The organism is Novosphingobium sp. 9 (assembly GCF_025340265.1).
In the GTDB taxonomy this organism is placed as follows: Bacteria; Pseudomonadota; Alphaproteobacteria; order Sphingomonadales; family Sphingomonadaceae; genus Novosphingobium.
The window spans coordinates 2,666,268-2,780,994 of record NZ_CP022707.1 but is presented as its reverse complement, the minus strand read 5'-3'; the positions used below and the strand labels follow the sequence as shown (position 1 = coordinate 2,780,994).

Below are 114,727 nucleotides of genomic sequence, written 5' to 3'. Positions count from 1 at the left end.
ACGGTTTCCTTGCCCAGATAGTGGTCGATGCGGAAGATGCGGTCTTCCGGAAACGCGGCGGCAACGGCGTCGTTGATGACCTTCGAGGAGGCCAGATCGGTGCCAAGCGGCTTTTCCAGGCCGATGCGGGTGTTGGGACCTGCCAAGCCGCTGCTCTGCAAGCCGTGGATGGTCGCCTCGAACAGGCTGGGCGCGGTCGACAGGAAGATCGACAGGCCTTCCTTGGGCGTGCCGACCTTTTCGGCCAGCGCCTTGAAGCCATCGAGGTCGGTGGCGTCGAGCGGCTGGTAGGTCAGGCGGTTCAGGAAGGTCGCCATGCTGCCGCGACGGTCTGCGGGCAGGAACTTCTCCAGCGACTGGCGGGCGAAGTTGCGGAACTCCGCATCGCTCATTTCCGAACGCGCGGTGCCGATGATCTGGATCTCGGGGTTCAGCAGCCCTTCTGCGTCGAGCGCGCAGAGCGAGGGGAGCAGCATGCGGCTCGACAGGTCGCCGGTGGCACCGAAAAGAAGCAGGCGATCCGAAGTGAATTTCGACACAGGGCTACACTACCACCAATCTCGTCGGAACGGCAGCGCCTGCTGCTTCCTCTCCCGACCCGGAACAATTCACGGGCATGCTGCGGCTCCCGACGCATTGAGTGCGTCGTGTGAGTCCATGCCCGACAGGCCTGCGCTGCTTACCCACATTGGGTCGCGATCCAAAGCAAGAAATTGACCATATGAATTCGTATACGAACAATTTCATGTCTGAATTGGTATTATTGGTTATATCTGGTATGATACCAAGCGTCAATCGCCTGTCATCATAGTGCCACGATGGACCTCTTTCCTTGCCCCTTCATATGGTGCGCGGCGCACGCTGTGCTAGGGCGCGTGTGTGACAGGGGAGCGGTTCGGCTCCGCGGACAGGACAAGGCGTGATTGTGATGGCCGTTGAAGGCGTGAACCTGCTTGATCACCTCCAGACCCCGGCGCTCGTGACGTCGCGCGGGATGGTGCGCTTTGCCAATGCGGCGGCGCGCGGCGTGCTGGGCGGGCACATCATGGGGCAGGACGTGCGCATAGCCATCCGCGATCCGCGCGCGGTGGCGGTGATCCTCTCGGACGAGGGCGGACAGGCGCGGGTGCCGGGGCTTTCGACCGGCTCCAGTGTGTGGGAAGTCGATTGCCGGGTGATCGGCCCGGCGGAGCGGCTGGTCAGCCTCTACGATCTGTCCGAGCGGGTCAGCGTGGCGAAGTCGCATGCCGATTTCGTCGCCAATGCCAGCCACGAACTGCGCACGCCGCTGGCCAATGTGATCGGCTATTGCGAGACGCTGATGAACCCCAAGGCCGGGGGAGACGAAGCCTTGCGCGCGCGCTTCCTCGACACCATCCGCCACGAGGCGCAGCGCATGCAGGCGCTGATCTCCGATCTCATGTCGCTGTCGCGGATCGAGGCGGTGAAGCACGAGGCGCCGTCCGACCGGGTCGAGGTGATGGCGCTGGCACAGGAAGTGGTCGGCGAGTTTCGCGGCAGCGCGCAGGTCGATTTCGTGGCGCACAGCGCAGAGGCGCCGGTGACGGGCGATCGCGGTCAGCTGGGGCAGGTGCTGCGCAACCTGATCGACAACGCGCTGAAGTACGGCAAGGAGGGCGGCCCGGTCGAAGTGACGGTGGAGGCTGCGCGCACCGGCTGGGTGCTCGTTACCGTGCGCGACGAGGGCGAGGGGATCGCGCCCGAACATCTCCCGCGCATCACCGAAAGGTTCTATCGCGCTGATACCAGTCGCAGCCGCGCGGTGGGCGGGACCGGGCTTGGCCTGTCGATCGTCAAGCACATCGTCGAGCGTCATCGCGGCCGATTCGATGTCGACAGTCGGCCCGGACGCGGCACCACCGCCTCGTTGATGCTGCCGCTGCGCGAAGGGTGAGTTTCTTCTAACGCATTGGCATTGCAGGATGGCGTCCGGTCTCGGCGAGACCACGGTCGTCTTGCGTCATGCGCTGTGCCGGAGGTGTCACGTAACTGTCACGTGCTGGTCATATGAGCGTCTCCGAAGTGAAACGAAGTGTTCACGGAGAGCCTCGAAGCCATGTCGCGTTTCCTTTCGCCGTCCTGCCTTGCCCTGATCCTGGCCGCAGGCTGTCTCTCTCCGCAGCCCGCCTGCGCGCAAAGTGCCGGGCCAGCCGTGGCCTCGACCTCCGATGCGCCGAATGTGGAGCAGGACCTTGCCGCGATGCGCGCGCAGCTTCGCGCGATGAGCGAGAGGATCGATGATCTGGAAGCGCAGTTGCAGGACGCGCGGGCACAGGCTGCTGCGGTTCCGCCTGTCGCCGTCCAAACGCCGACCGCTGCCCCGGTTCCAGCCCCGGCGCCTGTTCCCGCCGCAGCAACGGCCACCACTGTCGTCTGGAAAGGGGCGCCGCAGCTTTCGACCGCCGATGGCTGGAGTTTCAAGCCGCGCGGGCGCGTGCAGGTGGACATGGCCTCGATCAATGCGCCGAACGGCCTTTCGGGCGACGCCAATCGCCAGATGGGCACGGGCGTCGAACTGCGACGACTTTATTTCGGGGTGGACGGCACGATGCCCGGCGGCTTCGGCTATCGCGTGGAGGCTGACTTCGCCGCTTCGACCGTACTGCTGACCGATGTCTATCTCACCTATGATGTCACGAAGGACGTGCGGGTGACGGTGGGCCAGCACAAGCCGTTCTGGGGGCTGGAGGAACTGGCCTCCGATCTCAACCTGACGCTGATGGAGCGCTCGACCTTCGGGCAGGCCTTCAACTTCGAGCGTCGGGTGGGCGCCAGCGTGCAGTATCGCCACGGTATCGTGCTGGCGCAGGGCGGAGTGTTCGGTGACGATGCGCAGGCCCTGAACAGCGATTACGACAAGAACTGGAGCCTCGACGGGCGGCTGGTGCTGATGCCGCGACTGGCAGGGGGCACGCTGCACCTGGGGGGCTCGGTGCATTTCAACCATGCCGCAGCCTTCAATGCCACGATCACCGACCGGGTGCGCCCCTTCGCGCACACCACCGATATCCGTCTGATCACCACCGGCGCCATTCCCGCCAGCGGCGAGCGGGGCCTTGCACTGGAAGGCGCCTATATCGCCGGGCGCTTTCACGCGACGGCGGAAAGCTACTGGCAGACGGTACACCGCAGCGATGGCGCCGATCCCACCTTCACCGGCGGCTATGCCGAAGTCGGCTATCTGCTGACGAAGGACGAGACCGCCTACAAGGACGGCATCTACGAGCGCATCCGCCCGAAGCACGGGCTCGACAAGGGCGGCCTTGGTGCGATCCAGATCAACACCCGCTACGACTGGCTCGACCTCGACAGTGCCGGCATCCATGGCGGACGGCAGAAAACCGCCAGTCTTTCGGCAGTCTGGATACTGACCGACTATGTGCGGATGCTGGCCGACTATGGCCACGTCTGGGTCAACGGCAGCGCCTATACGACGCCGACCGGCAGCGCGGACTATGAACTCGATGTGGTCGGCATGCGGGCGCAATATGACTTCTGAGGTCAGCAGGCCGGAGATCGCCCGGCGCCTGTCGCGTTTCAGTCATGGAAGTGACATGATCCGGGGCTAGGGCACGGATGCAGGCTTTGGCTGGACGCGGCGACGCGAGCGGTATCTACATCGCTTTCGGGACCTGCCGGATTATGCAAATGCCGGGGCGGGCAGAACCCGCCTCTTGGGGAACGGAAATATGGTTGAGCACACCGTCAAGGCCTTCGACACCGAGATCGGGCAGCTTCGCGGCCTCGTCGCCGAGATGGGCGGGCTTGCCGAAGTGGCGATCCGCGATGCGATCATCGCGCTGACCCGGCATGACGACGAGCTTGCCGCGCAAGTGGTCGCGCAGGATGCGCGCATCGATGCGCTGGAGGCTGAGGTCGACCGGCTGGCGGTGCGCACCATCGCGCTGCGCGCGCCGATGGCGGACGATTTGCGCGACGTGATCGCCGCGCTCAAGATCTCCGGCGTGATCGAGCGCATCGGCGACTATGCCAAGAACATCGCCAAGCGTGTCGATGGGCTGGAGCGCCGGGCGATGATCGAGCCGATCCAGCTGGTGCCGATGATGGCCGAGATCGCCGAATCGATGGTCCGCGACGTGCTCAACGCCTACGGATCGCGCGATGCCATGCTCAGCGTCGAGGTGATCCGCCGCGACCAGAAGCTCGATCAGTTCTACAACACGCTGTTCCGCTCGCTGCTGACCCACATGATGGAGAACCCGGCGACGATCACCAGCGCCGCGCAACTGCTGTTCATCGCCCGCAACCTGGAACGCATCGGCGATCACGCCACCAACGTTGCCGAGATGGTCTATTTCGCCGCGACCGGGGAATACTGCACCGAGCGCGACAGTCTCACCGACGATACCGGAGCCGCTCTACCATGAACCCTTCGATTCTCGTCGTCGAGGACGACCGCGCGCTGTGCGAACTGCTCAGCTGGAACCTCAGCGCAGAGGGCTATCAGGTGCGCACCACCGGCGATGGCGAAGAAGCGCTGCTGATGGTCGCCGAGCAGGCACCCGATGCCATCGTGCTCGACTGGATGATCGATCACGTCCCCGGCATCGAGGTCTGCCGCCAGCTGCGCAAGGACCGCGAGACCGCGCAGATCCCGATCATGATGCTGACCGCGCGCGGCGAGGAAGAGGACATGATCCGCGGCCTCAAGACCGGCGCCGACGATTACATGACCAAGCCGTTCTCCCGCGCGAACTGCTCGCCCGTGTCGAGGCGCTGCTGCGCCGCGCCCGTCCTTCGCTGGCCGGATCGGTGCTGCAATGGGGCGATATCGAGCTGGACGCGACCAGCCACCGCGTGCGGCGCGGCGGTGAGCCGCTGCACCTCGGCCCCACCGAGTTCCGCCTGCTGCGCTACTTCATGGAGCGCCCCAACCGCGTGGTCTCGCGCCAGCAGATCCTCGACGGCGTGTGGGGCATGGACAGCGACATCGACGAGCGCACCGTCGACGTCCACATCCGCCGCCTGCGCAAGGCCATCAACCGCGACGGCGACACCGACCCCATCCGCACCGTCCGCGCCGCCGGTTACGCGATGGACGTGAACTGAGGGGGGGTGATAGGAGACTGTCGGGTTCGGAAGTTCGTCGCATAAGTTGTCGCAGCAGGACCGGGCATCCAGCACTTCGTCATTCCCGCGAAGGCGGGAATCCAGTCAGCGCAGCGCTTCGAAACCAAGATCGCTGGCGAGATCGCGCCATTGCGGATTTCCTTCCTCGATCAGCCGCAGTTTCCAGCCCCGGTTCCATGCCTTGATCCGTTTCTCCCGCTGGATCGCGTGCTCCATCGTCGCATGCATTTCGAACCACACCAGCAGTTTGATTCCATAGCGGGCACTGAAGCCGCCGAAATGCTCGCTGCGATGCTGGGCAATGCGCTGGATCAGGTTCGACGTGGTGCCGGTGTACAGCGTACCGTTTCGCGCCGACGCGAGAATATAGACGGCGGGCGCGAAGGTGTCCTTCATCGCAAGGTTGCTACTGGATTCCCGCCTTCGCGGGAATGACGAAGGGGGTGAACATTCTGCAAGCCTGCATGGCGCGCAGCAGACTGATGCTTGCGGCATGGCAGGTCTCAGGTGTCCTCCCTCAAGCCGCGTCGCGCAAGGCTTCCCTGGCGCCGTCGACCGCCTCGCGGATGGCGGCGAGGAACTGGTCGGTGGCGCGTTCCCACGAATAGAGCGCGCCGAGCGCGGCGGCGTCGCGGCGCCGGGCGGTGAGGGCGGTGCGGATCGCGGTGGCGAGGTCTTCGTGGACCGCGCCTGCGGGCTCAGGCAGGGCAGCGTCGATGCCGCAGCCGTCTGGCCCCAGAATATCGATCGGGCCGGTCACGGGATAGGCGGCGACCGGCGTGCCGCAGGCAAGGGCCTCGATCACCACGAGGCCGAAGGTATCTGTGCGGCTGGGGAACACGAAGCAGTCGGCGGCGCGATAGGCGCTGGCGAGCGCCTCGCCGGTCAGCGGTCCGGTGAACAGCACATGCGGATAGCGGCGGCGCAAGGTGTCGAGCGCGGGGCCGTCGCCCACCACCACCTTGCTGCCGGGCACGTCGGCGTCGAGGAACGCCTCAAGGTTCTTTTCGGGCGCGACGCGGCCGACGTTGAGCAGCACCGGCCCCGGCAGCGCGGCCATCGCCGGGTGGTGCGGACCTTCGGGGGTGAACAGCGTCTGGTCGATGCCCCGGCTCCAGCGGCGGGTATGGGTGATCCCCCGGCCTGCCAGTTCGTCCGACAGGCTGGGGGTGGAGACCAGCACCGCGCGGCTGGCGGCGTGGAAGCGCTCCAGGATCGGCCAGAAGTATTCCGCGCTCAGCCCCGTGCGCACGGCGGCATATTCGGGAAAGCGGGTGTGGAACGCCGAGGTGAACGGCACCCCGCGCGACAGGCACCAGCCGCGCGCGGCCCAGCCGATCGGGCCTTCGGTGGCGATGTGGACGATCTCAGGCGCGGCGCGGTCGAGCATGCGGCGCACCCCGAAGCGCGGGGCCAGTGCCATGCGGATCGAGGCATAGCCGGGCATCGGCACCGTCCAGAACCGGTCCGGCGCGATCAGCTCGACCTCGTGCCCGCGCGCGGTCACTTCATCGAGCGTGGCGCCGAGCGAGCGGACGACGCCGTTGACCTGCGGCAGCCACGCATCGGTCGCAAGGGCCAGCTTCACGCGTCGGCCTTCTCGCGCGTGGTCGAAGCGGCTTCGGCGCTGTCATGGAGCGGCACCGTGCGCCCGCCGGTCTCGGCGATCCAGTCGATGATCGAAAGGTGGCCGGTGAAGTCTTCGGCCAGCGCCGTGCAGCTCTCCACCCAGTCGCCATCGTTGTAATAGGTGATCCCGGCGAATTCGCGGATCTCGGCGCAGTGGATATGGCCGCAGACCACGCCGTCGAAGCCGCGCTGCGTGGCTTCGAGCGCCACGGCTTCCTCGAAGCTGGAGATGAACGAGACGGCGTTCTTCACCCGCTTCTTGAGGTAGGCCGACAGCGACCAGTAGGGCATGTGGAAGCGGCGGCGCACCGCGTTGAACACGATGTTGGCGCGCAGCAGCATGGTGTAGGCCTGATCGCCCAGGAACGCGAGCCACTTGTGGTAGAGCACCACGCCGTCGAAGGCATCGCCGTGCGTCACCAGCAGGCGGCGGCCGTCGGCGGTCAGGTGCTCGGCCTCCAGCGCCAGTTCGACGCCGCCGAAGGTCATGCCCGCATAGTCGCGCAGCATCTCGTCATGGTTGCCCGCGACGAGCACGACGCGGGTGCCGCGATGCGCCATCTTGAGGATGCGGCGGATCACCTCGTTGTGGGCATCGGGCCAGTACCAGCCCTTGCGCAGGCGCCAGCCGTCGATGATGTCGCCCACCAGATAGAGCGTCTCGCACTCGATCGAGCGCAGGAAATCGACCAGCATCTCGGCATTGCAGCCGCGCGTGCCGAGGTGGACGTCGGAGATCCACACGGTGCGGTACTTGCGCTTGGGCCGGAAGCCGCGCGGCTCGGGAAGGTCGAGCCATTCGGGGATGCGCCCGATGGGAATGCCGGAGCCGAATCCGGTCTTGGTGGGAAGATCGTTGGTGGTGGTCAGGCCGGTCCTTGCGACCTGCTCTGCGCGTGCGATGTGCTTCGTCGCCATGCCTCGGACTCCATCTACGTCCAGTTCGGTGTCTTTTACGCTCCGGCAATGGCGCGGCGGTGACGTTTGCGTGGCATTTCCAAGACAGCGACGGGTGCAAAGGGGTGTGCGGTGGGCGTGCAGAGGGCGTTTTTCTCGCAGACGCGGCATCGTCGGAAAAGAGACGCCGTTTTGTCACCCGTTCGTCATGAACAGGCGGCAAGACACGCGCAGAACCGCAGACGTCAGCCGTTCAGGGGCGCGTTTCAGGGGTAAAAGGCATATGCGACGGATCGACATCCTTCTGGCCAGCGAATTGCAGGGCGGCCTTGCCTCGTTCCGGCATGACGACATCGAAGTGGTGTTCCACCGCTGGACCAGCCAGAGCGAACTGCCGCTGCTGGACGGGGCGCTGTGGGTGTTCATCGACTGGGTGCTGCCCGACATGTCGGGGCTGGAGCTGTGCCGCCGCCTGCGCGCCGATGCGCTGACCGCACATGCCCATGTGACGATGGTGCTCGAAGAGGACAATGTCGAGGATCGCAAGCGTGCGCTGCGCATGGGGGCGGACGATTACGTCACCGGCCCCTTGACGCGCAACGTGCTGCTGGACCGCGTGCTGGGTGTCAGCCCGGTCGAGCAGGACGTGGCGGGGACGCGGGTCGTCGGGCAGGGCGAGCTGACGGTGGACGTCTCGGCCTTTCAGGCGCGCTGGCAGGGGCGCCCGATCGCTCTGATGCCCAACGAACTGCGCCTGCTGCGTTATTTCATCGAGCATCCGGGGCGGGTGTTCAGCCGCGCCCAGCTGATCGCCGCGCTGGGCAAGCAGGAACCGGCACTGGACGAGCGGACCGTCGATGTCTGGGTCGGCCGCCTGCGCCGGGCCTTGCGCGGGGCAGGGGCGGGCAATCCGCTGCGCACCGTGCGTTCGCTCGGCTACGTCTTCGATATCGCCTGATGGAAGGGGATGCGGGAGAGGCTCCTCTCCCGCACCGGCCCCTACCTCAGAGCCAGCCTGCCGCGACGGCGAGCGCCCAGATGCCGTTGGCGATCAGCAGCAGCGCCGCGAGCACGCGCATCACGTTCAGCGGTACGACCTTCAGCACCGCCTGACCCATGAACACCGCAGGCACGTTGGCGATCATCATGCCCAGCGTGCTGCCCGCCATGACCGGCAGCACGGCATGGAACTGCGCGCCCAGCGCGATCGTGGCGATCTGGGTCTTGTCGCCCATCTCGACGAGGAAGAAGGCGATGGCAGTCGCCATCAGCGGCCCGAGGCGCCCGGCCCTGGGTTCGCCCTCGTCGTCGTCCAGCTTGTCCGGCACCAGCGTCCAGGCGCCCATCACCAGGAACCCGATGGCGATGGCATAGCGGAACCACGCCGCGTCCAGAATACCGGCCACCTGCTCGCCCACCAGCGCGGCAAGGAAGTGGTTCGCCAGCGTGGCGAGCAGGATGCCGCCGACAACGGCCCAGGGCTTCTTGAAACGGGTGGCCAGGACGATGGCCAGCAGCTGCGTCTTATCGCCGATTTCGGCCAGCGCGACCACGGCGGTCGAGGTCAGGAACGGTTCGAGGATCATGGTTTATCCGGGGGCCGGGCAGGAGGCGAACAGACGAACGGCATCGCGCCTCCCGCCCGGCCGGACGTGGGTACGCAACGCCATTCGGTCTCGCCTGAAAGGACCGAAATCCTTCCTCCCGCCGCCACGGCCTCTCGACCGAGTATGTTGACGCACGGGCCTTCGCACGAATGCGGGGCGGCTACTCCCCAAATGACATCGCGCGCTTAGCGGCCTTGCCGCACCGGCGCAAACGAAAAAGGGCCCCGTCGCATATGCGGCGGAGCCCCTTTTGCGGCGGTGAGGGCAGCGATCAGAGCGTGAGCGAGATCGAGGCGTTGAACACGCGGCCCAGATCGTAGGTGTTGAAGTTCACCCGGCCATCGTCAAACTGCTGGTATTCCAGATGCTTGCGCCCGGTGAGGTTGCGCCCCTCCAGCTTCAGTTCGATCTGCTTGCCGGCAATCTCGATCCCCTGACGGATCACGAGGTCCAGCGTGAAGCCGGGATCTTCCACCACGTCGGGCTGCGCGGTGCCGTAGAGGCCGCGCGTCACCACGCGCTTGCTGGCGTAGTTCAGCAGCAGGGTCTGCTGCGAGAGGTGGTCGGTATCTTCCAGCCCCAGTTGCAGGTTGGCGAGGTGCCTGGACTGCCCCGCCATCGGCGCGCCGTTGCGGAAGTAGGTGCTCGCAAGGTCGGTGCCCACGTTGTAGATCTGCGTGGTATCGGTGCTGTTCACCTTCAGCTCGGACTTCGAGTAGGTGTAGTTGCCGATCACCACCGCGCGGCGGGTGGCGAAGAAGCCGCCCCACTTGTCCAGCGGCAGATACTTCTGCACTTCGAACTCGGCACCGTAGAGATTGGCCTTCGGCGCGTTCGCGTAGGACGTGATGAACTGCTCGTTGTCCGTCACGAAGCTTTCGATCGGGTTGTCGATGCGCTTGAAGAAGGCGCCCACCGAAACGCGCTGCTGCGGGGCGAAGTACCACTCGAACCGCGCCTCGGCGTTGTAGAGCTGGCTGTCCTTGAGCAGCGGGTTGCCGCGATAGGTCTGGTTGGTCTCGGGATCGTAGAACGGCTGGAAGATCAGCTCGCGGAACTGCGGGCGGCCGATCGTCTTGGAGGCGGCAAGGCGCACCTGCATGCCGGGCTCGACTTCCCAGGTCAGCGTGGCGGCGGGCAGGAAATATTCGTTCTTCAGCGCGTTGGCGACATTGGCCGTGCCCGCGATCGGCATGACCGTGGTGGTCTCCTTCGCGTATTCCCAGCGCACACCGGCATCGAAGCTGAGCGCATCGCTGACCGCGCCGTCCAGCTTGCCGTAGAACGCGTGGTTGACCAGCGAGGCCTGGAACCGGGCGGTGCCGGTCTCGGTCTCGCTGAACGACATCAGGTAGTTTTCGCCCGCATCGTTCAGGTACAGCGTGCCCGGCTGGAACAGCACGTCGGGCCGCAGCGTGCCCAGCGCATAGATCAGGTCCTGATCGCCGGTGACGCGGTAGTTGAAGTTGCGGCGGGTGTTGTCGCGCTGGTTGTACTGGAAGGCATAGCCCACGCTTCCGGTCCAGCCGGGCGAGAAGGTGTGCGTAACGTCGCCGCCCGCCGACCACACGTTCTCGTTGAGGCGCGAGAAGGTGACGGACGTGGGGTTGGCAACGCCATAGCCCGGCGTGCTGATGAAGGTGTCACCATAGGGATCGACCGAGGTGTCCAGATTGGTCCGGTAGTATTCGGTCTGGATCTCGTAAGGGGCGAGCCGCTTGGAGTTCGCATAGCCGCCGCGCAGATCGATCTCGGTATCGGGATCGGGCTTGAGTTCGGCGGTGATCTGGGTGTCGATCAGCTGGCGCTCGTACCACGCGGTGTTCTGTTCCAGCAGATCGGTGGTATCCGAATAGGACGGCTCGCGACCCAGGCTGAGGCGCGCGTTCTTGTCGGTGTCGTGGATGTAGAGGTTGGTCCAGCGGATGCTGTTGCTGCCCCACTCCAGCCCGAGGCCGAGCATCGCATTGCCGACGATGCGGTTGTCGGTCTGCACGGTGCGGAAGTTCGAGAACATCGCGCTCTCGTTCGCGGTCGTCACCGAGGTGCGCTGTTGCAGGGTGTCGCGGGTCTGCGTCTTGTTGGAATAGCCTGCCGCCGCGATCACGCCCAGCGTCGCGCCGCCGAGGTCGAGAGAGGTGCCTGCGGTGATGTTCGCCGAGAAGTTGGGCTGCTGGTGATCGACGCGCTGCACCACGGCATTGCGGCTGGTGATCAGGCTGCCGCCGATCTGCTTGGCGAGATCGCTGCTGGGGTCGATCACGGTGTTGCTGTTGAAGTAATCGCGCAGCGTGGTCGGGATCGAGCGGTTGCCGTTGTCGAAGCCCGTCCAGTCGGTCTTCGACCCGTAATAGGTGTAGCCCATCTTGTTGGTGCTCTCGGTATCCCAGCCGATGCCGCCGCCGATGGTCAGGAAGCTTTCCGTCGGGATCGCCTTGGTCGTCAGGTTGATGACGCCGCCGCCGAATTCACCGGGGAAGTTCACCGAATAGCTCTTCTGCACCATCGACGATGCGATCAGCGAGGTCGGGAACAGGTCCATCGGGACCACGCGCTTGAGCGGCTCGGGGCTGGGGAGCGGCGAGCCGTTGAGCAGGGCCAGCGAATAGCGATCGCCAAGGCCGCGCACATAGACATAGCCGTTGCCGATCACCGACAGGCCGGTGACGCGGCCCAGAGCGCCGGCGATGTCGCCTTCGCCGGTGCGGGCGATCTGTTCGGACGAAAGCACCGAGACCACTTCGGTCGAGGAGCGCATCACATCGCGCGAGCGGGTGCCGGTGACGATGATCGCGCCGCCCGGAATCGAGACGTCGGGCGCCTCTTCCTCGTCTGCGGGAACGGCATCGGCGGCCTGTCCGGCCTGAGGTGCTGTGGTGGGTGCGGGCGCGTTGGTGAGAGCACCGTCCTGCGCCCAGGCGACGGCGGGCGTCAGCGTGGTCGTGGACAGCAGCAGAAGCGATACAAGCCGTGGCTTGATCATGGGTGATCCCCCTGGAAATCGTTTTGAATGTGCAAAGGGGCGGCCACGCAGGACCGCCCCTTCCCATGTCGAGATGGGCGGCCGATCAGGTGGTCGGCAGCGCGGTGCAGTTGGTGCTCGAACCGAACTGGCCGGTAGCGTTGTTGCAGGTCCAGCCGGTGTACCAGGTGTCGCTGCTGCCCGAGACGGCGCCGATGTAGCTGACTTGCGTGAAGTAGCTGGAGAGGCTGGTGATGCCGGTGTACCCGGCAACGCCGCTCTCGTTGGAACCGTTGATGAAGACGGTGCCGTTGCTGTTCAGGTTGGTCAGCGTCGAGGTGAGCGAGGCGTTGTTGTTGGTATCGCCCGAGGCGGTGAACATCGCCTGCGCCTGTGCGGCGGTATAGGTGCCCGAACCCAGGAACTGGCCGCTGCTGGCGCAGGTCAGCACCATCGAATAGGCGTTGTAGGTGGCCGGGCTCGACCCGTTGGTGCTCGACCCGTTGACGCGGATGCACTCGTTGTTGGGCGTGTCGATCACGGTGTTGACGAACGTCACGTCCGAGTTGCCGCGCACCAGGATCGACGCCTTGTCGTTCGATTCGTTGTTGGTGCTCACGCTCTTCTGGACGCCGGTGAAGTTGGCGATCTGGATCTTCGAGCGGGGGCTGTTGTCCTCGGCGCCGTCGGAGTCGATCTCGAACAGCGAGTCGCCGCCCGCATCGCGCTGGAGCAGCAGGCCGTACTGGAAGTTGGCCTGGACGCCGGTGTCCAGGTCGAGGCTGTCATCGTCGGCGTTGACCGCGATGTAGTGCTTGAAGTTCACCGCGCCGCCGAAGAATTCCGCGCCGTCGTCCGAGCTGTTGACCGACTGGAAGTATTCCAGCGTGGTGCCGGTGCCGATACCTTCGCCGGTCAGCGACTGCAGTTCCTTGCCGTTGCTCAGGATGTAGCCCGAATAGCGGATCTGCACGTACTTCAGCGAACCTGCGTTGTAGGTGTTGTCGGCGCCGCCGAAGATCGCCGGGTTGACCGAGCCTTCGGTGTCGCGCTGGCAGTTGCCCACGGTGGTCGAACCGTAGTTGCAGTCCGTCACCTTGCCACGGCCCAGCAGCACCACGCCGCCCCACTGGCCTTGCGAGGTATCGTCGTTCTGGCCGATCACGTTGGCGCGGCTGGTGAAGATGATCGGCGCGGCGGCGGTGCCCACGGCGCTGATCTTGTTGCCGCGGTTGACCGCCAGCCAGGCCGGTTCGGAGCTGTTCTCGCCATAGACGATCACGCCCGGATCGATGGTCAGCGTGACGTTGGTATCGGCGCTGAGCGAGGTCTTGCCCGCAGCGATACAGCTCTGGGTGGTGGTGGCGAAGGCCGCTGCCGAAGTCGGGGCCGAGAAGCCGCCGTCGCAGCCGACGTCGACGCGGCCGTTCATGCGGTACAGGACGCCCGCCACCTTGGGCAGGCTGGAGCTGACATCGACCAGCGCGGGCAGCGTGCAGACGCGCCACGAGCCTTCGGGGCCGGAGATGGTGCCGCTGTCGGTCAGGCCGCCAGTGGCGTTGAAGGTCGGGCAGCCGGCAGCCGCTGTGACAGTGCCCGCCGTGGGCGTGGGGGTCGGCGTCGGGGTGGGGGTCGGGTTGTTGATGACGATGCTGCCCGAACCGGGCGAGGAGATGTCGTCGGCGCCGCAACCGGCAAGGGCAAGAGCGCTGCAACCCAGCAGCAGCAGTCCGTTGATCTTCTTCACGTGGTGTCCCCCTGTAGGCAGATGTCTGAAGGCAGGTGTGACAGGGGACGTTGTCGCCGGCCCCCCGTTGGACGCCGATGTAGGTTCGGGGGTGACATTATGTTGGCGTTATGATGACGAAAAACGAAATAAATACGACTGTATAATGACTATTATGACCAAACGGCCGGGTGCGTGGTCTGACGAGGGCGGTTTCGGGATGGGTCGAGTACTCCGGACTCGCAAATATCGCTCGATGCACATCATGATTGCAGTTTCATGACACTTTTGTCTTTTCCTTGATTGTTGCGCCGGAGGCGGGAATTCTCGAGTTCGTGAAAACAGAGTCGAAGGGAGATTGCCGTCATGTCCGTCACCGCCTTGCTTCTGGCTGCCTCGCTTGCCGCGCCTGCCGTTCCCAGCGGTCCGGTGGATGATGGCGTGAGCCGGGTCGATGTTGCCTATACCGCGCTGTCCCGCGGTGATGCGCAGGCGGCGCTGCGCCGGTTGCAGGCCGCAGGCGCCGATGACTCGCGCGATCCGGTGGTGCTCATCAACCTTGCGGCTGCCTATGCCGGGACCGGGCAGGGCGCCCGCGCCATGCAGGCCTACAAGGCCGCCATCGCCTCGCGTGAGCGCTACGATATCGAGCTTGCGGACGGCACCTGGGCGGACTCGCGCGATGTCGCCCGCGCAGGGCTGGGCCGTCTGTCCAGAACGGTGGCCGCGCGCTGATTTCCGGGTGTTTGACGGCGGTGGCAGGTGGCAGCGGGAAGTGAGTATGCCGCCATGGGCCTAGCCCGATCGCGGCAGCTGCCGTCACAGTCTGTCGCATTGGCCGTCATCTCGTCACACTCGTGTCATGTGAATCGCGCACTTCGCCCTCAGACGGAGGGCACACGTGATTCGACACAACTCAGTAGGGCGACGCAACTGGCGCGCACCGATGGCGGCGCTTGGCGGCATGATCGCCGCACTGGCGCCTCAGCTTGCCGCGGCGCAGGCCGTTCAGGGGAGCGATCCCGCCGGTAGCGGCCCGATTGTGGCGGCGCTCGGCTGGCTTCAGGGCACGCTGCTGGGCCATGTGGCGACGGCGGTGGCGGTCATGGCGGTGGCGGCGGTCGGCTTCATGATGCTCACGGGGCGGATGAACTGGCGCTTCGGCGCGACGGTCATCATCGGCTGTTTCGTGCTGTTCGGCGCCGGGGCGATCGTCACCGGCATCCAGACGGCAGCGGGCTGAGCCATGGCGCTTGCCCGCCATCCGGTGCACCGCGCGCTGACGCGGCCGCAGATGTTCGCGGGCGTGACCTACAGCTTCTTCATCATCAACGGCGCGCTGACGACCGAGGTGTTCCTGATCACCAAGAGCTTCTGGGCGCTGCCCGCCGCTCTGGCGATCCACATCGGCGGCTATCTGGCGTGCCTTCGCGAACCACGCGTGTTCGACTTGTGGATCGCCCGGGTCAGCAAGTGCCCGCGCGTGCGCAACTGGCAGCGCTGGGGCTGCAACAGCTACGCGCCCTGATCGCGGTAAAGGTCGCCGGTGCAAGACAGGGGCGGGGGATTTGACACCATGACACGGCAGAGCGGGAAAAAGGGCCTGGCGAGCCTCACCGGATGGGCAGGCAAGGAAGCCATGGCGGGCGACCGGCTGCCCTATCGTTCGCTGCTGGACGAGAATGTCGTGCTGCTGCGCGATGGTTCGGTCATGCTCTCGCTGGCCGTGCCGGGGCTCTCGTTCGAGACGGCGGACAGCGACGAGCTGAACGCGCATCTCGCCGCGCGCGAGGTGCTGCTGCGATCGGCGCTCGACGCCCGCTTCGTGCTCTATCACCATGTCATCCGCCGCCGGGTCGAGATCGAGCTGGACGGCGCCTTCGACGATCCGCTGGCCGCGCATATCGATGCGCGCTGGCGGGCGCGCACCGCCTCGGGCGCACTGTTCGTCAACGACCAGTTCGTGACGCTGGTGCGCCGCCCCGCGCGCGGCAAGGCGGGCTGGGCGGACAGGCTTTCGCGCGCGTGGAGCCGCAAGGGACAGGCGGAGGCAGAGGCCGATCCCGCCGATATCCGCGCCTTGCGCGCAGCGGCGAGCGCGATGGTCGCCTCGCTCGGTGCATACGGCGCGCGCCTGCTGGGCGATTACGAGGGGGCCTCGGGCACCTGTTCGGAAGTGCTCGAACTGCTGAGCGCGCTTTATAATGGCGAGATGCGCCCGGTCCGTCGCGCCGCCGCAGAGGTCGACGTGGGCCAGATGCTGCCCTATCGTCGGGTCAATTTCGGCCTCGATGCGATCGAGCTGAAAGGCGCAGGCGGCGCGGGATTCGGCTCGATCGTCTCCTTGAAGGAATACCCGGATTCGACTGGCCCCGGCCTTACCGACCCGCTGCTGCGCCTGCCCTGCGAACTGGTGCTGACCGAGACCTATGCGCCGTCCGACCGCCAGATTGCCCGCGAGCGTATCGACCTGTCGCTGCGCCGCCTGCGCTCGGCTGACGAGGAAGCCGTGGCCGAGCGGCGCGAAATGGGCGCGGCGCGCGATGCGCTGGGCACGGGTTCGGTCGGTTTCGGCGATCATCACTTGTCGGTGCTGGTCCGCTCGCCCTCGCTGGCGGCGCTCGACGATCTGACCGCGATGTGCGCCGCCGCGTTGGCCGATGCCGGGGCTGTCGCCGTACGCGAGGAAGGCAATCTGGAGCCGTGTTTCTGGGGCCAGCTGCCGGGCAACGAGAGCTTCCTGGTGCGCCGGGCGATGATCTCCAGCGCCAACATGGCCTGCTTCGGCTCGCTCCACGGCTTTGCCATGGGGCAGGCGCACGACAACCACTGGGGCGATGCGGTGACGCTGCTGGCGACCACCAGCGCGACGCCGTTCTTCTTCAACTTTCATCAGGGTGATCTGGGCAACTTCACCGTCATCGGTCCGTCGGGTTCCGGCAAGACGGTGGTCATGAACTTTCTGGCCGCGCAGGCGCAGAAGTTCCGCCCGCGCACCATACTGTTCGACAAGGATCGCGGCGCCGAAGTGTTCCTGCGCGGCATTGGCGGCACTTATAGCCGCATCGCCGCCGGGCATCCCACCGGCTTCAACCCGCTCGCGCTGCCCGATACGCCCGCCAACCGCGCCTTCCTGCGCGACTGGCTGGGGGTGCTGCTGAACGCCGAGGGGCCCGAGGAACTGGCGACGATCGCGCAGGCCGTCGATGCCGCCTATCACAACGATCCTGCGCTGCGCCGCCTGTCGTACTTCCGCGAGCTGCTGGCCGGATCGCGCCGCCCGCAGCCGGGCGATCTCGCCTCGCGTCTCGATGCGTGGATCGCGCAAGGGCCGAACGGGAGCGGCGAGCACGCCTGGCTGTTCGACAACCAGCACGATCGCCTCGACCTGTCGACCCGCGTGCTCGGCTTCGACATGACCGCGCTGCTCGAAAGCCCGCGCCTGCGCACGCCGGTGATGATGTACCTGTTCCACCGCATCGACGAGCGGCTGGACGGCGAACCGACGATGATCCTGATTGACGAGGGCTGGAAGGCGCTGGACGACGAGGTGTTCGCCGCGCGCATCCGCGACTGGCTCAAGACCCTGCGCAAGCGCAACGCGCTGGTCGGGTTTGCCACGCAATCGGCGCGCGATGCGCTGGATTCGAAGATCGCGACGGCGCTGGTCGAACAGACCGCGACGATGGTGTTCATGCCCAATTCGCGGGCGCGGGCAGAGGATTACTGCGAGGGCTTCGGCCTGACCGGGCACGAGCTGGACGTGATCCGCACGCTGCCCGCGCATTCGCGCTGCTTCCTGATCCGCCAGTCCGATGCCTCGGTGGTGGTGCGCCTCGACCTGTCGGGCATGCCCGAGGTGCTGACGGTGCTGTCGGGCCGCGAGAGCACGGTGCGCAGGCTCGATGCCCTGCGCGAACGCTGCGGCGATGCCCCGGCGAACTGGTATCCGCTGCTCACGGGGCAGGAATGGCCGGGCGAGAGCACGCAGGATGGCGACGTCTGGATCGAAGAGGCGGCGGAGTAACCGCGATGGCGGACTGCAAGCCCCTGATCGAGGTCGCGTCCACCGGGGTCGGCCCGGCCCTGCGCGCGGTCGATTGCGTGTCGGGCGAGACCACCGCCGCTGCCTTTGGCCGCCTGTTCGGGGCGCATGGCTCGATGGCGCCGGTGCTGACGATCCTGCTGACGCTCTACATCGCCTTCTTCGCCTTTTCGCTGATCACCGGACGCTCGCGCATCGGCATTTCCGCGCTCACCCCGCGCATGCTGACGCTGGGTCTGGTGCTGACCTTCGCGACGAGCTGGCTGGCGTACCAGACCCTGTTCTGGAACCTTGCCGTGGGCGGGCCGGACTGGATCGCCTCGCTGCTGACCGACACGCGCGGCTCGGCAATCCAGATGTTCGGAGACCGGATCGACATCGTGTTCGATGCGGTGGCGCAGATCGCGCAGGGGCAGCAACCGCAAGGCGCGGACGGGGCGGCAGCGGGCGCGCCCGCCGCTGCTTCTGCTGCGGCAAGCGGCGGCGCGGGCGGGCTCATCACGCCGGAGACGATCCTGTGGGCGGGCGCCATCGAGCTGCTGCTCGGCACCGTGGGCGTGCTGCTGACCGCGCGGATCGCGCTGGCGATCCTGATGGCGCTGGGGCCGGTGTTCGTGGTGATGGCGCTGTTCGGCGGCACGCGCGGGCTGACCGCCGGGTGGCTGCGCGGCGTGGTGCTGACCGCGATCACCCCGCTGTTCGTGGTGCTGGGCGGGATGGTCTCGCTCGAACTGCTGGTGCCGATCATCTCGGCACTGGCGACGAATGCGCAGATGGGCGGGATCGACGCGCGCTCGGCCATGGCCTTCTTCCTCGTCGCCTCGGTCCACGTTGCGCTGATGGTGATGGTATTCAAGGTTGCCGGAACCATGGTGATGGGCTGGAACGTCTTCGGTCTGGCCCGCAGCGATGGCGAGCGGTCGGGCGGCGGCATCGACCTTGCCCGTCTGGCCGCAGCGAGCTCTGGTGCGGGGATCGCGCCTGCTTCGGGTGCGGGCGCTGCGACGGCAGTTCCCTCGCGCACATCCGCGATGGCAACGGCGGCGGCAACCCCGCAGGTCGTCGTCGAGGCGGGGCAGGGTGGTGGTGCTGCGACTGGCGGTGATCGCCGCACGCATATCACACAGGTTTCCGGCGGCGGCATCGAGCCGCTGACCCCGCGCGGCAGCGAGCAGCGGGCCAAGGGCATCGGCTCGCGCTTTCGCAGCCCTTCGAACGATACGGGGCGCAAGCCCTCCAGGGAGATTTCACGATGAACCGCGCTTTCGTTCTGGCTGTACCGGCGCTGGTCGGCGCGTGGACCGCAGCGCCCGCGCTGGCGTCGGACCCGCGCCTCGTCCAGCACCTCTACAACGATAACGAGGTCGTGCGGATCGCGGGCCATGCGGGCGTGCAGGCGACGATCCAGTTCGGCCCGAACGAGGCGATCGAGAACGTGGCCGTGGGCGATTCCGCCAGCTGGCAGATCACGCCCAACAAGCGCGCTGACCTGCTGTTCGTGAAGCCGATGGAAGCGGCGGCCCGCACCAACATGACGGTGGTGACGAACCGGCACACCTATTTCTTCGATCTCGTCGCCTCGCCCAAGGGCCAGCCGCTGTACCTGTTGCGCTTCGCCTACCGCGATGCCGATAAACCTTCTGTTCTGGGCGCACCGGTTCCGGGTGAGCAGGCGCCCAAGGTCGCGGCGCTGTCCTCGCAGGAGCAGGCGATCACCGGGGGCGATCTGGCGGCGATGCCCACCGATCCGGCGGCGCTGAACTATGCCTGGAAGCGTGTCGGCACGGCGAAGCTGTGGCCCTCGCGCGTGTGGGACGATGGCAGCTCCACCTACCTGCTCTGGCCCGACAAGAGCGCGGTGCCCGCGATCCTGATGCGCAACGAAAAGGGTGACGAAGGCCCGGTGAACTACGCCGTGCGCGATGCCACCATCGTCATTCCCGAAGTGCCGCGCGCGCTCGTGCTGCGGTCGGGCAAGGACATGGCGGAGTTGCAGAACACCGCGCCCGAACCGCCCCGGCATCATCTGCTGCGTCTCCCGCTGCGGCTCCCGTTCCCGCGCTTGCCAAGGACTGATCGCGATGGCTTCCAACCGTTCCTTCCGTGAGCGCGACAGTATGGCGCGAGATATCGACCCGCGCGAGAGCGACGGGGCGCAGATTATCGACCTCGCTACCCGTTCGGTGCTGCCTGCCGTCTCGCAGCGCCGCAAGGGCGATGGCGCGGGGCTTGGCCTGGGGGCGCTGATCGTCGCCGGGCTGGGCGGGTTGACGTTCTGGAGCCTGAGCGCTTCGAACGAGACCGCGCAGAAGGTGGCCCCGCCCGTCGTGCAGCCGGGGGTGTCGCCCGCCGCCGCGCCGCTGGTCGCCGCCCCGGTCAGCGCGCCGACACCGCAGCCTGCGCCCATCGCTGCACCGCTTCCCGCGCCCGCCCCGGCGCCGGTGCTGGCCAATGCGCCGGGTGCCGCACCTGCGCCCGCGCCGAACCCGGCCAATGCGCCGACGGTGGTGTTCGATGCCACGGCAGGCCGGGCCGGCGGTCCTGCCCCCGCCGTCGATGGCAAGGGCAAGCCGGTGGGCGCGGGTAACGACGATTTCGCCGCGCGGCTCGGCGCTGGCGGCACCGGCACGGCGAGCGCGGCGCGCAGCTTCGATCCGGCGACCACGGTGACGCAGGGCACGCTGATCCCCGCCGTGCTCGAAACCGCGATAGATACCGACGTGCCCGGCTATGTGCGCGCCATCGTCTCGACCGAAGTGCGCAGCTTCGACGGGCGCCACGTCCTGATCCCGCGCTCCTCGCGCCTGATCGGCCAGTACAAGAGCGGGCTGACCTCGGGCCAGAAGCGGGCCTATGTGATCTGGACCCGGCTGATCCGCCCGGACGGCGTCTCGGTCGACATCGGCTCGCCCGCGATTGCCTTCGGCGGCGAGACCGGGCTTCCCGGCAAGGTCAACAGCCACTTCTTCCAGCGCTTCGGCTCGGCCATGCTGCTCTCGGTGGTCGGCGGGCTTTCGACGCTGGCGAGCAGCGGATCGAACGTCATCATCAGCGGCGGCGGCACGTCGGCGGCGTCCACCGCGCTCCAGCAGAACGGCACGATCTCGCCCACCATCCGCGTGCGTCAGGGTGAGCCGATCCGCGTGTTCACCGCGCGCGATCTCGACTTCGCGCCAGTTCAGTGACGCCCGTGTCCGGCGACCTCCATCTGTTGCCGCGCGGTGACGTTCCGGTGCGCGATGCCCCGACCGCCGAAGTGGCCCGCAGCGTCTACCTCGACGCCTATCTCGCCCCGCTGCGCCCGTGGCTGAAGCGCGAGACGGTGACGGAAATCCTCGTCAATCGCCCCGGCGAGATCTGGGTCGAGGACGCGGCGCTGCCGGGCATGCAGAGCGTGGCGGTTCCGGCAATGGACAACCGCCTGCTCCAGCGTCTGGCCGAGCAGGTCGCGCGGATCAGCCATCAGGGCATCAACCGCGAGCATCCGCTGCTCGCCGCGACTTTACCCGCGTACGAAGGGCAGAGCGGTGCCCGTATCCAGCTGGTCGGCCCGCCTGCGACGCGCGCCAATTGGGCGATGGCGATCCGCCGCCATCGCCTGCTGGAACTGCCGCTCGACGCCTACGATCGCGGGCCGATCGCGGCGGTGGCAGAGGCGCCGATGCCCGATGCCATGGCCGAGCCGATCGCGTTCCTGCGCGAGGCGATCCGCCGCCGCCGCACCATCCTGATCTCGGGCGGTACGTCCACCGGCAAGACGACCTTCCTCAACGCCATGCTCGCCGAAATTCCGGCTGAGGAACGCGTGGTGGTGGTGGAAGATACCCCCGAGCTTCGCCTGCCGGGCGCCAACGGCGTCGGCCTGATCGCGGTGAAGGGGGAACTGGGCGAAGCGAAAGTCTCGGCCAACGACCTTCTTCAGGCGGCGCTGCGCCTGCGCCCGGATCGCATCGTGCTGGGCGAGTTGCGCGGCACCGAGACGGTCAGCTTCCTGCGCGCGATCAACACCGGGCATCCCGGCTCGTTCTCCACCGTCCACGCCAATACCCCGCGCGGCGCGCTGGAGCAGATCGCGCTGATGGCGATGCAGTCCAACATCGGCCTGACCCGCGCCGAGACGCTGGACTATGCCGCCAGCGTGATCGACGTGGTGGTCCAGCTCGACCGGCAGGGCGGCAAGCGTGGCATCGGCATGATCGCGCAGAGCCACACGCTGGTTTGACGGGATTTGGCGTCTGACGGCGTTTTCAGTGCCGTATGGGAACAATCCGGCCCCCGCCGGATCAATACCCATGATTTCCCATGCCGATATTCTCATCCGTCTGGCCGCAGCCGCTGCCATCGGCAGCCTCGTCGGGTTCGAGCGCGAGCGCCTGCTGTGGTCGGCGGGCATCCGCACCCACATGCTGGTGAGCGTGGGCGCGTGCCTGATCATGATCGTTTCGGCCTATGGTTTCCAGAACGCGACGCAGATGCCGCATGTCGTGCTCGACCCCTCTCGCGCGGCGGCACAGGTGGTCTCGGGCGTCGGCTTTCTGGGCGCGGGCTCGATCCTGCTGAAAGGCAACGTCGTGCGCGGGATGACCACGGCGGCGAGCATCTGGGCCGTCGCCGCGCTGGGGCTGGCGGCAGGCGGCGGGCTCTATTTCGCGGCCGGGGCGGCGACGATCATCATCCTGGTGATCCTGGCTGGCCTCAAGCCGATCGAGGAAGCCTACCGCGCCGCGTACAGAGCTGCACCGTGCGCCTGCATATCGAGCGCGGAAGCCTGCGCGAGGATGACCTCAAGCGCCTGCTGCGCGTGCGCGGGGGCCAGATCCGCCGGATCACGCAGAGCCTTGAGGAAGACGGGATGGAGCTTCAGACCGTCCACCTCGTGCGCGTCTCGCGCTCGGACATCAAGCAGGGCACCGACCGGCTGAAGGCGCAACCCGGCGTCCAGTCGGTGGAGGTCCATCGCAAGGGCGGGCACGGCGAATGACGCCGGGATGGCCGTCGCCCTGACGCATGCCCGCTTTTACATCCGCATCATCTAGTAGGAGCACTATGAAGAAGACGATTCTGGCCGCAGCGGCCATGGCCGGTATCTGGGCCGTGCAGGCGCAGGCAGACGTGCCGGGCAAGGACTGGATCAGCCACGCCCGCGTGATCAAGATGCTCGAAACGAAGGGCTATCAGGTCACCAAGATCGAGGCCGACGATGGTCATTGGGAAGGCGAGGCGGTGCGCAACCACCAGCACTTCGACTTCCACGTCGATCCCCATAGCGGCCAGATCACCAAGATGGAGCGTGACAACGACTGACACGCCCGATCGTCAGGACGGCGTTTCAGGCCAGCGGTTTCAGCTTAAGGGTTTCCCGGCGCCGTCCTGCGCCTTTGCAGCCAGGCCAAGCCGTTCGGCGAGGATCTTGAGATCCCTGGCGACGCTGGCGTTGTAGAGGGGGCGCATGCCTTCCGCCACGGTGAGCGTGAGCGTTTGCGCATCGCGCTCCAGCAGCGCCTCGGTCATCGCGGCGGGATTGCCGGTGGTGAGGCGGCGGCACAGGCGCACGGCAAGGCCCCAGACGATCGCACGGTCGAGGTCGGCCTGCGCCGCAAGGCGCAGGAACGGCGCGGGTACGGCGGTCTTGCCGGAATTGGCGAAGACGGTCATCGCCAGCATCCCGCGCCCGTGCATGTCGAGGCCGATCCAGCGCTTGCGCAGGGCCCAGGTCATCGCCTCCTCGGCGCGCAGGTTGGGCTCGGTACGCATCGCGGTCATCGCCAGCAGCGTGGCGGCCACGCGCATCTCGCCGTCCTCGGGGCGATCCTCGCAGGCAGGCGCACACCAGTTCGCGATTGCGCGGGCGCCGTCGATGGTGAGCACGTCCGATCCGGCGAAGGCGGCGACACCGGCCAGCAGCGGGTCCTCGGCCTGCACCGCTTCGGGGAGCGCGGCGTGCAGCAGCCCTTCGCGCAGGCCCCACGAAGAGAACACGAGGCGCGAGGGTTTCAGCTCGACGATCATCTGCGCCAGCAGCGCGGCGGCATCGGGCATCGAGGCGACGCGCGAGGCGGAAATCGTTGGATCGGGATGGGCAGGCGCGCCCTTGGCGTACTTGCGCGCGAACGTCAGCGCGGCCTCGGGATCGAGTTCGAAGCCGTGCGGATCGTCGACCGGCCAGTCCATGTCGGTCATCGTCTGGAGCGCGAGCGCGCGCCACGAACCGCCGACGATGTAGAGCTTCTGGCCCTGCGGGCGGTTCCAGCCGGTCTTCTTGAGGCCCTGGCGGATCGCGACGGCGAAGTGTGCGGCCCCGCCCTTGCGCAGGTCCGGCAGGCGCAGCGTTCCGAACGGCATGGTGACGCCGCCGGGGCGGACCTTGCCCTCGGCCAGTTCGACCAGTTCCAGACTGCCGCCGCCAAGGTCCGCCGCGATTCCGCGCGCGCCGGGAAACGCGGCGATGACGCCGGTGGCGCTGGCGCGGGCCTCTTCCTCGCCCGAGAGCAGGCGCGGTTCAAGGCCGAGCGCGCGCACGGCGCCGACGAATTGCGGGCCGTTCGAGGCATCGCGCGCCGCGGCAGTGGCCACGCACTGCACATCGTCCACGTTCATCAGCCGCAGCAGCGCGGCATAGCGGGCCAGTGCGCCGGTCGCGCTGGCGAAGGCCTTTTCGGGAATGGCGCCGGTCTTGTCGAGATCGCGACCGAGGCGGGCGTTGATCTTCTCGTTGTGCAGCGTCACCGGCGCGCGCGGCGGGCCGTCGTAGACGACCAGACGCACGGTGTTCGAGCCGATGTCGATGATGGCGCGCCGCGTGCTCATGCGCACTCCGCCTTACGACAGGGGGAGGAGAAGGAGGCCATGAAGCTGCCTGCTGCCGTTGGGCCTGATGCCGTGAGATCGCCTGTCATTGCAGCGCCTCGCTACCGCCTTCACGCCGGGGGCGCCATACCCCCGGTGTGCACTTGTCCACGAACCTTGGCGAAATGCGCCACCGGCACGCGCTGAAACGCACCGACGGCGGGCCGGGTTGCGCGCCGTTTTCAGATATTCCCGCGCCGCAGCGACAGCTTGGGCACCTTGCGCCCGCTCGCCAGCGCCGCCCCGCGCCCGGAAAGCGAGGGGTTGGTCATGAAATAGCGGTGCAGGTTGAACGGGTTCTCCACCGCGCCGACGCGGGCATAGCTGCCATCGGGATGCAGCACCCAGCTCTGTTCGGTGTCGAGCAGGTTGGCCAGCATCACCTGATCGAGCACCTGATCGTGGACGGTCTTGTTGGTGATCGGCAGCAGCACTTCCACCCGGCGGTCAAGGTTGCGGCTCATGCCGTCGGCCGAGGTGATGAACACGCGGGCGCGGCGGTTCGGCAGTTCCTCGCCATTGGCGAAGGCCCAGATGCGGCTGTGTTCCAGAAACCGCCCGATCACCGACTTCACGGTGATGTTCTCCGAAAGCCCCTCGATGCCGGGGCGCAGGCAGCAGATGCCGCGCACCACGCAGTCGATATCGACGCCCGCCCGGCTGGCGGCATAGAGCTTGTCGATCAGCCCCGGATCGGTCAGCGAATTGAGCTTGATCCAGATCGCGGCGGGCTTGCCCTCCTGCGCATTGGCGATCTCGTTGTCGATGCATTCGTAGAGCGTGGAGCGCAGCGAGATCGGCGAGATCGAGAGCAGTTCGGTGCGCGTCGGCTCGACATAGCCGGTGATGAAGTTGAACAGCCGCCCGACGTCGCGTCCCGCTGCCGGATCGGCGGTGAAGTACGACAGGTCGGTATAGATGCGCGCGGTCAGCGGGTGATAGTTGCCGGTGCCGAAGTGGCAGTAGGTGCGATAGCCATCGCCTTCGCGGCGCACCACCATCGAGGTCTTGGCATGGGTCTTCCAGTCGACGAAGCCGTAGATCACCTGAACGCCCGCACGCTCCAGCTGGCTGGCCCAGAGCAGGTTCTGCTCCTCGTCGAAGCGGGCCTTCAGTTCGACCACGGCGGTGACGGACTTGCCTTCCTCCGCCGCTGCGATCAGCGCCGAGATGATCGCCGACTGTTTCCCCGCGCGATAGAGCGTCTGCTTGATCGCCACCACGTCCGGGTCGCGCGCGGCCTGCCGCAGGAAGTCGATCACCACCTCGAAGCTTTCGTAGGGGTGCTGGACGACGATGTCCTTCTCGCGGATGGCGGCGAAGATCTCGCCGTCATGCTCGACGATGCGCTCGGGATAGCGCGGGGTGTACGGCTCGAACTTCAGTTCGGGCCGGTCCTCGTCGCAGATCGCCGAAAGGCCGTTGAAGCCGACCAGACCCTTGCTCTGCATGATCAGCGCGCGTTCGAGGCCCAGCTGCGCGCGCAGCAGCTCCTCTGCCGAGGCATCGAAATTGCCCTGCAACTGCAACGAGATCACCATGCCGCGGCGGCGGCGCTGGATCGCGGTGCGATAGTAGCGCACCAGATCCTCGGCATCTTCCTCGATCTCGATATCGGAATCGCGCAGGATGCGGAACACGCCGTGGCCGTGAATGCGGAAGCCCGGGAACAGCTCGGCGGCATTGCGCACGATCAGGTCCTCGATCGAGATCCACGCGGCCTGCTCGCCCGCCAGCCGGATATAGCGCGGCAGCGCGGCGGGGATCAGCACCATCTCCATCACCGGCGCCTCGTCGGCGATGCGGACCAGCGGGAACAGCACGCCGATGCCTTGGTTGGGCACGAAGGGGAAGGGGTGCGCCGGGTCGATCGCCTGCGGGGTGATCACCGCCATGACGTGTTCGAGGAAATATTCGCGCAGCCAGTGCGCGCGGTCGGCATCGAGTTCCTCGTCATCGCCGATGACGTGGATGCCCGCCTCTTCCAGCTCCTGCTTGAGCCCGGCCCAGCTGGCCTGCTGGATCTGCTCCAGCTCCAGCGCCTTTTCGTGGGTGAGCGCGATCGCCTGCGAGGGCGTGCGCCCGTCGAGCGAGATTTCCTCGATCGAGCGGCGCACCTGTCCGGCAAGGCCGGCGACGCGGACCATCAGGAACTCGTCGATATTGCTGCCCGAGATCGACAGGAAGCGCAGGCGTTCGAGCAGCGGGTAGTTCGGGTTGCTCGCCTCGGCCAGCACGCGCTCGTTGAAGGCCAGCCAGCTCAGCTCGCGGTTGAAGAACCGCTCGGGCCGGGAGGCGAGATCGTCGGGGGCGCTGTCCTGCACGGGGCGGGAGGCATCGGGCGTCTGCGGGGCAGCGCCGGCGGCAAGCAGTTCGTTCGTATCCACCATCGGCCCTCTTTCATGCCATCATGACGGCTTCGCGACAATCGTTCATCTGCGCAGGCGCTGGTTACAAAATGTGCCGGATCGGCGGTGTTCGGGAAACGAACGGCGTTGCAGTGCAGCACGGAATGGCGCAAGGTTGCGCGTGATGATCAAGGCCGCGCTGCACCATCTCACCCGGTATCGCTACTCCAAGCGGATACGCCTCGGCCCTCAGGTGATCCGGCTGCGCCCGGCGCCGCACAGCCGCACGGCGGTGCCCAACTACTCGCTCAAGATCAGCCCGCCCGAGCATTTCCTGAACTGGCAGCAGGACCCGCACGGCAACTGGCTGGCACGCGTGGTCTTCCCCGACCCGATCGACCATTTCGCGATCGAGGTAGACCTGCTGGCGGACCTCACCGTCATCAACCCGTTCGACTTCTTTGTTGAGCCGGACGCGGAAGAGTACCCCTTCGCCTATTCGGAGACGATGGCGGCCGATCTGGCGGCCTATTTCGAGCCCGAGACCGGCGGCCCGCTGTTCGAGGCGCTGGTCGCAAGCTATGCGGGCTACGAAGGGCGCACGGTCGACTTCCTCGTCGAGATCAACAGCCAGCTGCAACAGCGGATCGACTATGTGATCCGCATGGAGCCCGGCGTGATGACGCCCGAAGAGACGCTGGAGGCAGGGCTCGGCTCGTGCCGCGATTCGGCGTGGCTGCTGGTCAATCTGCTGCGACGGCTGGGTTTCGCCGCGCGCTTCGTCTCGGGCTACTCGATCCAGCTGGTGGCCGATGTCACGCCCAAGGAAGGGCCGGTCGGCGTGCTGGAGGACGTGACCGACCTCCACGCCTGGGCCGAGGCCTATGTGCCGGGGGCAGGCTGGATTGCGCTCGATGCGACGTCCGGCATGTTCGCAGGGGAGGGGCACATTCCGCTGTGCGCCGCGCCGCACTATCGCTCGGCCACGCCGATCGAGGGGCTGGCGGAGCCTGCCGAGGTCGATTTCGACTTCCAGATGAACGTCAGCCGCATTGCCGAGGCGGTGCGGATCACCAAGCCGTTCACCGATGCGCGCTGGACGGCGCTGCTCGATCTGGGCGACCGGGTCGATGCCGATCTGGCGGCGGGCGAGGTGAACCTGACGATGGGCGGCGAGCCGACCTTCATCGCCGCCACCGATTTCGAGGCGCCCGAATGGAACAGCGCTGCCGTTGGTCCCACCAAGGCGGCCTATGCCGACCGGCTGATCCGCCGCCTGCGCCAGAAGTTCGCGCCCGGCTCGCTGCTCCATCACGGGCAGGGCAAATGGTATCCGGGCGAAACGCTGCCGCGCTGGGGCTATTCGATCTACTGGCGCAAGGACGGGCTGCCGATCTGGCGTGATGACAGCCTGATCGCGGGCGAGAAGCCGCTCGGCAAAGGCGGCGATCCCGATCCGGTGCCCTCGATCGATGTTGCCTCCGCCGAAGCGCTGTTGCGCGCCGCCGCCGAGGGGCTGGGCGTCGAGGCGGAGTACGTCCAGCCGGTCTACGAGGACGCGGGCGTGTGGATGCTGCGCGAGGACGAGCTGCCGGTGAACACCACGCCTCTGGACCCGGCCATCGAGGACGAGGAACTGGCGCGCCGCTTTCGCCGCACCTATCGTCGCGGGATGGACACGCCGATCGGCTTCGTGCTGCCGGTGCAGCGCTGGAACGACAAGGTGGCGGGCGTGCCGCGCTGGCGCAGCGAGTTCTGGCGGGTGCGCAAGGGGCTGCTGACGGCGGTTCCAGGCGATTCCGCGCTCGGCTATCGCCTGCCGCTGGGCTCGCTGCCGCATGTCGGGCCTTCGGACTATCCCTATATCCATGTGCGCGATACCGCCGAGGCGCGCGGCGATCTGCCGGATTTCCACGGGCCGGACTTCCGCCAGCAGGCGGCGCAGCGCGGGCATCAGGTGCGCGAAGCAGGCACCGGCCCGGCGCAGCGGCGCGAGGCGGTGGCCGAGCCGCATGTCTTCGCGCAACCCGTCGTCGAGCAGGACATCATCGACGGCGCCGTGCGCACCGCGCTCACCATCGAGCCGCGCGGCGATTACCTTGCCGTGTTCATCCCGCCCACCGAGGCGCTGGAGGACTATCTCGACCTGATCGCCGCGATCGAGGCCGAGGCCGAGCGCATGGGCCTGCCGGTGCGGATCGAGGGCTATCCCCCGCCGCCCGATCCGCGCCTGACGGTGCTGAAAGTCACCCCCGATCCCGGCGTGATCGAAGTGAACATCCACCCATCGGCCAGCTGGCGCGAGACGGTGGAGATCACCGAGACGCTCTATGACTGCGCGCGCGAGGTGGGCCTTACCGCCGACAAGTTCATGGTCGATGGCCGCTCGATCGGCACCGGCGGTGGCAACCATATCGTGCTGGGCGGGCCGAGCCTGCTCGACAGCCCGTTCATCCGCCGACCGGACCTTTTGAAAAGCCTCGTGCTCTACTGGCAGCGGCACCCTTCGCTCAGCTACCTGTTCTCCGGCCTGTTCATCGGCCCGACCAGCCAGAGCCCGCGCATCGACGAGGCGCGTCACGATGCGCTTTACGAGCTGGAGATCGCGCTCGCGCAGGTTCCCAATCCGTTCGAGGCCGGGCCTGACCAGCTCCAACCTGCGCCGTGGGTGGTCGACCGGCTGTTCCGCAACCTGCTGGTGGACGTGACCGGCAACACCCACCGCACCGAGATCTGCATCGACAAGATGTTCAGTCCGGACGGCCCCACCGGGCGGCTCGGCCTGCTGGAGTTCCGCGGTTTCGAAATGCCGCCTGAGGCAAAGATGTCGGCGGCGGCGCAGCTGCTGATCCGCGCGCTTGTCGCGTGGTTCTGGCGCGAGCCGCAGGACGGCCCGCTGGTGCGCTGGGGCACGCAGTTGCACGATCGCTTCATGTTGGGCGCCTTCGTGTGGGACGATTTCCTGGGCGTGCTGGATGATCTGCGCCGCGCGGGCTACGATTTCGACCCGGCCTGGTTCGAGGCGCAGCGCATGTTCCGCTTCCCGGTGCACGGCAGCGTCGAGGGCGGCGGGTGTCGCTGGAGATCAGCCACGCGCTGGAGCCGTGGAACGTGCTGGGCGAAACCGGCGCGATCGGCGGCACCGTGCGCTATGTCGACAGCTCGACAGAGCGCTTGCAGGTCAGGGCGACCGGGCTGGTCGAGGGGCGCCATGTCATCACCTGCAACGGACGCCGGGTGCCGCTGAGCAAGGTCGGGGGCCATCTCGGAGGAGGGGGCAAGGCGGGCGAAGGCGTCGGCGGCGTGCGCTACAAGGCGTGGTGGCCCGCCGAGTGCCTGCACCCGATGTTGCCGCCCAGCGCGCCGCTGACTTTCGATATCTACGATCTGTGGAGCCGCCGTTCGCTGGGTGGCTGCGTCTACCACGTCGCGCATCCGGGCGGGCGCAATTACGACGACGTACCGGTGAATGGCTACGAGGCCGAGGCGCGGCGCAAGGCGCGGTTTCAGGATCACGGCCACTCGCCGGGGCCGCTGCCGGTGCCGGGCGAGGAACTGCCGGGCGAATTCCCCTACACGCTCGACCTGCGGCGTCCGCAGCGTGGCACGCAGGGCTTCTGAGGCAGGCCAAGATGGCGAAGCGACCGCCTGTTGCCGTGACCAAGGATACCCCCGCGAAAGCCGAGCCGGACGCGCCTGCGGCCCTGCCTGCATCGGCTGTCCCGCAGCCGCTGCCCCGGAACCGCAGCCCGCAGGCTGGCTCGACGATTACCCGGTCGACGTGGCGGGCGGCGATCTGTTCGGCGATGCCGCGCCCGGTATCGCGCGGATCTGGCAGCGCACGGCGGCGCGCCTGTCCGGCTGGGCGAGGGCGATCCGGCGGCGCTTCAGGATATCGCCGCGCGCAATGCCGCCGAACTGGGCCTGTCGTTCCGCGTGCCGGGCGACGAGGACGAGCGCGACTGGCCGCTCACCGCGATGCCGCTGATCGTCGGCGCGGGGGAGTGGGCGCAGCTGGAGCGCGGCCTGATCCAGCGCGCCGAACTGTTCGAGCACCTCGCCGCCGATGTCTATGGCCCGCGCAGGCTGGTGGAGGAGGGCCATCTGCCCGCCCCGGTGATCGCCGGAAGCCCGTTCTTCGCGCGCTCTATGCTGGGCCGGATGCCGCGTGAGGGGCATTTCGTGCAGGTCTATGCCGCCGATCTGGCGCGGGGGCCGCGCGGGCAATGGCGGGTGTTGCAGGACCGCGTGCGGCTGGCGACCGGCATCGGCTATGCGCTGGAGAACCGGCTGGCGATGACCCGGACGAGCGAGGGCCTGCTGGCCGACGGCACCGTGTGCCGCCATGCCGATTTCTTCGCCCGCATGCGCGATGGCATGGCCGCCGCCTGCCGCCGCGAGGCGCCGCGCATCGCGCTGCTCACCCCCGGACGCTTCAACCAGACCTACGCCGAGCAGGCGCATCTGGCCCGCTATCTGGGCTTTCCGCTGGTCGAGGGGCGCGATCTTTCGGTGCTGGAGGACCGGCTCTATGTCGGCACCATCGCAGGCCCCAAGCGCGTCGATGCGCTGTGGCGCTGGATCGATACGCAGGCGCTCGACCCGCTGACTTTCGATGCCCGTTCGCGCCTTGGCGTGGCGGGGCTGTTCGATGCCTGGGACGCGGGCGGTGTCGAGATGATCAACTGGCCCGGCGCCGAAGTGTTCGAGACGCCTGCCTTTGCCGCTTTCCTGCCGCGCCTGTGCCGTCTGCTGACCGGGAGGAGCCGCTGCTGCCCACCGTCGCCACATGGTGGTGCGGGCAGGGCGCAGAGGCGGCGACCGTGGCCGAGCGGTTCGACGAACTGGCGCTGATCCCGGCCTTCGGGCGCACCGTTACCGGGTTCGAGAGCGATGCGCCGATCGCCGGGGCGCAGCTTTCGGGCGCGCGGCGCAAGGCCGTGCTGGACGCGCTGGCGCGCCGTCCGATGGACTATTGCGGGCAGGAGATCGTGCGCCTTTCGACCACGCCTGCCATCGTGGAAGGCCGGATCGAACCGCGCCCGTTCACCGTGCGCGCGTTTCTGGCGCGCGGGAGCGACGGCAGCTGGAGCGTGATGCCGGGCGGTTTCGCGCGATTGTCCTCGTCCTCTGGCCTGCCGACCTCGATGATCGGCGCGGGCGACGTGTCGGCGGACGTCTGGGTGGTCGATGAACAGCCGACCGCGTTGCAGGCGCCCAGCTTGATCGCCGCCGAACCGCCGATCTCGCGCGGGGGCGGGTTGCTAGCCAGTCAGGCGGCGGACAACCTGTTCTGGTTCGGGCGCTACAACGAACGCGCCGAGAGCGTCGTGCGCGTCGTCAAGACGCTGCTGGGCAGCACCATGGAGGGCGACAGCCTGTTCGAGAACGGGCAGCTGGAGAACGGCAACGGCAACGTCGTCGCCCGGCTTGCACAGCTGCTCGGCTGGTGGGGCGCGGCCTCGCCCGGCGGCGCGGTGCGCGAGGCGGCAGATGTGGCGGTACTCTGCGCGCAGGCGCTGTCGAGCAGGACCGCCGGTGGCAACGTGCCCGCGCTGCTGCGCCAGCGGCAGGGCGTGGGCCGGGGCCTGCGCGACCGGTTCTCCAGTGATGTCTGGCGGCTGGTCACGGCGCCGATGCCGCGCGTCGACAGCACGCGGCCGCAGGCGATGCTGGGCGCGGCGCGTCATCTGACCGAGCAGTTCAGCGCGCTCGCCGGGCTGATCGCCGAGAACATGGTGCGCGGGCCTGCCTGGCGCTTCCTGGAGCTGGGCCAGCGGATGGAGCGGGCGCAGGCGATCTGCCGCATCTTTGCGCACCTGACGCGCATCGAGGCCGATGCGGCCCTGTCCGGCGCGCCGGGGATGCTGCTGGACCTGTTCGACAGCCAGATCGTCTATCGCAGCCGCTATCTTGCCGCGCCGCTGCTCAATCCGGTGCGCGATCTGGTGCTGCTCGATCCCGACAATCCGCGCGCGCTGGTGTTTCAGGTTGCCGAGATCGTGCGCCATCTCGAAGCGCTGCCGGTGGTGCGCGACGACAATCTGCCCGAAGTGCCGCTGCGCCTCGCCCGCCAGCTGCACGGCGAACTGCAGGCTGCCGAGGCCGCCGCGATGGACCCGGTGCGCCTGCTGGCCATCGAAACGCGGCTGGCGGAGCTTTCCGATGCGATCTCCACGCGCTATTTCCTCGCGCTCGACAGGGACGAGGCGGATCGGCGCGCGCGGGTGATGTAATGCGGTTTTCAGTGAGCCATGTGACCGAGGTGGGCTATGCGGCGCCGGTGCGTTTCGCGAGGTTCAACCTGCGGCTGCGCCCGGCGGCGTGGCCGGGGCAGCGGGTGGAGGACCATGCGCTGCGGCTCGATCCCGGTCCTGCCCAGATCGTCGAGGGGGAGGGCGGCTATCACGTCTTCGAGACCCGCTTCGCGCTGGAGCAGCCGATCACCCGCCTGCGGATCGAGAGCCGCTTCACCGTCGAGCGCGAGAGCCTGCCGATGCATCTGGCGGTCAGCACTGGGCCGTCGCTGACCGACTTGCGCGAACGGGCGATGGCCTCGCCCGACTTGTCCGCGCTGGGCCCTGCCTCGTACATCTTCGCCTCGCCGCAGGCTCCGGCAGAGGCCGCGATCGCGCTGTGGGCCGAAGGGCTGATCGATGCCGACCTGCCGGTGATCGATGCGGGCAAGGCGCTGATGGGTGCGATCCACCGCGAGTTCACCTATCTGCCGGGCGCGACGTTCGCCGATACCTCGGTGGCCGATGCCTTTGCTGCGCGCGCCGGTGTCTGTCAGGATTTCAGCCAGGTGATGATCGTGGCCGCGCGGGCCTTCGGCATTCCGGCGGCATACGTCAGCGGCTATCTGCGCACCCTGCCGCCGCCCGGCCAGCCGCGACTGGTCGGCGCCGATGCCATGCACGCCTGGGTCGCGCTGTGGTGCGGCGAGGATCTGGGCTGGATCGGCTTCGATCCCACCAACGACGTGCTGGCGGGCGGCGATCACATCTTCGTGGGCATGGGCCGCGACTATGCCGATGTCGCCCCGATCGACGGCACGTTCAAGGGCGCGGCGCAGCAGACGATGACGGTCGCGGTCGATGTGGTGCCGCTGGACTGACGTAAAAAGGGCCCGCTTTTGCAGGCCCTTGTTTCGTTTGCATTTACGGCACCAGCCCGCGCCCCCACCCGCCACCCGACGAGAGTACCCTGAACGGGTGGCGGGTGGGGGCGCGGGCTGGTGCCGTACGCGGATGCCCTACCGGGCATCCGCAGGAACAACCTCAGTCTTCCGGGGCGATCGTCACGCGGCAGCCGTCGAGCGCGTCGGTGACGGGGATCTGGCACGAGAGGCGCGAGGTTTCGTTGCGCGCGTCCGAGCTGTCGAGCAGGTCGTCCTCGTCCTCGCTCATGGCGGGCAGCTTGTCGAGGAAGGCCGGGTCGACGAAGACGTGGCAGGTCGCGCACGAGCAGCAGCCGCCGCACAGCGCCAGCAGTTCGTCGAACCCGGCGTCGCGGATGGTTTCCATCAGGGTGTGGCCGACCGTGGCTTCGATCTGCGATTCTGCGCCCGACTGGTCGACAACGGTGATCTGCGGCATTCTGGCTTTCCCTCTGCTCTGTGTGCTTTCCATCGCCCGGCAGGCCATCGCCCGGCAGGCAGGCTTCGCGGTCATGGCGCGAAGGCTTCCGGCCTGTTTCAGGGATGGCTAGGCGTATTCTCCCATGGCTGCTATCCGGCGCTCCGGCCTTTGGCAAGGCGACACGCGTCCTGCTTTTTGATTGCAGGTGTGGTGCGGAAAAAGAGACACTATGGGGCCGGGATTATGGGACTGACGAGTGAGCAGCTGCGCGAAGGCCTCGATGCCATCGCCGCGCGCGAAGCGGGCATGGCGCGCGCGCTGGAACTGGCGGGCTATCCCGAGCCGCGCATTCGCGAGCGCGGCTATGCGACGCTGCTGCGCACGATCGTCGGCCAGCAGGTGAGCGTGGCGGCGGCAGCCTCGGTCTGGGCGCGGCTGGAGACGCTGCTCGGCGCCGATATTCCGCCTGCGGTGCTGCTGGCGGCGGAGGCGGAGGCCCTGCGCGCCTGTGGCCTCTCGCGCCAGAAGCAGGGCTATGCCCGCTCGCTGTGCGAACTGGTGCAGGCAGGCGAACTTGATCTGGAGGCCCTGCCAAAGGACGACGAGGAGGCGATTGCGCTGCTCACCCGGATCAAGGGGATCGGACGCTGGTCCGCCGAAGTCTATCTGCTGTTCGCCGAAGGGCGCGCGGATATCTGGCCTGCGGGAGACCTTGCCGTGCAGGCGGGGCTCCACCGCATTCTCGGCCTCGAAGCGCGGCCCAGCGAAAAGGAAGCGCGCGTTCTGGCCGAGGCATGGCGCCCGCATCGCGGCGCGGCGGCGATCTTCACCTGGCACTGCTACAACAACGCGGCGCTTTAGGAGTCCGTTTGAAAATTCGCGGAACGCGAATTTCGCGGCACCGGCCCTCTCCCCCACCCTACCACCCAACGGTAGTATCCTGCGGGTGGTAGGCCCCCTCAGCGAATATGTCCCCCGGACATATTCGTGGTCTTCGGGACGGGAGAGGGCCGGTGCCGTCGGGAATACCCAAAGGGGGCATTCCCCAAACAAACTCTAAACCGCCAGCGGGACGTCGCGGCTTTCGCGCTGCCGGACACGCGCCTGTATCCAGCGGCGCAGGCGGGGAGACTGATGCTCGGTCGCCAGCGAGATTGCCCAGCACAGCAGGCAGATCGCGGCCAGCGTGGCCATGAAGGCGAGCGGGCTGCGCAGCTCTCGGATGCCCCATGAGCGTGCCAGTTCCAGCAGCGGCCAGTGGAACAGGTAGAGCGTGAACGAGAAACCGGAGAGCACGCGGGCCGGTCGTTCCAGACGCGCCAGCGGCGTCTCGAAAAGCGTCGCGAGCGGCCGCAGCGCGACGAAGGCGAACACCACGGCGATGGCGACGGGGGCATCGGCCAGCGCCCACTCCGACCACGACAGGTGCGGGCCAAGAGCCTGCGCCAGCATGGCCTTCGTGGCGTCTCTGGCGGTCATGATCCACCCCACGAAACTGGCTGACAGGACCAGAAGCACAGGGGCAGGCCAGCCGGGCGCGCGGCGCAGCGCCGGGATATGGCACAGCGCCACCCCGGCCAGCCATGCGGGCGCCAGCAGGATCACCATCGGCCCCGCCAGCACGACGCCGACGATCAGCGCGATCCAGCGTCGCGCGCCCTGAAGGTAAAGCGCCATCGCGAACAGGGCATAGTACCAGACCTCGTAGGCGAGCGACCAGTAGGGCATGTTCCAGACCGGCTCGGCAAAGCCGGGGCGCGCATTGAGGAACAGCAGCGGCCAGACGGTCTGTCGCGCCAGTGTGGCCAGGTCGCCGGGCCGGTTGTCGAGCGGCACGGGATGGGGGCCTGCCAGCACCAGCGCCGCCAGCAGCGCGAAGGCCAGCGCGGGCACGCTCACCGGCAGGATGCGCGCGGTGCGGGATATGGCGAAATCGGCAAGGCGCTTGTTCGGATCGAGCGCCGAAGTCGCGATCACAAGGCCGGAAAGGACGAAGAACACCACCACGCAATTGTGCTGCATCGTTTCGCCGAGCGGGAACGCACCGCCCCACAGACGCAGCTGCACGGCGTGGCCGAGCAGGACGAGGAAGGCCGCGCCGAAGCGGATCAGGTCGAGCACGACCGACAGCGGGCGCGTCAGGAAGCGGTCTTCGTCAGCCATTTGCATCGTCCGGTTTAGGCTGCGGAGGGTGCTGGCGGAACCATGGCCGAAATCGTCTCGGCCAGCGCCGTGTCGCGCGTGCTCAGGCCGCCTTTCGCCTGCCCGCCGTTTACCTGCCCGCTGCCGGTATCGACATCGTGCGTGGTCAGCACGATCGAGACGCGGTTGTAGACGTTCGACCATTCCGGGTGGTGATCTGCCTTTTCCGCTTCCAGCGCCACGCGGGTCATGAAGGCGAAAGCCTCGACGAAGGTATCGAAGCGGAAATCGCGGGTGATCGCCCTGCCGTCTTCGCGCAGCGACCAGCCGGGAAGCCGGGCCAGCGCGGCCTCTATCTGTTCGGACGTAAGCGGTGGGACAGCCATGACGGGCGCTCTCCTTGGCAAGCGGTCCTCCTTCGCCTATCGCCTGCCCCCATGCAAGTTTCCCCTTCGGCCGCCGCGAGCGCCGCGCCTTGCCCGGCTTCGGGAATAGCGGCCCATGCGCTGGCCTGCCGCCGGGGCGACCGGGTGCTGCTGCGCGGGATCGCGCTGGCGCTTGAACCGGGTGCCGCGCTGCATCTGGCGGGCGTCAACGGCATCGGCAAGTCGAGCCTGCTGCGCGTGCTGGCAGGGTTGGCGACGCCAGCCGCCGGGACATTGCACGTGACCGGCAGCGTCGGGCTGCTCGATGGCCGCGCGGCGCTCGATCCCGAACTGCCGCTGGCGCGCGCGCTGGCGTTCTGGGCGAAGGTCGACCGCGCCGATCCCGAAACCGGCGAGGCGGCGCTGGTGAGGCTGGGGCTGGACGCGCTGCGCGAGGTGCCGGTGGGCTATCTCTCCACGGGGCAGACGCGCCGTGCCGCCTTCGTGCGGTTGCTGGCGCAGCGCGCGGCGATCTGGCTGCTCGACGAGCCGCTGAACGGGTTGGATACGGCCTCCGCCGATCTCGCACAGGCGCTGGTGAGTGAACATTGCGCGCGCGGCGGCATCGCGGTGATCGCCTCGCACCAGCCGTTCGACGTGCCGGGGCTCGCACGCCTCGACCTTGCGCGTCATGTGCCGGGGCATGTTTCAGAGGACGCGGAATGAGCGCGGCGCCTGCCATTCTCGCGCGCGATCTGCGCCGGTTCCTGCGCGGCGGTGCGCTGCTGCCGGTGCTGTTTTTCCTGGCCGTGGCGGTGCTCTATCCCTTTGCCGTCGGCCCGGCGCCGGAACTGCTGGCAAGGACCGGCGGCGGGGTGCTGTGGATCGCGGCGCTGCTGGCGGCGATCCTGCCGCTCGACCGGCTGGTCGCGGCCGACCTCGAATCGGGGCTGTTCGACCAGTGGGCGATTCGCGGGATCGGCGAGGACATGGTGATGGCCTTGCGAGTCGCGGCCCACTGGCTGAGCTTCGGCCCGCTGCTGATGCTGGCGGCGCTGCCTGCCGCCGCGCTGCTGGGCCTGAGCGCGGCGATGCTGGGCCGACTCGAACTTGGCCTGCTGCTCGGCACGCCGGGCCTCGCGGCGCTGGGGGTGATCGTGGCGGCGGTGACGGCGGGCTTGCGCGGCGGCGCGGCGCTTGGCGGGTTGCTGATGATCCCGATGGGCGTGCCGCTGCTGGTGTTCGGCGCGGGGAGCCTTGCCTCGTCCGCAGCAAACGGGGGTATCGCGGGATTCGCGCTGACGGCGGCGGCCAGCCTGATGCTGCTGGCGATGGCGCCATTCGCCGCAGGCGCCGCGATTCGCGCTGCCAATCGCTGATATTTCCGGGGTTGAACGTCTGCGGTGCCTCAGCGCCGACGGGGGCGCCTGCCTGTGCGCAAGGCTGTGCATAACCCCGGTACAGCGCAGGCATAACCGGTGCAGAAACGGCGGAAAAGCGGGGGATAGTCCTGTTTGTGAAAACGAGCCGGCGACCATTCTGATGGGGACAGGTCGGCCGCCGGCCTAGGTACAGGACTGGGGGATCGGAGCCCCATGACAAGCGCCGATCCTGAGGGACTTGACGGAGCCGTCAAGCCGCGTAGACATAGCTAATGATAATCATTCGCACATGCAAGTCCCAAATGATAAGGCTTGTTCGAGAGCGGACGATTCACCCGATTCTCGCCCCCGAAGGCCGCCTGCGAAACGCGGCCCGACCCGATACCTGCTCCTGAGGAGAAGCTCGCCATGTACCAGTTCGTCGACCGCCCGCTCAGCTCGCTCGATGCCGGCTGCCGCTTCCTTGTCTGGTCGATGCGGGCCTGGGTCACGACGATCGGGCGCCGCCAGTGCCCGGCACAGGCGCTGGCCCCGGTCTTCGCGCGCTGGCGGATGATCGGCGCGCTCCAGCCGTTCCACCGCATGATGCTGCTGTTCAACCGCGATGCGCTGGAGACCTTCGGCTTCTGCCAGATGGCCTGCGATCACGTGTCCGAGCACGAGGCGCTGGTCGTCGCGCTGATCGAGCAGCTGGGGCAGGGCCGCAACACGCAGGTCCGCGAGACGCTGGGCTATCTCGTCTCGGAAGACAGCGTGGGCGAGATGCTGGAGGCGCTCTCGGGGCTCGGCGCGGCGATGGCGCTGGCCGGTATCCTGCCCGAGCATAACGATGCGCGCTGAGTGGAGTGCGCCGATCAGGTGAGGGAGATGGGCGGGCCGGGCCGGGCGGTCCGGCGTCGGCCTCCATCATTTCCCCTTTACCGGCCTAAAGCGCAATTCGGTTGCACCTGCGCCATGCGCTGCCTACCTCGGACGCCATGACCGAAACCCTCGACCTTGCACAGCCCCAGACCCCCATCGTCCAGCGCTCGGCGCTCGACCTGATCGGCAATACGCCGCTGGTGCTGCTGCGCGGGCCGAGCGATGCGGCGGGCTGCGAGATCTGGGGCAAGTGCGAGTTCGCCAACCCCGGCGCCTCGGTGAAGGATCGCGCGGCGCTGTGGATCGTGCGCGATGCCGAAGCGCGCGGCGCGCTGGAGCCGGGCGGCACCATCGTCGAAGGCACGGCGGGCAATACCGGGATCGGTCTGGCGCTGGTCGCCAATGCACTGGGCTACAAGACGGTGATCGTCATGCCTGAGACGCAATCGCGCGAGAAGATGGACACGCTGCGAGCGCTGGGTGCAGAACTGGTGACGGTTCCGGCAGCCCCGTTCTCCAATCCGGGGCACTTCGTCCACACCTCGCGCCGCATGGCCGAGGAAATGCCCGGCGCGATCTGGGCCGACCAGTTCGACAATATCGCCAACCGCCGCGCGCATATCGAATCGACCGCGCCGGAGATCTGGCGCCAGCTCGAAGGCCGGATCGACGGCTTCACCTGCGCGGCAGGGACCGGCGGCACGCTGGCGGGCACCGGCATGGGCCTCAAGGCCTTCGACGAGAACATCACGGTGGCGCTCACCGATCCGCATGGCGCGGCGCTCTACAACTACTTCGCCTGCGGGGAACTGCGCGCCGAGGGCTCCTCGGTGGCTGAGGGCATCGGGCAGGGGCGCATCACCGCGAACCTCGACGGGGCGCCGGTCGATACCCAGTATCGCATTGCGGATGAAGAAGGCCTCGAATGGGTGCGCCGCCTGATGGCCGAGGAAGGGCTGTGTCTGGGGCTGTCCTCGGGCATCAACGTGGCGGGCGCCGTGGCCCTGGGGCGCGAGCTGGTGGCGCGCGGCAAGCGCGATGCGCGCGTGGCGACGATCCTGTGCGATACCGGCTTCCGCTACCTCTCCACGCTCTATAACCCCGAATGGCTCAAGGCGAAGGGTCTGCCCGTCTTCCCTTGGCTGCAAAGGTGATGTAGACGCACGCCGATGGCGGCAGACGGCCCAACTCCCCCCAATGCGTTCGGCGCGCGACTGAGCACGGTCAAGAAGGCGCAGCACTTCGTGCCGCCGACCTCGCGCGAGCTGCGCTCGCAGGCGGTCCACCGTCTGCAGATCGGCTTTCTGGGCCTGTGCGCGATGCTGATGATCGTCGGCCTTGCCAACATCATCATGGACCGCGCGCGGCTGACCAAGACCGACGACGATCCGATCCAGCAGGTCGTCGCCGCCGATGCCCAGCCGAAGAAATCGCCGAGCGACCCGCTCGCCGATATCGGCGTGGTGCCCGCCGCCGATCCCAGCCCCACGCCGACGCCCACCACCACGCCCACGCCGGGGCAGCAGGGCCAATCGATGGGTAATCAACAGATGGGCGGGCAACAGATGGGTGGCCAGTCTATCGGCGGGCAGCAGATGAGCCAGGGTTCCGGGCAGGTCGCGCCGATGAGCCGCAGCGCGCAGCCCTACGACAACTTCCCGCACGGCAACTGACCCGTCCGGCGCCAATGGCGCCGTGACCAATATTGGCTTCCCAAAGCCCCTCCCAAGACCATCCCTGCGTGATGCCGCTTCGCCGGGAGTGCCCCCGCGCGTTTCGGGCCGATTTGGGGAAATCCGGGGAGGATACGCCCGAAATCTCCTTTGATCCCCATATGTTCCATGATGGAGTCGTGATTCGGCAGCCTGTCCGGGGAATTTCCGGTGCAGGGTGGGGATGGCGCGGGATTTCGCGCCTCGATCCTTGCAAATCGTGGAATCTCAAGCGATTCAGCGGTAAATAAGGCGTTACGCGCTGGGGCTCTGTGACGGCCTGAAGGCGTGTGAACCTGCGAAAGTGGCGAAAATCCGGCGAATTGAGCCTTTCGATCCCCAGATTTCCCTTTAATCCCCGAATTTCCCGTTATACAAACAGAGCCAATCGGAATGGCTGATTCTCGTCGCGCCGTCTGTCGTGGTGCGAACGCCCGTTCGCGTCTCTGCGCGGATGGCGGGGAAGAGGCTGTTTCGCATGGCGTTTATTCATCTCGGGGCGAAACAGGGCATATGGCTGACCGGCCATACATCTACAGCGGGCAGGGCTTTTCGCTTTTACGCGACAAGAACCGCTTCGTGCTGCCCGCTGCGTTCCGCTCGACGGTGAAGGAATCGAGCGGCGGCCGCCCCGCGCTCTACCTCGCCAAGCATGATCGCTGGGAATGCCTCGTCGGCTACGGCGAATCGCGCATCGGCGATTTCGACCAGCAGATCCGCGACGAGGAAGAGCGCGCCGTACGCGCCGGTCGCGAATACGACGCCGAAAAGCGGGCGATGGACCTCTACAACTATTCCGAAGTGCCGTTCGACGGTTCGGGCCGCTTCGTGCTGCCCGAAGTGCTGGCGACGCTGGGCGATGTCGGCGACCAGCTCTATTTCCACGGCGCGGGCCGCTTCTTTACGCTGTGGAACCCTGAGGCGCTCTACGCCATGGACGACAGCTGGCGCGCGGCGCAGGTCGCCTGCCGCAACCTGGCGGCCAAGGAAGCCGCGAAGGTGAAGAAGTGAGCGCGCCCCAGAATCCGCCCCATGGCCCGAACGCTGGCGAAGCGCCGCACATCCCCGTCCTGCTGGACGAGGTGGAGCGCGAACTGGCGATCCAGCCGGGCGACGTCATCGTCGATGCGACCTTCGGCGCGGGCGGCTATACCCGCCGTCTGCTCGATGCAGGGGCCACCGTGCATGCCTTCGACCGCGATCCCGATGCGATCGCCGCCGTCGAGGCCAACCCGGACGCCTGGCCCGAGCGCACGATGACGCCGCCGCGTCTGGTGCTGCACGCGCGCCGCTTCTCGGAAATGGCCGAGGCCATGGCAGAGGCAGGCGTGCCGCAGGTCGATGGCGTGGTGATGGATATCGGCGTGTCGTCGATGCAGCTCGATCAGGCCGAGCGCGGCTTCTCGTTCGCAGGCGACGGCCCGCTCGACATGCGCATGAGCCAGGACGGCTATTCCGCCGCCGACTTCGTGAACACGGCGGAAGACAGCGAGATCGCCGACGTGCTCTATCTCTACGGGGAAGAGCGCCAGTCGCGCCGCGTCGCCCGCGCCATCGTTGCCGCGCGCCCGCTGACCACCACGGGCGAGCTGGCCCGCGTGATCCGCCGGGCGCTGGGGCACAAGCCCGGTGCGCCCAAGGACCCGGCGACGCGCAGCTTCCAGGCGATCCGCATCCATGTGAACCGCGAGCTTGAGGAACTGGAGCAGGGCCTTGCCGGTGCCGAGGCGCTGCTGCGCGAAGGCGGGCGGCTGGCCGTGGTGACGTTCCACAGCCTCGAAGACCGTATCGTCAAGCGCTACCTGCGCGATGCCAGCGGCGCGGGCGCGTCCACCTCGCGCCATCTGCCGCAGCTGGGCGAGGCGGCGCCGGTGCGCTTTGCCCGCCTGTCGAAGGCGATCCGCCCCGGCGAAGTGGAACTGACGCTCAACCCTCGATCCCGGTCGGCCACGCTGCGCTCTGCCGTGCGCACCGCAGCGGCTCCTTCCGGTCCTTCCGACCTTCCCCCTCAATCCCCCCGTGCTGCCAGCAGGAGTGCCGCATGAACCTCACCCGCGATCGCGTCCACTCCATCGGCTGGGGCGCCGTGTTGCTCGTCTGTCTCGTGCTGACGATCGCGCTGACGCTGCGCGTCAATGCGGTGAAGAGCCAGGTTCATGCCACCGACGTGCGCATCGTCGCCACGCAGCGCAGCATCGATTTCCTGCAGACCGAGTTCCAGACCCGCGCCAACCAGCAGCAGCTCAAGCTGATCAACGACCTGGAGTTCGGCTACAAGGCACCCGGCGCCGCGCAGTACGTCGAGGGTGAGCGCCAGCTGGCGATGCTGGGCGCCGCACCGGGACCGGACGCGCCGAACCCGATCCGCTACGCCAGCGCCGAAGGCCCGGACGGCACCCCGCTCGACGGCAAGCCGAAGTCGGGTGACGGCAGCTCGCTGCTCGCCATGGCCTCGCCGGTGAGCGAAGCGCATGCCGCAGCCATGAACGCCGATGCCGAGAAGAGCGTCGATGCCGACGCGCGCAACCGCGAGCGTGCCCGCACCGCGATGGCGTCCGACGCCTCGCAGCTGGGCAATCGACTCGCCCGTATCGAGGTGGCGCAAGCCGGCGACCAGTGACAGCCCAACCGGTGCCAGGACTATCCATACCGACGACCGTCGCGACTGGACGGCACCGGCTGGCGAGCGTGCGCCAGAAGGCGCTGCTGACGGCGAAATGGCGGACGCTCTGGGTGCTGGTCGGCTTCACGCTGATCAGCATCGTCGCGTTGATCCGTCTGTGCATTCTGGGGATCACCGGGGCAAGTTCGGGCAGCGACGATCTGGCCGAGGCGCTGCTGCCCGCGCGCGGCGAGATCGTCGATCGCAACGGCGTGCCGCTGGCCGAGGATTTCCGCACTTATTCGCTGTGGTTCAATCCCAAGGCGATGACCGACGGGCCGCCGCTGATCCACACGCCGATGCAGGTGGCGCTGGGGCTGCAGAAAATCTTCCCCGATCTGGACGTGAACAAGGTCGCCGCCGAACTGGCCTCGGGCAAGCCGGGCTACCTGCGCCGCTCGATCCTGCCCGAGGATGCCAACAAGGTCCACGCGCTGGGTGAGCCTTCGCTGGAGTTCCCGCTGGAGGAAAGCCGCTATTACCCGCAAGGGTCGATGGCGGCGCATGTGCTGGGCTATGTCGACAGCTACGGCAAGGGCAAGGTCGGCATGGAGGAGGCCTTCGACAAGCAGCTCACCTCCATTGATGGGCGCGAGCATCCTTCGGTGCTCTCGATCGACTACCGCGTGCAGGGCGCGCTGGAGGACGAACTGGCGCGCGGCATGGCGGATTCGCATGCCAAGGGCGCGGCGGGCGTGGTGCTCGATGTCGATACCGGCGAAGTGATGGCGCTGGCCTCGCTGCCCTCGTTCGATCCGAACCACGTGCTCCCCGGCGACATGATGATCTCGAAGGAGCAGGCCGAGGAGGGCGATACCCCCCACGGCTTCAACCGCGTGACCAACCAGGTCTACGAGCTGGGTTCGTGCTTCAAGCCGTTCAACGTCGCCGCCGCCATCGACGCCGGGACGGTGACGAACCTTGCGCGCCTGTACCCGTCCAAGCCGTTCCCGATGGGCGGGTTCATGATCAAGGATGCGCACAAGATGCCGCCGATGATGAACGTGCCCGAGATGCTGATGCACTCGTCCAACGTCGTCAGCGCCGAAGTGGCGGACGAGCTGGGCGGCGAGCGGCTGAAGGCGACGATGGAGAAGCTGGGCATGAACGCCCGCCCGCCCATCGAACTGCCCGCGCGCGGTTTCCCGATCTGGCCTTCGGGCAAGTGGTCGCGCGTGCGCACGATGACCGTCTCCTACGGTCACGGCATCGCTGTCACCCCGCTGCACCTTGCCATGGGCTATGCCGCGCTGGTCAACGGCGGGATCTGGCGCCCGGCGACGCTGCGGAAGCTCTCGCCCGACGAGGTGCCTGCAGGGCGCCGCGTGTTCAAGGCTTCGACCAGCGCCAAGATCCGCCAGATGCTGCGCCTGATCGTGGCGTTTGGCACCGGTCGCTCGGCCAATGCCGAGGGCTTCCGCGTGGGCGGCAAGACCGGTTCGGCGGAAAAGCCCGGCGTCCACGGCTATCGCCATCACTCGCTGATCTCCACCTTCGCGGCGGCCTTCCCGATGGACAAGCCGCGCTACGTGGTGATCGCCATGCTCGACGAGCCGCAGGGCACCGAGATGACCTCGTTCCAGCGCACCGCCGCCTGGAACGCCGCACCGGTCGTGGGGCGGGTCATTCCGCGCATCGGCCCCTTGCTCGGCGTGATGCCCGATGACACACGCGACATCGACATTTCCGACCTTCGCCCGCTGATCAAGGGAGACACTTCCGAATGAACCTCGCGCAGCTTGCTGCCGCCGCAGGCGTGACTTTGCCTGAAGGCGCGTCGCAGGACCGTCTCGACACGACCGTCACCGGCTTTGCGATCGACCATCGCAAGGTCGCGCCGGGCACCGTGTTCGGCGCCTTCAGGGGCGCGCGCGTCAATGGCGAGGATTTCATTGCCGCCGCGATCGAGGCGGGCGCCGTGGCGGTCGTCACCGCGCCGGGCGTCACGGTGGACGGTGCGGTCGCGATCCACGATGCCGAGCCGCGCCGCGCCTTTGCGAAGCTGGCCGCGCCGTTCTTCCAGCCGGTGCCCGAGACCATCGTCGCCGTCACCGGCACCAACGGCAAGACCTCGAACGTCGAGCTGACCCGCCAGCTGTGGCGCATGGCGGGCCTGCGCGCCGCGTCCATCGGCACGCTGGGCGTCACCACCAGCGACGAGACCGTCTCGACCGGGCTGACCACACCCGATGTCGTGACGTTCCTCGCCAATCTCACCGGCCTTGCCCGCGAAGGCGTGACGCATCTGGCCTATGAGGCTTCGAGCCACGGCCTCTCGCAGTTCCGCAACGAAGGGCCGCGCGTCACTGCCGGGGCCTTCACCAACCTGTCGCGCGACCATCTCGATTACCATGCCGACATGGACGATTACTTCGCGGCCAAGATGCGCCTGTTCGACGAAGTGGTCGCGCCTGACGGCACCGCCGTGATCTGGGCCGACGATGAATGGTCGGACAAGGCCGTTGCCCATGCCGAGGCGCGCGGGCTCAAGGTTTTCACGGTCGGCACGAAGGGCACCGGCATCCGCCTGCTCTCGCGCACGCCGGGGGCCTTGGGGCAGGTGCTGGAGATCGAGCACGAGGGCAAGCAGCGCCGCATCGACCTGCCGCTGATCGGCGCCTACCAGGCCGCCAATGCGCTGGTTTCCGCAGGGCTGGTGCTGGCCTGCGGGGGTGAGCCTTACGCGACCTTCGATGCGATGAAGAGGCTTGTCACCGTGCGCGGCCGACTGGAGCGGGCAGGGCTGACCATGGTGGGCGCGCCGATCTATGTCGATTATGCCCACACGCCCGATGCGCTGGAAGCGGCCATTGCCGCGCTGCGCCCGCACGTAACAGGCCGCCTGATCGTGGTGTTCGGCGCGGGTGGCGACCGCGATCGCGGCAAGCGTCCGCAGATGGGTCGCGTCGCCTGCGAGGGCGCCGAGGTGGTGATCGTCACCGACGACAATCCGCGCGGCGAGGACCCGAACGCGATCCGCGCCGAGGTTCTGGCCGGATGCGACGACAAGGCCCGCGACATCGGCGACCGGCGCGAGGCGATCTTTGCCGCCGTCGTCGAGGCGAAGGCGGGCGATATCGTCCTCGTCGCGGGCAAGGGACACGAACAGGGGCAGATCATCGGCAGCGGCGCGGATGCGCGCGTGCTGCCGTTCGACGATGTGACAGTGGCCAGGGAAATGGCCGGCACCCACGGGAGATAAGCCGATGAGCGCAGCAGTCCGTATCCTCGAATGGCCGGCTTCGGCTGACGCCGGTGCCGCCTCCGGCACGGACGCGCCTCGGGAGCCGCTGGGCGCGCTGTGGGATTCGGCGACGCTCGCGCAGGTCATGCAAGGCACGGCGAGCGGCGATTTCACCGTCACCGGCGTCGAGATCGACAGCCGCGACGTGCAGCCGGGCGACTTGTTCTTCGCCATGAAGGGCGAGGCGATGGACGGCCATCGCTTCGTGCCCATGGCCTTCGAGAAGGGCGCAGGCGCCGTGGTGGTCGACCGGCCCGTCGAGGGGCCGCATATCCTTGTCGCCGATACCACGGCGGCGCTGGAAGCGCTGGGCGCCGCCGCGCGTGAGCGGGCACGCGGCCCGATCATCGGCGTGACCGGATCGGTGGGCAAGACCGGCGTGAAGGAGGCGATCTTCGCCGCGCTCGACCGCGCCTCGCACGGGGACGCGCACCGCTCGGTCAAGAGCTACAACAACCACGTCGGCGTGCCGCTCAGCCTGTCGCGTATGCCCTCGCGCGCGCGGTTCGGCATTTTCGAGATGGGGATGAACCACGCGGGCGAGATCGCCGCGCTGACCCGTCAGGTGCGCCCGAACGTCGCCGTCATCACCACCATCGCGCCTGCGCATATCGAGATGCTCGGCTCGATGGAGGCCATCGCCGATGCCAAGGCGGAGATCTTCGAAGGCCTTGAAAGTATTGGCGGGAATCGGGGCGGCGTCGCGGTGATCCCCGCCGACAGCCCGTGGTTCGAGCGTCTTCGCGATGCGGCGACGAAGCTGGGCGTCACGGCCGTCTCGTTCGGCAAGGCTGTGGGCGCGGATGTGCGCCTGCTTGATGCCGTGCCCGCGATCGGCGGCGGCTCGCTCGTCACCGTCGACATGGGCGACAGGCGGGTGTGCTATACCGTCGCGGCGCCGGGCGAGCATCAGGTGCTCAATTCGCTGGCGGTGATGGCGGCCGTGTGCGCGGTCGATGGCGATCTGGGCGCGGCGGGCGTGGCGCTGGCCGAGATGGAGGGCCTCGCCGGGCGCGGCGCGCATGTGCAGATCGAGGTTCCCGGCGGCGCGCCGGACGCGCAGGGCAAGCGCACGGCGCTGCTGATCGACGAAAGCTACAACGCCAATCCCGCCTCGATGCGCGCCACGCTGGCGCAGCTGGGGCGCACCCCGGCAAAGCGTCGGATCGCAGTGCTCGGCGCGATGAAGGAACTGGGCGATCACGGCCCCGCGTTCCACGCCGAACTCGCCGGGCCGCTCGCCGAGGCGCACGTCGATTACGCGATCCTCGTCGGGCCGGAAATGGCGGCACTTGAGGATGTGCTTGAAGCTGCTCGAAAATCGGACGGACCGGGGAAAACCGGGCCTTCTGTGCTTCACAAACCGGTGCCATTCACGCATTGCGCGAATGTGGGAGAAGCTGTGGACGCCCTGCGCGCGTTCGGCCTCGAACGGGACGATGCCGTCCTGGTGAAGGGATCGAATTCGGTAGGTCTGGCTTCTCTCGTGCGCGCGTTCAGCAACCAGGAAGGGTGAGGGGGACCCCGGAGACAATGCTGTATCTTCTTGCCGATCTGTTCCACTTTGAGGGACTGGCCAATCTCTTCCGCTATCAGTCGTTCCGCTCCGGCGGGGCGCTGATCACTGCGCTGCTGATCGGTCTGGTCATCGGGCCGCGCTTCATCTCGATGCTGCGCGTGCGGCAGGGCAAGGGGCAGCCGATCCGCGAGGATGGCCCGCAGACCCACCTCGCCAAGCGCGGCACGCCGACGATGGGCGGGCTGATGATCCTGACCTCGCTGATCGTCTCGATGCTGCTGTGGATGGATGTGTTCAATCCGTTCGTCTGGGCCTGCATGGCGGTGACGGCGGGCTTCGGCCTGATCGGCTTCCTCGACGATTACGACAAGGTGACGAAGCGCAGCCACGCCGGGCTTTCGGGCAAGGTGCGCCTGCTGGCCGAATTCGTGGTGGCGGGCATCGCCTCGTGGATCATCGTCCACCAGCTGAACACCAACCTTTATGTGCCGTTCCTGTCGAACCACTACATTCCGCTCGGGCCGTTCTACTACGTCTTTGCCGCCGTGGTGATCGTCGGTGCGGGCAATGCGGTGAACCTGACCGACGGGCTGGACGGTCTGGCGACGATGCCGGTGATCATCGCGGCGGGCACCTTCGCGATCATCTGCTACCTCGCGGGCCGCGTCGACTATGCGCACTACCTCGGCATTCCGCATGTGCCGGGCGCGGGCGAGCTGGCGATCTTCTGTACCGGGATCATGGGCGCAGGCCTTGCCTTCCTGTGGTTCAACGCGCCGCCTGCGGCCGTGTTCATGGGCGACACCGGCAGCCTCGCCCTTGGCGGAGCGCTGGGCGCCATCGCCGTGTCTGCCCATCACGAGATCGTGCTGGCCGTGGTCGGCGGGCTGTTCGTGCTGGAGGCGGCCTCGGTCATCATCCAGGTCTTCTGGTTCAAGCGCACGGGACGCCGCGTGTTCCGCATGGCGCCGATCCACCACCATTTCGAGCAGAAGGGCTGGGCTGAATCGACCGTGGTGATCCGCTTCTGGATCATCTCGCTGGTGCTCGCCGTGCTTGGCCTTTCCACGCTGAAACTGCGATAAGGGGTAGCCTTGCGATGATCGTCTCTCCCGTCTTCGCCGGAAAACGCTACGCGGTGCTGGGCCTTGCCCGCTCCGGCATGGCGACGGTCCAGACGCTGCTGGAGAGCGGCGCGCATGTCATGGCCTGGGACGCGCGCGAAGAGCCGCGCACCGCGCTGTGCCCCTACAAGGAAACCAGACGGCTGACGCTGGCCGATCCGGTGCTGGCCGACATCTCGGGCTATGACGGCCTCGTCGTCTCGCCGGCGTGCCGATCAACACCCACCCGGTGGGTGAGGCCGCACGCCGGGCTGGCGTGCCGCTGATCGGCGATATCGAACTGTTTGCGCTGGCCCGCGCCAGCCTGCCGGCGCATCGCGTGATCGGCATCACCGGCACCAACGGCAAGTCGACCACCACCTCGCTGGTCCGCCATATCCTCGACGAGGCAGGCATCCCCGCGCGCTTCGGCGGCAATATCGGCGTGCCGATCCTCTCCACCGAGCCGCTGCCCGAAGGCGGTGTCTATGTGCTGGAGCTGTCGAGCTACCAGATCGACCTGACCCGCAGCCTCGATTGCGACGCGGCGGCGCTGCTCAACCTGACGCCCGACCATCTCGACCGCTACGACGGCTTTGCCGCCTACGCCAATTCCAAGGCGCGGCTGTTCACGATGCAGTCGGAAGGGCACGCCGCCGTCTTCGGCGATGGCGATGCCGAGACGCGCACGATCGCCGAGGCGGAGCGCCTGCGCCGCCATGATGCCGACGTGCAGGTCGTCACCGGCGCCGATCTCGTGGCGTTTCAGGGCGCCTGGCCTTCGTTGCAGGGGCCGCACAACCTCCAGAACGTGGCCGTCGCCGTCGCGCTGGTCGAGGTGCTGGGCGTCACGCGCGAGCAGTGGCTGCCCGCGCTTCCCACCTTCCACGGCTTGCCGCACCGCATGGAGCGCGTGGCCGAGGCGGGCGGGATCACTTTCGTCAACGACAGCAAGGCGACCAACCCGGCTTCGACCGCGCCTGCACTGGCGGCCTTCCCGCCGGCCGGGAACGGCCCACGCATCCACTGGATTCTGGGCGGCCTTCCCAAGGGCGACGATCTCGACGAGTGCGCGCCGTGGTTCGGTCAGGTCGCGGCGGCCTATACCATCGGCGATGCCGGGGCGCGGTTTGCCGAGATCCTCGGCCCGGTTCTGCCGGTGACACGCTCGGAAATGATGGCCGAGGCGATCCGCCAGGCGATGGACGCGGCGCGCCCCGGCGACGTGGTGCTGCTCTCGCCCGCCTGCGCCAGCTTCGACCAGTTCCGCGATTACGAGGCGCGGGGCGACGTGTTCCGCCAGATCGTCGATGCGCTGATCGCCGAGCGCGGCCTCGAAAACACGATGAAATCCACCCAGAGTAGCGATACCAGCGATGGAGCGGAGGCCGGCTGATGGCAACGATCTCGCCCGCGCCCGGAGCGCAGATCGCCCGCTACAACCGCAATCGCCGTAGCAGTCTGGCGGTGTGGTGGCAGGAGATCGACCAGGGCCTTCTCATCCTCGTGCTGATCCTGATGGCGATCGGGGCCGTTGCCGTTGCCGCCGGGTCTCCCGCCAGTGCCAAGCGCCTGTCGACCGCGCACGAGAAGCTGCCCGATCTCTACTTCTTCTGGCTGGGCGTGCGCTGGCAGCTGGTGGGCCTTGTCGCGATGTTCGGCGTCTCGACGATGAGCCGCGAGAACGCGCGCCGTTTCGGCATCCTGCTGGGCGGGGCGATGCTGTTCGCGCTGGTGCTGGTGCCGCTGGTGGGCTCGGAAGTGAACGGCGCCAAGCGCTGGCTGCGCTTCGGCATCTCGCTCCAGCCGTCCGAGTTCCTGAAGGCCGGATTCCCGATCCTGCTGGCGTGGATTCTCTCGTGGAAGGCGCGCGATCCCAAGATGCCGGTGATCGCGATCTGCTTTGCGATCATGGCGATGCTGGCCGCGCTGCTGATGATGCAGCCCGACTTCGGATCGACGATGCTGTTCGGCTGCACCTTCTTCGTGATGATCCTGCTGGCGGGCATGCCATTGAAGCGCATCGGCCAGTTCGGCGGGCTGGGCGCCGTGCTGATCGTCCTGATGTATTTCACCTATTCGAACGGTCGCAACCGCATCAACAACTTCCTGTTCGGTGGGCAGGCGTTCGATCAGGTCGACCTTGCCCAGCGCACGCTGCTCAACGGCGGGTGGACGGGCCGGGGCTTCTGGATGGGCGTGCGCAAGTTCGCGCTGCCCGAGGCGCATACCGACTATATCTTCTCGGTCATCGGCGAGGAGTTTGGGCTCCTGGCCTGCATGGTCATCATCTTCCTCTATCTGGGGCTGCTGACCCGCGTGATGCTGCGCCTGACGCGCGAGGAAGACCTGTTCACCGTGCTCGCCGCCTCGGGCTTTGCCGCGCAGTTCGGCGGACAGGCGTTCATCAACGTGCTGGTGAACCTGCAGCTGTTCCCGTCCAAGGGCATGACCCTGCCGCTGATCAGCTATGGCGGATCATCCACCGTCGCCATGTGTTTATGTGTAGGGCTGCTGCTGGCGATCACCCGCCGCAACCCCTTCATCGAGCGCGAGCGGTTTTCGCTCGGCGCTATCGGAGAGCGTTCATGACTACCGTCAGCCGTCACTATGTGCTCGCCGCGGGCGGGACCGGCGGACACTTGATCCCGGCCTTCGCGCTGGCGGTCGAGCTGGAGAAGCGCGGCCACCACGTCGCGCTCATCACCGACGAGCGCGGCGCGAGGATTCCCGGCAAGCCCGATTTCATGCCCGCGCATATCCTGCCGCCAGGCCGCATCGCGGGAAGAACCCGCTGAACTGGATCAAGGGCGCGCTGGGCGTGCTCGAAGGGCGCCGCATGGCGCTGCGCCTGTTCGAGGGCTTCCAGCCGAGCGCGGTGATCGGCTTTGGCGGCTATCCTTCGGTGCCCACGCTGATGGCGGCGACTTCGGCGAAGATCCCGACCGTGCTGCACGAGCAGAACGCGGTGCTGGCCGCGTCAACCGCCGCTTCGCCGCCAAGGCCAATGCGCTGGCGACCTCCTCGGCGCAGGTGGACCGCCTCGATCCCAAGCTGGCCCCCAAGGTCACGCTGGTCGGCAATCCGGTGCGCGAAGAGGTGATGGCGCTGCGGGAGCGGCCGTTCCCCGATTTCACCGAGGACAGCCTGCTGCGCATCCTCGTCACCGGCGGCAGCCAGGGCGCACGGGTGCTGTCGGAAGTGGTGCCCGATGGCCTTGCCATGCTGCCCACCGCGCTGCGCTCGCGCCTGCAGGTGATCCAGCAGTGCCGTGCCGAGGATATCGACGCGGTGCGCCAGCGCTATGCCAGCCACGGCATCCCTGCCGAACTCGCCACCTACTTCGAGGACATGGCCGAGCGTCTGGCCGATGCCCACCTGTTCATCGGCCGCTCGGGCGCCTCGACCATTGCCGAGCTGACCGCCGTGGGCCGTCCCGCGATCCTCGTGCCGCTGCCGATCGCCACCGACGATCATCAGGCCGCCAACGCGCGCGAGATCGTCGTGGCGGGCGGGGCGCGATCGATCCGGCAGGACAAGTTTACCGCCAGCGAACTGGCCAAGCAGATCCTCGCCATGGCGCAGCATCCCGAAACGCTGGGCAATGCCGCCCATGCCGCATGGAACTGCGGCTATCCCAATGCCGCCGCCGACCTTGCCGACATTGTCGAGAGCTTCGGCGCCACTCCCATTCAGGACGTAATCCGCATGACCCCGAAGCCCGTTGCCCCCCTTTCCGGCGAAGCGCTGGCGAAGGAGTTCGGCGAATGAAGGGCGTCGGCACCGATATCGGGACGATCCACTTCGTCGGCATCGGCGGCATCGGCATGTCGGGCATTGCCGAAGTGATGCACAACCTGGGCTATGCCGTGCAGGGTTCGGACATTGCCGAGGGCTATGTGGTCGAAGGCCTGCGCGCGCGCGGGATCAAGGTCATGATCGGCCACGCGGCGGAAAACGTCGAGGGTGCGGCGGTGGTCGTCACCTCCACGGCGGTCAAGCGCGAGAACCCCGAAGTCGTCTATGCGCTGGAGCACCGCATCCCGGTGGTGCGCCGCGCCGAGATGCTGGCCGAACTGATGCGCCTCAAGAACACCGTCGCGGTGGCCGGCACCCACGGCAAGACGACGACGACCTCGCTGGTCGCGGCGCTGCTCGATGCGGGCGGCGTCGATCCCACGGTGATCAACGGCGGCATCATCAACGCCTACGGATCGAACGCGCGTCTGGGCGAGAGCGACTGGATGGTGGTCGAGGCCGACGAGAGCGACGGCTCGTTCCTGCGGCTCGACGGCACTATCGCCATCGTCACCAACATCGATCCCGAGCACCTCGATCACTACGGCTCGTTCGACAGGATCAAGCAGAGCTTCGTCGAATTCATCGAGAACGTGCCGTTCTACGGCGCGGCGATGCTGTGCATCGATCATCCCGAAGTGCAGGCGATCATCCCCAAGGTGCGCGACCGCCGCGTGGTGACTTACGGCTTTTCCGCGCAGGCCGACATTCGCGGCGAGAACGTGACGCCGGTTCCGGGCGGCAACCGCTTCGACGTGGCGCTGCGCCAGCGCGACGGCTCGTTCCGCCGGATCGAGGGCATCGAACTGCCGATGCCGGGCCGCCACAACGTACAGAACGCCCTCGCGGCGATCGGCGTCGCGGTGGAGATGGGCTGCTCGGACGCGTGCATCCAGACCGGCTTTTCCAAGTTCGGCGGGGTCAAGCGTCGCTTTACCAAGGTGGGCGAGATCGCGCTGGAAGGCGCTGGCGAGGGTGGCGAGGTCACGGTCATCGACGATTACGGCCATCACCCGGTAGAGATCCGCGCCGTGCTCGCCGCCGCGCGCGAGGGCGTGAAGAACCGCGTCATCGCCGTGGTCCAGCCGCACCGCTTCACGCGCCTGCGCGATCACATGGAAGACTTCCAGGGCGCCTTCAACGATGCCGACGTGGTCTATGCCGCGCCGGTCTACGCCGCGGGCGAAGCGCCGCTCGACGGGATCGACAGCGCCGCGATGGTCGCCGGCATGAAGGCGCGCGGGCACCGCTCGGCACAGGTCATCGCGGGCGCCGATGCGCTTGCCGACGCACTGGCAGGCTCGATCCAGCCCGGCGACATGATCGTGTGCCTTGGCGCGGGAGATATCACCAAGTGGGCCGCCGGTCTTGCCGACGCCATCCGCAGCCGGAGGGCGGGGTGACATCCTCCAACTCTCCAACCCCTGAAAACACCCCTTCCGTTCGTGTCGAGCGTAGTCGAGACACGTTGCGCGAAGGTGGCACGTCCGAAGAAGGTGTCTCGACTGCGCTCGACACGAACGGCTCTTTAGCATCGGCGGTAACTGGACTGAGCCTGGAAGGCGTTCGCGGCAAGCTGACGGCCAACGCGCCGCTGGCGCCGCTGGTCTGGTTCAAGTCGGGCGGCGTGGCTGACTGGCTGTTCGAGCCGAAGGATCTGGACGATCTGCGCAGCTTCCTGCGCGGTCTCGATCCGGCGGTTCCAGTGATGGCGCTGGGGCTCGGATCGAACATGATCGTGCGCGATGGCGGCGTTCCGGGCGTGGTGATCCGCCTCGGCAAGCCGTTCGCCAGGGTGGTCGCGGGCGAAGGTCACACGCTGTCCTGCGGCGGCGGGGCGAGCGGCATTCTGGTGTCCTCCACTGCGCGTGATGCCGGGATTGCAGGGGTCGAGTTCCTGCGCTCGATCCCCGGCACTGTCGGCGGCTTCGTGCGGATGAACGGCGGCGCCTACGGGGGCGAGGTGAAGGACATTCTCGTCGATTGCGACGTGATGCTGCGCTCGGGCGAACTGGTGACATTGAGCAACGCCGATCTCGGCTATACCTACCGCCATTCCGCGCTTCCCGAAGGCGCGGTGGTGGTCGCTGCGCGCTTCAAGGGCCGCGCGGGCGAGCCTGCCGCGATCCAGGCGGAGATGGACCGCATTTCGGCCAGCCGCGAGGCCAGCCAGCCGCTGCGTTCGAAGACCGGCGGGTCGACCTTCAAGAACCCCGAAGGCCATGCCGCGTGGAAGCTTGTGGACGAGGCGGGCTGTCGCGGCCTCATGCTCGGCGGCGCGCAGGTCAGCGAGAAGCACACCAATTTCCTGCTCAACGTCGCCGATGCCACCAGCAGCGATATCGAGGCGCTGGGCGAGGAAGTGCGCGCGCGGGTCAAGGCGCAGTCGGGCGTGACGCTCGAATGGGAAATCCAGCGCGTCGGGCGCGCGCCCAAGGCAAGCGCATCGTCATGATCGACATGCGTCCCACCACCCGTCTGGAGCAGCAGATCCTCGATAACGTGGAGGAATTCGGCTGCCATATCACCAGCGTGTTCCCGCCGGAGGAAGACGAGGGCGAGGAAGACGAGGGCGAGCCGGGCATCGTGCGCTTTGCCTATTCGATCGGCTTCACCGAGACGGTGGGGCAGGGCGAGGTGATCGTCTTCGGCTTCTCCACCAAGCTGGCCGCCTCGCTGATCAACGGCATGCTGGAGCTGTGCCGCGACGGGCTGGAGATGGACGACTGGTGCGAAGTGCCGGGGCTGCTCGAAGGTCACCCGGTGATGCTGCGCGAGGTCGAGCCTGCGAACCTTGTCGAGGACTTCTTCAATTCCGCCATCTGGTTTTCCCGCCGCCTCACCGGCAAGCCGCTGTCGCGCGCGTTCCAGATCGTCTGGCCCGGCGCCCATGACGGCCTCTATCCCTGGCAGCCGGGCTGTGCGCGCAGCACCATCGACGAACAACCGCCCCTCTATCGAACGAGCCTGAATTCATGACACTTCCTAAGCTTCACGTCGCGGTCCTGATGGGTGGCTGGTCGGCCGAACGCCCCGTCTCGCTGATGAGCGGCGAGGGCGTGGCCAAGGCGCTCGAAAGCAAGGGCCACCGCGTCACCCGCATCGACATGGACCGCGATGTTGCGCTGAAACTGGCCGAGGCGAAGCCCGACGTGGTGTTCAACGCGCTCCACGGCACACCCGGCGAAGACGGCACCGTGCAGGGTATGATGGACCTGATGGGCCTGACCTACACGCACTCGGGCCTCGCCACCTCGGTGATCGCCATCGACAAGGAACTGACCAAGCAGGCGCTGGTCCCGCACGGCGTGCCGATGCCCGGAGGCCGCGTGGTGAAGTGCGCGGAAATCCACGAGCGCGATCCGCTGCCGCGTCCCTATGTGCTCAAGCCGGTGAACGAAGGCTCATCGGTCGGCGTCGCCATCGTCACGGCGGAAGGCAACTACGGCAACCCGATCGCGCGCGAGGCGAAGGGGCCGTGGCAGGAGTTTGAGGAACTGCTGGCCGAGCCCTATATCCGCGGGCGCGAGCTGACGACGGCGGTGATCGCCGACAAGGCGCTGCTCGTCACCGAACTCAAGCCCAAGTCGGGCTTCTACGATTTCGATTCCAAGTACACCGACGGCATGACCGAGCACGTCTGCCCGGCAGAGATCCCCGACGAGATCGCGCAGGCCTGCAAGGAGATCGCGCTGCGCGCGCATCGCCTGCTCGGCTGCAAGGGCACCAGCCGTTCGGACTTCCGCTGGGACGATACGCAAGGCGTCGAGGGGCTGTTCCTGCTGGAAGTGAACACCCAGCCCGGCATGACCCCGCTCAGCCTCGTGCCCGAACAGGCGCGTGCCTGCGGCATGGACTATCCCGAACTCGTCGAGGCGATCATCGCCGAGGCGCTTTCCGATCGCGCGGCGGCTGACGCGGCGCGCACCAGCAGGGCTTCATGAGCCAGACCATCCGCCGCAAGGGCAAGACTGCCCGCAAGAGTGCGGTTGCGCAGGGCAATCGCGCCCGCGTCCAGAAAGCGAAGAAGACCACGGGCTCCGCGCTCGATTCGGTGATGGCGTGGCTGCCGTTCAGCGAGGCGCAGCTGCACCGCATCTTCCTGTTCGCGATCCTGGCGGGCGGCGCGCTGGCGCTGTGGATCGTCGCGCAGGTGGTAGGCGTGCCGGCGCTGGCGGGAGACCAGATCTCGCGCGTGGCCGCCGATACCGGCTTCGAGGTGAAGCGCGTCGAAGTGCGCGGCGTCCAGCATATCGACAAGAAACAGGTCTATGCGATCGCGCTGGCGCAGGAGCAGAACCGGGCGATGCCGCAGGTCGATATCGACCACTTGCGCGAACAGCTGCTGGCGCTTTCTTGGGTCAAGGATGCGCGCGTCTCGCGTCAGCTGCCCGATACGCTGGTGATCGATATCGTCGAGCGCACGCCCCACGCGGTGCTGCGCGATGCGCAAGGGTACTGGCTGATCGATGAGACCGGCCATCTGCTCCAGCAGGTCGACCGCCGACAGGCGCAGGGCAAGCTGATCGTCTCGGGTGACGGGGCCGGGCCGCAGGTCGTCGCGCTTTCACAACTGCTCGATGCCGCGCCCGCGTTGAAGCCCCGCGTCACCGAGGCAGAATGGGTGGGCGATCGCCGCTGGAACCTGACGTTCTCGACCGGGCAGGTGCTCGCGCTGCCCGAAGGCGATCAGGAATCCGCCGCCGCGCTGGTCGAATTCGCGCGGCTCGATGGCACCAACCGCCTGCTCGGCGGCAAGGTCGCCGCGTTCGACATGCGCGCGGGCGACCGCATGTACATGCGCGTTCCGGGGCTGGAAGAGCAGGAAGCCGCCGACAAGGCCGCCGCTGCCAAGGCCGCGAAGGACGCGAAGGCCTCGGCCAAACCTGCTGCAACTCTCGAAGGGGACGACTGATGCCCAGCCCCCGCATCACCCGCGTATTCGGCGCGGTCAATATCGGCTCCTTCCGCGTTTCCGCCATCGTCGCCGGGCTCACCGAGATGGGCGACATGGTCGTGCTCGGCTCGGGCCACCGTGCCAGTCAGGGCATCAAGCGCGGCTTCGTCACCGATATGACCGCCGCGACGTTCGCGATCCGCGACGCCATCGACCGGGCCGAGCGCATGGCCGATACCTCGGTCCAGAAGGTCTACATCGGCTGTTCGGGCGCAGGCCTTGCCAGCCAGATCGCCCAGGTCGATGCCGAGATCGGCGGGCGCCGGATCGAGCAGGAGGATATCGACGCGCTGCTGTGGTCGGCGCGCGAGGTGATCCAGCCCGATGGGCGGCTGGTGCTCCATGCCCAGCCCGCGCAATACCGGCTCGACGGCGCGCACGGCGTGATCGATCCGCGGGGCCTCCATGCCGAGCGGCTGGGCGTCGATATCCATGTCATGCTGGCGGACGGCGCGCCGATCCGCAACCTGACCGAAGCGGTGCAGAGCGCGCACCTCGATGTCGAGGCGGTAGTCGCCTCGCCGGTGGCGGCAGGGCAGGCCTGCCTTTCGCCGGAGGAGCGCGATCTGGGCGTCGCGCTGGTCGAATTCGGCGCGGAAGTGACGAACGTGGCGCTCTATGCGCAGGGCATGCTGATCGACATGGTGGCAATCCCGATGGGCTCTGCCGACATTACCGACGCCATCGCCTCGGCCTTCGGCATCCGCCGCTATCAGGCCGAGCGCCTGAAATGCGTCAACGGCTCGGCCATCGCCAGCCCGACCGACCATCGCGAGATGATCCCGGTCAACGCGCCGGGCGAGGAGGACACCGGGCCGATCGCGCGCCATGCCGACGAGAAGAACCGCATCCCGCGCGCCGAACTGATCGGCGTCATCACCGGCCAGCTCGGCGTGCTGATGGAAGAGATCAACAAGGTGCTGCGCACGATGCAGTTCGCAGGGCAGCGCGGCAAGCAGGTGGTGTTCACCGGCGGCGGCGCGGAACTGGTGGGCCTTGCCGACTATGCGCAGGCCGCGCTGGGCCGTCCGGTCCGCATCGGCCGGGTGCCGCAGATCGCAGGGCTTGCCGAAACGCATGTGAAGCCGGGGTTTTCCACGCTGGCCGGACTTGTGCTATACGCCTCGTCGAGCCCGACCGATATCCGCTCGCTGGGGCGGCGACAGGCCGATGCGACCAGCTACAAGGGCCTCGGCATCGTGAACCGCGTGTACCGCGCGCTTCGGGAGTATTTCTGAGGATGGAGCGCCTTTCATGGGCTTCCTGCCGTGCGACGGCTCCCATTCGTCGCAGCGGGCTCGAAAAACGGCGGAATTGGCCGATTTCGCTGTGGACAACGGACTTGCGGTCTTTGCATCGCCGAATCGAAGCGTGCAATCAAATCGGTCAAGGTAAATTCTTCGCGCACGTGCCTGCCAGGAGAGCGAAATGAGCATTAACATCGGACCGCCGGCGATCGACGAGCTTCGTCCGCGCATCGTCGTGATCGGCGTGGGCGGTGCGGGCGGCAACGCCATCGCCAACATGATCGAAGCCCAGATCGAGGGTGTCGATTTCGTCGTCGCCAATACGGACGCGCAGGCGCTCAACAACTCGATCGCGGAAACGCGCATCCAGTTGGGCCCGGATATCACGCAGGGCCTCGGCGCAGGCGCACGCCCCGAAGTGGGCCGCGCCGCTGCGGAAGAGACCATCGCCGAGATCGAGCGCGTGCTCGATGGCGTGCACATGTGCTTCATCGCAGCGGGCATGGGCGGCGGCACCGGCACCGGCGCCGCGCCGATCATCGCACAGGCCGCGCGTGAAAAGGGCGTGCTGACCGTCGGCGTCGTGTCCAAGCCGTTCCTGTTCGAAGGCACGCGCCGCATGCGCGCCGCCGAAGCGGGCATCGAGGAGCTGCAGAAGCAGGTCGACACGCTGATCGTCATTCCGAACCAGAACCTGTTCCTCGTCGCCAAGGCGGAGACCACGTTCAAGGAAGCGTTCCAGCTGGCCGACGAAGTGCTCCAGCAGGGCGTGCGTTCGATCACCGACCTGATGATCATGCCGGGCCTCATCAACCTCGACTTCGCCGACGTCCGCTCGGTCATGGCCGAGATGGGCAAGGCGATGATGGGCACGGGTGAGGGCGAAGGCCAGAACCGTGCGCTGGAAGCCGCCGAGCGCGCCATTGCCAACCCGCTGCTTGACGGCGTGTCGATGCAGGGCGCGAAGGGCGTCATCATCTCGATCATCGGCGGCGAGGACATGAAGCTCCTCGAAGTCGACGAGGCGGCGAACCACATCCGCGATCTGGTCGATCCCGATGCGAACATCATCTGGGGCTCGGCGTTCAATCCCGATCTCGACGGCAAGATCCGCGTCTCGGTCGTCGCTACCGGCATCGAGCAGACCACCGAGCAGGCCGAAGTCGCCCAGCGCCCGGTCAGCATGTCGGCCTCGCGCGGGCCGGTGCGTCCGTCGATCGCCACGCCGACAGCCGCCCCGGCCCCGGCACCTTCGCCGGTGAGTTACGAGGCTGCCCCGGCACCCGCCCCGGCGCCGACGGCTTATGCTGCTCCGGCTCCGCAGGCGCCTGCTGCGCCCGCGCCTGCCGCACCCGCAGTGGGCAATGCCTATCGCGCGCCGGTCGAGCCCGAGCAGGCGCTCGAACTCGGCGTCGGTCATGAAGTGCCCGTGCAGGATGCTTCCGCCTATCCGGCGCCCGGCCGCAGCGATCCGCTGGAGCTTGGCCCCGATACGCAGGCTGCGCCCGGCGTTGGTGCCCGCAAGCAGGACGAACTGTTCGGCGGCGGCGCAGGTTCGGAAGCGTACCGCGCGCCCGGCGCTGCTGCTGCGCCCGCTCCGGCGGCACCGCGTCCGGCAACCGGCTCCTCGCTGTTCGACCGCATGAGCTCGATGTCGCGCTCGCGGCCCGCCGAAGAGCCGCAGGGCGGTGAGGGCGACCAGTCCTCGTTCAGCATCCCGCGTTTTCTCGGGCGCCAGAACAATCAGTGATCCCCAGTGACCGCCCGTAACCGAATTCCATCCGGTTCTGATCGGGGTGGTCCAGGATGACGAAAAAGCGGCGGGTGCCTTTGGGGCGCCCGCCGTTTTTCGTTTTCCGTGCCCCTTCGACTTCGCGTCATTCTGGCGCTGTTCACGCGCCTGCGCTTATGTGCGCGCATATTCGCCGTGGACAGGCCACGGCGGAGCCCGTCGCCCGATTGCTGTGTGCTGCCCCCGGCGCTATGTCATGACAAGGATGAAGGGGAGGGTGACGCGCGGTGCCTTGCAGGGCATCCCGCAGATGCCTGACCGCTCCATTTTCGCAACGCAGGACTTTGCTGAAATCCGCCGCATGCCCATCACTTCCGCCTCTGCCCGCCCTTATGACCGCCCGTCTGCCAAATCCGCCCGCCGTGCGCGTTTCCGGGCGCTTGCCGCAGGTTTGCTGGCCTGTGCCGCGCCGGTCTTCGCCCTGCTGGGGACCAGCGCGCCCGCCCATGCGCAGGCCGCCTCGCGCGAGGTGGTTCAGCCGCTGCCGGACCCCAACAAGGGCAAGCTCGATGCCGCGATGAAGCGGCTGGCGCGCAATCCGAAGGACGTCTCGGCGCTGGTCGATGCAGGCGATGCCGCCACCGGGCTCGGCGATTTTCAGGCCGCGAAGGGCTTCTACAAGCGGGCGGACGAGATTTCGCCCAATAACCCGCAGACGCAGGCGGGGCTGGCCCGCGCGATGGCGCTGGGCGGCGATCCGGTGGGCGCGCTGCCGCTGTTCGCCGCCGCCGACCGGGGCGGTATCGGCACCGCGCAGATCGCCGCCGACTGGGGCCTCGCCTACGATCTGGCAGGCGACAATGCCTCGGCCCAGCGGATGTATGCGCAGGCGACGAACCCTGCCGATGCGGACGAGGTGCGCCTGCGCCTCGCGGTCAGCCAGGCGATCTCGGGCGACGGCAAGGCTGCCGACGACACGCTGATGCCGCTGCTGCGCAAGCAGGACAAACCCGCGTGGCGCACCCGCGCTTTCGTCTATGCCATCGGCGGCGACACGACGAAGGCCGAAACCACCGTGGCGGCGATCCTGCCCGCCAAGCTGGCCGAGGCGGTGACGCCCTACATGCGCTACATGCCGCGCCTGACGCGCGCGCAGCAGGCCGCCGCCGCGAACCTGGGCGATTTCCCCAAGGCGGCGGAAATCGGCACCGATTCGCCTGCCGTCGCCGCCTATTCGGCGCAGCATGGCAGCACGGGCGCGGTGCGCAGCGCCGATGCCGGGCTGATCCCGCAGGGCGAGGCGCTGGGCTCGGGCCGCGCGAAGAAGAAGCATGCCGATCGGGGCGAGCGCCCCACGCCGACGCAGCTTGCCGCCAATACCCCGCGTGTGGCGCCGGGCGAGGTGCAGGCGACGATCGAGCGCGACAGTTCGGGCGAACTGCCGCCGGTCGATGCAGGCCGCTCCACGGCCATGGCGGGCAATACGCCGATGCCTTCGCCGACCGCGATGCCGTCGCCGACCGTGGCCCCGCCCACGAATACGGCGGCGATGCCCAACCCGGCTCGCGCCTCCACCCCGGCGCCTGAACGGTCTGTCCCTGAAAGATCTGCCTCTACGGTGGCGATGCCCGCGCCGATCACCATGCCGTCTGCGGCGGCGATGGGTGATGCGCCTGCGGCGGTGAGGGGCGATGCGCCTGCGGCAACCTCGCGGCCCGTGGTCCAGCCGACGCCCGAGGCGCCCCAGCCTCAACCTCAACCTCAAACGCGGCCTCAGCCGGGCTTCGATCTGGCGCAGTCCACTGGCTCGCGCACGCTGCCTGCCGCTGCTGCGGACACGCCGCCGCCGCCGTCCTCGTCCGCCGATTCGCACGCGGTGGTCGAGCGTCCGACGCTGGCGCAGGCCTTTGCCGATCTCGGTCGCCCGACCCTGCCAGCGCCGCAGCCGACGCCCCTACCGGCGCCTGCTCCCGTGCCGGTCGAGGCGCCCAAGCCTGTGGTCGAGGCGCCCGTCGCCACTGTCACAGCGGCCAAGGAGGTGGCCAAGCCCGTCGCCAAACCGGCGCCGCGCAAGAAGGTCGAGCCCAAGAAGCCCGCACCGCCGCCGGTGCCCGCGCGCAAATGGGTGCAGATCGGCGTCGGCTCGAACATGAACGCGATCCGCTGGACCTGGCGCCAGCTGGTGCTCAAGGCGCCCGACGCCTTCCGGGGCCAGTCGGTGTTCACGGCGGACATGGGCGGGACCAATCGCATCGTCGTTGGCCCGTTCGACAGCGACAAGGACGCCGCCGCCTTCATGTCCGACCTGCGCGACGGCGGCATCAGCGATACCGTGCCATGGTCGAGCGATGCGGGCGAGGCGGTCGAGGCCGTGCCCGGCGCGCCTTCAGTCGATGCCATTTCGCCGCCGTCCGAAAAGTCTTCGAGCGCCAAGAAGAAGGGCGCCAAGGCATCCGACAAGGCCGCTGATGAGAAGGGTGACGAGAAGGATTCGGGCAAGGCTACCGGTCGCAAGGGCGCGAAGAAGGCCGAGGCCAAGGCCCCGCCTGCGCCCGCGCGCCAGTGGGTGCAGATCGGCGTGGGGCGCGACAAGGACGCGCTGGCCTTCACCTGGAATCGCCTGGCGAAGAAGTCGCCGAGCGCGCTCAAGGGGCAGTCGCCCTCCGTGGCGAAGATGGGTCGCACCAACCGCATGGTCATCGGCCCGTTCGCCAGCGACAAGGCGGCGCAGCGCGCGATGGATGCGCTGAAGAAGGGCGGCATCACCGATTTCGTACCCTGGAGCAGCGACGAGGGCGAAGCCGTCGACGCGCTGCCGGTCGATTGATCCGATGCCGCGCGGCGCCTCTGCCGGGTTGCGCGGCTTAACCTTTCGCACACCTTATCCACACCCTGTGAACAGGCTTGTGCAGTCATGCACAGGCGTTCGCGGGGGTGGGCTGGGCGGCAGGCCCGCAGCACGTCATTCCTGCAGGCACAGGACGACTTGGATGCGACTTGCGGAGGGTCAGTGACGGGGATCATGAGAACAGTGCAGGACGACATCGATCGCAACGACGATGCCGCGCCGGTCGAGATGCTGGCCTCGCTGTTCGAGGCACGCGGCTGGCCGTTCGAATTCGTCGGCGAGGACGAGATCTCGGTCGAGATCAAGGGCAGCTGGGCGACCTATCAGCTCCAGGCGATCTGGCGCGGCGAGGATCGCGTGCTGCAGATCATCTGCCTGCCCGACGTGCGCGTACCCGAAGGCAAGCGCGGCCCGATTTTCGAGGCGCTGGCGCTGATCAACGAACAGCTCTGGGTCGGCCACTTCGACATCTGGTCGAACGGCGGCGTGGTGCTCTATCGCCACGGGCTGGTGCTGGGCGACGATGGCCTGCTGGGGCCGGGTCAGGCGCAGCTGGCGATCGAGGGCGCGCTCGAAGAGTGCGACCGCTTCTATCCGGTGTTCCAGTTCATCCTGTGGGGCGACAAGACCCCCGCCGAGGCGCTCGCCGCCGCGCTGGTGGACGCTGCCGGAGAAGCCTGAGGGCAATTACCCCTTCAAATCGCGGCGGTCAGCCTCTAGTCGGCGGGGAAGGGCAGGGCGGACCTCCTGCCGAACCCATCCGAGGAGACCGCCGCGATGACCCGTTTCAATTCCATCCTGCTCGTGGGCTGCGGCAACATGGCAGGGGCCATGCTCGAAGGCTGGCTGGCAGGCGGCATCGCGCCTGCGGTCTTCACCGTGGTCGATCCGCACCGCACCAGCGTACCCGAAGGCGTCACCCTGCTGCGCGAACTGCCCGCCGAAGAAGCGTTCGACGCGGTGATGCTGGGCATCAAGCCGCAGGGCCTCGATCAGGCCGCGCCCGCGATCCGTCCGCTGATCGGCAGCGGGACGGTGCTGTTCTCGATCCTGGCGGGTGTCGAGTTCGACAGCCTCGCCGCGCGCTTCCCCGAGGCGGGCGGCATCCTGCGCATCATGCCCAACCTGGCCGTCGCCATCGGCAAGGCGCCCGTCGCTCTGGATGCCCGAGGTCTCGACGAGGCCGGCCGCGCCGATGTGACCGCGCTGATGACGCCGCTCGGCACGCCCGAATGGCTGGCGGACGAGAGCCTGTTCGATTCGGTGACGGCGCTGGCGGGCTGCGGTCCGGCCTTCGTCTATCGCTTCATCGATTCGCTGGCGGCAGGCGCGGTGGCGCTCGGCATCGAGGCCGGGCAGGCGCAGCGCCTCGCGATCGCGATGGTCGAGGGAGCGGCGCAACTGGCGGCGATTTCCCCCGACAGCCCCGGCGCGCTGGCAGACAAGGTGGCGAGCCCCGGCGGCTCGACGCGGGCGGGCATGAACGTGCTCGATGAGGACGCCGCGCTCGCCCGCCTGATCGAGGCGACGATGACCGCATCGCGCGATCGCAATGCGGAAATGGCCGCCGCCGCGCGCTGAATCTCGTGTCTGTGTGATGACGCGCGCATTCAACCGCGCTTCAGACACACTTTGTCATACGGAATGCGACCCGGTTTTCCTTGAAAAGGGAAAAAGAGGGGCCGATATTCGTGTTCATCCCGGTCAGGCGCATTGGGCGCTGCACACCGGCAATTGTGGAGTTTGAAATGGCGAACTGGAACGACCCCCGGCCCCGTGAGGGCTTCGGTGCGTCTCCGAGCCTCGACGGACGGACCGGTGGCCGCGTAAGCTACGACCAGGGCCTGCGTCGACACATGCTGTCGATCTACAACTACATGGCCTCGGGCGTGCTGCTCTCGGGCGTCGTGGCGCTGCTGTTCGCCAGCTCCGGCTTTGCCCAGCAGATGATGTTCTCGCCTCTCAAGTGGCTGGTGATGCTGGCCCCGCTCGGCTTCGTCTTCGCGATGAACTTCGGCTTCCAGCGCATGAAGACCTCGACGCTGCAGATGCTCTACTGGGGCTTCTGCGCGGTCATGGGCCTGTCGATGTCGACGCTGTTCATGGTCTTCACCGCCACCTCGATCGCGACGACCTTCTTCGCGACGGCAGCAGCCTTCGCAGGTCTCAGCCTGTTCGGCTACACCACCAAGAAGGACCTGTCGGGCTTCGGCAGCTTCCTGATCATGGGCCTGTTCGGCATCATGATCGCGATGCTGATCAACATCTTCGTGGGCTCCAGCGCACTGCAGATGGCGATTTCGGTGCTGGGCGTGCTGATCTTCGCAGGCCTTACCGCCTACGATACGCAGATGCTCAAGAACCAGTACTACCAGCTTCAGGGCACGCCGTGGGCGGCCAAGATGGTGGTGATGGGCGCGCTGAGCCTGTACCTGGACTTCATCAACATGTTCCAGTTCCTGCTCAGCTTCATGGGCCAGCAGCGTAACTGATCCGGTTCGGATAGACCGGCTTCGGGCAGTCCCGGCGCCGGTCATCCACCAAAAATCGTCAGACAGGCATCATGCCCGGTGCGTTTCGTCGCACCGGGCATTTGCTTTGCGGGGAGGGCGCGTTAGAGAACTGCGCCTGCCAAGGGAGTTATGTCAGGGTGAACGAGGTGTCCAAGTCGGCTCAGGGGAAGTTGAGCCGCATCAGTGCCGTCGCGCGTGCGACCGTACAGCGCAAGTGGCCGCTGCTGGCAGGGGGCGCGGTATCCGGTGCCTTCGCGCTGCTGGCAGGCTGCGCCTCGCCTCCGCCTCCGCCTCCGCCGCCTCCGCCCCCTCCGCCGATCGTGGTGGTGCCGCCCAAGCCGACGCCGCCCAACCAGGCGCCCGACAGCCTCAATATCCCGCCGGTCAGCGACGATGGCACGCGCCATACCGTGAACTACGATATTTCGAGCACGCAGGCCGAATGGAACCTGCGCTCGGCGCTGAACGTCGCGGCGCTCAACTGCATGGACCCTGTGAATTCCACGCAGATCCTGACCGGGTACAAGCGCTTCCTTGTGACTTACGACAAGCAGCTTGACGCGGCGAACGCCACGGTTGCGCGCAGCTTCTCGCTCAAGGCCTCGGGTCGCGCGGCGACGGTCGCGCGTGAGAGCTACCAGACCTCGGTCTACAACTTCTTCGCGCTGCCGCCGGTGAACAAGAACTTCTGCGCCGCCGCAGCGGACGTGATCAACGACCTGTCGACGATCGATGCCGATCACTTCCAGGGCTATGCCCGCACCGGGCTTGCCAAGATGGAAGCGCCGTTCAAGGCGTTCTTCGATGCCTATGCGCAGTACATGGCTGACCTTGCCGCCTGGCAGGCCCGCTATGGCAATGCGCTGGTCATCGTGAAGCCCTCTGCCGAACAGCAGGCGATGATCAAGGCGATGACCCCGCCCAGCCAGATGACGTTACCTTCGGGCGGCATGGGGCCTTCCGCAGGCCCGGCCGGAACGTCTTCGACCACGACGCCGCAACCCGCGCCAGCAGCGGGGAATTGAGCGGGATCGCGCATTTTTTGCTTTCGCGCTTCTGCGGCATTCGCTAAGGGAGCGCCTCCGCAGACCGGCGGAAGGGACCTTCGGGCGCCGGATGTTGGTCTGCTGATTGCTGGAACGGGGCCGTAGCTCAGATGGGAGAGCGCGTCGTTCGCAATGACGAGGTCAGGGGTTCGATCCCCCTCGGCTCCACCAGTGATTGAAATCGAAGTATGGAATGGCCGCGCCCGTCGCGGCCTTTTCGCGTTTGGGCGGTTGTTCGCGAGATGATCTCTGCACGGGCCGGCCGCCAGCCCGTCAGATGAACCGGAACCACTGCAATGCACTTTCTCGACCAGGCCAAGATCTACATCCGTTCGGGCGGCGGCGGCCCCGGTGCCGTCAGTTTCCGTCGCGAGAAGTACGTCGAATACGGCGGCCCTGACGGCGGCAACGGCGGCAAGGGCGGCGATATCGTGTTCGAGGCGGTGCCGGGCCTCAATACCCTGATCGACTTCCGCTATACCCAGCACTTCAAGGCGAAGCGCGGCGGCCACGGCATGGGCAAGAACCGCAACGGCGCCGCTGCCGACGATCTGGTCATCAAGGTGCCGGTGGGCACCCAGCTGATCTCGGACGAGGACGGCGAGACGATCCTGGCCGACCTTACCGAAGCGGGCGAGCGCGTGACGCTGCTCGAAGGCGGCATGGGCGGTCGCGGCAATGCCAGCTACAAGACCAGCACCAACCGCGCGCCGCGCCAGCACCAGCCGGGCATCCCGGCTGAGGAGCTGTGGGTGTGGCTGCGGCTCAAGCTGCTGGCCGACGTCGGCCTGGTCGGCATGCCCAATGCGGGCAAGTCCACTTTCATCAACCAGCTGTCGAACACCAAGGCAAAGGTCGGCAACTACGCCTTCACCACGCTGCGTCCGCAGCTGGGCGTGGTCAGCCACAAGTACCGCGAATTCGTGCTGGCCGACATTCCGGGGCTGATCGCGGGCGCGGCGGACGGTGCGGGTATCGGTGACCGGTTCCTGGGCCATATCGAGCGCTGCCGCGTGCTCGTCCACCTGATCGACGTGTCGGATGCCGATCCGGTCGAAGCGATGCGCGTGGTCGAGGAAGAGCTGGAAGCCTACGGCAACGGGCTTGAGGACAAGCCGCGTCTGGTCGCGCTGAACAAGGTCGACCTGATCGACGATGCGCTGGCGGCGGACTATGCGCGCGAGCTGCTCAAGGCCGGGGCCGACGAGGTGTTCCCGATCTCGGGTCTCAGCGGCAAGGGCATCTCGAAGCTGCTCGACGCGGTGATTGACTACCTGCCGGCTGCGACCGTGACCGAACGCCCCGAAGGCGAGCGCGAGGAACTCGACGAGAAGCCCTGGTCGCCGATCTGAGAGTTCGTTCGAGAAATCGCGAAAGAGCGATTTCAGAGGCGGCACCGGCCCGCGCCGTTTCAAAGTACCCCCGGTCCCGCGATGGGACCGGCCCGGCCACAATCGTCGAACAAGCGATTGCGACGCTGCCCTGACAGGCATATCCTCCTCGCATAACTCGCGAAAAGAGGAGTGAGGACTGTCATGGCTACATCTGCCGACAACAAGCGTCACCACTACGATCTCAAGAACGTGGGCCTGCGCGCGCAGGCGACCGCGTCCGGGCTGGTGCAGCTGTGCAAGGAGTTGCAGCGCGTCGGTGTGCTCGACGATGCCGCCGTCTCGCGCATCAAGGACGCCATCGCCGACGAGATCGCGCTGACCGCGCCGCGCTCGATGCTGCAGGCCGATTTCCGCCGCGACGTCTGCGCCCGCCTCGACGGTATCTTCAGGGGCGAGGAAAAGCTGGGCGCGGGTGACGGGCTGGCCTTCGTTCACGAGGAATAAGGTCGCTCCGGTATCGCTGATCGTCGCAGGATCGGGCCGGGTCTGACCGGCTGATCTTCGAAATGCAGGCTGTCGTGCAGAGGGTATGCCTTTGCATGACGGCCTTTTTTGTTGCCGCAACTGTATTCATGGAAATATAGCATAGGGGAGAAGACAGGGACGAGAGGATGCCATGCGCAACGAGACGAGCGGTGAGGGAACAGGAACGCGGCGCACCGGGCTGGATGCCGAGCCGCTGACGTTTCTCTCGCGCGAGCGCGCGTTCCTCGATGCCGCGCGGCAGTTCGCGGCGGGGGCAAGGCGCTCGCGCCGCTCCGCGCTGGAAAAGGCGGTGCGGCAGGCACCGTTCTCGCACGAAACCGCCTGCACCGGGATTCAGGTGCTGGAAGCGCTGGTCGGCGTTCAGCCTGGTCCCGTGGGCGCGGATCTCGAACTGGTGTCGCGCCGCGCCGGGCTCTCTGCCGAAGAGGTGCAGGATGGCCTTGCCTGTCTGCGGCGCACGCGGATCGTCGCGCCCGATTCGCACGCGATCGAGTGGCAGCGCTTCGGCGCGGCGCACTTCGATGCGGCGCTTTCGCGGCGGGTGCTGGCGGTCTGGGAGGCGCTGCCCGAGGACCTCGACTTTTTCGACGACACGCACGGCTGGGTGCGCGGTTCGATGGTGCTGCTGCGGATCGCCAGCTTCGGGCGCTGTGCTGATGGGCGCGGGGATGGGAGGGCTGATGAACGGACGGATCGCGGTGCGGGGCTGACGCTGGACAATCTTGCGCTGCTCTCGCGCCATGGCGTGGAGGCGGCGCGGCTGGCGCTGGCGCGGCTGCGCGATCATGGGCTGGTGCGGCGCCGCTCGCTGGAAATCCGGCTGGAAGGGCTGGCGCGGCTGGAAAGTGCAAGCCGCAGGTAGCGTGCGATCCGCAGGATCACTCCCGCCTGTCTGGTCGCTTCCTTCTGGGAAGCGCCGATGACAGGCGGGAAGATGGCGGAGACGGAGGGATTCGAACCCTCGGTGCCCCCTTAAGAGCACGACGGTTTAGCAAACCGCTGGTTTCAGCCACTCACCCACGTCTCCGCACTAGTGGCTAGGAGGCGGCCTATAACGAGGGGTTTGCGGGGCGGCAAGGGGCGTTGTTGCGAGAATTGTGCTTTTTGTTGGGGATGGCCCGGTGCGCACACTGGCGGGCGGATTCGTTCCGCCGCAAAACCGACTCGGACTGCCGACCGTTCATTGCCCGGTCAGCCGCGTTGCTTTGTGATGGAAGGTGGACTTTCCTGCGCCGTCGCCCTTCGGATTTCCTGTCCGGGGCCTGCGGCGGCAAGCAGGGCGGACCTGCGGTGGTCCGGCACATAAGGGTGGATTTCAATGCGTTTCAATCAGCACACTCCGGCAACCGTGGAGCGTAGAGGCAGCCTGCGCCGCTGGGCGAAGATCGGCGGCGGCGCGCTGCTCGCGCTCGCCTGCGTGGCGGCACCGGTGAGCGGGGCGATGGCGCAGGTCCGCACCGTCGATCCCGATCAGGCGATTGATGCCGATATCGGCCATCCGGCAACCGCGTCCTCTGGTCAGTCGACGACAAGCCAGTCCACTACCTCTTCGGGCGAACTGCCCGCGTCGAACGGCACGCAGATGCCTTCGCCGCAGGCCAGCGGTTCTGTCTACCCCTCCCAGCCGCTGGATCAGAGCACCGACAACGGCTGGAACCCGAACAGCCCGGCCCAGCCGCCGGTGCAATCGCCGAGTCAGGCTCCGAGCCAGAACCCCGCCTATCCCCAGCAGGGAGGCCCGGTCGCGCCGCCGCCCGGCCAGCCCGGCTCGGACCAGACCTATCACGAGGATGACCTGATCGGCGCCGCCGAAGGCGTGTTCGGCAAGGGCGCCTCGGGCCTCGCCGACCTGATCAAGGACCTGCTCAAGAAACAGGGTGAGCCCGATGCCTATATCGTCGGGCGCGAGGCGGGCGCCGCGCTGGCGATTGGCTTGCGCTATGGTTCGGGCACGCTGCACCACAAGATCGAGGGCACCCAGCCGGTCTACTGGACCGGCCCGTCGATCGGATTCGATGCGGGCGCCAATGCCAGCTCGGCCTTCGTGCTGGTCTATAACCTCTACGATACGGACGACCTTTATCACCGGTTCGCGGCGGGCGAGGGCCAGGCCTATCTGATTGGCGGCTTCACCGTCAGCTATCTGCGGCGCGGCAACGTGGTGCTGATCCCGGTGCGTGCCGGTGCCGGTCTGCGTTTGGGCGCGAACATGGGTTACATGAAATTCTCGCACAAGCAGAACTGGTTGCCGTTCTAATCGGAGCCTTTCTCGCGCCGATACCGTGCTTTGCGAAGGCGCCGTTTCCCCGCTTCCAGGGCAGGGGGAGACGGCGCCTTCGTGCGTTTGCGCAGGCCGAACCGTCGCCTGCGACTTGCGCAACAATATTTCCTGAAATCGCCGGTTGCATGGCGGGTTTTGCGGGAGTAAGCCCCCGCCGCCATGCTTACGAACCTTCAGCAACAGCCCGCCGACGCGCTTCTTGCGCTGATCAAGCTCCACAACGACGACCCGCGCGCCGACAAGATCGATCTTGGCGTGGGTGTCTACCGTACCGGGCAGGGCGACACGCCCGTGTTTGGCGCGATCAAGGCGGCGGAGGCGAAACTCGTCGCCGAGCAGGATTCGAAAGCCTACCTCGGCCCCGAGGGCGACATGGGCTTTGTGCGCGCGCTGATGCCTTACGTGTTCGGTGCCGAGAACCCCGACATGGACGGTCGCATCGAGGGCATGCAGACCCCCGGCGGCACCGGCTCGCTGCGCCTCGCGCTGGCGATGGCGCACAAGGCAGGCGTCAAGCGCCTGATCGTCGGCACCCCCAGCTGGCCCAACCACGCGCAGATCTGCAAGGACATCGGCCTTGAGGTCGTGGAGTTCACCCACGCCACCGCAGAGGGCGTCACCGATATCGACGCGCTGCGCAAGGCGCTGGCAGAGGCTCAGCCCGCCGACGCGATCCTGCTGCACGGTTGCTGCCACAACCCGACCGGCATCGACTACACCGACGCGCAGTGGGACGAGATCGCCGCGCTGCTGGCTGAGACGAAGATCCTGCCGATCCTCGATCTGGCCTATCAGGGCCTCGGCAAGGGCATGGAGGCGGACGCCTACGGCCTGCGCACCGTGCTCGCCGCCGTGCCCGAGGCGCTGGTGTGCTATTCGTGCGACAAGAACTTCGGCCTCTATCGCGATCGCGTCGGCGCGCTCTATGCGATGGTCGCCGACGTCGCCACGCTGGGCGCCGTCATGTCGAACGGCCATTCGCTGGCCCGCGCCAACTGGTCGCAGCCGCCAGACCACGGCGCTGCCGCCGTGCGCCTGATCCTTCAGGACGCGGCGCTGACCGCGCAGTGGCTCGACGAGCTGGACCAGATGCGTGACCGCATGCGTCAGGTGCGCGACAGGCTGGCCGCGGCTGGCACCGCGGGCAAGGCCGACCTCACCCCGATGGGCGGGCAGAACGGCCTGTTTTCGATGGTTCCGGTCAGCAAGGAGCAGGTGCTCGAACTGCGCACCAAGCACGGCATCTACATGGCCGCATCGGGCCGCATCAACGTGGCCGGTCTGACCATGGGCAACATCGACCAGTTCATCGCTGCCGTGGCCGACGTCACCGGCGCGGCTGTGGACGCCTGAGGATCGGCTGATGGATCGCCAGCCGGTTCTCGAAGGGGACCGGCTGGTCCTCCGCCCGCTCACCCAGGATGATTACGCGGCGCTGTTCGCCGTCGCGTCGGACCGCCAGATCTGGGCGGTCCACCCCTCGCACGACCGCTGGCAGGAACCGGTGTTCCGCGATTTCTTCGCCGATGCCATGGCAGGCGGCGGGGCGCTGGCCATCGTCGACAAGGCCAGCGGTGCGGTGATCGGCTCCAGCCGCTTTGGTACGCCCGAGCATACCGGCTCCGGCGAGATCGAGATCGGCTGGTCGTTCCTCTCCCGCGCGTTCTGGGGCACCGGCTACAATGCCGAGTTCAAGCGCCTGATGCTCACCCACGCGCTGGCGCATTACCCGACTTGCGTGTTTCTTGTCGGCGCCGACAATGTCGTCTCGCGCAAGGCCATGGCGAAGATCGGCGGCGAGGTGCTTTCTGGCCGAGATTTCACGGTCGAGCGCTGCGGCGTGCCCAGCCCGCACGTGATCTACGCCATCACCCGCGAAAGCTTCGCCGCAGGGCCGCTGGCCTGAAGACTTAGAGCTAAGGCCTACCCGCACTCCACCGTCAGGTGCGCGAGTTCGTGAACCGGGGCGAGGCGGGTGCGGATGGTGGCGGGCAGGGTGCCGGTGACGCTGACGATCGCGGCGTGGGCCTCGGGGCCGATGCGCCAGACGTGCAGGTCGGTCACGCGCGCGTCGCCGGGGCCTTCGACCAGTTCGCGCACTTCGGCGGCGACATGCGCGTCGGTACGGTCGAGCAGGACGGCGGCGGTATCGCGCATCAGCGTCCACGACCAGCGCGCGATCACCACCGCGCCGACGATGCCCATCACCGGATCGAGCCAGACCCAGCCGAGATAGCGCCCGGCGACCAGCGCGGCGATCGCGAAGATCGAAGTCAGCGCATCGGCCAGAACGTGGACATAGGCCGAGCGTAGGTTGTTGTCGCCATGACCGTGCCCGTGGTGATGGTCATGCGAATGATCATGATGATGGTGATCGTGATGCCCGTGGCCATGAGAATGCCCATGATGATCATGCCCGCCCGCCATCAGCAGAAAGGCGCTGGCGATGTTCACGCCAAGGCCGACGACCGCGATCAGCGTCGCCTCGCCGAAGGCCACGGCGGTCGGCTGGAGCAGGCGCAGCACCGATTCGACGCCGATGCCCAGGCTGATGATTCCCAGCACCATGGCCGAGGCGAAGCCCGCCAGATCGCCCACCTTGCCAGTCCCGAAGCTGTAGGCCGGGCTGCTCGCATGGCGGCGGGCATAGGCATAGGCTGCGGCGGCGACCGACAGCGCGCCCGCGTGCGTCGCCATGTGGAAGCCGTCGGCCAGCAGCGCCATCGAGCCGGTCCAGTACCCGGCGACGATCTCGCCCACCATCATCACGGCGGTCAGCGCGACCACCCACAGCGTGCGGCGCGCGTTCTTGTCGTGCGAGGCGCCGAGGAACATGTGATCGTGCGGCTGGAGCACCGCGATCTCGGGAAGGGTGGCCATGGCGCGGGTCCTTATTTGGAATAGCGGCGGATCACCGCCAGCAGGTCTTGCGCGCCCTGACGGCGCTCGTCGTCGGAGAGGTCGGGGTGGGCGACATGCGCTTCGAGGTGATCGGCGATGATCTCGTCGAGCAGCCCGTTCACCGCGCCGCGCACCGCCGCCACCAGATGCAGGACTTTCGCGCAGTCGGAGCTCTCGTCCGACAGGGCGCGCTCGACGGCATTCACCTGCCCGCCGATGCGGCGCACGCGGGCAATGAGGTCGGCATTCGATTCGTGAAGATGGGCCATATACCCATACCCCCTACCCCTACCGTACATGGAGGTAAAGGGGGGCGTGCAGGGGCGAGCGCCCCGCTTCTGCTCGATAGATGGGGGGACTGCGGGTGGGGCCGTCAGCCCCGCAGCGACTGCATGCGCTGGAGATACCGCGCGAGCACGTCGATCTCGATGTTCACCGCATCGCCCGCCTTCAGCGCGCCGAGCGTGGTGACGTCTGCGGTGTGGGGGATGATGTTCAGCCCGAACAGGCAGGTGCCGTCGGCCTCGTCCGTCACCGAATTGACCGTCAGCGAGACGCCTTCGAGCGTCACCGAGCCCTTGGCGGCAATGTAGGGCGCAAGGTCGGACGGTGCGGCGATCACCACCCGGTGCGAATCGCCCTCGGGCGTGACCGAGGATACGGTGCCCACGCCATCGACATGGCCGGTCACGATGTGGCCGCCCAGTTCGTCGCCCAGCTTCAGCGCCTGCTCCAGATTGAGCGCGCCGCCTTCCACCCAGCGGCCCGGTACCGTGCGCGCGACGGTTTCGGCGGAAATCTGCACCGCGAACCAGGCATCGCCCTTCCGGCCGCCTTTTTCCACCACCGTCAGGCACACGCCCGAGCACGCGATCGAGGCGCCGATGGCGATCGCGGCGGGGTCATAGGGACAGGCGATCACCGCGCGCAGGTCTCCGGCCTGATGGGCCTCGCGGATGGTGCCGGTGGCGGTGACGATTCCGGTGAACATGGGGCAGCTTATCCTTGGCTTTCGCGCGTTTCGTAGATTTCGAGCGTATCGGCGCCGAATTCGCGGCGGTCGGTGCGGTGCCAGCGGCCATGGGCCATGGGCAGCGCGGCAAGGCCGTAGTCGGCAAGGCCGGGGCGACCGCCGATCAGGATCGGCGCGCGGTAGATCAGCAGGCGGTCGACGAGGGCATCGCGCAGAAACGCGGCAGCGGTGCGGGCGCCGCCCTCGACGAACAGGTCCTGCACATGGGGCATGGCGGAGGCGATGTCGGCAGGTTTGCGCAAGGGGTGCCAGCCTTCGGGCACCGCGCCCCAGGTCAGCACCCAGCGCTCGGGCGAGCGGTCCTCCAGCCCCGGCAGGCGCACGTCGAGGCGGGGATTGTCCGTGCGCACGGTGGCGCCGCCGACGAGGATCGCATCGCTGCGCGCCCGCATGGCATGGGTATGCGCGCGCGCCTCGGCCCCGGTGATCCACTGGCTTTCCCCGCCTGCGGTGGCGATGCAGCCGTCGAGCGAGAGCGCGAGCTTGAGCGTGACGCGCGGACGCCCCTGCCGCGCCCGCACGAGGTAGCCTGCAAGGCTGGCCTCGCACGCCGGTGAGGGGACATGCTCCGCCGCGATCCCGGCGGCGCGGATGCGGGCAAGGCCTGCGCCGCTGGTGCGCGGGTCCGGGTCCATGCAGCCGATCACCACCCGTTCGAGCGGCGCGGCGGCGACCAGATCGGCACAGGCAGGACCGCGCGGTGAGACATGCGCGCAGGGCTCCAGCGTGACATAGAGCGTGGCACCGCTTGCGGCTGCACCCGCAGCCTCCAGCGCCATCGCCTCGGCATGGGGGCGCCCGCCGACTTGCGTCCAGCCGCGCGCGATGACCCTACCGTCTTTGACCACCAGCGCGGCGACGCCGGGGTTGGGGCGGCTCAGCGGCCGGGCGCGCGCGGCAAGGGCGGCGGTGGCGGCAAGCCAGCGCGCATCCTCGACGGGGCCTGCGTTCACGGGTTGGTCTTGGTGGGGGCAGAGTGAGGGGAAGGCGCCGCGTTCTCTTCGGCCTTCGCGTCCTTCGCCAGCTTCTCGTCCTCGGCAAATTCCTGTGCGTCGGGCTGGCTGGCGGCGTACTTCGCGCGCTCGGCCTGACGGGCTTCGAAAGCCTTCTGGTCGGCCTTGGCCTTGGCCGCGTTGTCGGCATCGGCCTGAGCGACAATCTTGTCGACGTCCATGCCCGAATAGCGGCCGACCGTCTTGTAGAGGTCGCGCACTTGCGCATCGTTCTTCGCCTGCGCGGCCTCGACGAATTCCTTGCGCTTCTGGTTCTCGACGTTCGAGGCCTCGATCTCGGCATCCGTGCGGCCGGGCTTGAACGTGGAAATCCAGGTGATCTTGGGCGAGGGGTAGGGCGCCTCGCCCTGCTGGCCCGCCATCAGGTAGAACACCCCGAAGGTGGTCGCGGCGGACAGCGCGGCGATCCGCCAGCGGTGCTGCCCCGCCTCCTTCCACACCATGCGGAATTCGGCGACCATGCCGGACGGGTTCACGACGTCTTTCCAGATACCGGAGCGCTTGAAGGGTGTCATCTGCGCCTATGTAGGGCAGGCAGCCGCGAAACGCCAGCGGTGGGTAGGTCCAGTGGCCTCAGCCGAAGGGGCCGTAGAGCGAGCGGCCGTGTTCGCTCAGCCAGCGGTTGGCGTGATGGACATTGCCCTCGAACAGGTCGGCAAGGCATTTGTGGAACGCGGGCGAATGGTCGAAATGGACCAGATGCGCCACTTCGTGGGCCACCACCGAGCGGCGCACGAGGTCGGGCGCCATGATCAGCCGCCAGTTGATGCGGATCGTCCCGCCCGACGAGCACGAGCCCCAGCGCCGCTGCGCGCCCGAAAGCGAGAGCGCGGGCACCGCTTGCCCGGCCAGCGCGCAGTAGTGGGCAAGATCGGGCTCCACCCGCGCGCGCGCTTCGGCCTGGAGCCAGCGCTTCAAGCGGCTTTCGAGCGAGTCGGACGGCCCACCGACATTGAGGATGCCATCTGCGATCCGCACCCGGCGCGGCGCAGCGGGATCGTGGCGCAGCACCAGCGCCTCGCCCCGGACATGCAGGGTGGCGCCGTCCGCCAGCGTGGTCGGCAGCGGGATCTTCGCGAGTTGCCCCGCCAGCCAGTCGCGCCGGGAACGGGCGAAGGCATGGGCCTCACGCGCGGGCACCCAGCGCGGCACCGAGATGCGCACGGCGCTGCCATCGGGGGCAAGGCGCATGGTCATGCGGCGGGCCTGCGCCAGTTGGCGCACCTCGATGGCGAGCACGCGCCCGTCGATCTCGATGGTTTCGGCCTGTCGCGCCTGCGGCGAACGCGGATCGCGCCGCAGCCAGTCGAGCACCGGGGTCAGTCCCGCCGGCCCGAGACGTAAGGCGGGTTGTCTTCCTCATCCTCGTCGTCCTCGACGATTTCCCAGTCCTCACCATGGGGCCAGACGATGTGCTGTTCGAGCGGCCCGGCATCGACCTCGGAAATCACCTTGCCCGCGATCGAGATACCCGCGCGGTGCACCGCCTCGCGGTCTCCACACACCAGATAGTGCCATTCGGGCAGCGGCTCGCCATCGGCGCGCAGGCGATAGGCGCAGCTTTCGGGCAGCCAGGCAAGGTTGCCCGCGTTCTTCGGCGTCAGGCTCATGCAGTCGGGCACGAAGCGGCGACGATGGGCATAGTCGGAACACTGCGCGGTCTTGAGGTTCAGCAGCTTGCAGGCGACGTTGGTGTGATAGATCTCGCCGGTATCGGCATCTTCCACCTTGTGCAGGCAGCACTGGCCGCAGCCGTCGCACAGCGCTTCCCACTCGGTGGTGGAAAGGGTGGAGAGCGGGCGCTCCCAGAAACGGTCGGTCGAAGGGCGGTTCGCGGTCATCTCCGGCGCCTTACTGCATCTCGCCTACTTCACCCACTGCGAAAGCGTCTGCGCGACCGCCTCGGGGCTCTGGTCGATCGGCAGCAGCGCGATCGGCTTGCCGTCGGGGCCCATCAGGTAGGCGGCGCGGGTGTGATCCATCAGATAGCCGCCGCCCGGCGTCGATTCCCCGCGCTTGTAATAGGCGGCAAAGGCATCGGCGGCCTGCTTCACCTGCGCGGCGCTGCCGGTGAGGCCGAGCAGCTTCGGGCTGAAGGCAGCGGTCCATTCGCCCACCACCTGCGGCGTGTCGCGCGCAGGGTCGATGGTGATGAAGATCGGCTGGACTTTCGCGGCGAGCGCCGGGTGCGCTTTTGCAAAGGTGTTGAAGCCCTTCATCAGCGCCTGCATGTCCAGCGGGCAGGCATCGGGGCAGAAGGTGTAGCCGAAGTAGACGGTGGTGTAGCGGCCCCGGAAATCGGACCACTTCACGGTCTTGCCGGTCTTGTCCATCAGCGTGAACGGCCCGCCGACATCGGCGCCTGCCAGCGGCGGCGCCTCGGCGGAAGGCGTCTGGTTGCAGGCGGCGAGCGGCAGGGCGCCTGCCAGCAGCAGCGCGGCGGGCGCAAGCACCGATGCATGGAACGAAACGGGGAAACGGCGGCGGGAGAAGCGCTTGATCATGGCGCCGCCGGTAATGCTCTGCTAGACGCCGCGATGCAAGGCAGGTGCGATGCTGCCGGTGCCGGTTTCGCGCAGGAGAAACTTCGCCGAAGCTGCGGGCCGGGACGAACAGAGAAGGTAAGGCAAGCGTGTCGACAATCGGGAACCGGAAGTTCGCCGTGATGGCTGGGGTTTTCGCTAGAGTGCTGCCGGGCGCATTGCCGGGCGCACTGGCGCTCGCACCTCTGGCGGCAGGCGCCGCGCTGATGGTGGCCAGCCCCGCGCAGGCCTATACCGATCCGTACAAGTTCCTCGATTCGGTGAAGAAGAAGGACGGTGACGCGGTCGAAAAGGCGCTGATGGACACCAACAACCGGATCGTGAACACCAAGGACACGTCGAACGGTGACACCGCGCTGCATATCGTCGTGGCCCGCCGCGATCTGACCTGGCTGAGCTATCTGATCGGCAAGGGCGCGGACGTGAACGTGCAGAACGACAGCAACATCACCCCGTTGCAGGTCGCGGTCGATCAGGGCTGGGCCGATGGCGTCTCGTTCCTGATCGCGCAGCATGCCAATGTCGATCCGGTGAACGATGCGGGCGAAACCCCGCTGATGAGCGCGACGCACCGCAAGAACCTGCAGATCATGCGCCTGCTACTCGAAGCAGGGGCCAACCCTGCCCGCACCGACAATTCGGGGCGCTCCTCGCTCGACTATGCCAAGCTCGACGGCGATCGCGGCGTGCTCGACGTGCTGGGCAGCTATGCCAAGAATGCGAAGGCAACGTCGAACAAGGGCATGTACGGCCCTTCCATTCCCTGATCCGAGGACGATCCGATGACTGACACCGCCCTTTCCGAAGCCCTCACGCTCGACGATCTGCGCGTGGCGCTGGCGCCTGCCGTCGCCTCGGCGGCGAGCTTCGATGGCTGGACGGCCAAGGCGGTAGAGGCGGCGGCGGTGGAGCAGGGCGTCGATCCCGCGCTCGCCGCCTTTGCTTTCCGCGACGGGGCCATGGCCATGATCGAGGCATGGATCGCTTCGACCGACCTTGCCATGAACGCCGCGTGCCCGCGCAGCGATATGGCGCTGCTGCCGATCCGCGAGCGTATCCGCACGCTGGTGTGGACCCGGCTGGAAGCCGCGCGCGGCAAGGAAGAGGCGCTTTCGCGCGCGCTGGCGATCCTGTCGATGCCGCAGAACCTGCGCCGTGCCGCGAAGCTGGGCTGGCGCAGCGCCGATGCGATGTGGCGCCTGGCAGGCGATACGGCGGTGGATTACAACCACTATACCAAGCGCGCGACGCTGGCCGCGCTCTACGGCTCGACGCTGCAGGTCTTCGCGGGCGATGAAAACGCTGACAAGGCCGAGGCCCGCGCCTTCCTCGACCGCCGCATCGCCGGGGTGATGCGCTTCGAGAAGGTGAAGAGCCAGCTCCTGCGCCCCAAGGAAGAGCGTTTCAGCATGACGCGCCTGCTGGGAAGGCTGCGCTACCCTGCTCGCTGATTGCGTTCAAAAGACCGCGAAAAGAAAAGCGCCGGTGGAGTGATCCACCGGCGCTTTTGGTACGAACCGGACTGTGCGGGTTTTGCCGTCAGGTCCGGCCGGCGACCCCCGGGGCCTGGTAGATGTGCTTCAGCTCGGTGAAATCGGCCAAGGCATCGTAGCCGTGGAGACGACCGATACCGCTCTGGCGATATCCACCGGTCTCCACTTCGGGAAGCAGGGGTTGTGGGCATTGATCCAGACGGTGCCGTTGCGCAGGGCACGGGCAAGGCGCAGCGCCGCGCTGCCATCATGGGTCCAAACGCTGGCGGAAAGGCCATAGGTGGTATCGTTGGCGCGCTGGACGGCCTCGGCCTCTGTCTCGAAGCTCTCGATGGTCAGGAAGGGGCCGAAGATCTCTTCCTGCATGAAGAAGGCCCTGGTGTCCTGATGATGGACCAGCGTGGGCGTCAGGAACGCGCCGTTGCCTTCGGGTACGGTGCCTGCGAGCACCACTTCGTCCGCCAGCGCACAGGCCTCGTCGATGCGGGCCTTCACCTTGTCGCGCGAGGGCACGTCGATCAGCGGTCCCATCGCGACCCCGGCATCCAGCCCGTTGCCGATGGGGATGGCGGCGAGGGCATCGGCCAGCACGCGCTTCATCTCCACGAAGCGCGAGGCGTGGACGAGCACGCGGCGCGCGGCAGTACACTGCTGGCCCGAGATGATCGTCGCGGCTGCCGCGATCTGCGGGGCGATGGCGGCAAGGTCGGCATCGGCGAGCACAATGGCGCAGGACTTGCCGCCCAACTCCAGCGAGAGCTTCTTCATCGAATCCGCAGAGGCGCGCATGATGTCCTTGCCCACGTCGGTCGAGCCGGTGAAGCACATCACGTCGACATCGTGCGAGGAGGCGAGCAGCTTCGATCCCGCCGCACCCGTCTCGGCGAAGATGTTGACCACGCCCGCCGGAAGCTGCGGATGGCGCACAAGCGGGGCGAGGAAGGCGGCGTTGAATAGCACCGTTTGCGGTGCGGGCTTGATCACGGTGGTGCAGCCCGCTGCCAGCGCCGGGCCAAGGCCACGCGCCAGCAACACTGCTGGCGCGTTCCACGGCACGATCACGGCCGCGACGCCCGCCGGTTCGCGCAGCACGGTGGAGAGCACGCCGGGGGCAGGCTCCAGCACATGCCCCGGAATGTAGCGGGTGATCCCGGCGTAATATTCGACTTCCGAGATCGCGCCGAGCACTTCGCCTTTCGAGGCGGCCAGCGGTTTGCCGTTTTCGCGCGTCAGCAGTTCGGCAAGGGCATCGACCTGTGTGTGCAGTGCGGCGGCCCAGTCGAGCATCACGCGCTGGCGCAGGCGCGGGGCCATGGGCCAGTCGCTGGTCTCGAAGGCGTGACGGGCGGCGGCGATGGCGGCGCGTGCCTCGGGTTCGCCGCCATCGGCAAAGTGGCCGACGACCTCGCCCGTCGCCGGGTCGATGCTCTGGGCGGCGGGGGTCTCGACGGGCTTGCCGTCGATCCAGTGGGAGGCGATAGCCTGCATAGCGGGCACTTCCATGTCCTGTCTCCTCAATGCGTGACCGAACCGCCGTCGACCACGACGGTCTGGCCGGTCATGAAGTCGCTGTCGGCGCTGGCGAGGAAGGCGAGGGCGCCGGTCAGATCCTCGGGCACCGCCTCACGCTTGATGCAGCGGCTGGCGACGTTGGCCTCCACGATCCGGCCTGCCCAGTCGGCATTGTGCTGGACGTTGGCGCTCATGGTCAGGCCCGGCGCAAGGCAGTTGCAGGTGATCCCGGCATCGCCCAGTTCACGCGCGACCGAGCGGGTCATGCCCACGATCGCGCCCTTGGACGAGACATAGTGCAGCATCATCGGTGCGCCCTTGAACACGGTGCCCGATGCCACGTTGATGATCTTGCCGTGGCCCTGCTTTTTCATCTGCGGGGTGACCGCCTTGATGCACTCGAACGTGCCGCGCACGTTGACGGTCATCACCTTGTCCCACTCGTCGGAGGAAATCTCTTCCAGCGGCTTGAGCGCCAGCGTCGCGAACAGGGCGGCGTTGTTCACCAGCACGTCGACCGAGCCGTAGGTTTCGACCGTCTTTGCGACGAAGGCCGCAAGCGCTGTGGCATCGGTGATGTCGGCTGCCATGGCTAAAGCCTCGGCGCCCTCAGCGCGGATCGCGGCGGCGGTGTCCTCGGGCGCAGCAATGTCACACAGCGCGAGACGGGCGCCGTGCGCGGCGAGCGCCTTGGCATAGGCGGCGCCAATGCCCTGCGCCGCGCCGGTCACGATGATCGCGCGGCCTTCCAGCCGCGTCGTACGGTTCTGGGCCAATCCGGCCATAGTCTTCTCCTTCAAGGCTTCCCCGCCCAAATCTTTGTTTTAAAACTTGAAAGTCGCATTTTGATCCAGTACGGCATCAAGATCGACCTCGGCCTGTCCCGGCACGCGGATGCGCTTGAACTTCATCTCGGGCGCATTGACCGGGATCGTCGCATCGAAGCCGAGCTTGGCGCCCACGCCATCGCGGGTGGAGGGATCGAGCTTGGAGCCCTGGCTTTCCGTTACCAGCAGCAGGTCGCAATCGGCTTGGAAGCGCGTGGCGACGGCCCATTCGACTTCGCGGGCATCGTGGATGTTCACGTCCAGATCGACGACGACCGCGTGCTTGATGTCGTAGTGCGCGGCGAAGGCGGCCATCAGCACGTTCTTGCCCTCGCCGTCCTGTGTCTTGTCGAGCTGGATATAGAGGTGATAGCGCCCGACACCGCCGAGGCCGAGCGCAACATCCACCACGCCCGGAAAGCTGCGGCGCATGGTGGCGAGGATCGAGGCCTCGCGCGGGATCGCGCCCAGCAGCAGGTGCTCCAGCCCGCCGCCGACGATGGTGTGGAACAGCGGATCGCGGCGATGGGTGATCGCGTCCACTTCGATGACGTGACGGTTGTCGCGCTCGCCATAATACTGCGGGAATTCGCCGAAGGGCCCTTCGGGTTCCATGGCATCGGGCAGGATGCGCCCTTCGACGACGATCTCGGCCTCTGCGGGGACGCGCACGTCATTGGTCTTGCACTTTACCACCGGCAGCGCGGCCCCGCGCAGGGTTCCCGCGATCTCCAGTTCGTCATGCCCCAGCGGCACGATGGCCTGGCTCGCCATCATCAGCGAGGGTTCGCAACCGATGACGATGGCGATTTCCAGCGCCTTGCCCATCGCCTTGGCCTTGCGGAAGAAGTTGTCGGTATGGCGCGGCAGCAGCAGCACGCCGATGCGGTTGCGGCTGCTGATCTGGCAGCGGTGGATGGTGACGTTCTGCACGCCGGTTTCGGGATCGCGGCTGATCAGCAGCCCGGCGGTGATGTAAGGGCCGGAGTCATGTTCGTTGTGCGTGGGCACCGGCAGCTGGGCAAGGATATCGACGTCGGTGTGGACGACCTCCTGCACCGGGGCGTCCGCCACCTCGATGCTGGCGACCGGCTCGTCGCAGGCCCGCTTGTAGAGCGCGATCAGCTCGGACGGGGCGACGTCGAGCGCTTCGGCCATCCAGTTGCGGTCCGACAGCAGGCCGCAGATCACCGTCCCGTCCATCGCGCCCACCTTGGGAAAGACGCTGGCTTTGTGACCATCGAGCCGGTTGGCGATGGCGGCGACTTCGTGGACGAGATCGCGATCCGGGTTGGCGATGGCGAGGCGTCCGGTGGCCTGGAGGCGCTCCATCCAGTCGCGCAGCGAGAGCGCGGTGCGTGTGCGGTCGGCTTTCATCGTATCCTTTCCCGTATCCGTTCCTTGCGGCCATTGGATGCGTGGCCGTCTTTGCTGTTTGCGCTGCCAGTCTAAGGCCGTATGCTATAAACCAAAGTAAGGATTGGTGATCTTCAGGATCATCGGCGATGATAAAAAGGTGAGAGCGATTGGACCTGCGGCAGATCAGCTATTTCGTGGCGCTCTACGAAGAGGGCAGCGTGACCCGCGCGGCGGCGCGGCTTTACGTGGTGCAGCCGGCGGTCTCGATGCAACTCGCCAAGCTGGAGAAGGAGTTCGGGCTGCAACTGTTCGAACGTCGCTCCAAGGCCATGGTGCCGACCAGCGCGGGGCGCACGCTCTATCGCCTGGTCGTGCCGGTGCTGCGCGACCTTTCGGTGGCGCGCGAGCATATGGCCAAGCTTTCGGGCGTGATCTCGGGCCGCATTACCGTGGGTATCCTTGCCAGCCTGACCGCCAGCTTCGTGCCCGCCATGCTGATCGACTTCGCGGCGACCTATCCCGAGGTGGAAGTGGACGTGGTGGACGGGTTCTCCTCCACTTTCATCGAGCAGGTGCAGCAGGGCGCGCTGGATTTTGCGATCATCAACAAGCCGCCGCGTCGCCTTGGTCTCGTGTCCGAAACGCTGATCGACGAACAGATGATGTTCGTCACGGCGGCAGGGAAGGCGGCGGACGGCAAGCCGATCGCCGCTGCCGACCTTGCGCAGGCCAAGCTGGTACTGCCCTCGCGCCGCCACGGCCTGCGGCTCGAACTGGACCGCTATTTTCAGGCGCGCGATCTCGATCTGACCATGCGGCTGGAGATGGATTCGATTGACGGTATCTGCGAGACGGTGGCGCGGTCGGACTGGGCGACGGTGCTGCCGAGCCTTGCCATCCGCCGGGAGGCGCTGGCGGGACGACTCAGCACCCGCCCCCTGTCACCGCCGCTCACGCGCAAGCTGGCGATCATCCATCACCCGCGCCACCCGCTCTCCCCCGCCGCCGACGCCTTCATCACGATGATGCGCGAGGCGGCGGTGAAGGCGCTTGGCGGTGACGGACATGCCGTGGCGGTGCAGGACGATGAGAGCGATGATGATCAGGAAGCGTGATGCTATCTCTCAATTCTGCTTATTCGACGTGATGGTGTGTCCGGCCTAGACTGATCGGCCACGATACCGAGGCGACCGGGCCTGAAGTCCGGCGCTTCCGCCTTGAGGAGAGGATAGAGATGACCGCAGACAGCCGCCCGCTGATCGTGGGGATGTCCGGCGCGTCGGGCGCGATCTACGGGATACGCCTGCTGCAGATCCTGCGCGATCTTGGTATCGAGACGCATCTTGTCATGTCGCGCGGGGCAGAGATCACCGTCGCGCACGAAACCGACTGGAAGCTCGCCGCCGTGCGCGAACTGGCGACACAGGTCCACGCGCAGGCCGATATCGGCGCATCGATTGCTTCGGGCTCGTTCCGCACGCGTGGCATGATCGTGGCGCCGTGCTCGATCAAGTCGATGTCGGAGATCGCCTGGGGCACCACGACCGGACTGCTGACGCGTGCCGCCGACGTGGTGTTGAAGGACCGTCGCCGTCTGGTGATGATGGTGCGCGAAACACCACTGCACACCGGGCACTTGCGCACGATGACCCAGGTTTCGGAAATGGGCGCAATCGTCGCTCCGCCGGTCCCCGCATTCTACGCCAGGCCGCAGAGCATCGAGGACATGGTCGACCATACTCTCGGCCGCGTGCTCGACCTGTTCGATATCGACACCCAACTGGTGCGCCGCTGGAAAGCGTGAGAAATCGCGAAGCCAACTTTCAGCAATATGGCCTCGTTCTACTGAACCTTACTCCGGCTTGCGGAACATCTGGATCGCGTTGACGTAGCGCATCACGGTGCGGTCGTGCTGGTTGGTGACGGTGACGGCGATGCGCACAACGCCGCGATCCGGTTTGCTGCGCGAGGGGCGGGCCTCGACGATTTCACGGCGGGCGACAAGCGTGTCGCCGGGGCGGACGGCTTCGCTCCAGGCGAGATCGTCGAGGCCGAGGCCGAGCAGTTCGAGATCGCCGAAAGGGCTGGTCTCGACATAATCGCGCATCACCAGCGCGGCGACTTGCCAGCCGCTGGCGATCACGGTGCCGAAGCGGCCTTTCGCGGCGGCTTCGGGGTCGATGTGCATGGGCTGGGGGTCGTAGAGTTTCGCAAAGGCGATGATCGCCGCCTCGTCCATCGCGATGGGGCGGCCTTCCCACGCGAAGCCGACCTCGATGTCATCCAGCCAGCGCATCGGGGGGCGGGCGGTTTCGGTCGGCTCGGTCATCGCGTGGGGAATCCTTGTGGAGGGGTTAGCTCCCCTTGAATACAGGCTTGCGCTTTTCGTGGAAGGCCTTGACGCCCTCGGCGAAGTCATCCGAGGTGCGCAGGCGCGAATAGCAGTGCCCTTCCAGTTCGATTGCGGTCGAAAGGAACGCGTCGTCGCTGTCGTTGAGCAGCTTCTTGGCGGTGCGCTGGGCGATCGGCGAGAAGCCGATCAGTTCCTTGACGAGGGCGTCGGTTGCGGCTTCCAGTTCGGCATCGGGCACGATCTCGCTGGCAAGGCCCCAATCGTAGGCTTCCTGCCCGGTGACGCGGCGCGAGCGCATCACGATGTTCTTGGTGCGCGCGACGCCGACGATCTTCTGAAGGCGCGCCGAGCCGCCCGAGCCGGGAATCTGGCCCAGCTTCTGTTCGGGCAGGGCATAGCGCGTCGTCTCGGTGACGATGCGGAAATCGCAGGCGAGCGACAGCTCGAAGCCGACACCGAAAGCGAAGCCGCGGTTGGCGGCGATCACCGGCTTTTCGCAGCGCACCGGCGCGGCGATGTTCCAGGCGAGCTTCGAGACATGTTCGGGCGAGGCTTCGAGGAAGCCCATGATGTAGCCGCCCGAGGAGAAGTGCTGGCCGATTGCGCGCACCACGATCACGCGCACGCGGTCATCGGCGTCGAGCGCCTCGAACACGGTTTTCAGCTGGTCGCGCTGGGCCATCGAGATGGTGTTGAACTCACCATTGTCGAGGATGATGTCGCCGCGCTGCTGCTCGGCGTCGATCTCGACGGTGAAGCCTTCGAGGTTGGCATAAGGGTCGGTCATGCGGCGGTATCCTTGATGTCGGAAGTGGGGAGATCGGAAGGGGTGAGTTCTTCGTATTCGCCGGAAACCAGCTTGCGGCGCAGCAGCTTGCCGACCGGCGACTTGGGAATTTCGCGCACGAATACGAAGGCACGCGGGCGCTTGAAGTTGGCGAGCGTGGAGGCGGCGCAGAAGGCGTCCAGCTCCTCGGCGGTGACGGGTTTCGAGGGTGCGACGAACGCGGTGACGACTTTGCCCCAGCGCTCGTGCGGCAGCCCGACGACGGCGACTTCGCCCACTGCCGGGTGCAGCGAGAGCTGGCTTTCGACCTCGACCGGGGAGACATTCTCGCCGCCCGAGATGATCATGTCGTCAAGGCGACCGGTGACGAACAGATCGCCGTCCTCGTCGAAATAGCCGGTGTCGGAGGAGAAGAACCAGCCGTTCTTCAGCGATTTCTCGTTGGCTTCGGGCCGCCGCCAGTATCCCTCGAAGGCCTCGTCGCCTTCCAGCAGCGCGATGATCTGGCCTTCGGTGCCGTGGGGGGCCACGGCTTCGGGATCGTCATGGTCGAAGGCGACCACGCGGATCAGCTGGTTGATGCCCGATTTGCCTGCGCTGCCGGGTTTGGCCTGCGCGTTCTGGTCGATGGTGCAGGTGTAGATCTCGGAAGAGCCGTAGTGGTTGACGAACAGCTCGGGGCCGAACGCGGCATCGACCTGCTTGAGCAATCCGTCGGTCATCGGTGCGCCGGCAAAGCCGATCTTGCGCACCGAGGCGACCCGTTCGGGCGCGAAATCGGGATGGCGCACAATGTCATGGTACAGCGTGGGCACGAGATAGAGGTTCTGGATGCCCTCCTTCTCGATCAGCGTTACCGCCTCGGCGGGATCGAACTTGGGCATGCACACGAAGGTGCCGTTGATGATCGCGGTGGCCAGCAGCGAGCGCACGCCCATCGTGTGATAGAGCGGCATGACACCCAGCGTCTTTTCGCCGTAGCCGTAGAGGTTCTGCGCGACATGGGCGATGGCGGCGGCGCGCTCGGCCCGCTGGCGGCGCGGTACACCCTTGGGACGCGAGGTGGTGCCCGAGGTGTAGAGCATCAGCGACCAGTCGTCGGCCTTGGCGCGCGGCTTTGCAGGCGGGGCGGCGGTATCGGCGATCAGGTCGTCGAAAGCCAGTTCACCCACGCGGGGCGTGTCGAGCGTGATGTGGACTACCGAGCCATCGAGCCCCGCCGAGGCGACGGTCTTTTCCGGCAGGTCCTCGTAGACGATGGCGCAGGCTTCGGCATCGTGCACCGCATAGCTGACCTCGTCGGCCTTGGAGCGCCAGTTGATCGGGGTGAGGATCACGCCCGAGAACTGGCAGGCCCAGTGCAGCGTCGCGGCCTGCCAGCGGTTCTTGAGCACGCTGACGAGGTGATCGCCGGGCTTGAGGCCGATCTTCTCCAGCGAGGCGACCAGCGCGGAAATCCTGGCGTACCATTGTGCGTATGTCAGCCGCACGTCGCCGTCGATGATCGCGATCCGGTCGGGATCGCGCTCCAGCGCGGCGATGAACGTCGTTCCCAGGTCAAGCATGGGTCATGGTCTCCTTGTCGCCCGCATCGGGGGCATTGTCCTCTCCCGAGGCGTCTCTCTCGGCCAGCAGCCGATCGCGCGCGGCAAGGGCCGCCGTCAGGATCGGGGCGTAGCCGGTGCAGCGGCACAGATGGCCGGAGAGCACCTCGCGAATATCGTCCTCGCTTGCATCCGGGCGGGTGCGCAGCAGCGCGTCGAGGCTCATCAGGAAGCCCGGCGTGCAGAAGCCGCACTGCAATCCGTGATGTTCACGGAACGCCTCCTGCAGCACCGAGAGGGTGCGTCCGCCGTCTTGCGACAGGCCTTCGACCGTGCGCACATCAGCGCCATGGGTCTGCACGGCCAGCGCGAGGCACGAGCGGGCAAGGCGCCCGTCGATCTGCACGGTGCAGGCGCCGCAGACGCCGTGCTCGCACCCGACATGCGTGCCGGTGGCGCCGATCTCGTGCCGCAGGAAGTCGCTCAGCAGCAGCCGCGGTTCGGCCAGGCCGGAGACTTCGCGGCCGTTGAGCGTGAAGGTGACGGGGTGGCGCGTATCGGCGTTCAGGCGCGGCATCTTGCGGCCTCCTCGATAGTGCGGGCGCCCATCTGGCGAACGAGGTCGCGGCGATAGCGGGCGCTGGCGTGAAGGTCGTCGCGCGCATCCAGTTCCCAGGCGAACTGGTTGAGCGCGTCGGCAAAGTCGGGTGCATCGGGCAGCGGCAGTTCGCGCCGGGCGGGCATGTCCGCCACACCGCCGATGCCGAGCACGGTGCGGGTCTCGTCCACCATCGCCGCGCAGGCGACGATGGCGAAGTCGCCGTGGCGACGCCCGATCTCGTTGAAGGCATAGCCGGTGCCGGATCTGGCGAGCGGGATGGAGACCGCCTCGATCATCTCGTCGTCGGCTTTGGCGGTGGCCATCATGCCGGTCATGAAATCGGCAGCGGCCAGCGTGCGGCGCTTCTTCGCCGTGCGCAGGTGGACTTCACCGCCCAGCGTCAGCAGGGTCAGCGGCAGTTCGGCGGAAGGGTCGGCATGGGCGATCGAGCCGCAGACGGTGCCGCGCGCTCGGGTCTGCGCATGGCCCACCCATGAAAGTCCGGCAGCGAGCAGGGGCTGGCGCCGGGCAAGGTTCTCGATGCCGAGCACCTGTGCCTGTCGCACGCCCGCGCCGATGCGCAGGCTGCCGCGCTCTTCGCGTACTTCGGCCAGTTCGGGGACGTGCATCACGTCGAGCAGGACCTTGGGCCGGGCTAGGCGCATGTTGAGCATCGGCAGCAGCGACTGACCACCTGCGATCACGCGGGCATCGCCGCCCTCGCGCCGCAGCAGGTCGAGCGCTTCATCGATATGGCCGGCGCGCAGATAATCGAACGGGGCGGGCTTCATTTGCCGACTCCCGCCATTGCGAAGATCCGCTTGAGCCACAGCGGCACGCGCAGCTTCGCACCGCTGGAGCCACCGGCCTTGCGCGCCAGAGCCTCGAAGAACTGGCCGATGACGACGCGCGCGGCGCCGTCCAGCAGACGTCCGCCGATGGCCGCCACCTTGCCGCCGACAGCGGCTTCGTAGTTGTAGGCGATGGTGGTGCGGCCATTCTCTTCGGTGAGCGTGATGCGTCCCGTGCCTTGCCCGGAGCCGAGTGCCCCCTCGGTGCCGCCCGCCAGCGTGACGGCATTGGGTTCGTCGAGGTCGGACAGCGCGATGCGGGCGGTGTAGCGTCCCTTGACCGGACCGATACCGAGGGTGACGTCGGCGGTGAATTCGGTGTCGGATACCTTTTCCACGCCATGCGCGCCGGGGATGATCGTCATCAGCTGGTCGGGATCGAGCAGCATGTTCCAGATCTGCTGGCGCGGGGCATCGACGGTGGCCTGACCGGCACCGGTCAACGCGCGCTCGCCGGGGCCGGTCTTCGTCGGCTTGGGCTTTTGCATGACCGGTTTGGAAGGTTGCGGTTCCTCGCCATGAATGAATTCGGCGAGCTTGGCGGGGGTGATCGGCAGGGTGATCTCTGCGATGCCCAAAGCGTCGGCTACGGCGTTGGCGATGCACACCGGGGTCGACATGCAGTTGCCTTCGCCCACGCCCTTGGCGCCCAGCGGGGTGAAGGGGGAGGGCGTCTCGTGGTGCAGGATGGTGAGGGGCGGCGTTTCGGTGATCGTCGGGATCAGATAGTCGGCCAGTGTGCCGGTCAGCAGGCTGCCGTCGGGCGCATAGGCGCTTTCCTCGTACATCGCGGCGCCAAGAGCATGGACGAAGCCGCCCGTGACCTGCCCCTCGACCATGCCGGGGTGCAGGATGCGCCCGCAATCGTGCATGGTGACGTAGCGGTCGAAACGGATCTCGCAGGTCTCGCGGTCGATCTCGATCGCGCAGATGTCGAAGATGAAGCCGTGGCACAGCGAGGAATTGACGCGGTCCTGTCCATCCGGCGCGGTCAGTTGCGGGGGGGACCAGAACGCGGTTTCGCGAATGGTATGGTCGATCCCCTGCGGCAGTTCGCCCGGAGACCAGTGGCTGGACGAGGCGATGCGGGCGAAAGGCAGCGACTTTTCCGGATTGCTGCCGTGGACGCGGCCGTTGGCGAAAACCACGTCCTCCACCTCGACCTTCAGCTGCGCGGCGGCAACCGTTGCCAGCTTGGCGCGGATACGGTCGCAGGCGATGCGCGCGGCCCCGGCAACGGCGGCGGCGAAACGGCTGGAATAGTTGCCCGAGGCGATCGACCAGGCATCCTTGCCGGTGTCGAGGTCGGTGACGACGCTGATGTCCTTCGGCGCCAGTCCCAGCCCGTCGGCGACAACCTGCGAGAGCACTGTGCGGTGGCCCTGACCCTGCGGCACCGAGGAGACGTGGACACTGACCGATCCCACCGCGTCGATGGAGATCGTCGCGGTCGCCTGCGCACCGTTTTTGGGGCCGGCCTTGGCGCGTTGCTCGGGCGTCAGGACAGCGGTGATATAGCCCATGTTCGAGACGCTGGGCTCGATCGCGGCGGCAAAGCCGATGCCATAGAGCCGCCCTTCGGCACGCGCCTGCTTCTGGCGTTCGCGCAAGTCCGCAAGGCCGCCTTCATCGAGCGCGCGGGCGGTGGCGGCCTGGTAGTCGCCGCTGTCGTAGAGCGCGCCGGTGGCGGTGCGATAGGGGAAGGCATCGGCGGGAATGTAGTTGCGGCGGATCACCTCCACCGGATCGAGGTTCAGTTCCACCGCGATGCGCTGCACCAGCCGCTCCAGCGCATAGTACATCTGCGGGCCGCCGAAGCCGCGATTGAGGCCGGTCGGCATCTTGTTGGTCATGACCAGCCGGTTGCGGATTTTCACGTTCTGGATCGCGTAGGCACCGGTCATGTTGCCGTGCATGCGATAGAGCGTGGCAGGCTCCGGCGCGCGCAGATGGGCGCCGGTGTCTTCCAGCTGGTCCCATTCGAGCGCGGTGATGCGGCCGTCCTCCTCCACCGCGGCGCTCAGCGTGGTGACGCGGTTGGTGGCGACGCAGGAGGCCATCAGGTGTTCGAGGCGGTCCTCGATCCACTTGACCGGACGGCCCGCAACGCGCGCGGCGACCGAGATCAGCACGACGTAGGGAAAGATCGCCTGCTTGATCCCGAAACTGCCGCCGCTGTCGCCCGGTGTCCGCAGGCGCAGGCGGTTGCCCGGCACGTTGAGCGCGCGGGCCATCACCGCGTGGATCGAGAAAGGCCCCTGGAAGTTGGCGGTGACATCGTAGCTGTCGGTCCCGGCATCGTATTCGGCGACGACACCGTAGGTCTCTATCGGCGTGCAGGCGCTGCGGGGATAGCGCACGGTCGTTGCGATCCGGTGCGGCGCGGCGGCGAAGGCGGCTTCGGGATCGCCGTAGGTGAACTCGCGCGTGTTGGCGAGATTGCTGCCAAGGCCATCGTGCAGCACCGGCGCATCCGGTGCGAGCGCGGCCTCCGGGTCGATCACCGAAGGCAGAGTCTCGTAATCGACCTTGATGAGATCGAGCGCGTCTTCGGCCACATAGCGATCGCGGGCGACGACGACCGCTACCGGCTCGCCGAAATAGCGCACCTTGTCGACCGCCAGCGGCCAGCATTCGATGGGGATCTTCAGGCCGACGACAAGGCTGTTGGTCAAGGCCTGAATATGCTCGGCCGTGACGACGGCATAGACGCCGGGAAGCGCTTGCGCCGCTGTCGTGTCGATGCCGCGAATGCGGGCGTGGCCACTGGCAGAGCGCAGGATCGCGGCGTGGGCCGTGCCCGGCCGCACACCCAGATCGTCGACATAACGCCCGCGTCCGGTGAGCAGGGCGGCATCCTCCACACGGGGAAGATCCTGCCCGACCCAAGCCTTTGCATCCGGGGTGGGGGCGTCCGGGGAACGGCCTTCGGTCGCGGGTACGGTACGGGAAGCGGGTGCCGACACTGTCATCCTCTGCCGCCCGTCGCATCGGCCATGCAGGCCGACGGCGGGCTCTCATCGTTGGTGATGACAATGCGATTGGATTATCATCACTGCAAATAATTACGGGTGATGATCCGGATCATCACCCGTGATCATCATGCCGTGATTAAAACCGGAATTGCAGCCATGTTCCCGCAAACATGCTGTCGCCGTAGCCCGCCTGCGTCAGTCCGCCCTTGGCATCGACATATTCGAGCCGGGTAGTCCAGGTGAGGTGGGGATTGATCGCATAGGAAATGTTGGCGCGCAGCAGGTTGGCGGTATGCGCATCGGTCGAGTTCTGGGTGCGCGCATAGGGCAGGCCGGAGGACTGGTAGATCGCGTCGTGTACGTCGTCGCGCCAGAGCATCTCGTACTCCATCTGGACTTTCAGCTTTTTGGTCGGTTGCAGGTTCACCATCGGGGCCAGCGCCTTGAAGTTCGACATGCCGAACGAGACGGACCAGCTCCAGTACGGCACCGAGCCGACCAGGAAATTCGCGGTTCCCAGCGTGCCGTCGCCGAACGCGCCGCCACCCGACGCAAGGTCCGCATGGAAGCCGATCTGCGGCTTCCAGCCCTTGCTGCTCAACTGGACGAGCTGCTTGGTGAAGACCATCGTCGCGTCGATGTCGCGCCCGTCGAAGCGGCCGCTTTGCTTCAGCGCCGTCCAGTCGAAGCTGATCGGGCCACCGCTGCCCCAAAGCCGTGTGCCGTATGTCTCGCGCCGCTCATGCCCGGTCACGCCGCCGTAACTCGCTGCGCGATTGGTATATTGCCACAGGAAAGGGTCGAAGAAGATCTGCGGATCGCCTTTGCCGCCCGGCGGTGTAAGCATGACGCTGGCGGTCACGCCGCGCAGATGGCGGGAATGGTCGGTGGGATCGTCGAAGGCACCGGTGCCGACCGTCACGTAATCGAAATCGAACAGACTGGCGCGCACCCGCTTGCCGGTGATCCAGCCGCGCACGCCATCGAAAGTGACGTGAATATCGGCATTCTCCTGATTGGAGATGATCACCGGTGGGCCGTCGAGAAAGTCCTGCCGCCCGACGCGCACGCCAACGTCTGCACTGCCGATCTGCGTATGGGCATCGACGAAGAGCTGCTGGACGAACAGGTCGTTCTTCACATAGCCGCTGGTTTTGGACTTCTGCACGTTATTGCCGCCGACAAGGCTGCTGGCCAGTTCGCCATAGGCGCGGAAATGGTCCCCGACATGCAGGTCTGCGCCTGCGAAGATGCGCATCAGCAACTGGTCCTGCCGGGGTGAACCCGGAATAAGGCCGGGGTTCGACATCACGTTGATGCGCGGCCGCATCTCGTTGCTGAAGGTGATGTAGGTGTTGCCTTCGGGGTCCAGCGGCACGAACTTGAGCGGATCGAACGGGTCCTTGCGTTTGGATTTGTCACGCAGATACGACCAGTCCTCGGTCCAGCGCGAGAGGTGATAGACCGGGCCGACCGCGCCGCCGAGCCCTTGCGCCTCGAAGGGAAAATCGGTCCTGGCGCCGGGCTCGGGAGCCGGTTCCTGTGCAGAGGGAGGCGCCTTCGCGGAAGCCTGCACTGTTGCCGGGGCGATGGCGGCGACGGCATCGGAATTGACCAGAATGGCGTCCGGACTGGCTGCGCTTAACGCCAGGGGAGCGGTTGTGGCAGCAAGGCCAAGGGCGGTAAGGATCATGGTTTTGTCACGTCTTTCAGACATGTGCCGCCCCGGCGCGCGCTGTGCAGCGGCGCCCGGTCAGGCGGTGGGCAGATACGAGTTCAGGTGATGGGCGCGAACTGCGCGTCAGATCGGCGGGGATAGCCCCGCGAAAGCTCGTCTTGGCATGGTGTCCGACGGCGGCAGCCCTTGCGAAGGGGCTGTCGAATGTGCCGGGTCTGCTGCGGCGCTATGCGCGGCCATGGACCTCTCCCGTTGTATCGGCCTTTGTGACCGGTTATGCTGCCAAGTCTGTCGCCGCCTTGCGCAAACTTCCAATAATGATGGATTATCCCGCCGATCAGCCGAAGTGATCGCTTTCCGGCGCTTTCGCGATGCTTCGGGGCGTTGGTCCGAGGCTTGCGCAAGGCAGGGTGTTGCAATCGTCGAAACAACCCCGCAATAGTTGCGACCGGTTCCATTCAGGGTCGTGAGGGCGGCCCGCCACCTGCCAAGGATCGCATCCCCATGAAATCAGTCGCAATGGGCGGGGCGCTTGTCTCGCTCGCGTTCGTCCTGTCGGCCGCAGCCCCTGCGCCGAAGAATGCCGATGGTGTGACGCCCGACATGATCCAGACCGGATCGGACATCACTGGGACGTGGAAGCAGCCGCAGGATAACTTCGATTACGTCCGCCGCGAGATCATGATCCCGATGCGCGATGGCGTGAAGCTGCACACCGTGGTGATGATCCCCAAGGGCGCGCACGATTTGCCGATCCTGCTGGAGCGCACCCCTTATAACGCCAGCGGCTTCTCGAACACGGACAGCCCGCACATGGCCGACGCGGTATGGTCGGGCAACAAGGACTGGGCGGACGGCAGCTATATCCTTGTCTGGCAGGACATTCGCGGCAAGTACGGCTCGGAAGGCAAGTACGTGATGACGCGCCCCACCATGGGCGTGCTCAACCCGAGCAAGACCGACGACACCACCGATGCTTATGATACCATCGACTGGCTGGTGAAGAACCTCAAGGAAACCAATGGCAACGTCGGCATGATCGGCTCGTCGTATGACGGCTGGACGGTTGCCATGGCGCTGCTCCATCCGCACCCTGCGCTGAAGGCCGCTGCGCCCGAAAGCCCGATGATCGATGGCTGGATGGGCGATGACTGGTATCACTATGGCGCCTTCCGTCAGGTGAACCTCGACTACTTCACCGGCCAGATGACCAAGGCGGGCGAGGGGCAGGGCATCCCGCGCGCGAACTATGACGATTACCAGAACTTCCTCGAAGGCGGTTCGGCCGGTGACTATGCCGAAAAGAACGGGTTCAAGCAGTTGCCCTGGTGGAACCGCTTTGCCGCGCACCCGGCCTACGATGCTTTCTGGCAGCTTCAGGCGCTGGACAAGCAGGTTGCCGCGCACCCTTCGACCGTGCCGACGATGTGGCTGCAGGGCCTGTGGGATCAGGAAGACATCTATGGCGCCGTCCACGCTTTCGAGGCGCTGAAGCAGGCCGGTTACGGGGCCAACAACCACCTCGTGATGGGGCCTTGGTATCACAGCCAGATCAACCGCGACGGCAACGAACTGGGGCCGCTGAAGTGGCCGGGCAACACCACGCAGGACTTCCGCCGAAACGTGATGATCCCTTGGTTCAACCACTATCTGCGCGGCACGCCGGAGCCCAAGCCGCTTCCCGACGCGATGATCTACGATCCGGTGAACAAGCACTGGGACAGCTTTGCCGACTGGAAGCCCGCCGACCAGCAGGCGCTTACCCCGTTGTATCTACAGGCGAACAACGGCCTTGCCTTCGCCGCGCCGAGCGGTGGCGGAGACAGCTATGTCTCCGATCCGGCGAAGCCCGTGCCGTTCCTGCCGCTGCCGATCCCGGCGAAGAACGATCGCTGGCGCACCTGGCTCGTCACCGACCAGCGCTTCGCCACTGCGCGGCCTGACGTGGTTTCGTACACGACGCCGGTGCTGACCAAGTCGGTGAAGCTGGAAGGCGCGCCGATCGCGGATATCTTTGCGCGTACCACCGGGACGGACGGCGATTTCGTGGTCAAGGTGATCGACGTCTATCCGGGCACTGATGCCAGCAATCCGGAAATGGGGGGTATCAGCTGCCGATCTCGCTCGACATCTTCCGTGGGCGCTATCGCAAGAGCTTTGCGAACCCGTCGGCAATTCCCGCGAATGAAGTGCAGGAGTACAAATTCCGACTGCCGACCGTGAACTACGAGTTCAAGCCGGGGCACAAGATCATGGTGCAGATCCAGTCGAGCCTGTTCCCGGTTTATGACCGCAATCCGCAGACTTACGTGCCCAACATCCTGTTCGCCAAGCCCGCCGATTACAAGGCGGCGACAGTGACGATCGAGCACGGGCCGCAGGGGCAGAGCGCCGTGCTGCTGCCGGTGGTCCCGGCCTCGACCGCGACAAATTAAGTCGCTGAAAAAGCAGCATGAAAGGGCCGGAAAAGCACGCCGCTTTCCGGCCCTTTTGCGTGTCGGGCAGAAACCGGCCTAAACGCGTCTAGAGGGGGTCTAGACGGGGCTAGAGGCACCCTGGCGGGTTCCAGCGCTGCCCTGGGCATCGAATGCGGGCAGCACGCGCGCGCGACATTCGCCCAGGCCGATCGGCACCGCACCGGGGGCCTGTGCACGCGCGCTCAGCACCACTTCGTCACCGTCTTCGAGGAAGGCGCGTGTCTCGCCGGAGGGCAGGGTAAGGAGATCAATTCCGCCGCGCGTCATCTCCAGCAGGCTTCCGCATCCGCCTTCATCAGGTCCCGAGATCGTGCCGGTGCCGAGCAGGTCGCCGGGGCGCAGGTCGCACCCGTTCGAGGTGTGGTGCGCGATCATCTGCGCCATCGTCCAGTACATCGCACCGGCACTCGCGCGGCTGAGGCGCAGCGGCACATCGCCGTGGCGTCGCATCCGCTCGCTGGTGAGGTTGGCTTCGAGCGTGAGCGCAAGGGCGCCGCGCCGGGCGTCCTCTTCGTCATGCAGATGCGGCGGCGGGGCTGGGTCGCCTTCGGGGCGCGGTGTTTGCGCGGTGAGGAACGGCGCGAGAGCCTCCAGCGTCACCACCCAGGGCGAAACCGAGGTGTGGAAGCTCTTGCCCAGGAACGGGCCGAGCGGCTGGTATTCGAAAGCCTGTATATCGCGCGCCGACCAGTCGTTGAGCAGGCCAACGCCGACCACATGCTGCGCCGCTTCGGCAATCGGGATCGGCTGTCCGGGCGCATTGCCGGGACCGACCCACAAGGCCAGCTCCACTTCGTGATCGAGCCTTGCCGTCGGTGCGTACGTGGGCACATCGGCACCTGCGGGAAGCACCAGTCCGCGCGGGCGGATCACCGGTTCGCCCGAGACGCGGACAGAGGAGGCGCGTCCGTGATAGCCGATGGGCAGGTGCTTGTAGTTGGGCAGCAGAGGATTTTGTGGGCGAAACAGGCGACCGACCGCTTCGGCATGATGAATGCCGACATAGAAATCGGTGTAGTCCCCGATCCGTGCGGGCAGATGCATCGTGCAATCCGCAGCCGGGGTGAGCAGCGGTTCCACCATTTCGCGGTAGGACAGGTCGCTGAGCAGGGCGCTGATGCTGTGGCGCAGGGCCTGTCGTTCGCGGGCGGGCAAGGCAAAGATCGCATTCAGCGTGTCCTGGCAGGCCGCATCCTGTGCCGCAGCGGGCAGGAGATCGGCCACGGCGCAGGCAGCGAGGTCAAGCACTGCGGCGCCAATGGCAACGCCGATGCGGGGAGGCCCCGCGGGCGGGGCGTAGACGCCCAGCGGCAGGTTCTGCACCGGAAACTGCGCATGGCCGTTCGCGCTTGCGACCCAACTGGTGCGCTTCGGGTCATGCGTGGCATCGCGCAAGGGCAGCGTCATGCCTTGCCGCCCTCGGCAGGCGGCGGCACCTGCGCTTTGGGAAAGTCCTGCCAGCAGCTGTCATAGTCGTGCTGCAAGCTGGGCCCGGTCATCGCCCGGCGGCTGGGGCGGAACACGAAGCGGCTCTCGAACATGAAGGCCATCGTATCCCTGTAGCGTACCGGTTCGAGCGCGGCCTTGCCCGCAGCGGCATGCGTGGCGGCATCCGGCCCGTGCGCGGACATGCGGTTGTGCAGACTGGCCCCGCCGGGCACGAAGCCGCCGCCTCCTGCCTTGGCCGCCTTGGCATCGTAGGCGCCTTCGATCAGCCCCATGAACTCGCTCATCACGTTGCGGTGGAAATAGGGCGGACGGAAAGTGCCTTCGGCCACCGACCAGCGCGGCGGGAAGATCACGAAGTCCACGCCCGCCACCCCCGGCGTATCGCTGGGCGAGGTCAGCACAGTGAAGATCGACGGATCGGGATGGTCGAACGTCACCGTGTTCATCGCATTGAAGCGGGTGAGGTCATAGCGACAGGGGGCAAGGTTGCCGTGCCAGGCGACGACATCGAACGGGCTGTGGCCAAGCGTTGTGGTCCACAGTCGGCCCTGAAACGCCTGCACCAGTTCGCAAGGGGTGTCATCGTCCTCGAAGGCGGCGGCAGGCGTTTCGAAATCGCGCGAATTGGCAAGGCCATTGGCACCGATGGGGCCGAGTTCGGGCAGGTGCAGCGGCGCGCCGTGGTTCTCGCAGACATAGCCGCGCGCCGGGCCCTCGGGCAGCTCGACACGGAAGCGAAGTCCGCGCGGGATCACCGCGATCTGCAGGGGCGCGACCGTGATCGCGCCCATCTCGGTCACGATATGGAGCGCGCCGTGTTGCGGCACGATCAGCCATTCGCCATCGGCGCTGAAGAAAGCGCGGTGCTCCATCGAGCGGCCCGCCGCATAAAGATGGATGCTGCATCCGGTGCCTTCGTGGGGATCGCCCGCGCGGGCCCAGCTGACGAGGCCATCGACGAAATCGGTCTCGCCCACAGGTGGCAGCGGCAGGGCATCCCAGCGCAGCCGGTTGGGGCTGGCGGGGATGGCATCGAACGCGGCATCGCCGAACTGGTCACGGCTGAAATTGACAGAATCGGGATCGGGGGCCCCGCACAGCAGCTTCCACGCCGCGTGCTGCGCGCTGGGGCGCAGGCGATAGAGCCACGAGCGGCGATTGGCATGGCGCGGAGCCGTGAAAGCGGTGCCCGAAAGCTGTTCGGCATAGAGCCCGAACGGGGGCACTTGCGGGGAATTGCGCCCGATCGGCAGGGCGCCGGGCACCGCCTCGCTGGCGTGATGGTTGGCAAATCCGGTGAGCATTGCGGCTGCCGGGCGCGTGCCGGCGGCCGGCCGATCGGGCGCCTGTTCGTTCGCCTGTTCGCCCACGGGCTCGGCCGTTTCGGGCCGGGTTTCGCGGATCATGATCCTCTCCTTGTTTTATAAGGGAGAAGATAGCGCGCTTGCGGGGAAGGTCGAGGGGCGTTTTGCGATCGTGCCCGACCTGAAAAGGCGCCGGCACCGTGCGGGTGCCGACGCCTTCGTTGGGGTTGGAAAGATCGTCCTTAGAAGCGGTAGTCGCCCTGCAGGCCGAAGTAGTTGCCGTTCTTGCCGCCGTTGTCCTGGAAGGAGTTGCTGGCGGCGAAGTAGGTCTCGAACAGGCGGAACGAGAGGCGCTTTGTGGCCTGCCACGAGGCTTCGAGGTTGAGATCGGTGCCGATTGCGCGGCTCGATGCATAAGGCGCGAAGCTGGCCCCCGTGGGGCCGATGTAGACGCCGTCCGCCTTGGTGTTGCGCCACAGGAAGTCCGGGCCTGCCATGATCGTGACGGCAGGAGTCGGCTTCACCGTGACCGAGGGGTAGAGGTCCATGATGTTCGAGAAGTTGAAGAACGCGGCCTCGCTGAACAGCGGCAGGCGCGGCGAGGCGGCGACGAAGGTGTTCGACTTGCCGTCGTTCGCGTGCTTGTCGCCCGAGAACAGGTTGGCGCGCAGGCCAAGGCGGGGCTTGAGGGCGCTGTCGTTGAAGGTGTAGCCGCCTTCGAACATCACGCCGTAAGCCTCGATCTCCTGCCCGGCGAACGTGCCGCTCTGGTACGTGCCTTCAAGGTCGATATCGACGGTGGCATTGCGCTTCCACAGGCGCGCGCCCCAGTTGTTGCGATCGTCGCGGCCGGTGCCGGTGCGCAGCGTCGCGGTGTCGCGATCCATCTCGTACCAGTAGACGTCGGTGCCGAAGCCTGCCAGACGATTGGGCGCGCTGATGTAGACGCCGTGGAAGTCCTGCGTGTGGTTCGGGCCGTCGTCGAAAGTGCCCGGCTTGATGTTGACCGGCTTCACCGCGAAGGCCTGCACCGAGACCTTGCCCGGCAGGATCCAGGTGCCCTCGATACCCTGATAGGTGAAGCGCATGTCGAGCCCTTCGCGCACGCCGGCAAGCTTGCCGTTGCCCAGCGGCATCTCGAAGCGACCGGGGCGCAGGGTGATCTTGCCGGCATCGCCCAGCGGGATCGAGACGTCGACGAAGGCCTGATAGATGTCCACGCGGTCGCGGTTGGGCTTGGTGGCGAACTCTTCGCCGAACTCGCGGTTGTCGCCCAGTTCGATATAGGCGCGCACGTTCTGGCCCAGGTGCAGGTCTGCCAGCAGGCGCAGGCGCTGCTGGAGCAGGGTGTTGTCGTCCCCTGCGGTGCGGCCCAGCGCCGAGTGCGACCACGCAGTGTAGTATTCGCGCACTTCGCCGCCCAGCGTCAGGTAGATGTCGTCATGGTCGGGCACGATCGAGATGTGCTTGATCTTGTCCATGATCGGCGCGTCGGCGGCAGGCTTGGCCGACCAGTCCTCGGTCCAGCGGAAGGCCTGGGGCAGACCCTGCGGGCCGGTCTGGCCGCCGGGCATCGCCTGCGCGGGCTTGGCCTGCGACTTGGCAGGGCGCACGCCGGCAACGGATTGACCACTGAGCGGACCGCCGGTGGCTGCCTGGTCCTTGCTGTCCGGTGCCACCGACTGGGCTTTGGCGGTGCCGGCAGTGACGGTGGCGAGCGCGAGCACGCCTGAGGCGAGCAGCAAGGTACGAGATGCGTGACGACGCATGGGTATTCTCTCCGAAAAACTTGGCCGAAAGGCTCAATTGTAAGCAATTGGATTTTTAGGTTGTTGCCGGGGCAGGGCGGCCCTTGGCGGTCCTGCCCCGGAAGGTATGTTCAGGCGATCGGGCGCCTGCTCTTATGCAATCGCATCCTCGCGGTAGCGCAGCAGCGACAGCGCGATGCCGCCGACCAGCGTGCCGCAGGCGAGGATGATCGCCACCAGCGATAGCGAAACGCCGTTGGCGAACAGCAGGCCGCCCAGGATCGGGCCGAGGGCCGCGCCCGCACGGCCTACGCCGATGACCACACCGGTGCCGCCAGCGCGCAGCTGCGCCGGGAAGCTCTGCGCGATCACCGCATAGAGGCCCGCGGTCGCACCGTTGGTGAAGAAGCCGCCGATGCAGGCGATCAGCGAGAGGCCGCCCAGCGTCGTGAAGCCCTGGCCGAATGCGGCGACGGCGACGAAGCCCAGGAACATCGAAGCGATGACGACCGGACGGATGCCCATCTTCTGCGACAGGATCGAGGCGGTGATCGAGCCGATCGCGCCGCCGACGTTGGCCCACACCAGCACGCCGCCCGCCATCGGGGGCGCAAAGCCCAGATCGACGACGATCTTGGGAATCCACTTCATCAGGAAGTAGAAGCTGAGCATGTGCGCGAAGTAGGTAAGCGTCAGCAGCAGCGTCACGCTGCGCATGCCGGGGGCGAAGAAGTCCCCGAACGAGGCGCGCTTCTTGCTTTCATCGACCGGCGGCAGCTCGGCCAGCGGCGCGCGCCCTTGCGCAACCATCGTGCGGTTGATCTTCTCCAGCGCACCCTTGGGGCGCTTGGTGACGAGGAAGGCCATCGTCTCGGGCACCAGCCACAGCGTCAGCGGGATGAACAGCGCGGTGAGCGCCGAGCCGAACTCGAACACCGACTGCCAGTGCCCGGTCGCACCCAGTACGAACGAGGCGAGCGAACCGCCGACGATGGCGCCCATCGGGAAGCCGCCGGCCATGATCGCGACTGTCAGGTTACGACGCTTGGCGTTCGAGCATTCGGCGGCGACGGCGTTGGTCGCGGCCAGCATGCCGCCGATGCCAAGGCCCGTGAACAGGCGATAGGCCGAGAGGATTTCGACGTTCGTGGCGGTCGAGGCGGCCAGCATGCCCAGCGACATGATGACAAGGCAGCCCAGGATCGTCGGGCGACGGCCCACGCGGTCGGCCAGGTTGCCCAGAATGAAGGCGCCGATGCCCATGCCGAACAGTTCCATCGACAGCACGAGGCCCAGCGCAGCGCGGTCGATGCCCCAGTCCTTGGCAATGCCGGGGGAGGCGAAACTGATTGAAAGTACGTCGAAACCATCGAGTGCATTGAGTGCAGTTGCAATGGTTACGGCGAGAACCTGCTTATAGTGCATCGGTTCGCGCGCAACTATGGCGCGGGGATCTTCCATGCCCTTCTCCTGTAAATACTATCTCGCGCCCTTCTCAGGGTCTTGGGGGCGCGGGCCTTGCGGCGACACATGTTGTTGTTTGTTCGATGGTGTCGCGGCCCCCCGCTTCACCACGTCTTGCAATCAGAAACGATTACAGCGGCAATAGCCACCGGTCGTTGCGCAAAACGAGGATATCATAACGATATGTGATGATCATAATCACCCTCCTCACCGGCTAAGGCTTTTCGCCTTGCGCATTCGGCAGTGTCGTGAGGCTTGAAGCCTTATCCTGCCTGTTGCCCGGTGCATGGGGCAGGGGGTACAGAACGTCCATGTCGGATTCTCAAAATAGTTTGGACTTTTCGCCAAACCTGAAGGGTTCTCCGGTCGGCAGTGTCAGCGCGGCCACAGTGCCGCGCTATGTGCTGTATGGAGAGGCCGGTACGCGTGGCGACTGGTTCCTCAATGTCGAGCGGCTGGAGCGGCGCGGGCGCGAGCGTGGCTGGGTGATCGCGCCGCACACGCATCCGCGCTTCACCCAGATCGCGCTGTGCGTCGAGGGCGGCGGCGAGTTCACGCTGGAAGGGGAGATGATCCCGTTCGAGGCGCCGTCGGCCATCGTTATCCCGCCCTACCGCATCCACGGCTACCGCTATTTCGAGGGCTCGCGCGGGTGGGTGATGACCATCGAGAACAGCTATCTCGAAAGTCTGCTGGTGCGCGCGCCCACCTTGCGCCGGATTGCCGGGACCCCGGCGGTGTTCGGACTGGGCGAGGGCAGCGCGGCACGGATCGAGGCGGAACTCGCCCGGCTGGGCGGCGAGCTGGACCAGCGCCGCGAGGGCTCGCAGATCGCCGCCGAACTGCACCTGCAATCGGTGCTGCTGATGCTGATGCGCGATCGCGGCGAGGCGCAGGGGGGCGAGGATACCGCGCCCGCGCTGGGATCGCGCCATGCGCTGGTCGACCGTTTTCGCGAAGTGGTGGAGGCGCGCTATCGCGAACAGCCCTCGCTGGTGGAAGTTGCCGGGCTGCTGGGAGTAAGCGCCTCGCAGCTTCGCCTCGCCTGCAAGGAAGTGACCGGCGCCTCGCCGATCTCGCACGTCCACGACCGTATTCTGGCCGAGGCCCGGCGCTGCCTCGCCTATACCGGCATGAGCGTGAGCGAGATCGCCGAATGGCTGGGCTTTACCGACCTGCCCTATTTCTCGCGCTTCTTCGTGCGCGGCACCGGCCAGACCCCCAGCGCCTTCCGCCGCCGCCAGCAATTTGGCAGCGATGCCCCCGGCGCCAAGGCGGAAATCGACGCGGTGCCGTGAGGGGAAGAGGGCGGCGGGTTACGCCCCGTTGTGGACGTTAAAATCCTGTCGTCATCCCAGCGAAAGCTGGGATCGCTCTCGGCATTATGTAACGATAGCGGGATGGGTGGCTGGACCTAGATTCTTGCAAACAGGCCACATGGCGTCCTGTATATCGGAGTGACCAGCAATCTTGCGTCGCGGATGATGCAGCACCGTGCCGGAAACGGATCGGCATTTTGCCGGAAGTACGGCGTCACACGCCTGGTGTTGGTGGAGAAACACGCCGAGATAATCGCCGCCATGGCCCGAGAGAAGGCACTTAAGGCATGGAGGCGTGAGTGGAAAATCGAACTCATCGAAAAGCATAATCCCGGATGGTGCAATCTGTTCGAGCGCCTCATTTGACCGAGAGCGATCCCAGCTTTCGCTGGGATGACGGCATTATGAAAACGTCAGCTAACCACCTATTGTTGCCGTCGCCAACCTGAACGTGTTTCAAGATCTAACAGGCCTGTTGTCCGACTGCGGATTTGCTGATTTCGCATTTGCGCGTGCGGCGGTGCCCGCCATATCGCCCTTTTGCGCCCTTCGATCCAACATTTCGCCCGCGTGAAAATTTGTCGAGCACGGGGGTTGAGTATAATTAGTTAGCGTTCTAAGTAACCGCCCCGTGAATGACCGCCGCAGACTCGAACGCGCCCTGACGATGCGCATTGCTCCCATCGGGCGGGCCTGGCAGCTGCTGGCCAACGTCGAGCTGGAATCGCTGGGCGTGTCCGAATCGGAAGGGCGCGCGCTCGTCTATCTCGAAAGCGGCGAGCCGGGGATGCGGCAGGGCGATCTCGCGCGGATCACCGGCGTCACCGAGGCGTCGATCGCACGCACCGTCAAGCATCTGGAAGCTGCAGGGCTGGTCGAGCGTGTTGCCGACGAGCACGACGGCCGCGCCCGCCAGCTCAGCCTGACCGCAGAAGGGCTCGAACTCGCGCAGCGTCTCGATGCCCGTCTTGCCCGGTTGCGCGCAGAGCTTCTGGAGGGATTGCCGAGCGAGGCGCTCAAGGGCATGATCGCTGTGTTCGACCAGTTCAGCGCGCGCATTTCCGAACGTCGCGAACAGGTCTGAGGGGGCGGCGGGCGTGACCAGCAGGTACGGCATCGATGCCGCGATCTTTTCGCTGAAGTCTTTCGCGGCGGCGATGCTGGCCGTCTACATCGCCCTGACGATCGGGCTCGACCGGCCGTTCTGGTCGTTCCTGACGGCCTATATCGTCGCCCAGCCGCTGGCGGGAACGGTGGTTTCCAAGGCGCTGTTTCGCGTGATCGGCACGTTCACCGGCGGCTGTATGGCGGTGCTGCTGGTGCCCAACCTCGTCAACACCCCGGTCCTGCTGACGCTGGCGATGGCCGGGTGGCTGGCCCTGTGCGTGTTCGTCTCGATGATGGACCGCACGCCGCGCTCGTACATGTTCGTGCTGGCGGGCTATACCACTGCGATCGTCGCCTTCCCGGTGCTCGACGCGCCGCAGGACATCTTCACCTATGCCGTGCTGCGCGTGCAGGAGATTACCCTTGGCATCGTGTGCGGCAGTTTCGTCCATGCGCTGGTGCTGCCGCGCTCGGTCGCCGGGTTTCTGCTCGGGCGGGTGGACGGCATCCTCGCCGATGCCGAGCGCTGGTCGCTTGATCTGCTGCAGATGGAGCCCGATCCCTCCTATGTCGCCGAGCGCCGTCGCCTCGCGCAGGACGTGACCGAACTGCACCAGTTGTCGGTCCATCTGCCGTTCGAGACGAACCGCATCGCGCCGCGCGTCCGGACGGTGCGGGCCTTGCAGGACCAGCTCTCGCTGCTGATGCCGCTGGGCGCCGCCGTCGCGGATCGCATCGCGGGCCTGCGCGAGGCAGGCGGTCTGCCGGATGACGTGTGCGCCCTGCTGGCCGATACGCGCGGCTGGATCTCGCGCATTGCGATGCCGCGCGAGGACCGTGAGGCCGAGGCGCTCCAGCTGATCGCGCGCTGCCATGCGCTGGAGCCTGCGTTGACGGCGGATAGCGACTGGCGCGCGCTGATGCTGCTGTCGCTGACCTCGCGCCTTGCCGATCTGATCGCCGCGCACCGCGATGCGCGGGCGCTGGCCGAGCAGATGGCGACGCCGGGCCGTCGCCCGGTCTCGCTGCGCGTCGCTGAACTGCTCGAAGGACGGCGCGGGCGCGAGGTGCACCGCGACTATTCCGGGGCGCTGCGCGGGGCGATCGGCGCGTTTTTGACGATGGCGGTCGGCATGGCGCTGTGGATCGGCAGCGGCTGGCAGGACGGATCGACCGGCGTCATGCTGGCAGCGGTGTTTCTGGCGCTGTTCGCGGCGGCGCCCAACCCGATCGCGCCGCTCAAGGCGTTCTTCTTCGGCACCCTGATCGCGACGGTCGTGGGGGGCATCATGGGTTATGCGATCCTGCCGCGGGTCACCAACTGGCCGGAGTTCATCGCCGTGTTCGCGCCGCCGATGCTGGTGCTGGGCTCGCTGATGCATTCGCCGCGCTGGATGGGCATCGCGCTGCCGACGATGCTGGGCGTGGCCAGCCCGCTGCTGATCTCGCAGAAGTATGTCAGCAATTTCCCGGCCTTCGTGAACGGCAACCTGTCCGAACTGGTGGGCATCGCTTTCGCCATCGTCATGGTGCGCCTGCTCCAGTCCGCAGGGGCGGAGGACGCCGTGCGCAAGACCATCCGCATCGGCTGGCGCGAGATCGGCGATCGCGCGAACCTGATGGGGCCGCCCAACGTGCGCGGCTGGATCAACACGATGCTCGATCGCATTGCGCTGCTTTCGCCACGGCTGGTCGCCAGTGGTCTTGGCGGCAATGCGCTCTACGATGCCTTGCGCGATCTGCGGACCGGTGTGGCGATCGGCGAACTGCGCCAGCTGCGCCTTGCTATCGGGCCTGAGGAAGCGGCGCCGCTGACCCGCGTGCTGGGCGATGTCGGCACGTACTATCGCCGCCTCGATCCCGCCGATCCCACGCCGCCGCGCGACGAGCTGCTGCACGATATCGACGCCGCCACCGACGCCGTGCTGGCGCATCCCCGCCCGATGGTGCGCCGCGCCGGCGTGCTGGGCCTGCTCAGCCTGCGCCGCAACCTGTTTCCCGAGGCTGCGCCCTTGCGCGGCCCCGTACCCCCGTCCACCCCGATCCCCCCGTCGCTGACCGGCGAGGGCAACCGGAGCCCCGCATGATCGGCGAGATTTCCCTGTTTGGCGTCTTCATCCCGACGCTGCTGCTGCTGGGCGTACTGGCGGCAGCCGTGACGCTGTTGCTGACGCCGCTCGTCAACATGCTCGGGCTCTACCGGTTCTTCGCCTATCGCGCGCTGGTGGACCTTTGCCTGTTCATCCTGCTCCTTGGCCTGTTCGCCTGGCTTTCCTCCATTATGGGCACCTTTGTATGAAACCCGTGCTTGCCGCCATCGGCCGCAGTGCCGCCACCATCGTCATCGTCGTTATCGCCGTCATCGTCGCCATCTGGCTGTGGCGCCATTACGAGCAGGACCCCTGGACGCGCGACGGCCGGGTGCGCGTGGACGTGGTGCGGGTGACGCCCGACGTCGGCGGTCTCGTCACCGAGGTCGAGGTGCGCGACAACCAGCAGGTCCACAAGGGCGACCTGCTGTTCGTGATCGACAAGCCGCGCTACACACTGGCGCTGGACGAGGCCCAGGCGGGCCTTGCCAGTGCCCGCGCCACGCTGGCGCTGGCCCGCCGCACCTCGCAGCGCGACATTGCCCTGGGTGATCTGGTCGCGGCGGAAACGCACGAGGAGAACGTGGCGGCCGTGCAGACTGCCGAGGCGGCAGTCGCAAAGGCGCAAAGCGCGGTGGACGAGGCGAAGCTGAACCTGTCGCGCACGCATGTCGTCGCCTCGGTCAACGGCATCGTTACCAACCTCGATCTGCATCCGGGCGACTATCTGGCGCCGGGCAAGCAGGCGATGGCGCTGACCGACGAGGATTCGGTGCGGATCGAAGGCTACTTCGAGGAAACCAAGCTGCCGCTGATCCATGTCGGCGCACCGGTGCGCATCCACCTGATGGGCGAGCAGCGCGAGCTGGAAGGCCGGGTGGACAGCATCGCGGCAGGTATCAACGACACTACGCGTTCTGACTCCGGCAATCTGCTGCCCAGCGTCGAGGCGACCTTCACCTGGGTCCGTCTGGCCCAGCGCATCCCGGTCCGTATCCACCTGACCAAGGTGCCGCAGGGTATCGCACTGATCTCGGGTCGTACCGCGACAGTGACGATCGTCCAGCATCCGGTGCAGGGCAAGCCGGTGGCGGCCAAACCCGCCGCCCCGCAGCCCGCCCCGATGCAGACGCCCGCTCCGGCTCCGGCACCTGCCGCCACGGGGGCGCAGTAAGCGATGTCCCGCGCGCGCACTCGCGGCCTGCTGGCTGTATCGGGCCTGGCGGTAGCCCTTGCAGGCTGCGTCGCCGGGCCGGATTATCACCCACCCGAACACTCGGTGGCCAACATGGATACCGCCAAGGCACCGTTCCTGTCTGCCGAGGGGCCGGGCTTCAGCGAGGAGCCGCTGCCCGACCACTGGTGGGAGCTTTACAACAATCCCCGCATTGACGAGCTGGTGCAGCAGGCGCTGGCCGCCAATGCCGATCTGCGCGCGGCGGATGCCAACCTGCGCAAGGCCGATGCGATGGTGCGCGGCACGATGGGCACGCGCGACATCAAGACCGATGTGGTCGCGGCAACCTCGCGCGAACGCAACTACTCGCTGCTCTCGCTGGGCGCGGAAGAGCAGGGCATCACCACGTATACGCTGGGGATGCAGTTCTCCTATCCGCTCGATCTCAACGGCAAGATCAAGCGCGCGATCGAGGGTAGCCTTGCCGATCGCGATGCGGTGGAGGCCGCGCGCGATGCAGTGCGGATCGCCGTCGCAGCGGCGACCACCAAGGCCTATGCCGATGCCTGCTCTGCCAATTACCAGTACAAGGTGATGCAGCGCGTCATCGCCAACCAGCAGTCGACGCTGAACGCGACGATCCGCCTGCAGAAGGGCGGGCGGGCCACCGCGTTCGACGTTACCCGTGCGCGCACGGCGGTCGAGACCACCGAGGCCAACCTGCCGGGCTTCGTCTCGCAGCGACAGGGCGCGCTGTTCCTCCTGGCAACGCTGCTGGGCAAGCCGCCTGCGGAGTATCCCAAGGACGTCGAGACCTGCGATACGCTGCCCACGCTTTCGCAGCCCATGCCCGTTGGCGACGGCGCGGCGATGATCCGTCGCCGTCCCGATATCCGGCAGGCCGAACGCATGATCGCCGGTGACACTGCGCGGATCGGCGTGGCCATGGCGGACCTCTATCCCACCGTTTCCATCGGTGGCGGACTGCTGGCAGGCGGCCAGTATCCGGAGATGTTCTCCAGCACCAACTATGCCTTCGGGCTGGGGCCGCTGCTCAGCTGGAATTTCCCGAACCGGCCGATCGTGAAGGCCAAGATCGACGCGGCGAATGCACAGGTCGATGCCGATATCGCCAAGTTCGATTCCACCGTGCTTTCGGCCCTGCGCGGGGTCGAGGATTCGCTCGACAGCTATGTACAGGCGGAAAAGACCGCCGACGCCCTGCGGCGTGCGGCGGCCAGCGCGGCCCTGTCTTCGCAGCAGTCGGCCAAGCTGATGCGCTTTGGCCGGTCGGACTTCCTCTCGGTGCTGTCCGCGCAGGGCAACCACGTCAATGTGCAGCTGAGCTATGCGGCGGCGCAGGCCAAGCTGGTCGACCGCCAGATCGCGGTGTTCATGGAACTGGGCGGCGGCTGGCAGAACGTGCCGAGCACCGACGAGGACATTGCCAAACGCGCTGTCGCCGCGAAAGCGGCTGCGGACAAGGTTGCTGGCAAGGCCGCCGGTAAGGCTGCAGGCAAGAAGAGCGATGCTGCGGACGCGCCCGATGGATCGTCCGCGCCGTGATGCTTAAAGCCCTGTCCATCATACGGGCGGTCCATCGCGGATAAGGCCCCGTCCGTCCCGTTGACGCCCTTGCGCCATGGCCAAGCGGCGATGCGATCCCGAAGAGGGCGCCAACGATAGCCTACGCAGAGGCCGATCCGGGCCTTGCGACAAAGGGCTACAAAGCGACGGGGAACGGCTTGGGCGCGAGGCCGTTCCTATGCGAAAGTTTTGCGGAAAGGATGTCGGTAAGGCTCGTAAGGACTGACAACAAGCCAGCGAGGACGCCTGCCTGTGCCCATCCGTCGAATGCCCAATGCCGAACCGAATGTTACGATGACCGACGCTGCCAGCGGCGCCGCGCCTGATGCTGTGGCTGATATCAGCCTGTCGCGTCGCGACGATATTGCCCTGTCGCGTCGCGACATGACCGGCCTGATCGGCGCGCTGATCGGTGCGGGCCTGCTGCCCGCGACCGCGCGCGCCGCCGCCACGTCCTCTGCCGCGGCGCCTGCCGTGCCTGCCTACCTCGGCAAACCGGTGGCGTTCAGCTGGGAAGGCCTCGTGAAGATGGCGCGGTCCATGGCGGCCAAGCCCTATGTGCAGCCGCCGGTCTCGCCCACGGCGGCGAAGGACTTCGATACGCTGGCGCGCCTGACCTACGGCACCGCCGGATCGATTGCCCGCGTGATCCGTCTGTTCCCCACCAGCACGGCGGTTGCACCCTATGCGGTCGAGTTGAACGTTGTGCAGAACGGGCAGGCGCGCCCGGTCGTCGATACCTCGGACCTGTTCGTGGGCGGGACCAAGGCCGATATCGCCGGTTTCCGCGTCATGGCCTCGGACGGTCATGCCGACTGGCTCTCGTTCATGGGCGCCTCGTACTTCCGCACCTCCGGTTCGCGCGACCAGTTCGGGATTTCCGCGCGCGGCCTTGCCATCGACACCGGCCTGCCGACGGGGGAGGACTTCCCCAATTTCACCAAATTCTGGATCGAGGAGATCACCCCCGATCGCTTCATGATCCATGCGATGCTCGACAGTCCGCACGTCTGCGGTGCCTTTGCCTTCGACACGCGCAACGTCGATCCCAATGGCGCGGTGCAGGACGTGCAGGCGCAGCTGTTCTTCCGGCAGGACGTGAAGCAGCTGGGCCTCGCGCCTGCCTCCAGCATGTTCTGGTACGACCAGTCGACGCTCAACCGCACCGACTGGCGCCCGGAAGTCCACGATTCGGACGGTATCGCCATCTGGCCGGGCGATGGCGAGCATATCTGGCGCCCGCTGGAAAATCCGCCTTCGGCCCGGATCTTCACGTTTCAGGCGAACAGCCCCAAGGCCTTCGGCCTGCTCCAGCGTGACCAGAACTTCGATCACTATCAGGACGATGGCGGATTCTTCGACCGCCGTCCGAACCTTTGGGTCGAACCGAAGGGAGACTGGGGCGCGGGCACCGTGCGGCTCTACGAGATGCCGACGAACAACGAGAACCAGGACAATATGGCCGCGTTCTGGACGCCCGACAAACCGGTGCGCAAGGGCGATCATATCGCTGTCGCCTATCGCCTGACCTGGACCTCGAAAGATCCCAGCGCCGACGATGCCGCGCGCTGCGTCGATATCCGGGTGGGCAAGGCGGGTGTCGCGGACAGCCCGGCGATTCCCGGCGCCCAGAAGTTCGTGTTCGACTTCGCGGGGCCTTCGCTGACCGGCCTGACGGGCTCTTCGGGCGTCGAGGTGGTGACGAACCTGGACAAGGCACAGCTGCTTTCGACCAATGTCTATCCGGTCTATCGCGGCAACGGCCTGTGGCGCGCGGCGCTGGATATCAAGCTAGATGCCGCCGGTCCTACGGACCTGCGCCTGTTCCTGAAACGCGGGCAGGGCGCGCTTACCGAGACGGTGATCAAGGCGCTGAAACTCTGATCTTACGGTGTACGGCGCGACACTGGAATGATGCCGCGCCGTATACTCGGTTCGCCGCAGTGCAGCGCCAAGGCTTGCAGCGCGGATTGCGCCACAGGCACCGATCGTTATACGAAGGGCTCGGAATTCACCCCGCACCAAGTCCAGGAGAAGTTGCGATCCGTAGCGTCCCGCGCCCGCTGCCCCCGAGCGGACCCGTTCTCGCGTGCGTTGTCGCGCTGTTCCCGGCCGTCGCGCTGTCGCAGGTTGCGCACGCGGCGACGAAGCCCGCGGTCGCGCCTTCGCTGGTGAGCCAGCCTGTCGTGCAGCCTGTGCCGGCCGATGCCGTGCCTGCGCCCGATGCGCTGGTGCCGCTTCCGCCGCCGCCTCCCCCGCCGCCGATCCGCATGCTGCTGCCCGATCCGGTGCCGCAGCTTGTCATCCTGACGCCGCCTGCCCCCGAGCTGCCGGCCAATATCCGCGCGATGCTGGCCGCCGCAGTCGACGCCAACGACGCGAACACCGTGGATGCCATGGTGAAGTTCGCCAAGAAGATCTCGCCCGAGTACAAGGACGATATCGAGGCCATCGGCAAGCGCTATCACGCCGCGCTCGATGCCAGCACGGCAGAGAAGGAGGCCGCACGCAAGGCCAAGATCCGCGCGGCAGGCATTTTCGAGCTGTGGAAGGGCTCGGTCGAGCTCGGTGGAAATGTCACTTCGGGCAACACCAGCCAGGTCGGCATCTACACCAATGTCTCGCTCAAGCGGACCGGCATCAACTGGGAGCACGTCATCACGATGTCGGGCACCTACAGCCGGACCAGCGGCGTGACCGATACCGAGCGTGCGCTGGCGGCCTATCAGCCGCGCTACAATATCGATGCCAACAACTACATCTATGGTCTCTCCCAGTTCGAGCACGATCTGAGCCTGGGCTACCGCCAGCGTTATACGATCTCGGCCGGTGCCGGTATCAAGGCCGTGAACCGCAAGGATCTGACCATCGATCTCAGCGTCGGTCCGGCAATCCGTCATACCGTCTATTACGAGGACGACATGACGACCCGCCTTGCCGCACGCGGCAGCGCGAACATCGCGTGGATGCCTTCCAAGACGGTGACGCTGAAGGAAGCGCTGGCAGTCTACCTCGAAGCCGGGGCGACCACGGTGGCATCGGAAACCTCGGTGGAATCGACGCTGTTCGGCCCGCTCAAGAGCAAGCTGTCGTACAACATCAACTATGAAAGCAACCCGTCGGACGGGGCCAAGACGACCGATCGCATCGCCAGGGCCTCGCTGATCTACAGCTTCTGATCTGGCCGCCCGGATCGCGGCCATCCCATCTTCGGTGCTTGCCCTTCTCGGGATTTGTCCGCAAGGAGGCAGGCCGGTGCATAGAGATGCACGAAGATGGATAATCTGAGAAGGGGATGGTGATGGCAGCGATGATGGGGGCGGGCGGTACTGCGCCCGACAGTGGCGAGGAAGTGCCCGGCGGACACGTCGATGCGCCCAGCCTGCGCTGGTTCGTGATGGCCCTGTTCTTCATCTTCGGCGGTATCACCTCGCTCAACGATGTGCTGATCCCGAAGCTGAAGGAACTGTTCACGCTCAACTACGCCGAGG

General features: G+C 67.0%; 96 protein-coding genes, 2 tRNA genes and 6 pseudogenes (2 of these 104 only partly in view). 69 read left to right on the top strand and 35 right to left on the bottom strand.

Annotation, left to right across the window (positions count from 1 at the left end):
* Nucleotides 1–539, bottom strand: the 5' portion of a protein-coding gene (gene zwf / locus CI805_RS13615; RefSeq protein WP_260924340.1) for a glucose-6-phosphate dehydrogenase. 904 nt of this gene lie to the left of the window's left edge; the window shows 539 of its 1,443 coding nt (coding positions 1–539); it begins with the start codon at nt 537–539; the stop codon falls past the left edge of the window.
* Between the two features lie 389 nt (nt 540–928).
* Between zwf and CI805_RS13610 the strand changes: the two genes are divergently transcribed.
* From CI805_RS13610 to phoB, 4 genes and pseudogenes are all read left to right on the top strand, one after another.
* Complete coding sequence (locus CI805_RS13610; protein WP_260924338.1) at nt 929–1,915, top strand: sensor histidine kinase; 987 nt, start codon at nt 929–931, stop codon at nt 1,913–1,915.
* Between the two features lie 162 nt (nt 1,916–2,077).
* Complete coding sequence (locus CI805_RS13605) at nt 2,078–3,520, top strand: OprO/OprP family phosphate-selective porin (protein ID WP_260924335.1); 1,443 nt, start codon at nt 2,078–2,080, stop codon at nt 3,518–3,520.
* 190 nt (nt 3,521–3,710) lie between these two features.
* On the top strand, nt 3,711–4,409 hold the full coding sequence (phoU, locus tag CI805_RS13600; RefSeq protein ID WP_260924323.1) for a phosphate signaling complex protein PhoU: 699 nt from the start codon (nt 3,711–3,713) through the stop codon (nt 4,407–4,409).
* A pseudogene (gene phoB / locus CI805_RS13595) lies at nt 4,406–5,091 on the top strand (phosphate regulon transcriptional regulator PhoB). The gene phoU and the pseudogene phoB overlap by 4 nt, the downstream one beginning before the upstream one ends.
* A gap of 105 nt (nt 5,092–5,196) precedes the next feature.
* Here the strand turns inward: phoB and CI805_RS13590 are convergent.
* The 3 genes from CI805_RS13590 to CI805_RS13580 form a co-directional block, all read right to left on the bottom strand.
* Nucleotides 5,197–5,508 carry a GIY-YIG nuclease family protein gene (locus CI805_RS13590; protein WP_260924321.1) on the bottom strand — a complete coding sequence of 104 codons (312 nt, stop codon included), beginning with the start codon at nt 5,506–5,508 and terminating at the stop codon, nt 5,197–5,199.
* A 121-nt stretch (nt 5,509–5,629) separates the two neighbouring features.
* Nucleotides 5,630–6,700, bottom strand: coding sequence for a glycosyltransferase family 4 protein (locus CI805_RS13585; protein ID WP_260924319.1), 1,071 nt, complete (start codon nt 6,698–6,700; stop codon nt 5,630–5,632).
* Complete coding sequence (locus tag CI805_RS13580) at nt 6,697–7,659, bottom strand: UDP-2,3-diacylglucosamine diphosphatase (protein WP_260924317.1); 963 nt, start codon at nt 7,657–7,659, stop codon at nt 6,697–6,699. Before CI805_RS13580 ends, CI805_RS13585 begins: the two co-directional genes overlap by 4 nt.
* A gap of 262 nt (nt 7,660–7,921) precedes the next feature.
* On the opposite strand from CI805_RS13580, the gene CI805_RS13575 reads away from it, so the two are divergent.
* Nucleotides 7,922–8,596: a response regulator transcription factor gene (locus tag CI805_RS13575; protein ID WP_260924315.1), complete on the top strand. Its 675-nt coding sequence runs from the start codon at nt 7,922–7,924 to the stop codon at nt 8,594–8,596.
* Between the two features lie 46 nt (nt 8,597–8,642).
* Here CI805_RS13575 and CI805_RS13570 read toward each other — a convergent pair whose 3' ends face one another.
* From CI805_RS13570 to CI805_RS13560, 3 genes are all read right to left on the bottom strand, one after another.
* Nucleotides 8,643–9,224 carry a TMEM165/GDT1 family protein gene (locus tag CI805_RS13570; protein ID WP_260924312.1) on the bottom strand — a complete coding sequence of 194 codons (582 nt, stop codon included), beginning with the start codon at nt 9,222–9,224 and terminating at the stop codon, nt 8,643–8,645.
* Nucleotides 9,225–9,516: 292 nt separating this feature from the next.
* Nucleotides 9,517–12,228, bottom strand: coding sequence for a TonB-dependent receptor domain-containing protein (locus tag CI805_RS13565; protein ID WP_260924308.1), 2,712 nt, complete (start codon nt 12,226–12,228; stop codon nt 9,517–9,519).
* An 85-nt stretch (nt 12,229–12,313) separates the two neighbouring features.
* On the bottom strand, nt 12,314–13,954 hold the full coding sequence (locus CI805_RS13560) for a hypothetical protein (protein ID WP_260924305.1): 1,641 nt from the start codon (nt 13,952–13,954) through the stop codon (nt 12,314–12,316).
* A gap of 345 nt (nt 13,955–14,299) precedes the next feature.
* Between CI805_RS13560 and CI805_RS13555 the strand changes: the two genes are divergently transcribed.
* The 10 genes from CI805_RS13555 (at nt 14,300) to CI805_RS13510 (ending at nt 23,282) form a co-directional block, all read left to right on the top strand.
* Nucleotides 14,300–14,668 (top strand): tetratricopeptide repeat protein, encoded by a 369-nt coding sequence (locus tag CI805_RS13555; protein ID WP_260924299.1) that lies wholly within the window; start codon nt 14,300–14,302, stop codon nt 14,666–14,668.
* Nucleotides 14,669–14,897: 229 nt separating this feature from the next.
* Nucleotides 14,898–15,176: a TrbC/VirB2 family protein gene (locus tag CI805_RS13550; RefSeq protein ID WP_260927989.1), complete on the top strand. Its 279-nt coding sequence runs from the start codon at nt 14,898–14,900 to the stop codon at nt 15,174–15,176.
* 3 nt (nt 15,177–15,179) lie between these two features.
* On the top strand, nt 15,180–15,461 hold the full coding sequence (locus tag CI805_RS13545; RefSeq protein ID WP_260924297.1) for a type IV secretion system protein VirB3: 282 nt from the start codon (nt 15,180–15,182) through the stop codon (nt 15,459–15,461).
* A gap of 48 nt (nt 15,462–15,509) precedes the next feature.
* On the top strand, nt 15,510–17,960 hold the full coding sequence (locus CI805_RS13540) for a VirB4 family type IV secretion/conjugal transfer ATPase (RefSeq protein ID WP_260924295.1): 2,451 nt from the start codon (nt 15,510–15,512) through the stop codon (nt 17,958–17,960).
* 5 nt (nt 17,961–17,965) lie between these two features.
* A complete protein-coding gene (locus CI805_RS13535) occupies nt 17,966–19,234 on the top strand; it encodes a type IV secretion system protein (RefSeq protein WP_260924293.1) in 1,269 nt (422 codons plus the stop codon).
* Complete coding sequence (locus CI805_RS13530; RefSeq protein ID WP_260924291.1) at nt 19,231–20,085, top strand: TrbG/VirB9 family P-type conjugative transfer protein; 855 nt, start codon at nt 19,231–19,233, stop codon at nt 20,083–20,085. Before CI805_RS13535 ends, CI805_RS13530 begins: the two co-directional genes overlap by 4 nt.
* Entirely contained in the window at nt 20,060–21,163 is a 1,104-nt protein-coding gene (locus CI805_RS13525) for a TrbI/VirB10 family protein (RefSeq protein ID WP_260924289.1), read from the top strand. Before CI805_RS13530 ends, CI805_RS13525 begins: the two co-directional genes overlap by 26 nt.
* Nucleotides 21,164–21,186: 23 nt before the next feature.
* Nucleotides 21,187–22,200, top strand: a complete 1,014-nt coding sequence (gene virB11, locus CI805_RS13520; protein ID WP_260927988.1) for a P-type DNA transfer ATPase VirB11 — start codon at nt 21,187–21,189, stop codon at nt 22,198–22,200.
* 70 nt (nt 22,201–22,270) lie between these two features.
* Nucleotides 22,271–22,900 carry an MgtC/SapB family protein gene (locus CI805_RS13515; RefSeq protein ID WP_260924286.1) on the top strand — a complete coding sequence of 210 codons (630 nt, stop codon included), beginning with the start codon at nt 22,271–22,273 and terminating at the stop codon, nt 22,898–22,900.
* A 124-nt stretch (nt 22,901–23,024) separates the two neighbouring features.
* Complete coding sequence (locus CI805_RS13510) at nt 23,025–23,282, top strand: PepSY domain-containing protein (protein WP_260924283.1); 258 nt, start codon at nt 23,025–23,027, stop codon at nt 23,280–23,282.
* 39 nt (nt 23,283–23,321) lie between these two features.
* On the opposite strand, the gene CI805_RS13505 is transcribed toward CI805_RS13510, so the two are convergent.
* Together CI805_RS13505 and CI805_RS13500 are read right to left on the bottom strand one after the other, a co-directional pair.
* On the bottom strand, nt 23,322–24,785 hold the full coding sequence (locus CI805_RS13505) for a Ppx/GppA family phosphatase (protein WP_260924281.1): 1,464 nt from the start codon (nt 24,783–24,785) through the stop codon (nt 23,322–23,324).
* 221 nt (nt 24,786–25,006) lie between these two features.
* Nucleotides 25,007–27,214 carry an RNA degradosome polyphosphate kinase gene (locus tag CI805_RS13500; protein ID WP_260924277.1) on the bottom strand — a complete coding sequence of 736 codons (2,208 nt, stop codon included), beginning with the start codon at nt 27,212–27,214 and terminating at the stop codon, nt 25,007–25,009.
* Nucleotides 27,215–27,356: 142 nt separating this feature from the next.
* On the opposite strand from CI805_RS13500, the pseudogene CI805_RS13495 reads away from it, so the two are divergent.
* From CI805_RS13495 to CI805_RS13480, 4 genes and pseudogenes are all read left to right on the top strand, one after another.
* Nucleotides 27,357–30,793 (top strand): annotated as a pseudogene (locus CI805_RS13495) (DUF2126 domain-containing protein).
* Nucleotides 30,794–31,150: 357 nt separating this feature from the next.
* Nucleotides 31,151–32,232 (top strand): annotated as a pseudogene (locus CI805_RS13490) (circularly permuted type 2 ATP-grasp protein); the annotation flags it as partial.
* 36 nt (nt 32,233–32,268) lie between these two features.
* The gene (locus CI805_RS13485) at nt 32,269–33,408 is read left to right on the top strand and encodes an alpha-E domain-containing protein (protein ID WP_409934956.1); all 1,140 of its coding nucleotides are present in this window, start codon (nt 32,269–32,271) and stop codon (nt 33,406–33,408) included.
* Entirely contained in the window at nt 33,408–34,289 is an 882-nt protein-coding gene (locus CI805_RS13480; protein ID WP_260924269.1) for a transglutaminase family protein, read from the top strand. The genes CI805_RS13485 and CI805_RS13480 overlap by 1 nt, the downstream gene beginning before the upstream one ends.
* A 163-nt stretch (nt 34,290–34,452) precedes the next feature.
* Here CI805_RS13480 and CI805_RS13475 read toward each other — a convergent pair whose 3' ends face one another.
* On the bottom strand, nt 34,453–34,770 hold the full coding sequence (locus CI805_RS13475) for a 2Fe-2S iron-sulfur cluster-binding protein (protein ID WP_260924267.1): 318 nt from the start codon (nt 34,768–34,770) through the stop codon (nt 34,453–34,455).
* Between the two features lie 225 nt (nt 34,771–34,995).
* Between CI805_RS13475 and CI805_RS13470 the strand changes: the two genes are divergently transcribed.
* On the top strand, nt 34,996–35,613 hold the full coding sequence (locus CI805_RS13470; protein ID WP_260924264.1) for a DNA-3-methyladenine glycosylase family protein: 618 nt from the start codon (nt 34,996–34,998) through the stop codon (nt 35,611–35,613).
* A gap of 195 nt (nt 35,614–35,808) precedes the next feature.
* Here CI805_RS13470 and CI805_RS13465 read toward each other — a convergent pair whose 3' ends face one another.
* Together CI805_RS13465 and CI805_RS13460 are read right to left on the bottom strand one after the other, a co-directional pair.
* Nucleotides 35,809–36,915: an acyltransferase family protein gene (locus CI805_RS13465; protein ID WP_260924262.1), complete on the bottom strand. Its 1,107-nt coding sequence runs from the start codon at nt 36,913–36,915 to the stop codon at nt 35,809–35,811.
* Nucleotides 36,916–36,929: 14 nt separating this feature from the next.
* Complete coding sequence (locus CI805_RS13460; RefSeq protein ID WP_260924260.1) at nt 36,930–37,280, bottom strand: 4a-hydroxytetrahydrobiopterin dehydratase; 351 nt, start codon at nt 37,278–37,280, stop codon at nt 36,930–36,932.
* Nucleotides 37,281–37,331: 51 nt separating this feature from the next.
* Between CI805_RS13460 and ccmA the strand changes: the two genes are divergently transcribed.
* The 31 genes and pseudogenes from ccmA to CI805_RS13305 all read left to right on the top strand — a co-directional run bounded on the left by ccmA (nt 37,332) and on the right by CI805_RS13305 (nt 70,625).
* Complete coding sequence (gene ccmA / locus CI805_RS13455) at nt 37,332–37,985, top strand: heme ABC exporter ATP-binding protein CcmA (RefSeq protein ID WP_260924258.1); 654 nt, start codon at nt 37,332–37,334, stop codon at nt 37,983–37,985.
* The gene (locus CI805_RS13450; protein WP_260924256.1) at nt 37,982–38,638 is read left to right on the top strand and encodes a heme exporter protein CcmB; all 657 of its coding nucleotides are present in this window, start codon (nt 37,982–37,984) and stop codon (nt 38,636–38,638) included. Before ccmA ends, CI805_RS13450 begins: the two co-directional genes overlap by 4 nt.
* 411 nt (nt 38,639–39,049) lie before the next feature.
* On the top strand, nt 39,050–39,481 hold the full coding sequence (locus CI805_RS13445; RefSeq protein ID WP_260924253.1) for a hypothetical protein: 432 nt from the start codon (nt 39,050–39,052) through the stop codon (nt 39,479–39,481).
* 137 nt (nt 39,482–39,618) lie between these two features.
* Complete coding sequence (locus tag CI805_RS13440) at nt 39,619–40,656, top strand: cysteine synthase A (RefSeq protein ID WP_260924251.1); 1,038 nt, start codon at nt 39,619–39,621, stop codon at nt 40,654–40,656.
* Nucleotides 40,657–40,671: 15 nt separating this feature from the next.
* On the top strand, nt 40,672–41,175 hold the full coding sequence (locus CI805_RS13435; RefSeq protein ID WP_260924249.1) for a hypothetical protein: 504 nt from the start codon (nt 40,672–40,674) through the stop codon (nt 41,173–41,175).
* 552 nt (nt 41,176–41,727) lie between these two features.
* A complete protein-coding gene (locus tag CI805_RS13430) occupies nt 41,728–42,225 on the top strand; it encodes a division/cell wall cluster transcriptional repressor MraZ (protein WP_260924246.1) in 498 nt (165 codons plus the stop codon).
* Nucleotides 42,222–43,259: a 16S rRNA (cytosine(1402)-N(4))-methyltransferase RsmH gene (gene rsmH / locus CI805_RS13425; RefSeq protein WP_260924244.1), complete on the top strand. Its 1,038-nt coding sequence runs from the start codon at nt 42,222–42,224 to the stop codon at nt 43,257–43,259. Before CI805_RS13430 ends, rsmH begins: the two co-directional genes overlap by 4 nt.
* The gene (locus CI805_RS13420) at nt 43,256–43,834 is read left to right on the top strand and encodes a hypothetical protein (RefSeq protein WP_260924242.1); all 579 of its coding nucleotides are present in this window, start codon (nt 43,256–43,258) and stop codon (nt 43,832–43,834) included. Before rsmH ends, CI805_RS13420 begins: the two co-directional genes overlap by 4 nt.
* A complete protein-coding gene (locus CI805_RS13415) occupies nt 43,831–45,603 on the top strand; it encodes a peptidoglycan D,D-transpeptidase FtsI family protein (RefSeq protein ID WP_409934902.1) in 1,773 nt (590 codons plus the stop codon). Before CI805_RS13420 ends, CI805_RS13415 begins: the two co-directional genes overlap by 4 nt.
* The gene (locus CI805_RS13410; protein WP_260924239.1) at nt 45,600–47,078 is read left to right on the top strand and encodes a UDP-N-acetylmuramoyl-L-alanyl-D-glutamate--2,6-diaminopimelate ligase; all 1,479 of its coding nucleotides are present in this window, start codon (nt 45,600–45,602) and stop codon (nt 47,076–47,078) included. The genes CI805_RS13415 and CI805_RS13410 overlap by 4 nt, the downstream gene beginning before the upstream one ends.
* A gap of 4 nt (nt 47,079–47,082) precedes the next feature.
* Nucleotides 47,083–48,636 (top strand): UDP-N-acetylmuramoyl-tripeptide--D-alanyl-D-alanine ligase, encoded by a 1,554-nt coding sequence (gene murF / locus CI805_RS13405; RefSeq protein ID WP_260924235.1) that lies wholly within the window; start codon nt 47,083–47,085, stop codon nt 48,634–48,636.
* 17 nt (nt 48,637–48,653) lie between these two features.
* The gene (gene mraY / locus CI805_RS13400; protein ID WP_260924233.1) at nt 48,654–49,724 is read left to right on the top strand and encodes a phospho-N-acetylmuramoyl-pentapeptide-transferase; all 1,071 of its coding nucleotides are present in this window, start codon (nt 48,654–48,656) and stop codon (nt 49,722–49,724) included.
* Nucleotides 49,725–49,738: 14 nt separating this feature from the next.
* Nucleotides 49,739–51,138: pseudogene (gene murD, locus CI805_RS13395) on the top strand (UDP-N-acetylmuramoyl-L-alanine--D-glutamate ligase).
* Nucleotides 51,138–52,334, top strand: a complete 1,197-nt coding sequence (locus CI805_RS13390; protein WP_260924232.1) for an FtsW/RodA/SpoVE family cell cycle protein — start codon at nt 51,138–51,140, stop codon at nt 52,332–52,334. Before murD ends, CI805_RS13390 begins: the two are co-directional and overlap by 1 nt.
* Nucleotides 52,331–53,513 (top strand): annotated as a pseudogene (gene murG, locus CI805_RS13385) (undecaprenyldiphospho-muramoylpentapeptide beta-N-acetylglucosaminyltransferase). Before CI805_RS13390 ends, murG begins: the two are co-directional and overlap by 4 nt.
* Nucleotides 53,510–54,943, top strand: a complete 1,434-nt coding sequence (gene murC, locus CI805_RS13380; protein ID WP_260924231.1) for a UDP-N-acetylmuramate--L-alanine ligase — start codon at nt 53,510–53,512, stop codon at nt 54,941–54,943. Before murG ends, murC begins: the two are co-directional and overlap by 4 nt.
* Nucleotides 54,944–55,089: 146 nt before the next feature.
* Nucleotides 55,090–55,995, top strand: coding sequence for a UDP-N-acetylmuramate dehydrogenase (murB, locus tag CI805_RS13375; protein ID WP_260927986.1), 906 nt, complete (start codon nt 55,090–55,092; stop codon nt 55,993–55,995).
* Nucleotides 55,992–56,519 (top strand): DUF4262 domain-containing protein, encoded by a 528-nt coding sequence (locus CI805_RS13370; RefSeq protein WP_260924222.1) that lies wholly within the window; start codon nt 55,992–55,994, stop codon nt 56,517–56,519. Before murB ends, CI805_RS13370 begins: the two co-directional genes overlap by 4 nt.
* Nucleotides 56,516–57,484 carry a D-alanine--D-alanine ligase gene (locus tag CI805_RS13365; RefSeq protein WP_260924220.1) on the top strand — a complete coding sequence of 323 codons (969 nt, stop codon included), beginning with the start codon at nt 56,516–56,518 and terminating at the stop codon, nt 57,482–57,484. The genes CI805_RS13370 and CI805_RS13365 overlap by 4 nt, the downstream gene beginning before the upstream one ends.
* Nucleotides 57,481–58,455 (top strand): cell division protein FtsQ/DivIB, encoded by a 975-nt coding sequence (locus CI805_RS13360; RefSeq protein ID WP_260924218.1) that lies wholly within the window; start codon nt 57,481–57,483, stop codon nt 58,453–58,455. The genes CI805_RS13365 and CI805_RS13360 overlap by 4 nt, the downstream gene beginning before the upstream one ends.
* Nucleotides 58,455–59,735: a cell division protein FtsA gene (gene ftsA, locus CI805_RS13355; RefSeq protein WP_260924216.1), complete on the top strand. Its 1,281-nt coding sequence runs from the start codon at nt 58,455–58,457 to the stop codon at nt 59,733–59,735. The genes CI805_RS13360 and ftsA overlap by 1 nt, the downstream gene beginning before the upstream one ends.
* Nucleotides 59,736–59,925: 190 nt before the next feature.
* Nucleotides 59,926–61,494 (top strand): cell division protein FtsZ, encoded by a 1,569-nt coding sequence (gene ftsZ, locus CI805_RS13350; protein WP_260924214.1) that lies wholly within the window; start codon nt 59,926–59,928, stop codon nt 61,492–61,494.
* 343 nt (nt 61,495–61,837) lie between these two features.
* Nucleotides 61,838–64,303 (top strand): SPOR domain-containing protein, encoded by a 2,466-nt coding sequence (locus tag CI805_RS13345; protein WP_260924212.1) that lies wholly within the window; start codon nt 61,838–61,840, stop codon nt 64,301–64,303.
* A 195-nt stretch (nt 64,304–64,498) separates the two neighbouring features.
* The gene (locus CI805_RS13340; protein ID WP_260924210.1) at nt 64,499–65,005 is read left to right on the top strand and encodes a YbjN domain-containing protein; all 507 of its coding nucleotides are present in this window, start codon (nt 64,499–64,501) and stop codon (nt 65,003–65,005) included.
* 96 nt (nt 65,006–65,101) lie between these two features.
* Nucleotides 65,102–65,905 (top strand): pyrroline-5-carboxylate reductase family protein, encoded by an 804-nt coding sequence (locus CI805_RS13335; RefSeq protein ID WP_260924208.1) that lies wholly within the window; start codon nt 65,102–65,104, stop codon nt 65,903–65,905.
* Between the two features lie 167 nt (nt 65,906–66,072).
* Entirely contained in the window at nt 66,073–66,816 is a 744-nt protein-coding gene (locus CI805_RS13330) for a Bax inhibitor-1/YccA family protein (RefSeq protein ID WP_260924205.1), read from the top strand.
* A gap of 158 nt (nt 66,817–66,974) precedes the next feature.
* Entirely contained in the window at nt 66,975–67,862 is an 888-nt protein-coding gene (locus tag CI805_RS13325) for a hypothetical protein (RefSeq protein ID WP_260924202.1), read from the top strand.
* Nucleotides 67,863–67,978: 116 nt separating this feature from the next.
* A tRNA-Ala gene (locus CI805_RS13320) sits at nt 67,979–68,054 on the top strand.
* Between the two features lie 125 nt (nt 68,055–68,179).
* Nucleotides 68,180–69,235, top strand: a complete 1,056-nt coding sequence (obgE, locus tag CI805_RS13315; protein ID WP_260924200.1) for a GTPase ObgE — start codon at nt 68,180–68,182, stop codon at nt 69,233–69,235.
* A gap of 183 nt (nt 69,236–69,418) precedes the next feature.
* Nucleotides 69,419–69,721 (top strand): hypothetical protein, encoded by a 303-nt coding sequence (locus CI805_RS13310; RefSeq protein WP_260924197.1) that lies wholly within the window; start codon nt 69,419–69,421, stop codon nt 69,719–69,721.
* 172 nt (nt 69,722–69,893) lie between these two features.
* Entirely contained in the window at nt 69,894–70,625 is a 732-nt protein-coding gene (locus CI805_RS13305) for a hypothetical protein (RefSeq protein ID WP_260924194.1), read from the top strand.
* Nucleotides 70,626–70,698: 73 nt separating this feature from the next.
* On the opposite strand, the gene CI805_RS13300 is transcribed toward CI805_RS13305, so the two are convergent.
* Nucleotides 70,699–70,790, bottom strand: a tRNA-Ser gene (locus tag CI805_RS13300).
* Nucleotides 70,791–71,081: 291 nt separating this feature from the next.
* On the opposite strand from CI805_RS13300, the gene CI805_RS13295 reads away from it, so the two are divergent.
* From CI805_RS13295 to CI805_RS13285, 3 genes are all read left to right on the top strand, one after another.
* Nucleotides 71,082–72,020 carry an EipA family protein gene (locus CI805_RS13295; RefSeq protein ID WP_409934901.1) on the top strand — a complete coding sequence of 313 codons (939 nt, stop codon included), beginning with the start codon at nt 71,082–71,084 and terminating at the stop codon, nt 72,018–72,020.
* Nucleotides 72,021–72,203: 183 nt separating this feature from the next.
* Complete coding sequence (locus CI805_RS13290) at nt 72,204–73,397, top strand: aromatic amino acid transaminase (protein ID WP_260924191.1); 1,194 nt, start codon at nt 72,204–72,206, stop codon at nt 73,395–73,397.
* A gap of 10 nt (nt 73,398–73,407) precedes the next feature.
* A complete protein-coding gene (locus tag CI805_RS13285; protein WP_260924188.1) occupies nt 73,408–73,950 on the top strand; it encodes a GNAT family N-acetyltransferase in 543 nt (180 codons plus the stop codon).
* Nucleotides 73,951–73,967: 17 nt separating this feature from the next.
* Here the strand turns inward: CI805_RS13285 and dmeF are convergent, their stop codons facing one another.
* The 8 genes from dmeF to CI805_RS13245 form a co-directional block, all read right to left on the bottom strand.
* Nucleotides 73,968–74,924: a CDF family Co(II)/Ni(II) efflux transporter DmeF gene (gene dmeF, locus CI805_RS13280; RefSeq protein ID WP_260924185.1), complete on the bottom strand. Its 957-nt coding sequence runs from the start codon at nt 74,922–74,924 to the stop codon at nt 73,968–73,970.
* Between the two features lie 11 nt (nt 74,925–74,935).
* Complete coding sequence (locus tag CI805_RS13275; protein WP_260924169.1) at nt 74,936–75,214, bottom strand: metal/formaldehyde-sensitive transcriptional repressor; 279 nt, start codon at nt 75,212–75,214, stop codon at nt 74,936–74,938.
* Between the two features lie 104 nt (nt 75,215–75,318).
* Nucleotides 75,319–75,936 carry a riboflavin synthase gene (locus tag CI805_RS13270; RefSeq protein ID WP_260924166.1) on the bottom strand — a complete coding sequence of 206 codons (618 nt, stop codon included), beginning with the start codon at nt 75,934–75,936 and terminating at the stop codon, nt 75,319–75,321.
* A gap of 8 nt (nt 75,937–75,944) precedes the next feature.
* Nucleotides 75,945–76,931 carry a bifunctional diaminohydroxyphosphoribosylaminopyrimidine deaminase/5-amino-6-(5-phosphoribosylamino)uracil reductase RibD gene (gene ribD, locus CI805_RS13265; protein WP_260924162.1) on the bottom strand — a complete coding sequence of 329 codons (987 nt, stop codon included), beginning with the start codon at nt 76,929–76,931 and terminating at the stop codon, nt 75,945–75,947.
* On the bottom strand, nt 76,928–77,506 hold the full coding sequence (locus CI805_RS13260) for a hypothetical protein (RefSeq protein WP_260924159.1): 579 nt from the start codon (nt 77,504–77,506) through the stop codon (nt 76,928–76,930). The genes ribD and CI805_RS13260 overlap by 4 nt, the downstream gene beginning before the upstream one ends.
* A 58-nt stretch (nt 77,507–77,564) precedes the next feature.
* Nucleotides 77,565–78,305, bottom strand: coding sequence for a M48 family metallopeptidase (locus tag CI805_RS13255; protein WP_260924157.1), 741 nt, complete (start codon nt 78,303–78,305; stop codon nt 77,565–77,567).
* 5 nt (nt 78,306–78,310) lie between these two features.
* The gene (locus tag CI805_RS13250; RefSeq protein ID WP_260924155.1) at nt 78,311–78,832 is read right to left on the bottom strand and encodes a YcgN family cysteine cluster protein; all 522 of its coding nucleotides are present in this window, start codon (nt 78,830–78,832) and stop codon (nt 78,311–78,313) included.
* 24 nt (nt 78,833–78,856) lie between these two features.
* Complete coding sequence (locus CI805_RS13245; RefSeq protein WP_260924152.1) at nt 78,857–79,495, bottom strand: SCO family protein; 639 nt, start codon at nt 79,493–79,495, stop codon at nt 78,857–78,859.
* Nucleotides 79,496–79,656: 161 nt separating this feature from the next.
* Between CI805_RS13245 and CI805_RS13240 the strand changes: the two genes are divergently transcribed.
* Both CI805_RS13240 and CI805_RS13235 read left to right on the top strand, forming a co-directional pair.
* On the top strand, nt 79,657–80,301 hold the full coding sequence (locus tag CI805_RS13240; RefSeq protein WP_260924150.1) for an ankyrin repeat domain-containing protein: 645 nt from the start codon (nt 79,657–79,659) through the stop codon (nt 80,299–80,301).
* A 15-nt stretch (nt 80,302–80,316) separates the two neighbouring features.
* The gene (locus CI805_RS13235; RefSeq protein WP_260924148.1) at nt 80,317–80,985 is read left to right on the top strand and encodes a COQ9 family protein; all 669 of its coding nucleotides are present in this window, start codon (nt 80,317–80,319) and stop codon (nt 80,983–80,985) included.
* Between the two features lie 129 nt (nt 80,986–81,114).
* Here CI805_RS13235 and CI805_RS13230 read toward each other — a convergent pair whose 3' ends face one another.
* The 3 genes from CI805_RS13230 to CI805_RS13220 are packed head-to-tail and all read right to left on the bottom strand — an operon-like array spanning nt 81,115 to nt 84,743.
* Nucleotides 81,115–82,530, bottom strand: a complete 1,416-nt coding sequence (locus CI805_RS13230) for an aldehyde dehydrogenase family protein (protein WP_260924146.1) — start codon at nt 82,528–82,530, stop codon at nt 81,115–81,117.
* Nucleotides 82,531–82,541: 11 nt separating this feature from the next.
* Nucleotides 82,542–83,324: an SDR family NAD(P)-dependent oxidoreductase gene (locus tag CI805_RS13225; RefSeq protein WP_260924144.1), complete on the bottom strand. Its 783-nt coding sequence runs from the start codon at nt 83,322–83,324 to the stop codon at nt 82,542–82,544.
* A 39-nt stretch (nt 83,325–83,363) separates the two neighbouring features.
* On the bottom strand, nt 83,364–84,743 hold the full coding sequence (locus CI805_RS13220; RefSeq protein WP_260924142.1) for a UbiD family decarboxylase: 1,380 nt from the start codon (nt 84,741–84,743) through the stop codon (nt 83,364–83,366).
* 149 nt (nt 84,744–84,892) lie between these two features.
* Here CI805_RS13220 and CI805_RS13215 point away from each other — a divergent pair, with 149 nt between their 5' ends.
* A complete protein-coding gene (locus CI805_RS13215) occupies nt 84,893–85,840 on the top strand; it encodes a LysR family transcriptional regulator (protein WP_260924139.1) in 948 nt (315 codons plus the stop codon).
* A gap of 119 nt (nt 85,841–85,959) precedes the next feature.
* A complete protein-coding gene (locus CI805_RS13210; protein WP_260924137.1) occupies nt 85,960–86,529 on the top strand; it encodes a UbiX family flavin prenyltransferase in 570 nt (189 codons plus the stop codon).
* 48 nt (nt 86,530–86,577) lie between these two features.
* Here the strand turns inward: CI805_RS13210 and CI805_RS13205 are convergent, their stop codons facing one another.
* The 7 genes from CI805_RS13205 to CI805_RS13175 all read right to left on the bottom strand — a co-directional run bounded on the left by CI805_RS13205 (nt 86,578) and on the right by CI805_RS13175 (nt 95,529).
* Nucleotides 86,578–87,054 (bottom strand): MaoC/PaaZ C-terminal domain-containing protein, encoded by a 477-nt coding sequence (locus tag CI805_RS13205; protein WP_260924134.1) that lies wholly within the window; start codon nt 87,052–87,054, stop codon nt 86,578–86,580.
* Nucleotides 87,055–87,079: 25 nt separating this feature from the next.
* A complete protein-coding gene (locus CI805_RS13200) occupies nt 87,080–87,865 on the bottom strand; it encodes an enoyl-CoA hydratase/isomerase family protein (RefSeq protein ID WP_260924132.1) in 786 nt (261 codons plus the stop codon).
* On the bottom strand, nt 87,862–89,430 hold the full coding sequence (locus CI805_RS13195; protein ID WP_260924129.1) for an AMP-binding protein: 1,569 nt from the start codon (nt 89,428–89,430) through the stop codon (nt 87,862–87,864). Before CI805_RS13195 ends, CI805_RS13200 begins: the two co-directional genes overlap by 4 nt.
* Complete coding sequence (locus CI805_RS13190) at nt 89,423–89,986, bottom strand: (2Fe-2S)-binding protein (protein ID WP_260924126.1); 564 nt, start codon at nt 89,984–89,986, stop codon at nt 89,423–89,425. Before CI805_RS13190 ends, CI805_RS13195 begins: the two co-directional genes overlap by 8 nt.
* Entirely contained in the window at nt 89,974–90,801 is an 828-nt protein-coding gene (locus CI805_RS13185; protein WP_260924124.1) for an FAD binding domain-containing protein, read from the bottom strand. Before CI805_RS13185 ends, CI805_RS13190 begins: the two co-directional genes overlap by 13 nt.
* Entirely contained in the window at nt 90,798–93,725 is a 2,928-nt protein-coding gene (locus CI805_RS13180) for a xanthine dehydrogenase family protein molybdopterin-binding subunit (RefSeq protein WP_260924122.1), read from the bottom strand. The genes CI805_RS13185 and CI805_RS13180 overlap by 4 nt, the downstream gene beginning before the upstream one ends.
* 247 nt (nt 93,726–93,972) lie before the next feature.
* Complete coding sequence (locus CI805_RS13175; protein ID WP_260924108.1) at nt 93,973–95,529, bottom strand: alginate export family protein; 1,557 nt, start codon at nt 95,527–95,529, stop codon at nt 93,973–93,975.
* Nucleotides 95,530–96,033: 504 nt separating this feature from the next.
* On the opposite strand from CI805_RS13175, the pseudogene CI805_RS13170 reads away from it, so the two are divergent.
* Nucleotides 96,034–97,949 (top strand): annotated as a pseudogene (locus CI805_RS13170) (CocE/NonD family hydrolase).
* Nucleotides 97,950–98,048: 99 nt separating this feature from the next.
* Here the strand turns inward: CI805_RS13170 and fahA are convergent.
* The 4 genes from fahA to CI805_RS13150 form a co-directional block, all read right to left on the bottom strand.
* The gene (gene fahA, locus CI805_RS13165; protein WP_260924105.1) at nt 98,049–99,398 is read right to left on the bottom strand and encodes a fumarylacetoacetase; all 1,350 of its coding nucleotides are present in this window, start codon (nt 99,396–99,398) and stop codon (nt 98,049–98,051) included.
* On the bottom strand, nt 99,395–100,744 hold the full coding sequence (hmgA, locus tag CI805_RS13160; protein ID WP_260927984.1) for a homogentisate 1,2-dioxygenase: 1,350 nt from the start codon (nt 100,742–100,744) through the stop codon (nt 99,395–99,397). Before hmgA ends, fahA begins: the two co-directional genes overlap by 4 nt.
* Nucleotides 100,745–100,986: 242 nt before the next feature.
* Nucleotides 100,987–102,513 carry an alginate export family protein gene (locus CI805_RS13155; RefSeq protein ID WP_260924102.1) on the bottom strand — a complete coding sequence of 509 codons (1,527 nt, stop codon included), beginning with the start codon at nt 102,511–102,513 and terminating at the stop codon, nt 100,987–100,989.
* A 132-nt stretch (nt 102,514–102,645) separates the two neighbouring features.
* Nucleotides 102,646–103,953, bottom strand: coding sequence for an MFS transporter (locus CI805_RS13150; protein WP_260924100.1), 1,308 nt, complete (start codon nt 103,951–103,953; stop codon nt 102,646–102,648).
* A 335-nt stretch (nt 103,954–104,288) separates the two neighbouring features.
* Here CI805_RS13150 and CI805_RS13145 point away from each other — a divergent pair, with 335 nt between their 5' ends.
* The 10 genes from CI805_RS13145 to CI805_RS13100 all read left to right on the top strand — a co-directional run.
* On the top strand, nt 104,289–105,254 hold the full coding sequence (locus CI805_RS13145) for an AraC family transcriptional regulator (protein ID WP_260924097.1): 966 nt from the start codon (nt 104,289–104,291) through the stop codon (nt 105,252–105,254).
* Nucleotides 105,255–105,374: 120 nt separating this feature from the next.
* Nucleotides 105,375–105,641 (top strand): GIY-YIG nuclease family protein, encoded by a 267-nt coding sequence (locus CI805_RS13140; RefSeq protein ID WP_260927983.1) that lies wholly within the window; start codon nt 105,375–105,377, stop codon nt 105,639–105,641.
* Nucleotides 105,642–105,942: 301 nt separating this feature from the next.
* Nucleotides 105,943–106,359, top strand: a complete 417-nt coding sequence (locus CI805_RS13135) for a MarR family winged helix-turn-helix transcriptional regulator (RefSeq protein ID WP_260924094.1) — start codon at nt 105,943–105,945, stop codon at nt 106,357–106,359.
* A 73-nt stretch (nt 106,360–106,432) separates the two neighbouring features.
* Nucleotides 106,433–108,469, top strand: a complete 2,037-nt coding sequence (locus tag CI805_RS13130) for an FUSC family protein (RefSeq protein ID WP_260927982.1) — start codon at nt 106,433–106,435, stop codon at nt 108,467–108,469.
* Entirely contained in the window at nt 108,466–108,681 is a 216-nt protein-coding gene (locus CI805_RS13125) for a DUF1656 domain-containing protein (protein WP_260924092.1), read from the top strand. The genes CI805_RS13130 and CI805_RS13125 overlap by 4 nt, the downstream gene beginning before the upstream one ends.
* Nucleotides 108,678–109,646: an HlyD family secretion protein gene (locus CI805_RS13120; RefSeq protein WP_260924089.1), complete on the top strand. Its 969-nt coding sequence runs from the start codon at nt 108,678–108,680 to the stop codon at nt 109,644–109,646. The genes CI805_RS13125 and CI805_RS13120 overlap by 4 nt, the downstream gene beginning before the upstream one ends.
* Before the next feature lie 3 nt (nt 109,647–109,649).
* Complete coding sequence (locus CI805_RS13115; protein WP_260924086.1) at nt 109,650–111,215, top strand: efflux transporter outer membrane subunit; 1,566 nt, start codon at nt 109,650–109,652, stop codon at nt 111,213–111,215.
* A gap of 315 nt (nt 111,216–111,530) precedes the next feature.
* Nucleotides 111,531–113,120 carry a glucan biosynthesis protein gene (locus CI805_RS13110; protein WP_260924083.1) on the top strand — a complete coding sequence of 530 codons (1,590 nt, stop codon included), beginning with the start codon at nt 111,531–111,533 and terminating at the stop codon, nt 113,118–113,120.
* Nucleotides 113,121–113,407: 287 nt separating this feature from the next.
* Nucleotides 113,408–114,415 (top strand): YdiY family protein, encoded by a 1,008-nt coding sequence (locus tag CI805_RS13105; protein WP_260924081.1) that lies wholly within the window; start codon nt 113,408–113,410, stop codon nt 114,413–114,415.
* A gap of 122 nt (nt 114,416–114,537) precedes the next feature.
* On the top strand, nt 114,538–114,727 hold the 5' portion of the coding sequence (locus tag CI805_RS13100; RefSeq protein ID WP_409934900.1) for a sugar MFS transporter. Its footprint extends 1,115 nt past the window's final position; the window shows 190 of its 1,305 coding nt (coding positions 1–190); the start codon lies at nt 114,538–114,540; its stop codon lies beyond the right edge, outside the window.

What these genes read in the sequence shown, in the direction of transcription:
- CI805_RS13370 (WP_260924222.1), top strand. Translation starts at nt 55,992, where the DNA reads ATGATCGACATGCGTCCCACCACCCGTCTGGAGCAGCAGATCCTCGAT.
- murF (WP_260924235.1), top strand. Translation starts at nt 47,083, where the DNA reads ATGAGCGCAGCAGTCCGTATCCTCGAATGGCCGGCTTCGGCTGACGCC.
- CI805_RS13260 (WP_260924159.1), bottom strand. Translation starts at nt 77,506, where the DNA reads ATGACACCCTTCAAGCGCTCCGGTATCTGGAAAGACGTCGTGAACCCG.
- mraY (WP_260924233.1), top strand. Translation starts at nt 48,654, where the DNA reads ATGCTGTATCTTCTTGCCGATCTGTTCCACTTTGAGGGACTGGCCAAT.
- CI805_RS13525 (WP_260924289.1), top strand. Translation starts at nt 20,060, where the DNA reads ATGGCTTCCAACCGTTCCTTCCGTGAGCGCGACAGTATGGCGCGAGAT.
- phoU (WP_260924323.1), top strand. Translation starts at nt 3,711, where the DNA reads ATGGTTGAGCACACCGTCAAGGCCTTCGACACCGAGATCGGGCAGCTT.
- CI805_RS13135 (WP_260924094.1), top strand. Translation starts at nt 105,943, where the DNA reads ATGCGCATTGCTCCCATCGGGCGGGCCTGGCAGCTGCTGGCCAACGTC.
- CI805_RS13450 (WP_260924256.1), top strand. Translation starts at nt 37,982, where the DNA reads ATGAGCGCGGCGCCTGCCATTCTCGCGCGCGATCTGCGCCGGTTCCTG.
- CI805_RS13565 (WP_260924308.1), bottom strand. Translation starts at nt 12,228, where the DNA reads ATGATCAAGCCACGGCTTGTATCGCTTCTGCTGCTGTCCACGACCACG.
- CI805_RS13240 (WP_260924150.1), top strand. Translation starts at nt 79,657, where the DNA reads ATGGCTGGGGTTTTCGCTAGAGTGCTGCCGGGCGCATTGCCGGGCGCA.
- CI805_RS13420 (WP_260924242.1), top strand. Translation starts at nt 43,256, where the DNA reads ATGAACCTCACCCGCGATCGCGTCCACTCCATCGGCTGGGGCGCCGTG.
- CI805_RS13360 (WP_260924218.1), top strand. Translation starts at nt 57,481, where the DNA reads ATGAGCCAGACCATCCGCCGCAAGGGCAAGACTGCCCGCAAGAGTGCG.
- fahA (WP_260924105.1), bottom strand. Translation starts at nt 99,398, where the DNA reads ATGACGCTGCCCTTGCGCGATGCCACGCATGACCCGAAGCGCACCAGT.
- CI805_RS13185 (WP_260924124.1), bottom strand. Translation starts at nt 90,801, where the DNA reads ATGAAGCCCGCCCCGTTCGATTATCTGCGCGCCGGCCATATCGATGAA.
- CI805_RS13130 (WP_260927982.1), top strand. Translation starts at nt 106,433, where the DNA reads ATGCTGGCCGTCTACATCGCCCTGACGATCGGGCTCGACCGGCCGTTC.
- CI805_RS13410 (WP_260924239.1), top strand. Translation starts at nt 45,600, where the DNA reads ATGAACCTCGCGCAGCTTGCTGCCGCCGCAGGCGTGACTTTGCCTGAA.
- CI805_RS13305 (WP_260924194.1), top strand. Translation starts at nt 69,894, where the DNA reads ATGCGCAACGAGACGAGCGGTGAGGGAACAGGAACGCGGCGCACCGGG.
- CI805_RS13460 (WP_260924260.1), bottom strand. Translation starts at nt 37,280, where the DNA reads ATGGCTGTCCCACCGCTTACGTCCGAACAGATAGAGGCCGCGCTGGCC.
- CI805_RS13205 (WP_260924134.1), bottom strand. Translation starts at nt 87,054, where the DNA reads ATGACCGAGCCGACCGAAACCGCCCGCCCCCCGATGCGCTGGCTGGAT.
- obgE (WP_260924200.1), top strand. Translation starts at nt 68,180, where the DNA reads ATGCACTTTCTCGACCAGGCCAAGATCTACATCCGTTCGGGCGGCGGC.
- CI805_RS13225 (WP_260924144.1), bottom strand. Translation starts at nt 83,324, where the DNA reads ATGGCCGGATTGGCCCAGAACCGTACGACGCGGCTGGAAGGCCGCGCG.
- CI805_RS13155 (WP_260924102.1), bottom strand. Translation starts at nt 102,513, where the DNA reads ATGCGTCGTCACGCATCTCGTACCTTGCTGCTCGCCTCAGGCGTGCTC.
- ftsA (WP_260924216.1), top strand. Translation starts at nt 58,455, where the DNA reads ATGCCCAGCCCCCGCATCACCCGCGTATTCGGCGCGGTCAATATCGGC.
- CI805_RS13295 (WP_409934901.1), top strand. Translation starts at nt 71,082, where the DNA reads ATGCGTTTCAATCAGCACACTCCGGCAACCGTGGAGCGTAGAGGCAGC.
- CI805_RS13310 (WP_260924197.1), top strand. Translation starts at nt 69,419, where the DNA reads ATGGCTACATCTGCCGACAACAAGCGTCACCACTACGATCTCAAGAAC.
- CI805_RS13275 (WP_260924169.1), bottom strand. Translation starts at nt 75,214, where the DNA reads ATGGCCCATCTTCACGAATCGAATGCCGACCTCATTGCCCGCGTGCGC.
- CI805_RS13270 (WP_260924166.1), bottom strand. Translation starts at nt 75,936, where the DNA reads ATGTTCACCGGAATCGTCACCGCCACCGGCACCATCCGCGAGGCCCAT.
- CI805_RS13470 (WP_260924264.1), top strand. Translation starts at nt 34,996, where the DNA reads ATGGGACTGACGAGTGAGCAGCTGCGCGAAGGCCTCGATGCCATCGCC.
- CI805_RS13285 (WP_260924188.1), top strand. Translation starts at nt 73,408, where the DNA reads ATGGATCGCCAGCCGGTTCTCGAAGGGGACCGGCTGGTCCTCCGCCCG.
- CI805_RS13210 (WP_260924137.1), top strand. Translation starts at nt 85,960, where the DNA reads ATGACCGCAGACAGCCGCCCGCTGATCGTGGGGATGTCCGGCGCGTCG.
- CI805_RS13435 (WP_260924249.1), top strand. Translation starts at nt 40,672, where the DNA reads ATGGCGGCAGACGGCCCAACTCCCCCCAATGCGTTCGGCGCGCGACTG.
- CI805_RS13485 (WP_409934956.1), top strand. Translation starts at nt 32,269, where the DNA reads ATGCCGGGCGGTTTCGCGCGATTGTCCTCGTCCTCTGGCCTGCCGACC.
- CI805_RS13200 (WP_260924132.1), bottom strand. Translation starts at nt 87,865, where the DNA reads ATGACCGACCCTTATGCCAACCTCGAAGGCTTCACCGTCGAGATCGAC.
- CI805_RS13590 (WP_260924321.1), bottom strand. Translation starts at nt 5,508, where the DNA reads ATGAAGGACACCTTCGCGCCCGCCGTCTATATTCTCGCGTCGGCGCGA.
- murC (WP_260924231.1), top strand. Translation starts at nt 53,510, where the DNA reads ATGAAGGGCGTCGGCACCGATATCGGGACGATCCACTTCGTCGGCATC.
- CI805_RS13330 (WP_260924205.1), top strand. Translation starts at nt 66,073, where the DNA reads ATGGCGAACTGGAACGACCCCCGGCCCCGTGAGGGCTTCGGTGCGTCT.
- CI805_RS13610 (WP_260924338.1), top strand. Translation starts at nt 929, where the DNA reads ATGGCCGTTGAAGGCGTGAACCTGCTTGATCACCTCCAGACCCCGGCG.
- CI805_RS13475 (WP_260924267.1), bottom strand. Translation starts at nt 34,770, where the DNA reads ATGCCGCAGATCACCGTTGTCGACCAGTCGGGCGCAGAATCGCAGATC.
- CI805_RS13500 (WP_260924277.1), bottom strand. Translation starts at nt 27,214, where the DNA reads ATGGTGGATACGAACGAACTGCTTGCCGCCGGCGCTGCCCCGCAGACG.
- CI805_RS13550 (WP_260927989.1), top strand. Translation starts at nt 14,898, where the DNA reads ATGATCGCCGCACTGGCGCCTCAGCTTGCCGCGGCGCAGGCCGTTCAG.
- CI805_RS13505 (WP_260924281.1), bottom strand. Translation starts at nt 24,785, where the DNA reads ATGAGCACGCGGCGCGCCATCATCGACATCGGCTCGAACACCGTGCGT.
- CI805_RS13605 (WP_260924335.1), top strand. Translation starts at nt 2,078, where the DNA reads ATGTCGCGTTTCCTTTCGCCGTCCTGCCTTGCCCTGATCCTGGCCGCA.
- CI805_RS13190 (WP_260924126.1), bottom strand. Translation starts at nt 89,986, where the DNA reads ATGCCGCGCCTGAACGCCGATACGCGCCACCCCGTCACCTTCACGCTC.
- CI805_RS13465 (WP_260924262.1), bottom strand. Translation starts at nt 36,915, where the DNA reads ATGGCTGACGAAGACCGCTTCCTGACGCGCCCGCTGTCGGTCGTGCTC.
- CI805_RS13480 (WP_260924269.1), top strand. Translation starts at nt 33,408, where the DNA reads ATGCGGTTTTCAGTGAGCCATGTGACCGAGGTGGGCTATGCGGCGCCG.
- CI805_RS13510 (WP_260924283.1), top strand. Translation starts at nt 23,025, where the DNA reads ATGAAGAAGACGATTCTGGCCGCAGCGGCCATGGCCGGTATCTGGGCC.
- CI805_RS13290 (WP_260924191.1), top strand. Translation starts at nt 72,204, where the DNA reads ATGCTTACGAACCTTCAGCAACAGCCCGCCGACGCGCTTCTTGCGCTG.
- CI805_RS13580 (WP_260924317.1), bottom strand. Translation starts at nt 7,659, where the DNA reads ATGGCGACGAAGCACATCGCACGCGCAGAGCAGGTCGCAAGGACCGGC.
- CI805_RS13535 (WP_260924293.1), top strand. Translation starts at nt 17,966, where the DNA reads ATGGCGGACTGCAAGCCCCTGATCGAGGTCGCGTCCACCGGGGTCGGC.
- CI805_RS13545 (WP_260924297.1), top strand. Translation starts at nt 15,180, where the DNA reads ATGGCGCTTGCCCGCCATCCGGTGCACCGCGCGCTGACGCGGCCGCAG.
- CI805_RS13150 (WP_260924100.1), bottom strand. Translation starts at nt 103,953, where the DNA reads ATGGAAGATCCCCGCGCCATAGTTGCGCGCGAACCGATGCACTATAAG.
- CI805_RS13430 (WP_260924246.1), top strand. Translation starts at nt 41,728, where the DNA reads ATGGCTGACCGGCCATACATCTACAGCGGGCAGGGCTTTTCGCTTTTA.
- CI805_RS13445 (WP_260924253.1), top strand. Translation starts at nt 39,050, where the DNA reads ATGTACCAGTTCGTCGACCGCCCGCTCAGCTCGCTCGATGCCGGCTGC.
- CI805_RS13515 (WP_260924286.1), top strand. Translation starts at nt 22,271, where the DNA reads ATGATTTCCCATGCCGATATTCTCATCCGTCTGGCCGCAGCCGCTGCC.
- CI805_RS13245 (WP_260924152.1), bottom strand. Translation starts at nt 79,495, where the DNA reads ATGATCAAGCGCTTCTCCCGCCGCCGTTTCCCCGTTTCGTTCCATGCA.
- CI805_RS13570 (WP_260924312.1), bottom strand. Translation starts at nt 9,224, where the DNA reads ATGATCCTCGAACCGTTCCTGACCTCGACCGCCGTGGTCGCGCTGGCC.
- CI805_RS13390 (WP_260924232.1), top strand. Translation starts at nt 51,138, where the DNA reads ATGGCAACGATCTCGCCCGCGCCCGGAGCGCAGATCGCCCGCTACAAC.
- CI805_RS13440 (WP_260924251.1), top strand. Translation starts at nt 39,619, where the DNA reads ATGACCGAAACCCTCGACCTTGCACAGCCCCAGACCCCCATCGTCCAG.
- CI805_RS13195 (WP_260924129.1), bottom strand. Translation starts at nt 89,430, where the DNA reads ATGCTTGACCTGGGAACGACGTTCATCGCCGCGCTGGAGCGCGATCCC.
- CI805_RS13120 (WP_260924089.1), top strand. Translation starts at nt 108,678, where the DNA reads ATGAAACCCGTGCTTGCCGCCATCGGCCGCAGTGCCGCCACCATCGTC.
- CI805_RS13335 (WP_260924208.1), top strand. Translation starts at nt 65,102, where the DNA reads ATGACCCGTTTCAATTCCATCCTGCTCGTGGGCTGCGGCAACATGGCA.
- ccmA (WP_260924258.1), top strand. Translation starts at nt 37,332, where the DNA reads ATGCAAGTTTCCCCTTCGGCCGCCGCGAGCGCCGCGCCTTGCCCGGCT.
- ftsZ (WP_260924214.1), top strand. Translation starts at nt 59,926, where the DNA reads ATGAGCATTAACATCGGACCGCCGGCGATCGACGAGCTTCGTCCGCGC.
- CI805_RS13575 (WP_260924315.1), top strand. Translation starts at nt 7,922, where the DNA reads ATGCGACGGATCGACATCCTTCTGGCCAGCGAATTGCAGGGCGGCCTT.
- CI805_RS13110 (WP_260924083.1), top strand. Translation starts at nt 111,531, where the DNA reads ATGACCGACGCTGCCAGCGGCGCCGCGCCTGATGCTGTGGCTGATATC.
- CI805_RS13340 (WP_260924210.1), top strand. Translation starts at nt 64,499, where the DNA reads ATGAGAACAGTGCAGGACGACATCGATCGCAACGACGATGCCGCGCCG.
- CI805_RS13125 (WP_260924092.1), top strand. Translation starts at nt 108,466, where the DNA reads ATGATCGGCGAGATTTCCCTGTTTGGCGTCTTCATCCCGACGCTGCTG.
- CI805_RS13555 (WP_260924299.1), top strand. Translation starts at nt 14,300, where the DNA reads ATGTCCGTCACCGCCTTGCTTCTGGCTGCCTCGCTTGCCGCGCCTGCC.
- CI805_RS13345 (WP_260924212.1), top strand. Translation starts at nt 61,838, where the DNA reads ATGCCCATCACTTCCGCCTCTGCCCGCCCTTATGACCGCCCGTCTGCC.
- CI805_RS13220 (WP_260924142.1), bottom strand. Translation starts at nt 84,743, where the DNA reads ATGAAAGCCGACCGCACACGCACCGCGCTCTCGCTGCGCGACTGGATG.
- CI805_RS13540 (WP_260924295.1), top strand. Translation starts at nt 15,510, where the DNA reads ATGACACGGCAGAGCGGGAAAAAGGGCCTGGCGAGCCTCACCGGATGG.
- CI805_RS13230 (WP_260924146.1), bottom strand. Translation starts at nt 82,530, where the DNA reads ATGGAAGTGCCCGCTATGCAGGCTATCGCCTCCCACTGGATCGACGGC.
- hmgA (WP_260927984.1), bottom strand. Translation starts at nt 100,744, where the DNA reads ATGCTCACCGGATTTGCCAACCATCACGCCAGCGAGGCGGTGCCCGGC.
- CI805_RS13115 (WP_260924086.1), top strand. Translation starts at nt 109,650, where the DNA reads ATGTCCCGCGCGCGCACTCGCGGCCTGCTGGCTGTATCGGGCCTGGCG.
- CI805_RS13235 (WP_260924148.1), top strand. Translation starts at nt 80,317, where the DNA reads ATGACTGACACCGCCCTTTCCGAAGCCCTCACGCTCGACGATCTGCGC.
- CI805_RS13365 (WP_260924220.1), top strand. Translation starts at nt 56,516, where the DNA reads ATGACACTTCCTAAGCTTCACGTCGCGGTCCTGATGGGTGGCTGGTCG.
- dmeF (WP_260924185.1), bottom strand. Translation starts at nt 74,924, where the DNA reads ATGGCCACCCTTCCCGAGATCGCGGTGCTCCAGCCGCACGATCACATG.
- CI805_RS13175 (WP_260924108.1), bottom strand. Translation starts at nt 95,529, where the DNA reads ATGATCCTTACCGCCCTTGGCCTTGCTGCCACAACCGCTCCCCTGGCG.
- CI805_RS13250 (WP_260924155.1), bottom strand. Translation starts at nt 78,832, where the DNA reads ATGACCGCGAACCGCCCTTCGACCGACCGTTTCTGGGAGCGCCCGCTC.
- CI805_RS13530 (WP_260924291.1), top strand. Translation starts at nt 19,231, where the DNA reads ATGAACCGCGCTTTCGTTCTGGCTGTACCGGCGCTGGTCGGCGCGTGG.